This window comes from Magnetococcales bacterium (genome assembly GCA_015231755.1).
Classification (GTDB): Bacteria; Pseudomonadota; Magnetococcia; order Magnetococcales; family Magnetaquicoccaceae; genus Magnetaquiglobus.
Genome location: JADGAZ010000018.1, coordinates 1 through 83,141, shown reverse-complemented (window position 1 = coordinate 83,141; position 83,141 = coordinate 1). Strand labels below are relative to the sequence as shown.

66 protein-coding genes, 2 tRNA genes and 1 pseudogene are annotated in these 83,141 nt (G+C 57.7%); 21 read left to right on the top strand and 48 right to left on the bottom strand.

What is annotated here, in order from left to right; translation table 11 throughout:
- Nucleotides 1-58 precede the first annotated feature (58 nt).
- The 11 genes and pseudogenes from HQL98_12635 to HQL98_12585 all read right to left on the bottom strand — a co-directional run bounded on the left by HQL98_12635 (nt 59) and on the right by HQL98_12585 (nt 11,283).
- A complete protein-coding gene (locus HQL98_12635; protein ID MBF0272894.1) occupies nt 59-1,492 on the bottom strand; it encodes a hypothetical protein in 1,434 nt (477 codons plus the stop codon).
- A gap of 90 nt (nt 1,493-1,582) precedes the next feature.
- Complete coding sequence (locus tag HQL98_12630) at nt 1,583-2,524, bottom strand: NAD-dependent epimerase/dehydratase family protein (protein ID MBF0272893.1); 942 nt, start codon at nt 2,522-2,524, stop codon at nt 1,583-1,585.
- A 76-nt stretch (nt 2,525-2,600) separates the two neighbouring features.
- Nucleotides 2,601-3,671 (bottom strand): NAD-dependent epimerase/dehydratase family protein, encoded by a 1,071-nt coding sequence (locus HQL98_12625; GenBank protein ID MBF0272892.1) that lies wholly within the window; start codon nt 3,669-3,671, stop codon nt 2,601-2,603.
- Nucleotides 3,672-3,676: 5 nt separating this feature from the next.
- Complete coding sequence (dmpG, locus tag HQL98_12620) at nt 3,677-4,687, bottom strand: 4-hydroxy-2-oxovalerate aldolase (protein ID MBF0272891.1); 1,011 nt, start codon at nt 4,685-4,687, stop codon at nt 3,677-3,679.
- Nucleotides 4,684-5,556 carry an acetaldehyde dehydrogenase (acetylating) gene (locus tag HQL98_12615; GenBank protein MBF0272890.1) on the bottom strand — a complete coding sequence of 291 codons (873 nt, stop codon included), beginning with the start codon at nt 5,554-5,556 and terminating at the stop codon, nt 4,684-4,686. The genes dmpG and HQL98_12615 overlap by 4 nt, the downstream gene beginning before the upstream one ends.
- 52 nt (nt 5,557-5,608) lie before the next feature.
- On the bottom strand, nt 5,609-6,943 hold the full coding sequence (gene rfbH, locus HQL98_12610; GenBank protein MBF0272889.1) for a lipopolysaccharide biosynthesis protein RfbH: 1,335 nt from the start codon (nt 6,941-6,943) through the stop codon (nt 5,609-5,611).
- Nucleotides 6,944-6,964: 21 nt separating this feature from the next.
- Nucleotides 6,965-8,035 (bottom strand): CDP-glucose 4,6-dehydratase, encoded by a 1,071-nt coding sequence (gene rfbG / locus HQL98_12605; GenBank protein ID MBF0272888.1) that lies wholly within the window; start codon nt 8,033-8,035, stop codon nt 6,965-6,967.
- Nucleotides 8,036-8,037: 2 nt separating this feature from the next.
- A complete protein-coding gene (rfbF, locus tag HQL98_12600) occupies nt 8,038-8,811 on the bottom strand; it encodes a glucose-1-phosphate cytidylyltransferase (GenBank protein ID MBF0272887.1) in 774 nt (257 codons plus the stop codon).
- Between the two features lie 25 nt (nt 8,812-8,836).
- Nucleotides 8,837-9,832: a 2Fe-2S iron-sulfur cluster binding domain-containing protein gene (locus HQL98_12595; protein MBF0272886.1), complete on the bottom strand. Its 996-nt coding sequence runs from the start codon at nt 9,830-9,832 to the stop codon at nt 8,837-8,839.
- 29 nt (nt 9,833-9,861) lie between these two features.
- Nucleotides 9,862-11,060: pseudogene (locus HQL98_12590) on the bottom strand (DegT/DnrJ/EryC1/StrS family aminotransferase).
- Nucleotides 11,044-11,283, bottom strand: a complete 240-nt coding sequence (locus tag HQL98_12585) for an NAD-dependent epimerase (GenBank protein MBF0272885.1) — start codon at nt 11,281-11,283, stop codon at nt 11,044-11,046. The pseudogene HQL98_12590 and the gene HQL98_12585 overlap by 17 nt, the downstream one beginning before the upstream one ends.
- A gap of 472 nt (nt 11,284-11,755) precedes the next feature.
- Between HQL98_12585 and HQL98_12580 the strand changes: the two genes are divergently transcribed.
- Entirely contained in the window at nt 11,756-12,109 is a 354-nt protein-coding gene (locus HQL98_12580) for an RNA-binding protein (GenBank protein MBF0272884.1), read from the top strand.
- Between the two features lie 130 nt (nt 12,110-12,239).
- Here the strand turns inward: HQL98_12580 and HQL98_12575 are convergent, their stop codons facing one another.
- The 4 genes from HQL98_12575 to HQL98_12560 form a co-directional block, all read right to left on the bottom strand.
- Complete coding sequence (locus HQL98_12575; protein ID MBF0272883.1) at nt 12,240-13,262, bottom strand: GGDEF domain-containing protein; 1,023 nt, start codon at nt 13,260-13,262, stop codon at nt 12,240-12,242.
- A 268-nt stretch (nt 13,263-13,530) separates the two neighbouring features.
- Nucleotides 13,531-15,885, bottom strand: coding sequence for a CZB domain-containing protein (locus HQL98_12570; GenBank protein ID MBF0272882.1), 2,355 nt, complete (start codon nt 15,883-15,885; stop codon nt 13,531-13,533).
- Between the two features lie 188 nt (nt 15,886-16,073).
- Nucleotides 16,074-17,693, bottom strand: a complete 1,620-nt coding sequence (locus HQL98_12565) for a response regulator (protein MBF0272881.1) — start codon at nt 17,691-17,693, stop codon at nt 16,074-16,076.
- A gap of 5 nt (nt 17,694-17,698) precedes the next feature.
- Complete coding sequence (locus HQL98_12560; protein ID MBF0272880.1) at nt 17,699-18,322, bottom strand: chemotaxis protein CheC; 624 nt, start codon at nt 18,320-18,322, stop codon at nt 17,699-17,701.
- A 247-nt stretch (nt 18,323-18,569) separates the two neighbouring features.
- On the opposite strand from HQL98_12560, the gene HQL98_12555 reads away from it, so the two are divergent.
- The 4 genes from HQL98_12555 to HQL98_12540 all read left to right on the top strand — a co-directional run bounded on the left by HQL98_12555 (nt 18,570) and on the right by HQL98_12540 (nt 25,497).
- Nucleotides 18,570-19,130, top strand: coding sequence for an HAD family hydrolase (locus HQL98_12555; GenBank protein ID MBF0272879.1), 561 nt, complete (start codon nt 18,570-18,572; stop codon nt 19,128-19,130).
- 132 nt (nt 19,131-19,262) lie between these two features.
- Nucleotides 19,263-19,790: a histidine phosphatase family protein gene (locus tag HQL98_12550; protein MBF0272878.1), complete on the top strand. Its 528-nt coding sequence runs from the start codon at nt 19,263-19,265 to the stop codon at nt 19,788-19,790.
- 36 nt (nt 19,791-19,826) lie between these two features.
- Nucleotides 19,827-21,194, top strand: a complete 1,368-nt coding sequence (locus HQL98_12545) for a dipeptidase (GenBank protein MBF0272877.1) — start codon at nt 19,827-19,829, stop codon at nt 21,192-21,194.
- Nucleotides 21,195-22,449: 1,255 nt separating this feature from the next.
- The gene (locus HQL98_12540; protein ID MBF0272876.1) at nt 22,450-25,497 is read left to right on the top strand and encodes an Rne/Rng family ribonuclease; all 3,048 of its coding nucleotides are present in this window, start codon (nt 22,450-22,452) and stop codon (nt 25,495-25,497) included.
- A gap of 91 nt (nt 25,498-25,588) precedes the next feature.
- Here the strand turns inward: HQL98_12540 and HQL98_12535 are convergent, their stop codons facing one another.
- The 9 genes from HQL98_12535 to HQL98_12495 all read right to left on the bottom strand — a co-directional run bounded on the left by HQL98_12535 (nt 25,589) and on the right by HQL98_12495 (nt 37,088).
- Nucleotides 25,589-28,456 carry an AAA family ATPase gene (locus tag HQL98_12535; protein ID MBF0272875.1) on the bottom strand — a complete coding sequence of 956 codons (2,868 nt, stop codon included), beginning with the start codon at nt 28,454-28,456 and terminating at the stop codon, nt 25,589-25,591.
- 454 nt (nt 28,457-28,910) lie between these two features.
- Nucleotides 28,911-30,224: an adenosylhomocysteinase gene (locus HQL98_12530; protein ID MBF0272874.1), complete on the bottom strand. Its 1,314-nt coding sequence runs from the start codon at nt 30,222-30,224 to the stop codon at nt 28,911-28,913.
- Between the two features lie 25 nt (nt 30,225-30,249).
- Entirely contained in the window at nt 30,250-31,425 is a 1,176-nt protein-coding gene (locus tag HQL98_12525) for a methionine adenosyltransferase (protein ID MBF0272873.1), read from the bottom strand.
- 139 nt (nt 31,426-31,564) lie between these two features.
- On the bottom strand, nt 31,565-32,455 hold the full coding sequence (rapZ, locus tag HQL98_12520) for an RNase adapter RapZ (GenBank protein MBF0272872.1): 891 nt from the start codon (nt 32,453-32,455) through the stop codon (nt 31,565-31,567).
- A 28-nt stretch (nt 32,456-32,483) separates the two neighbouring features.
- Nucleotides 32,484-33,938 (bottom strand): RNA polymerase factor sigma-54, encoded by a 1,455-nt coding sequence (locus HQL98_12515; protein ID MBF0272871.1) that lies wholly within the window; start codon nt 33,936-33,938, stop codon nt 32,484-32,486.
- A gap of 30 nt (nt 33,939-33,968) precedes the next feature.
- Entirely contained in the window at nt 33,969-34,703 is a 735-nt protein-coding gene (gene lptB, locus HQL98_12510) for an LPS export ABC transporter ATP-binding protein (GenBank protein ID MBF0272870.1), read from the bottom strand.
- A 2-nt stretch (nt 34,704-34,705) separates the two neighbouring features.
- Nucleotides 34,706-35,515, bottom strand: coding sequence for a hypothetical protein (locus HQL98_12505; GenBank protein ID MBF0272869.1), 810 nt, complete (start codon nt 35,513-35,515; stop codon nt 34,706-34,708).
- On the bottom strand, nt 35,512-36,120 hold the full coding sequence (gene lptC, locus HQL98_12500; GenBank protein MBF0272868.1) for an LPS export ABC transporter periplasmic protein LptC: 609 nt from the start codon (nt 36,118-36,120) through the stop codon (nt 35,512-35,514). Before lptC ends, HQL98_12505 begins: the two co-directional genes overlap by 4 nt.
- Nucleotides 36,121-36,131: 11 nt before the next feature.
- Nucleotides 36,132-37,088 carry a KpsF/GutQ family sugar-phosphate isomerase gene (locus HQL98_12495; GenBank protein MBF0272867.1) on the bottom strand — a complete coding sequence of 319 codons (957 nt, stop codon included), beginning with the start codon at nt 37,086-37,088 and terminating at the stop codon, nt 36,132-36,134.
- Between the two features lie 134 nt (nt 37,089-37,222).
- Here HQL98_12495 and HQL98_12490 point away from each other — a divergent pair, with 134 nt between their 5' ends.
- Both HQL98_12490 and HQL98_12485 read left to right on the top strand, forming a co-directional pair.
- Nucleotides 37,223-38,353, top strand: coding sequence for a CBS domain-containing protein (locus HQL98_12490; GenBank protein MBF0272866.1), 1,131 nt, complete (start codon nt 37,223-37,225; stop codon nt 38,351-38,353).
- 34 nt (nt 38,354-38,387) lie between these two features.
- The gene (locus HQL98_12485) at nt 38,388-38,825 is read left to right on the top strand and encodes a CoA-binding protein (GenBank protein MBF0272865.1); all 438 of its coding nucleotides are present in this window, start codon (nt 38,388-38,390) and stop codon (nt 38,823-38,825) included.
- A gap of 45 nt (nt 38,826-38,870) precedes the next feature.
- Here the strand turns inward: HQL98_12485 and HQL98_12480 are convergent, their stop codons facing one another.
- The 3 genes from HQL98_12480 to HQL98_12470 all read right to left on the bottom strand — a co-directional run bounded on the left by HQL98_12480 (nt 38,871) and on the right by HQL98_12470 (nt 43,794).
- Complete coding sequence (locus HQL98_12480; protein ID MBF0272864.1) at nt 38,871-42,563, bottom strand: SLBB domain-containing protein; 3,693 nt, start codon at nt 42,561-42,563, stop codon at nt 38,871-38,873.
- Between the two features lie 65 nt (nt 42,564-42,628).
- Nucleotides 42,629-43,111 (bottom strand): copper chaperone PCu(A)C, encoded by a 483-nt coding sequence (locus HQL98_12475; GenBank protein MBF0272863.1) that lies wholly within the window; start codon nt 43,109-43,111, stop codon nt 42,629-42,631.
- Nucleotides 43,108-43,794, bottom strand: a complete 687-nt coding sequence (locus tag HQL98_12470) for an SCO family protein (protein MBF0272862.1) — start codon at nt 43,792-43,794, stop codon at nt 43,108-43,110. The genes HQL98_12475 and HQL98_12470 overlap by 4 nt, the downstream gene beginning before the upstream one ends.
- Nucleotides 43,795-44,003: 209 nt before the next feature.
- Between HQL98_12470 and HQL98_12465 the strand changes: the two genes are divergently transcribed.
- From HQL98_12465 to HQL98_12455, 3 genes are read left to right on the top strand one after another with little or no spacing between them, the layout of a single operon-like run.
- A complete protein-coding gene (locus tag HQL98_12465) occupies nt 44,004-44,957 on the top strand; it encodes an alcohol dehydrogenase catalytic domain-containing protein (protein ID MBF0272861.1) in 954 nt (317 codons plus the stop codon).
- A 43-nt stretch (nt 44,958-45,000) separates the two neighbouring features.
- Complete coding sequence (locus HQL98_12460) at nt 45,001-45,687, top strand: HAD-IA family hydrolase (protein ID MBF0272860.1); 687 nt, start codon at nt 45,001-45,003, stop codon at nt 45,685-45,687.
- On the top strand, nt 45,684-46,589 hold the full coding sequence (locus HQL98_12455; protein MBF0272859.1) for a retroviral-like aspartic protease family protein: 906 nt from the start codon (nt 45,684-45,686) through the stop codon (nt 46,587-46,589). Before HQL98_12460 ends, HQL98_12455 begins: the two co-directional genes overlap by 4 nt.
- Here the strand turns inward: HQL98_12455 and HQL98_12450 are convergent.
- Both HQL98_12450 and HQL98_12445 read right to left on the bottom strand, forming a co-directional pair.
- Nucleotides 46,567-46,989 carry a hypothetical protein gene (locus tag HQL98_12450; protein MBF0272858.1) on the bottom strand — a complete coding sequence of 141 codons (423 nt, stop codon included), beginning with the start codon at nt 46,987-46,989 and terminating at the stop codon, nt 46,567-46,569. The genes HQL98_12455 and HQL98_12450 overlap by 23 nt on opposite strands.
- A 27-nt stretch (nt 46,990-47,016) precedes the next feature.
- Nucleotides 47,017-47,955 carry an exopolyphosphatase gene (locus HQL98_12445; GenBank protein ID MBF0272857.1) on the bottom strand — a complete coding sequence of 313 codons (939 nt, stop codon included), beginning with the start codon at nt 47,953-47,955 and terminating at the stop codon, nt 47,017-47,019.
- A 216-nt stretch (nt 47,956-48,171) separates the two neighbouring features.
- Between HQL98_12445 and HQL98_12440 the strand changes: the two genes are divergently transcribed.
- The 3 genes from HQL98_12440 to HQL98_12430 all read left to right on the top strand — a co-directional run bounded on the left by HQL98_12440 (nt 48,172) and on the right by HQL98_12430 (nt 51,719).
- The gene (locus HQL98_12440) at nt 48,172-49,374 is read left to right on the top strand and encodes an O-succinylhomoserine sulfhydrylase (protein ID MBF0272856.1); all 1,203 of its coding nucleotides are present in this window, start codon (nt 48,172-48,174) and stop codon (nt 49,372-49,374) included.
- A gap of 118 nt (nt 49,375-49,492) precedes the next feature.
- Complete coding sequence (locus HQL98_12435) at nt 49,493-50,467, top strand: malate dehydrogenase (protein ID MBF0272855.1); 975 nt, start codon at nt 49,493-49,495, stop codon at nt 50,465-50,467.
- Between the two features lie 55 nt (nt 50,468-50,522).
- Nucleotides 50,523-51,719: a cofactor-independent phosphoglycerate mutase gene (locus tag HQL98_12430; GenBank protein ID MBF0272854.1), complete on the top strand. Its 1,197-nt coding sequence runs from the start codon at nt 50,523-50,525 to the stop codon at nt 51,717-51,719.
- A gap of 346 nt (nt 51,720-52,065) precedes the next feature.
- Here HQL98_12430 and HQL98_12425 read toward each other — a convergent pair whose 3' ends face one another.
- On the bottom strand, nt 52,066-52,362 hold the full coding sequence (locus tag HQL98_12425) for a 50S ribosomal protein L28 (GenBank protein ID MBF0272853.1): 297 nt from the start codon (nt 52,360-52,362) through the stop codon (nt 52,066-52,068).
- Nucleotides 52,363-52,614: 252 nt separating this feature from the next.
- Between HQL98_12425 and HQL98_12420 the strand changes: the two genes are divergently transcribed.
- The 5 genes from HQL98_12420 to HQL98_12400 all read left to right on the top strand — a co-directional run bounded on the left by HQL98_12420 (nt 52,615) and on the right by HQL98_12400 (nt 56,933).
- Nucleotides 52,615-52,830: a DUF1858 domain-containing protein gene (locus HQL98_12420; protein MBF0272852.1), complete on the top strand. Its 216-nt coding sequence runs from the start codon at nt 52,615-52,617 to the stop codon at nt 52,828-52,830.
- Nucleotides 52,831-53,119: 289 nt separating this feature from the next.
- Nucleotides 53,120-55,018: a tetratricopeptide repeat protein gene (locus tag HQL98_12415; protein MBF0272851.1), complete on the top strand. Its 1,899-nt coding sequence runs from the start codon at nt 53,120-53,122 to the stop codon at nt 55,016-55,018.
- The gene (locus HQL98_12410; GenBank protein ID MBF0272850.1) at nt 55,015-55,851 is read left to right on the top strand and encodes a hypothetical protein; all 837 of its coding nucleotides are present in this window, start codon (nt 55,015-55,017) and stop codon (nt 55,849-55,851) included. The genes HQL98_12415 and HQL98_12410 overlap by 4 nt, the downstream gene beginning before the upstream one ends.
- Complete coding sequence (locus tag HQL98_12405) at nt 55,848-56,732, top strand: 4-(cytidine 5'-diphospho)-2-C-methyl-D-erythritol kinase (GenBank protein ID MBF0272849.1); 885 nt, start codon at nt 55,848-55,850, stop codon at nt 56,730-56,732. Before HQL98_12410 ends, HQL98_12405 begins: the two co-directional genes overlap by 4 nt.
- A gap of 126 nt (nt 56,733-56,858) precedes the next feature.
- Nucleotides 56,859-56,933, top strand: a tRNA-Gln gene (locus tag HQL98_12400).
- Nucleotides 56,934-57,079: 146 nt separating this feature from the next.
- On the opposite strand, the gene HQL98_12395 is transcribed toward HQL98_12400, so the two are convergent.
- Genes HQL98_12395 through HQL98_12380 form a run of 4 tightly spaced genes read right to left on the bottom strand, consistent with a single transcriptional unit; the run spans nt 57,080 to nt 60,471 of the window.
- Nucleotides 57,080-57,703: a class I SAM-dependent methyltransferase gene (locus HQL98_12395; GenBank protein MBF0272848.1), complete on the bottom strand. Its 624-nt coding sequence runs from the start codon at nt 57,701-57,703 to the stop codon at nt 57,080-57,082.
- Entirely contained in the window at nt 57,700-58,068 is a 369-nt protein-coding gene (locus HQL98_12390; GenBank protein ID MBF0272847.1) for a hypothetical protein, read from the bottom strand. The genes HQL98_12395 and HQL98_12390 overlap by 4 nt, the downstream gene beginning before the upstream one ends.
- On the bottom strand, nt 58,044-60,077 hold the full coding sequence (locus HQL98_12385) for a response regulator (protein MBF0272846.1): 2,034 nt from the start codon (nt 60,075-60,077) through the stop codon (nt 58,044-58,046). Before HQL98_12385 ends, HQL98_12390 begins: the two co-directional genes overlap by 25 nt.
- Entirely contained in the window at nt 60,067-60,471 is a 405-nt protein-coding gene (locus tag HQL98_12380; protein ID MBF0272845.1) for a hypothetical protein, read from the bottom strand. Before HQL98_12380 ends, HQL98_12385 begins: the two co-directional genes overlap by 11 nt.
- An 82-nt stretch (nt 60,472-60,553) precedes the next feature.
- Here HQL98_12380 and HQL98_12375 point away from each other — a divergent pair, with 82 nt between their 5' ends.
- Nucleotides 60,554-61,402 (top strand): transglutaminase-like cysteine peptidase, encoded by an 849-nt coding sequence (locus HQL98_12375; protein ID MBF0272844.1) that lies wholly within the window; start codon nt 60,554-60,556, stop codon nt 61,400-61,402.
- Between the two features lie 30 nt (nt 61,403-61,432).
- Here HQL98_12375 and HQL98_12370 read toward each other — a convergent pair whose 3' ends face one another.
- The 14 genes from HQL98_12370 to HQL98_12305 all read right to left on the bottom strand — a co-directional run bounded on the left by HQL98_12370 (nt 61,433) and on the right by HQL98_12305 (nt 81,319).
- Nucleotides 61,433-62,380 (bottom strand): SUMF1/EgtB/PvdO family nonheme iron enzyme, encoded by a 948-nt coding sequence (locus HQL98_12370; protein ID MBF0272843.1) that lies wholly within the window; start codon nt 62,378-62,380, stop codon nt 61,433-61,435.
- A gap of 76 nt (nt 62,381-62,456) precedes the next feature.
- A complete protein-coding gene (locus tag HQL98_12365) occupies nt 62,457-66,617 on the bottom strand; it encodes a hypothetical protein (protein ID MBF0272842.1) in 4,161 nt (1,386 codons plus the stop codon).
- 30 nt (nt 66,618-66,647) lie between these two features.
- Nucleotides 66,648-67,631 carry a M23 family metallopeptidase gene (locus HQL98_12360; protein ID MBF0272841.1) on the bottom strand — a complete coding sequence of 328 codons (984 nt, stop codon included), beginning with the start codon at nt 67,629-67,631 and terminating at the stop codon, nt 66,648-66,650.
- 204 nt (nt 67,632-67,835) lie between these two features.
- Entirely contained in the window at nt 67,836-68,678 is an 843-nt protein-coding gene (locus HQL98_12355; protein ID MBF0272840.1) for a hemerythrin domain-containing protein, read from the bottom strand.
- Between the two features lie 167 nt (nt 68,679-68,845).
- On the bottom strand, nt 68,846-69,193 hold the full coding sequence (locus HQL98_12350; protein MBF0272839.1) for a translation initiation factor Sui1: 348 nt from the start codon (nt 69,191-69,193) through the stop codon (nt 68,846-68,848).
- 28 nt (nt 69,194-69,221) lie between these two features.
- On the bottom strand, nt 69,222-69,803 hold the full coding sequence (locus HQL98_12345; GenBank protein MBF0272838.1) for a nitroreductase family protein: 582 nt from the start codon (nt 69,801-69,803) through the stop codon (nt 69,222-69,224).
- A gap of 138 nt (nt 69,804-69,941) precedes the next feature.
- Entirely contained in the window at nt 69,942-71,054 is a 1,113-nt protein-coding gene (locus HQL98_12340; GenBank protein MBF0272837.1) for a hypothetical protein, read from the bottom strand.
- A 209-nt stretch (nt 71,055-71,263) separates the two neighbouring features.
- On the bottom strand, nt 71,264-71,554 hold the full coding sequence (locus tag HQL98_12335; protein MBF0272836.1) for a hypothetical protein: 291 nt from the start codon (nt 71,552-71,554) through the stop codon (nt 71,264-71,266).
- A 264-nt stretch (nt 71,555-71,818) separates the two neighbouring features.
- The gene (locus HQL98_12330) at nt 71,819-72,067 is read right to left on the bottom strand and encodes a hypothetical protein (GenBank protein ID MBF0272835.1); all 249 of its coding nucleotides are present in this window, start codon (nt 72,065-72,067) and stop codon (nt 71,819-71,821) included.
- A 198-nt stretch (nt 72,068-72,265) separates the two neighbouring features.
- A tRNA-Ser gene (locus tag HQL98_12325) sits at nt 72,266-72,353 on the bottom strand.
- Nucleotides 72,354-72,496: 143 nt separating this feature from the next.
- The gene (gene serS, locus HQL98_12320) at nt 72,497-73,780 is read right to left on the bottom strand and encodes a serine--tRNA ligase (protein MBF0272834.1); all 1,284 of its coding nucleotides are present in this window, start codon (nt 73,778-73,780) and stop codon (nt 72,497-72,499) included.
- A 3-nt stretch (nt 73,781-73,783) separates the two neighbouring features.
- A complete protein-coding gene (gyrA, locus tag HQL98_12315) occupies nt 73,784-76,540 on the bottom strand; it encodes a DNA gyrase subunit A (protein ID MBF0272833.1) in 2,757 nt (918 codons plus the stop codon).
- 66 nt (nt 76,541-76,606) lie between these two features.
- Entirely contained in the window at nt 76,607-77,797 is a 1,191-nt protein-coding gene (locus HQL98_12310; GenBank protein MBF0272832.1) for a cation:proton antiporter, read from the bottom strand.
- Nucleotides 77,798-77,863: 66 nt separating this feature from the next.
- Nucleotides 77,864-81,319, bottom strand: coding sequence for a pyruvate carboxylase (locus HQL98_12305; protein MBF0272831.1), 3,456 nt, complete (start codon nt 81,317-81,319; stop codon nt 77,864-77,866).
- A 196-nt stretch (nt 81,320-81,515) separates the two neighbouring features.
- Here HQL98_12305 and purB point away from each other — a divergent pair, with 196 nt between their 5' ends.
- Both purB and HQL98_12295 read left to right on the top strand, forming a co-directional pair.
- Nucleotides 81,516-82,883: an adenylosuccinate lyase gene (gene purB, locus HQL98_12300; protein ID MBF0272830.1), complete on the top strand. Its 1,368-nt coding sequence runs from the start codon at nt 81,516-81,518 to the stop codon at nt 82,881-82,883.
- A gap of 161 nt (nt 82,884-83,044) precedes the next feature.
- The coding region (locus HQL98_12295) for a hypothetical protein (GenBank protein ID MBF0272829.1) at nt 83,045-83,141 on the top strand (97 nt) is incomplete at its 3' end.

The window sequence follows — 83,141 nt, the reverse complement described above, 5'->3', positions numbered from 1 at the left end:
TCATAAATACGATTTCATGTACAGTTTCAATGTGTTGGACTTTCTGAGGATGCCCAATTTAGTTACTTATGTGCGACTTAAGAATTAAAAATTGAATAGGAAAATACAAAATTAACGAAAATCCAATCGTAAGATAAATATTTTTATAATCATTTATCTGAAAAAAATCATACCATAGATATTGAAGAATAACAATTAAAAGACCATAAAGAACCGAAAAAAACAATAAAGAATAAGAAATCCTCATTAAAATTGCGTGCCGAATTACGAGATAGGTAGATACCATTGATACAATACCAGCAATGACCAACGCATACCCAATGCCATGAGATTTCAACAAAGGCGTCAAATAGGTTAACAATATCAGCAAAGTCACGGTTCCAGCAATCGTTGGAATCAACAAAGGTCTGGTCTTCATTCTAATATGCGCGCCCATCGCAAATACAGAAGCTGTAACACGACAAACTTCTGCAAAAATACCAAACAAAAGGAAATTGGCTGATTCGCGATACATAGGCCCCAGAAACAAAACACTCAGTTCCGGTGCCATTGATGAAAGAGTAAATCCAACCAGAAAATAGGTTGGTAGTAAGGCATTAATATACTGGGAGAATGCGCTCACCTGATGTTCTGATTGCGTCACCCCGATATCTTTATACAATTTCGGCTGAAAATAAGAAGTCAAAATAGATTCAATACCGGCCATAATGCCTGAACCGATAGCATACCCTGCGGCAAAAATTCCCAAATCATGCAAACCAATTGCTGATTCGGAAATAAATCGATAGCTTTGGGTTTGCAACCAACTCAGAAACGCTCCCAGACTGACAGGCCAAGCAAAGTGAAACAGATTCTTATAATGTTCAAAAGTCAATGCTACTGAAACAGTCCTCTGTACCTTTTGTGGAATTTTTCCATACAAAATTTTCAGTCCGATTATTCCAATAAGCAATTGACCACAAATGATCCCAGACATCCAAACTTCAGAAGTTTTTGCATGATTAAGATTTGTAAAAGTTATAGCCAACACAAGACTTGAAAGCGATGTTAATACTGAAAGAACCAAAAAAGGCACCTGAAATCCAATAATATTAAGACTCGGAATACAGGTTGAGTTAAAATTGAGCGCAACAAAAGATAGCAATATTATCACTAAACCGATTAATTTGTCTGTATGAATATTAATTAATTGGATGGAAATTGCCACATTTGACATCAACGCTGAAAAAACAGAACACAGCAACAAATAAACGAAAAATAAATTAAAATACTGCCTAATGCGTGCATCCGAATTCCAGATATTGATTTTTCTGTTAATAAACAAACCAACAGGACTAACAAATACACTGGAAAAGAAAGCCACTACTGAAGAGATCAAATAAACCTTAGCCATCTCTGATGGCAACAGAAATGTCGTGGCAATTTTGATTGTCAGAAAGGTCAATAAAATATGGACCGATCTTCCTATAGCCAAAATCATCATGTTATACATAAATATTTACTTAAACCAAACCTATCAGAAAGAAAATTCCGGGAGAACAACTCCCTTGCCAATCCAGATTAAACAAATATTCCTTCCTGATCAATTTGACAACAGGCTCTTACTCTCAATCAAGACCGTTTCAATTGACGAATACAAAGGAACATATCCTGTCTCTGATGCTTTTCTATTCAGAGAATAATAATTTGTCTTCAGTCCTGTTGGATTCAACAAAGTTTGAGAACTGTTGATTATATATTGCAATCCAAAGCTCTCACACATACGATCCAGGATCAATTTCTTTTCAGATGGAGCCTGCGTATAACAATCATACGATGTATTCTTGGGTGGAGAACGCAGAATTGACACAATCATGCGATAAAAATCAGTTGGATGCAAATAATCTCGCACTATATTATAGTGCGAGGTTTCAAATAACCGCTTCTCTTTGATTGCTCGCAACATATCAGTAATAAAAAATCTTGCCTGCATATCTTGTGTTCGACTGAAATAATTAAAAACTCTCAGATCAATAATAGAATATTGGGACAAAGCGCGATGCCTGCACTCCGCATACAACTTGGCAACCGAATAATATTCATGTGACAAAAATTGATTGATACAAATTTCAGCTTTTGTTTCGCTGCTTACCGGCTGATCAAAGGTACTTCCGTACACAGCACCGCTCGACAAGAAGATATAACGCCGCTCTGGATTGGACTCAAGATGCTGCAACACAAGCTGATCATACTGATAAGTGACATCAAAAATCGTTGCCCCCATGGTTACCACACGGGCCGGATCACCCACTCCAATAAAATTTATGACAACATCATGCGCATCTTCACCATACTTTGAATAATCAAAAACCGGATACATCCTATCCAGACCAACTCTTTCTTGCCAACTCTTCACTGTTTCAATATTTCTTGCATACAAGATCAAATTATATTCTTTATTCTGCGAGAAAGATAGAATACAATCCTTGGCGATCTGACTGGTCGCACCCAGAATTGCAATACATTTTCTCTTGTTTGATAACATTATTGTACACCCAATAAATAAGATCACGTACAGGATTATAAATAAAATAATTTAGCAAGAATTCAACAAATCGATGTCAAATCATCTTCCATCCTGATACTAAACTCGCTTGATACCAATCAATACTTCTGGAAATTGCCAACATGGTATCCGTATAAATATCCAGCCCAAAATATTTTCTGGACGCTGTCACATCCGGAACAAGACGAGAATTATTAATGACACCGGTCAGTGCTGTATTGGTCAGTATATTCGGAGTTGGAAAGAAACAGCCTGCAACACGCTTGGCCAAATCAGCAACCGACTCTCCTTGATCGTTGCCGATGTTAAAAACCTGACCACTGTTCCCATGCAACATCACCACCAACAGCCAGTACGCCAAATCTGCACCGTACATAAGACTTCTGACACTCTTACCATCACCCAGAATACGGATCGGTCTATGATTCAATGCATCATTGATAAAATTATTAATCACCCAAGGAGAATCAAGATGTTGATACGCACCACAGAATGTAAAAGGACGAACCGTAATAATTGGCATGCGCGCCTCACTACGGGCCGATGCACACAACACCTCCGCATATCTTTTTGCTTCTGCATAGGCAGAGGCGGACTTTGTACTTAAAGGCAAACCGGGTGATGTTTCAGAAATTCGTTCAACCTGGGGATTAGATGCGTAAATGGCACTGGCACTGACATTTACAAATTTGATTAAATTGGAAACTCTGTTTGCCGCACGTAAGATACATGCTGTGCCATCGGCAATCGTGGTCATTGTTTCAATAGGACTGGAAGCATGAAAACGATGATCCGGAGTTGCGGCAGCATGTATTATATAATTCACATGACTGGGTATTTCAGTCAAACTGCGAACATCACAACCAATCCACTCAATTGACCGATTTTCTGCCAAGTGTGGCAGTCTTTGAACAAAAAAATCTTTATCACGATCAACAATACAAAGCTTGATCTTGGCATTCTCATATTCATTCAAATAATTCACAAGTTCACATACCCAACTGCCCATAAAGCCGACACCTCCCGTAACCAACAGGGTGTGTTCAAACAATGGCTCAATTTGACGAGACAAAATGGGATAAATTCTTGCCAAGTCTTCCTGGATAAAGAACTTCTGCTTAAACATATCAACTAACCTTTGAGCTGCTGCGCAACTTCGATGATAATATCCTCTTGTCCTGCAACAACTTTTCTTTTTCCTAATTCAAAGAACACATCCCTTGGATCAACATTGAATTCATGAGCAATGCGATTAACTGGCTTAAGAAAACCAGAGAAGACGCCGGACAAGCCACTGATGACGCTTAAGGAACTAATCGTAGGGATCACTTTCATCAATTCTCTTTCAGCCAAATCTCCAGCATCCAGAATCTTATAAAGATCGATTCCTGTTTCATACCCCATTCGATCCAACACTGCGACCATGACTTCAAGTTGAGCATTGCCAGCTCCGGCACCAAAACCTCTTGCACACCCATCAATAATATCCGCACCTGCCTGAACTGCTGCAATAGAATTGGCTATCCCCATACCCAGATTGTTGTGTGCATGAAACCCAACCGGTATTTCAAGATTTTCAAGTAGACACGTCACCTTTTCGGTCACATCGGCTGGCAGATAATTCCCAGACGAATCCATAAGAATAACACCCTCGGCGCCATAGGTCTGCATCTTTCGTGCTTCTTCTGCCAATAAATCACGATCAGCCATATGGCTCATCATCAGCACACCAAAAACAGTTTTACCCTCAGATCGACAATATCCAATATGTCTTTCTGTTATATCCGCCTCGGTGCAGTGAGAGGCGATGCGAAAAACATCAACACCATAATCTATCGCCGGTTTGATATCACGTTCAATGGTTGCAAATCCTGGAATCACATGCACGCCAAGTTTCGATCTGATCAGATTCTCACGGGCAACCGTCAACATGGTTTTGTCATCAACGGCGGCCAATCCAACCTGCAATGAAGAGGCACCCAACCCATTGCCATGCCCAACTTCCACCACGGGTACCCCAGCAGCATCCGCAGCGCGACAATAAGAAGCTACTTGGTGAATATTCAATTGATGTAAAACGGCATGATTGCCGTCACGCAAGGTGGGATCGCTGATCAGAACTTTACGTGACTGCGCTTTCATATCACATCTCGATGCTTGGCATATTCTTCCGCCATGGCAATGGCAGCGCAGTTTATAATATCAAGATTACCAGCATATTCTGGCAGAAAATCACCATGGCCACGCACACGCAACATGACAACAATGCGTCCTGATTCAAAAAACGGATTAACAATAACCTGATATCCCGGCACATAAGACTTGATTTTATCAACAAGAACGTCAACCTCGCGAGACAAACCTTCGATATCAGGATCCGATACGACCGCAAACACAGTGGTTTGCATATTGATACAGGGGACAGCAGGATTTAAATTCAATATAGCTTTGGACCGTTTGGCACCAGAGAATAATTTAATGCATTTTTCAGTCGTAGAAACATACTCATCCAAATTCAATCGGGTTGCAGGACCGGCACTCTTGGAAGCAATACTTGAGATGACTTCAATGTACTCAACTTCTTTATGGGTTCGACCAATCGCATAAGCAATGGGAGCAGAGGCCTGACCTCCACAGGTTACCATATTGATATTCAATTCAGGCAGGCAATCATGAATATTGACTGCGGGTACAGACATCGGCCCCACTTTGGCAGGAGTCAAATCAATCACACGAATCCCAAGTTTCCTCAGAATGGGCGCATGTGTCTTATGATCCTTTGCCGATGTCGCATCAAAAACAAGATCGATGTTCGGAGCATGATCGATAATATATTGAATACTCCGATCAGAACAGTGAACCCCAAGACTCATTGCTTTTGCCATTCCGGGCGAGGTCCTGCTTCGCCCCACAAAGGCAACACAATCCAGAAGAGATGATCGCTTCACTTTCACTAGCAAGTCGGTTCCTATATTTCCAGAACCTATGATCGCCACTCTATATTTTTTCATTTACAGACACATCAGCATATTCAATTGTTCGATCCTGCCGATCTCATGAACATCAGAATCCTAAACCGAAAAATTCTTCGATCCTGGATACCATATAATCCAAATGTTCAATTCCTAAACCGGGATACAAACCCAACCAGAACGCGTGATTCATCATGATATCTGTATTGATCAATTCTCCGCTCACACGATAATTCCTGCCGATCATGTAAGGCTGGCGGGTCAGGTTGCCCGCAAACAAAAGACGGGTACCAATTTTATTCTGATCCAGATAAGTGAGAAGATCAACACGATTTACGCCTGCGGACTCTTTGATGACGACAAGAAAGCCAAACCAGGAAGGATCGGAATGGGGAGTGGCTTCCGGCAACATCAGAAACTCTTCACAGCTTTTCAGCTTGTCTTTCAAGTATAAGAAATTGGCCCTACGGGCAGCAATGAAGCCATCCACGCGATCCAGTTGAGCAAGCGCGCAGGCTGCCTGCATGTCTGAAATTTTCAAATTATACCCAAGATGGCTGTAGGTGTACTTGTGATCATAGCCTGCCGGCAAATTCCCCAACTGCCAAGCAAATCGTTTCTTGCAGGTATTGTCCTTGCCTGGAGGACAGTAACAATCACGCCCCCAATCCCGGAACGATTCTGCAATGGTTTTCAATTCCGTGTTGTTTGTAAAAACCGCGCCACCTTCCCCCATGGTAATGTGATGTGCCGGATAAAAACTCAACGTGGCAATATCACCGAAGGTTCCAACCATTTTCCCATGGTAGGTGGCTCCAAGAGCATCACAACAATCTTCAACCAGCCACAGCTTATACTTCTGACACAGAGCAACCACCACTTCCAGATTGAATGGATTCCCCAACGAGTGCGCCAGCATGATCGCTTTGGTCTTTGGAGAAATGGCCGCTTCAATCTGGGTGGCATCAATATTATGGGTTGCCAAATCCACATCGACAAATACGGGAATGGCCCCAAACTGAACGATGGGATTCACCGTAGTCGGAAAGCCAGCAGCCACCCCGATGACCTCATCTCCAGGCCGAATGGCACGATCACCAAGACGATGAGAGGTCAAAGTGGAAAAGGCCACCAGATTGGCAGAGGAGCCGGAATTCACAGTGATCAAATGCTTGACCCCCAAATACTGGGCCAATCGTGATTCAAACTCCGCATTGAATCGACCCGTGGTCAACCATCCATCCAAACTGGCCTCAACCATATACTGAAGCTCTTTGGCTCCCATCACCTTTCCGGAGACAGGTACCGCAGACACGCCGGGAACAAACGGCTTGGGCGCATACACAAGATCTGCATATTGCTGCACCAGCTCAGCAATTTCCTGACGAATCGTGTCCGGAGTCTTGGAGGTTTCCTGAATAGCCATAGAATCTAACATAATCTTCCTTTAAAAAATTCCTGCTGAAGCGTCATATTGTTGAATCTGTTCCAAACACACAGATCGAATGTCCGACTTCGACAGCCATGCCTGATGCCAGAGAATGATCTTTTGCAGCGCCATTTCAAGGGACCAGCGTGGATGCCAATTCAAACGCACTTTGGCCTTGGAAATATCCAATTTCAGATAGTTGGCCTCATGGGGATGTTGACCGGCATCCCATTGCCACGACGCCCCATCCCCCCACGCAATCACCATGCGTTCCACGATCCATTGCACAGGACGCGCATCGTTGTCATGGGGTCCAAAATTCCATCCTTCGGCCCAGGTCTGCCCTTCCGTATAAAGTCGCTCGGCCAACAACAAATAACCATACAACGGCTCCAGCACATGCTGCCATGGCCGGATCGCATGAGGATTGCGGATGATGACAGGCTGATCTTTTTCAAATGCCCGTAAAATATCCGGCACCAGACGATCCAATGCCCAATCGCCCCCCCCGATCACATTACCTGCCCGTGCCGATGCCAGCGCAACCCCACTATCTTGGAAAAAAGAACGACGATAGGCCGCTGTTACCAGTTCCGAGCAACCCTTGCTGTTGCTGTAGGGATCATATCCACCCATCGGATCCTCTTCCCGATAACCCCAGACCCATTCTCGATTTTCATAACATTTATCAGTCGTCACATTGACGATGGCACGCACGGAGCCGGCATGACGCGCCGCTTCCAGGACATGGACCGTCCCCATGACGTTGGTTGCATAAGTAGCGACCGGCTCGTGATAAGAAAGCCTTACCAGCGGCTGGGCGGCCAGATGCAAGACAATTTCGGGTCTGAAGGCCGCCATGGCAGCTCGAACGGTTTCATAGTCCCTGATATCGCCAATTTGACTCGTCATGCCCTTGGCAATACAGGCTTCAGTAAATAAATTGGGATGGGTTGCGGGTGCAAGTGATAATCCGTAGACTTCTGCGCCCATGGATTGCAACCATAAACTCAACCATCCTCCCTTGAATCCCGTATGACCGGTCAGAAAAACCCGTTTGCCACGCCAAAAGTCAAAAAGGAGATGCATGATTAATCCCACTTCTTCCAGGGAGCATTGCCGCCTGCCCACAATTTTTCCAGGGTCTGCTTGTCATGGAGGGTATCCATGGGCTGCCAGTAACCGTAATGGGGATAAGCCATCAACTCTCCATCAATGGCCAATTGCATCAAGGGTTTCTGCTCCCAAATTGTGCTGTCATCTTCCAGATAGGTCAATACCTTGGGAGACAACACAAAAAAACCACCATTGATTAAGGCCCCATCCCCTTTTGGTTTTTCCTTGAAGCTTCTGACCTGCCTGTTTTGAATATCCAAAGCACCGAAACGTCCGGGCGGATAGGTGGCGGTCAAGGTGGCGGCCTTGCCATGACTGCGATGAAAGGCAATCAACTCACCGATATCGATATCACCAACCCCGTCACCATAAGTAAAACAAAATGCCTCTTCGTCTTTCACATACTCGGCCACACGACGCAATCGGCCACCGGTCATGGAGGTGTCACCCGTATCAACCAGGGTGACGGTCCAGGGTTCAGCACGCATGTGATGAACATGCATCTGGTTTGAGCGCATGTCAAAGGTGACATCAGACATATGGAGAAAATAGTTGGCAAAATACTCCTTGATAATATACCCCTTGTAGCCACAACAGATTATAAAATCATAAATGCCGTAATGAGAGTACATCTTCATGATGTGCCACAAAATGGGTTTCCCGCCAATTTCAACCATTGGCTTTGGACGAAGCGAGGTTTCTTCGCTTAATCGGGTACCCAGTCCACCCGCCAGAATGACCACCTTCATGATTGGACTTCCTTTATTCAGAGAATCAATGGGCTGCGGAACTCACAAATGCATCGGACAAAAAATTCTGATGCGGCAGACCAGCCTTTGACAAGGCCGCTTGTGCGTCACGGATCATGCTCATCGAGCCACAGGCATAAACGACCGTTCGGGACAGATCGGAGATTTCGGAGAGCAACACCTGTTGCACATGACCACGGGCACCGTTCCACTCCTCACTCTCCCGAGAAAGCACCGGGATATAACGAAACCAATGACCAAGGCTGCTTACATCCCAATACAGATCCGCACGGGTACGCCCCCCCCAATAGACAGAAATACTGCGGGGTTGATCCGCATCGGACATGCCGTGCAAAGCTTCCAGCATGGACTTGATGGGGGCGATACCGGTTCCGGTCGCCATGAATACCAAATCTTGATCGGTGACATTCCGCAGAAAGAATGTACCCCGTGGACCATCCAGCCTTAACAAATCATTGACCTGTGCCTGGGAAACCCAGTATTCACTCATGGCTCCGCCAGGAACGACACGGATGTGAAATTCCAACTGATGATTCTCGGCAGTCGCATTGGCCATGGAATAACTGCGACGTAGTCCCTCTTTGGCAATGAGATTCACATATTGGCCCGGATAATAGTCAAACCTGACCGCCGGTGGCAAACGCAAGACAACCCGAACCACATCCGCAGCCAGTTTATCAATCGAATGGATGCGACACGCCACAATTTTTGCTTCAGGCAAGGCATACTCCATGGAAGTTTCCGCTTCCAGGAGAAGATCCGTCTTGGCAACCCGGGTGCAACCCAGAATCCAGCCAGACTTCTTTTCTTCATCGGAAAGAGCCAGTTCGTCATCCATGGCTTGGCTTTGGCCCTGGATGACGCGGCATTTGCAACTGCCGCACTGACCACTGCGACAGCCGTGCAACAACGGTGTGCCGTTTCGGATCGAAGCATCCAGGATGGATTCGCCATCCATGGAGGGAAAACGGGTTCCCTGTACGGTTTGAATGATGGGCATGGTTTGAACAAAATACAACTCAAAAAGGGTTATATTGACTTCAGCTCATTCATGGCATCGGCAATGGAATAGTGATGATTGCCGATAAACAGCCCGTTTTGATCTACATGATCCGCATTGGACAGACTGCCAAATATTTCCGCATGCAAATACTGCATTACTGCGTTCTTGGTAAAATTCCCGGCGACAATCGGACGGCACTCAAAGCCTAGATGATTGAGTTTGGCAAGCAGATCGACACGGGTCCATGACGATTCCGGTCGAATGACCATACTGAAACCAAACCAACTGCTTTGACCTGTTTCGCTTTGGATCAAGATCTCCGGATGATCCGCCATGGCGCTTTGAAACAAACGACCATTCTTGCGCCGTTCTTCCACGAGGGAGGGTAATTTCTTGACCTGTTCCACGCCAATGGCGCCTGACATTTCCAAAGGTCTGACATTATACCCAGGCAGAACAAATCGAAACGACTCCTTGAATGGATCGTCGCTTTTTTCTCCACAGACCCGATTGAATTTGGGCAGATTGCGTGTCCAGCCATGCGCCCGCAGTGACAACAGGATATGAAAGAGTTCCTCGTTGTCGGTGACGATCAATCCGCCTTCCATGGTGGAGATATGATGGGAGAAAAAAGAACTGAAACTGCCCATGACACCAAAGGTGCCGGCTTTCCGTCCCTTCAGTTCCGCTCCCATGGATTCACAATTGTCCTCGACAATGCGGATGTTCCGACTGCCGACAATGGCCTGTATTTGATCAAAATCATTCGGATTGCCCAACAAATTGACCGCCATGATCAATCGGGTGTCAGGGGTGATGGCCGCAGCCAGTTGATCAAGATCGTAATTCAAGGTGTGCAGATCGATATCCACAAAACGCATCTTCAGACCATACTGATGAAGCGGATAGTAGGTGGTACTCCACGATACCGCCGGAACGATCACTTCATCTCCGGGCTTCAATGCATTTTCTTTCGTATAGAACAACGCGGCAATCATCAACAAATTGGCCGATGAGCCGGAGTTAACCATCACGGCGTATTGACTGTTGACATAGGCGGCAAAAGCCTGCTCAAAGGCTTGCACATGGGAAGGCTTGCACATGGGAAGGCTTGCACATGGGGTCCCATGGTGAACATTCCCGAATCGATGACCCGATACATCGCATCGTATTCTGCCTTGTCCCAGGTTGCCGTAGCCAAAGGATACTTAAATGGATTGGCCATCTCTTTCCCTTAAATAATAGGCATAGGTCTGTGCCAGACCCTCTTCCAACGCGGTTTTCGCACTCCATCCCCACAAGAGCGCCTGCTCGACACTGACCTGTTTTTGTTTCATGCCGATGGGCTTGGTTGTATCGTGGTAGAAACCTCCCGAATAACCGACCACTTTGGCAGCCGCGGCGTAGTATTCGTTGACGGTCCAATCATGTCCCAAACCGACATTCATCCGTCTCAATCCCCACACATCTTGAGGACAACTCTGTTTTGTCTTGCGGAGCACGATCAAATTGAGTATGCTTCCACGAAGGATTTAGCATCAACTTAAAATGAGAAAATCAGCCATAAAAAACCTTTCATTATATCGATAACAAAAAGAATTGCAATTTTTTCAACATTAACGAATCAATTGATAATCAAATCAATAGCAGAGCATGCCTTATCCGTCAAGACAAAATTTACCCGAAGAGACCTGTCAAATGTCAAAGCACCTGCTTTACCCCCTGCGCGGCTCTTGACCTTCAATCGATATCACGATGCTTGACTGGTCACGATCCAGTATACAATATTTGCAACATGATCAACCGATCCATTGCGTTCCAATTCGTTATGGTTTGATTCCATTTCCGACATTGGGCTGCCTGGATCTCACATCGACGAATACAAACCCAATCAACCCTTCGCTGATTTGGAGAAACACCGTGAAAAAACAACTCGTCCTGCTTGTTTTTGCATGCGCTCTGATGACGGCCAGTCTGGCACAGGCAATCACAGGTGGCGACTATGCCCGTGTCCGCTGGAAAGGAAAATGGTATGACGCGGAAGTCCGTCAGGTCTCCGGAACCCAATTACTGATTCACTATACCGGCTATGAAAACAGCTGGGATGAATGGGTCTCCATGGACCGAGTGGCCATTCAAGTGTATTGGAAAGACACTTGGTACAAAGCCTCAGCTCTGGAGTCAGGAGACAATAAAGTGCTGATTCATTACGATGGTTACGAAGATAATTGGGATGAATGGGTCAACCTCAACCGTATCCGCAGCTACAAATAGTCACCTGGTGTCTTGTAATAGTCAATACTTGATCTGACATTCTTGGTAGGATGGATGGAAACCAACCAGCAACACTTCCGGGAAACCGGCCCCCATGCCGCGTGATGGCCTGGGGGCACCTGTCAAAGGGTCAATGGCAGACCCGGGAACGTCCCATGGCCTTGGCCCGGTAGAGGGCGGCGTCGGCGCTTTCCCACCATTCCGCTAAGGAGGCGTTGGAGCGCCACTGGGCCAGTCCCACGCTGACCCCCAGAGGCGCGGAGTCGGGAGCGCGGATGTCCAGGGCGCGCACCGCTCCGCAGAGCCGTTCCATGAGCAGACTGGCGTTTTCCAGGCTGGTGTTGGGCAGGATCATGGCGAATTCGTCCCCCCCGATCCGGGCCAGCAGGTCCGAATCCCGCACGATGCGGGTAAAGGTCTGGGAGACCGTTTGCAGCACCACATCTCCTTCCCCGTGTCCCAGACGATCGTTGATCGCCTTGAAGTGATCCAGATCCAGACAGGCCAGGGCCAGAGGCTGGCCGTGGCGGTTGGCATTGGCGATCTCCATGGCGGCGCGCTCCTCGAAGACCCGACGGTTGACCAGTCCGGTGAGGGCGTCCCGGCGCGCCTGATCGTATAAATCCTCGTAGGCCATGGCCCGCTCCAAAGGTCCACGCAACTCCGCCAGCACCTCTTCTTCCAGATGCAGGAACGGCGCCGTGGAGAGTTCCGGACAGGGATGGATCACCAGCAGGCAGTCGTCGTGATCCGGGTCCAGCGGCCACAGGTGATAGAATCGTCCCACCGTGGGCAGTTCACCGGAGTGTTTTTCGTGGATGGGATGGTTCATCAGCTCCTGGGCCATCTCCTGCAACAGTTGCCGATCCGGACCGTGACACGAACAGGCGGAGTGCAGTCGACGGCCAAAACGTCGGTAGGCCACCAGATTGTGCGGCATCACCGGGATCAGCCAGAGCGCAAAGGCCTCGATCATCGAGTCCAGATCCAGGGTCGCGCCCAATTGTCGGTGCAGATCGTAGATTCTGCCGAGCCGCTCGGTCTCCTTGCGATACTCCTCGATCTCCTCCACCAGGGCGCGGGGTTTCTTGGCGAACAAGGAGGGGTCGATCATCAATCTGCGGCGGTTTTCCAGTGAAATGCTGATACCCATTTTGGTCTCTCCACGCACAAGGCGGCGGATGTCAGGATGTTGCCCGATGCTTTTTGCCGGTGATCGGGTGCGAAGTGGTCTGTTGCCAAGTTTATGCCAATTCACCGCGTCATCGTGTCAGTCCAGGCGTGGCGGGGGTTTTGGTGTGGGGAAGGGGGATGGGCGGGGGGGGGGAAGGACGCCACGGGCCCCTCTTCCGGCAAGATTTGCCCGGGTGGTCGGGGCGTCAACCGGATCGGCAGAGAGGCAAAAAACGTCGGAATCTGCTTCAATCCAGGGCGGAGGCGGCCATGTACAGTTCGTCCATGAGGTCGAACAGTCGATCCTTGATGGCGTTAAACTCTTCCATTTTCTGTTCCGCCAGTTGAATGTCGCCCCGACTGGCCAGACGTACCGCCTCCCGGGCTACCTCGTGGACCTGCAGATGGGTCTCCCCGACTTGCTGGAAAATGTCCATCTCTCCGAAACGGGTCTCGCCGTCGGCGTAATACCACAGGCCGAAATCGCACTCCCGGCCACTGGCCACCTGTTCGGGTTTGAGGTCGCTGCGTCCCCGGATGACGTTTTCGAGCTTGCCGAGCCATTTGAGGTGCGCGCCCTTGATTTTTTCCACCGGGAAGGGTTCGGGGTGCATGATCAGGTCATGAACCGAACGTTCCAGCTTGCGACCCGGTACCGAGACCGAATCGATCAGCAGCGAGACATGATGGATCGCGCCGTTGACCAGAATGGCATGATGATGAATGCTGCCCACCTTGTGATTGGCGCTGGTGGTGGCGTTCGCCGCTTCCGAGGCGGATTGGAAGATGTTTTGGGTCGAGGCGTGGAGGGTTTCGTTTTGCTGGGACAGCAGGGTGGCGGCCCCGGAGGCCTCGGAGGCGGCGCGGGCCACCTCGACGGCGCCATTGGCCGCTTCCAGCGCGGAGCGGGCGATGTCGTGGGCGGCGAGGTTCAGTTCTCCGGCGGAGCGGGTCACCTCACCGGAGGCGTTGGCGACTTCGCTGATGGAGTGGGAGATGGCGTTGATGCTGTGGGCCTGTTCATCCACCGCCTGGGTGATTTCGTTGTTGGTGGCGTCGATGCGTTCGATCCGGTCGGCGATTTCGGTGGTGGCGGCGGCCACCTCGCGGGTGTGTTCCTGAATGTCTTGAATCTTGGCTGCGATCATGCGTGTGGCGTCCGCGGTCTGGCGGGCCAGTTCCTTGACCTCGTTGGCCACCACCGCGAACCCTTTGCCCGCCTCTCCGGCCCCGGCGGCCTCGATGGAGGCGTTGAGGGCCAGCATGTTGGTTTGGGAGGCGATGTTGTTGATCACCTCCAGCACCTGATCGATCTCCAGGGCCGAGTTGGCCAGACGGCTCATGGTGTCATGGGTTTCCTGGGCCTTTTCGTTGGCCTGTCGGGACTCATCGCCGGCCTGCTGGCAGCGTTGACGCACCTGCTCGATGGAACCGGTGACCTCCCGAACCGCTTCGGCCACCGCCGAAACCGACTGGTCCACATGGGCGAGATTCTGGTTCACCCCGGAAATGTTGGCGGTAATTTCTTCGGCGGCGGAGGCCATGGTGTTGATGTTGCTGCTGGCCTGTTCCGACCCGGAGGCGATGGAATGGATCAGGGAGGACAACTGTTCGGAGGCCGCCGCGATGGTCCCCACCTGTTCGGCGGTTTGGGAGATGGCGTATTGAATGGCGGAGACTTGTTGTTCCACCTGTTGGTGATCCCGGGCGGTCTGTTCCGCCAGACGGAAACTGGTCATGGAGTCGGTGGCCAGTCCGTTGCGCACTTCCAGCAGATCGCCGACGCAGGCGGCCATGGAACGGGTCTGGAGAAAGACCTGCCGGATGGTGTTGCGGAACCGGAGGGTCATGGCGTTGAAATCCGTGGCGATGTGTCCCAGATCATCCAGAATGCCCGTAGGTATGGCAATGTGATGGGTCAAATCCCCATTGGCGATGCGCAGGATGGCGGCCCGCAGGTCGGCCATGGGGGTTTGCAGCAGGCGAATCAGGACCAGGTGAATCAATACGATCAACAACAGAATCGCCACGATCATCACCATCACCGAAACGCTTTTCGCTTCCCCCAGGCGGGTTTCGCTGGCGCCTTGGGAGATGGTCAACTGAAAGACGCCGCGGATGGGATGATCCTTGCCGTGACACGCTTGACAGGGTTCCCGGTTCGCGATCGGGGCTAAAATGGTGGTGCGTCCGATGCCGTCCGGGCCGGTGGTGGTCAGCAGGGTTTGTCGCTGGGCTTGCAGGGTTTGCTGAAAAGGGGTGGTCAACGCCGGGTCGATGCGGCTGCCGGAGCTTTCCGGCAGGAACGCCTCGGAGCCGTTGACCCGGAAGACCCGGATGGTCTCCAGTCCTTCCACTTCTTTGAGTTTGTCCATGTAATCATGGGCGATGGGAGCTTGACCGGCCAGCATGATCGCCTGCAATCCCCGGGTCGCGGTATCGGCGATGCGGATGACGGCGCTCTGATTTTCTTCGAGCAGGGATTGTTTCATGTGGCCGATCAGAATGACACCCAGCGCCAGCATGGCGACCGTGCCGACGCACCCGATCACGAAGAGAATCTTGTGGCTGACGGATTGTCGAATGGAACGCAGAACATTCATGGGAGGATACGCATGCCTGGGGTGAGGTGCGCCGGATCAGGATTGCTTCGGCTTGTCGTTGGAGTCCGCTTGAAGGGGCGCGCTGCCCCGTTGTCGCGCCTGCGTGTTTGTTTACCATCATAATGATTGAACAATCAAGTGGTCAGGAATGGCCGGGGGAGCCGATGCAGCGGTGGAGTCGGGGGGAATTACCAGTGGACCCAGCGCAGGATGGTCTGTTTGAGGGTATCCCCCCGCACCGGTTTGGTCAGATAGTCGTCCATGCCGGCTTGCAGACACCGTTCCCGATCCCCTTTCATGGCGTTGGCGGTCAGGGCCACGATGGGGGTATGGCTGTGGCGGCTGGATTCTTCGTCGCGAAATAGGCGACTGGCGGTGAAACCGTCCATGGTGGGCATCTGGCAGTCCATGAATACCAGATCGTAGCGGCTGCTGGCCAGTTGTCGCAACGCCTCTTCCCCGTTGCCCGCCAGTTCTGCCATCACCCCCAGTCGTTTGAGCATGCCATGGGTCACTTCCCGGTTCATTTCGTCGTCTTCCACCACCAGGATCTTGACCCCGCGGGGAAAGGGGGAGGGGTTCACGGGAGGGGCGGTTTCCGGGTGAGGGGGCAGGGGCGCAGCCTGGGGCCGGGATGGGAGGGAAAAGGGCAGTTCAACCCGGAAAATCGTTCCGCGACCCGGCGCGCTTTCCACATCGAGGGTGCCTTGCATCTTTTTGACCAGACCCAGGGCGATGGCGGGTCCCAGGGGATGTCCGTCCGGGTGGAGGGGGGGCGTGAAGGTGTCGTTCGGATCCAGCGGGGTGAAAAGCCGGTTGACTCCGGCGGCATCCAGACCGGTGCCGGTGTCGCGGATGACACATGCGAGCCGCGCTTCCCCGTGCGTGTTTTTGAGATGGCGTACCGTCAACCGGATCTCTCCCCGGGGAGTGGTGCTCAGGGCGTGGTGGAGCAGATGGGTCAACGCCTGACGGGCGCACCGCGGATCCCCCATGAGCCGGAATGGCAGATCCGCGGGAATGTCGGTGAGAAAATCGATCTCCCTGGCTCTGGCCCGGGTCGCGATGGATTCGCTCACTTCGATCAGGAGCGTCGTCGGATCGAAAGGAATGGTTTCCAGGGCGATGGCGTCGGCTTCGATGCGGGCGTAGTCCAGTATGTCGTCCAGAATGCTCCGCAACGCCTCCCCGGAGTCGTGGATCGCCCTGGCCTGACGTCGGACCTTGTGGAGATCGTCCGCTTTTTTCAGGAGTTCCGCCATGCCCAGGATGGTACTCAAGGGGGTGCGCAGGGCGTGGCCCATGTGGAGCAGAAATTGACTCTTGAGCCGATTGGTCGTTTCGGTCGTGCTTTTGGCGCGACGCAGATCCCGGGTGCTTTCCCGCAGGCGTCGATCCCGGGTCACCGCGTGGGTCACGTCCTGGATCTGAATGAAACAGTAACGTCCCAAGCCGTTGGGTTCCACCGGCTTGACCAGAATGGTCTGGTGCAGGGTCTGGCCGCAGCCGTTTTTCAACGGCAGCGAGGGGGCGTTCAGACGGGGGGAGAGCAGACCGGGCAATCCCCGGTTCAAGGCGTCGGCGATGGCCTTTTCCAGACGGGAGTGGCGCAGCGTCGGAAACCGTTCACTCAAGGGGTGTCCCAGGATCTGTTCTTTGGAGATGCCGGAGGTTCGTTCCATCCAGGGGTTCCAGGTGACCACCCGGGCTTGCGAGTCGAGGAGAATCCAGCCAAGGGCGGCCTCTTCCACCAGGGACCAGAGCAGGGATGGATCCGGGAGCGGTGGCGGACTGGGGGGAGGAGTCATGGGAGTCATCCGTCGAAGCGGTGCAGAAGTCCGGTCAACTCCTGCTTGAGGCGGGAGATGGCCCAGGAGTCGAACAGCAACACCACATGGCCCTTGACCGTGTCCCCGTGGGTGACGAAATCCACGAACAACAATAAAATGAGTTCTTCGTGGGCGCTGTTGCGACGCTCTTCGCTCAGGAGTTCGTCGCAGGTGCCTTGCAGGTATTCCGGCAGGTCGCACAGGATTTCCACCCCCATGATGTTGGCCAGACATCCCAGACAGGCGTTGAGCAGAATGTTGCCCACCTCGGTGAGGCTTTCTTGTTCCATCTCCCGGCATTCGTCCAGTTCGACTTCGTCTTGGAGTAGGGCGCGCACCAGTTCCAGGCTTTTTTCCCGAGGATAGATCAGCAGGGTGGAGCCGTGAAACGGACCGGTGAACCGTTGTCTGACGCCGGTCATGAGGGCGTCGGGGGTGGGACCGATCAGGGATGTGGCCTGGCTCCAGGGCAGAAAGTGCAGCCTGGGCACGGAAAGCAGAATCTCTTCGTTCACCATGCGGGAAAGCGCGTCCGCCGCCTGCCCCATGCCCAGGTTCAATACTTCCAGCAGGGCGTCTTGTTCGAGTTCCGAGAGTACGGAGATCATCGGGGTGCCTTTGGCCGGAGTGCGGGGTGATACGGTCGTTACAAAAAATCATATCAGAAACGGCTCCACGATAACACGTCTGATCCTGCCGATTCCAGGTTGGATGGTGTTTTCGGTGGTGTGTGTTTGGGTCACCGTGAATGGGCTTGCGCCGAAACGGTGATCCGGCCAGAATGACAATGGCCTGCCTTCGGTCCGGAGTAACGTTTTTTTTGGATCAGCTTTTTTCGGTGAGCATGGGACGCGGATGATGCAACGGGCGCTGTTTTTGGACCGGGACGGGGTGATCAACGAGGATCGCGGTTATGTCCATCGGATCGAGGAGGTGGCGTTTGTGGCGGGCATTTTCGATCTGACCCGTCAGGCCTGTGCACTGGGTTATCGGCTGGTGGTGGTGACCAATCAATCCGGCATCGGTCGTGGATTGTACACTGAGGAGCAGTTCCACCGGTTGACCGCCTGGATGCACGGGGAGTTTGCCCGTCAGGATGCGCCCATCGACCGGGTTTATTTTTCTCCGTACCATCCCACGGAAGGGGTGGGGGTGTATCGGCGGGAGGATCCTTCCCGCAAGCCGGGTCCGGGCATGATCCTGGCGGCCCGGGATGAACTCCAACTGGATTTGGCCGGCTCCTTGCTGATCGGAGACCGGTTGAGCGATATCCAGGCCGGAATCGCCGCCGGCGTGGGGAGCAATCTGTTGCTGGCGCGGCAACCTTTGTCCGCTCCGGTGGCCTTGCCGTGTCAGGTGATCACCACGTTGGCGGAAGCCGTGTCATTCCTGCGGGGCGGTCCTGATGACCGATGAGCGAAGGTGACTGGATTGACGGGAATTTCCGAATGAAGAAGCCCCTCCCTCGCCTTGACACCCTTTGCCCGGGAATCTATGCTGATCGCCGACGATTCTCCACTTCACTCCCGAGCATGAGGCGACTTCACCATGACTCGTCAATTGATCATTATGCGTCACGCCAAATCGGCTTGGGACACGGATGCGGCTTCTGATTTTGATCGTCCATTGGCCAAGCGGGGCTTGCAGGACGCCCCCCGCATGGGACAATGGCTGCTGGATCAGGATCTGATTCCCGATTTCATTGTCAGTTCTCCGGCTCTGCGCGCCAAACAGACCATTCTGGAGGTCTGCAAGGTGCTCGACATCAAGAAAAAAGCCGTGCAGTGGGATGCCCGCATCTACGGGGCCGGCACCGAAGAGTTGATCGAGGTGTTGACCGAACTCCCCAAGCAGACCCGCATCGCCATGATCGTGGGGCATAATCCGGGATTGGAAATGCTGGTTTCCTATCTCTCCCGTCACGCCATGGAGTTGCCCGGAGACCTGGATGGAGAGGCGGGGCTGGTCAAGACCGCCACGGTGGCCCATCTGCACATGCCCAGCGACTGGACCCAGATTTCTCCCGGTTGCGCCACCCTGGTCACCTTGATTTCGCCCCGGGATCTGGTGGCCTGATTTTTTCCTTTCTTTTTGGTTTGGGTCCAAGAGGCCATGCACGCCATCCTGGAATCCCTGCGCGCCACCCGTGGGGCGCGACTGGAGGATTTGAACGCCTGGTTGCGTTTTCCCTCCATTTCCAGTCATCCCGAACACATCCCGGACATGGCGCGCTGCGCCGCGTGGGCGGCGGCCTTTCTGGAACGTGCCGGCCTGACATCCGTTCAGATCCATCCCACCGACGGACACCCCATCGTCACCGGCAGTTGGCTGCATGCGCCGGGTCGTCCCACGGTGTTGATTTATGGTCATTACGATGTGCAACCGGTGGATCCGGTGGCCTTGTGGACCACGCCGCCCTTTGAACCCACGGTGCGCCATGAGCGGATTTTCGCCCGCGGCGCGGCGGACGACAAGGGACAGCTCCTCATGCACATGCAGGCCGTGGCGGCCATTTTGCGGGTCACCGGTCGTTTGCCCGTGAACGTGATCTTTTTGATCGAAGGGGAAGAGGAGATTGGCGGTCTTCATCTTCCCCCCTTCCTGCACCAACGGAAAGAGCTGTTGCGTGCCGATCTGGCCATGGTTTCGGATACCGGCATGTGGGCCGAGGGGATTCCGGCCATCACCGCCGGACTCCGGGGACTGGTCACCCTGGAGGTGGAGGTGACCGGTCCGGCCCGGGATCTGCACTCCGGCAGCTACGGCGGCGCGGTGGCCAATCCTGTGGAGATCCTGGTCCGCATGCTGTCCACCTTGAAGGATGAACACGGCACCATCCGCGTGCCGGGATTTCTGGAAGAGGTGCGGGATCCCACCCCGCAGGAGCGGGCCCAGGTGGCGCAATTGCCCTTCGACGAGGCGGCCTTTCTGGGGGAGATCGGTCTGGAACACGGCTGGGGCGAGGCGGGATATGCCCTTCTGGAACGGCTGTGGTATCGTCCCACCATCGAAATCAATGGCCTGTGGGGTGGATACACCGGTCCGGGGGCCAAGACCGTGCTGCCCTCCAAGGCCCAAGCCAAGCTTTCCATGCGGTTGGTGCCGGATCAACGCCCGGAACGGGTGGTGGCCCGGGTGGCCGATCATCTGCGGGCCGTGGCCCCGGATGGGGTGCGGGTGGAGATCAGACCGGCTCCCGGTGGCGGCATGCCCTGGCGATTGCCTCCGGATCTGCCCGCCATCACCGCCGCCCGCCGCGCCCTGCGGGAATCCTTTGGTCGGGAACCGGTGATCATCGGCGAGGGGGCCTCCATTCCCGTGGTCGCCGATTTTGACCGGATCCTGAATCTCAAGACCTTGCTGATCGGTTTTTCATTGCCGGACGCCTGTCTCCACGCTCCGGACGAAAATCTCCATCTTCCTTCGTTCGAGACCGGGACCGAAAGCCTGGTGCGTCTGTTGCACTATTTGGCGGAATGAGGGACGGTCCCCGGGCGGCCAAGCGTTCCAGCCTCTGGAAACCTTCGTCCAGCGGGGCTTCGATTTCCAGCCGTTCCCCGGTGGTTGGATGGGTCAGACGGATCTTCCGGGCGTGCAGGGCCATCCGGGTCACCCCTTGACTGCGCAACCAGTGGTTCAGGGGTTCGTTGCCGTATTTTCCGTCCCCGGCCACCGGATGCCCCAGCCATTGCAGATGCACCCGGATTTGATGGGTGCGTCCCGTGTCCGGATAGGCCGCCACCAGACTGAGACCCCCATGGCGTTTCAAGACCCGGTATCGGGTGCGGGCGCTCAACCCCTGATTTTTCCCGGTCACCACCATGCGTTCCCCCCCACGGGTGGCTCCCTTGATCAAGGGCTGTTCGATCACGCCGGTTTCGTCCCGGGGGGCACCGGCAACCCAGGCCCAGTACTCCTTGTCCACTTCCTTGGACTGGAAAGCACCGCTCATGCGGCGCGCGCTGCTTTTGTCCAGGGCGAACAGCAGGCATCCGGAGGTCTCCTTGTCCAGCCGGTGACACAACTCCGGGATTTCCCCTTTGCCTTCCCGTTGCAACAGGGTGCGCATGGCATCCACCACCCCCCACTCCTGACCGCTGCCGCCGTGAACCGGCATGCCCTGGGGCTTGTCCAGCACCAGCAGCCACTGGTCCCGCCACACGATCCGGGAACCCAAGGCCTGAATGGCCCACTCCGGCGCTTCGTCCGACCGTCTGGAAGGCTCCCGGGCCTCGAACGGTGGCACCCGGACCTCTTCGCCCACCGTCAGGCGATGACCGCCCTGCGCCCGTCCGCCGTTCACCCGCGTCTGCCCGGTACGCAGCCAGCGCTGCACCAAAGAGGGGGGCGCTCCCGGATTGTGGGCCATCAGAAACCGGTCCAGACGCATCTCCGCCTCCTGTGCGCTCACCAGAATGCGACGTACCGGTGTGCGTGGTGTGGGATATTCTTCAAGCGGCTTTGCTTCCATGGATAAAAGATCCTATAATGATATTATTTGATTTGAGGAAGTGATGGGACATCCCCGCCCCGGCTTGACGTGGGTGGATCGTCTCATCCACCTCGCGCCATTTTTTCTTGATTCACGATTGATGATTTTATCCCGGCGGCTTTGGCCCCGGATGACCCGAAACCGCCTGTTTTCCGTTGCATTCCGAGGAGCTCGCCACCGATGCGAGTCGCGGATTGTGCGGCGGATCTCAAGGCCAATCCATACAGGAGAGCAAGCCCAACCATGACCATGACCAAGCGTATGCTGGTGGATGCCACCCATCCGGAAGAGATCCGCGTCGCCATCGTCCAGGACAACAAACTGATCGATCTGGACATTGAAACATCAAGCCGGGAGCAAATCAAAGGCAACATCTATCTGGCTCGCGTTTCCCGTGTCGAGCCGTCTCTTCAGGCCGCTTTCATTGACTTCGGCGGCGGACGCCAGGGATTCCTTTCGGTCAACGACATTCATCCCAAATACTACCCCACCAACGACAAGGGGGAACGGGGTGAATATCTGCCTTTGCCTCTCCCGGAACCCGAAGACGATGAGGAAGGGGAGTACGATGAAGATTATGACGATGAGGATGAGGAAAAGCAGCCGGAAAAACCGGTAAAGCTTCAGGCGCCCACATCCGCCGCGGTGCCGGTCCCGGTGGTCGATCTTCCCGAATCTGCGGCGGAACCCGTCATGGCCGCAATCCGGACGCCAGCCTTCGCGGAAGTGGTGATGCCGGTGGCAATCGTATCCGTGGATCCGGATGGCGTGCTGGAGTCCTGCCAGGAGTCCGAAACACACGAGACCGACGTGGAGGCGTCCGATTTTCCGGCATATCCGCTCGAAGAGGTGGAGGATGGGGAAGAGGCTTCCGGCGCGGCGATTGCCGATGGTGACGAGTCCGGCGAAGAGTCCACCGACGCGGCGATGTCTGGCGATGATGGTGAGTCCGGCGACGATGCTGCCGGTGGTGAGCCGTCCGGCGAAGATCTCTACGAAGAAGCGGGTGCCGGTGATGAGGAGTCCGGGCACCTCTCTGGCGGTGAATCCGGATCCCTCCCGGACGATCTGGACAACGAGGTGGAGATCGATGACGACGGCTCCCCGTTGCTCGACACCTTCAAACGTTTTCCCCGCCGGCAACGGCTGCCCATTCAGAAGATTCTCACCCGGGGACAGAAACTGCTGGTGCAGGTGGTCAAGGAGCCACGGGGCAACAAGGGTGCCTCGTTGACCACCAATCTGTCCCTGGCTGGACGCTATGCCGTGCTTCTGCCGGAAAACGAAGGGGGCGGAGGCATCTCCCGCAAGATCACCGACAGCCTGGAACGCAAGAAACTCAAAGAAATCATCGAGACCATCGCCATTCCCGGTCAGGTGAGTCTCATCATTCGCACCGCCGGATTGGGACGCACCAAACGGGAGATTATCCGGGATCTGAACTATCTGCTGCGCTTGTGGAAGAAAATCCTCGATAATGCCGCCCAGGCCGAAGGGCCCATGGTGATCCATGAGGAGGGGGATCTCATCATGCGCACCATCCGGGATCTCTACAGCACCGACATGACCGAAATTCTCATCGAAGGTCATGAGGGCTATCGGCGCGGCAAGGATTTCATGCGTCTGCTCATGCCCCGCTACATGAAGGTGGTTCAGCCCTACAAGGAACCGCAGCCGATTTTTTCCCGTTTTCAGATCGAAAATCAGATCGAGTCCATGCATGAACGGGTGATTCAACTGAAATCCGGAGGGTACATCGTCATCGAGCCTACCGAGGCCATGGTGACCATCGACATCAACTCCGGTCGCTCCACCCGGGAGAAGGACGTGGAGACCACCGCCTTCAAGACCAATCTCCAGGCCACCGAGGAGATTGCCCGGCAGTTGCGTTTGCGGGATCTGGGCGGATTGATCGTGATCGATTTCATCGACATGGAGGACAAGAAGCACAATCTGGAGGTGGAACGCCAGATGCGCGAAGCCTTGAAATTGGATCGCGCCAAGATTCAACTGGGCAAGATTTCCCAGTTCGGCCTGTTGGAGTTGTCCCGTCAGCGCATGAAACCCACCTTCAGCGAAACCAATCGCATGGAGTGTCCCCGCTGCAAGGGGTTGGGTACGATCCGTTCCGTGGAGTCCACGGCCATTCATCTGTTCCGCATGCTGGAAGAGGATGTCTCTAAGAACCGTTATACGCGCATCGTGTATCGCACCTCCCTGGATGTGGCCAACTATCTGCTCAACCACAAGCGCGCCCAGTTGGCCGCCCTGGAGGGGGAGAGTCAGGTACCGCTTTTGATTCAGGGGGACGAAACCCTGCAAACTCCGGAATACCGGGTGGAGCGGGCCGAGCGTCCCAAGGTCGCCCCCACGCCGGAAGAGTTGGCCGAGCAGAAGGGCAACAAAAACGCGGGTGGTTCATCCCGTTCGGCCCGGAACGGCGCGTCTTCCGCCCCGCCGGCCTCGGTTCAGGAACCGGTGCGCGCCAAGGCCGAAGTCAAGCCGCAGTCCACCCCCAAGCCGACCGCTCAGCCCGCCATGACCACTGCTCCCGGGGAAGAGGGGGAGCAGGAAACCGCCGCTCCCACGGAGACGGTGGAAAAGAAGAAACGTCGTCGTCGTCGTCGTCGCAAGTCGGCTCAATCCTCGGTCGCGTTGCGTCCCGGTGAGTTGCAGGCCGATATCGAGTCCGGCGACGAAGGCGACGATGAGGAAGAGGAGGAGTCCACACCCGTGATTCCGGGGGTGCAGGCCATGGAAGCCGCCCCAGGGCTGTTCATCCTGGCCCAACCCGAGGTCACCAAGGCACCCCGATCGGTGAAAAAGGCCACGCCTCCCCGTCCTGTCGTATCCGAAGAGCCGGACACCACCGAGGCACCGGAGGAGGAGAGTGGCGGCGAGGAGGAGTCAGCCGTCACCTCGGAAGGCAAGACCCGGGCCCCCCGTCGGAGACGGCGCCGTCGTTCCACCGCCGCCTCCCGTCGAGCCGCTGGCGCCGTCGAAGGGGAAGAGTCCGCTGCTTCATCAGGGGAGGCACCCCCCGCAGACGGGGAGGTGAGTCCTGCTGCGGAGCCGGATCAGACCCCCAAATCCCAACCCCGGCCCAAGGCGGAACCCAAGCCCAAAGCGGAATCGAAATCCGATTCCGCGCCAGAGGCCAAGCCCGAACCTAAGCCGGAGCCCAAGCCCGAACCTAAGCCGGAGCCCAAGCCCGAACCTAAGCCGGAGCCCAAGCCCAAAGCGGAATTGGCAATCCGATCCGAAGATCTTTCTCCTCCCTGGGAGGAGTGAGCGGGTTAGATGAATGGGGGTGGTTTATGTTGAAGAGGACATAAACCACCCCTTTGTTTGTTTTATGATGATCTGTTGGAAATCCTGTAGTTCAATTCTTGAAGGCCAGTTTGTTGGACTGAATGCATAGATTATTCGGTCTGTAAGGTGGGATCTCACTATTGGCAGGAGGGATATTGAACAGATTCAAGATGAATTCCATATGTCTCTCCTGTACCCCCTCCACAACAAAATATCCACCATGCTCTTGCATCGCTTTGCACCTGCCTAGGATGACATCAGCGAGTCTTTTATGCATTTCCAGGTCGTCGTGCATCTGTTGAAAGGTTTCCCAGTCCAGTTTCTCAAAGGCGACATGTCTCATAATGTCTTTTGTATAATAATGTTCGGTGGCTGTTGCTTTTTTGGATAGGATATCATCCTTTCCGATTTTGAGTGTTTGGTCCTCGTGAAAAATTGATATTATCTTTGATATTGAATGAACGAATTGACTGGGATTATGTTCTTCAGGTATCTCAAAGATAATTTTTCTGCATGAAGTTTCATTTGTTAATTGGTTGAGAGTTATTTCTATATTCTTTTGGCTTTCAAATGTTTCTTGAGCCAGGTTGATGGAGAGGAATCTGATATGATTATTTTCTGAACATAATTTTTCTGCCGTTTTGAACAGTGTTTTAATGAATATTTTGTCAAGGTTCAGTAAATTGTTCGCCACAGAAGTGCCATTGAAGCGTTCCCCTCCAAGAAATCTGATTTTTTCGATAATGCTGCCTGCTGAACAGAAAGTATTCTCACAGTCTGGATAACCGTCGAGAAGGGGTTTCGTGTCTCCGATTTTCAGCATGAAAAACAGTTCGTAACCTATTGTTTGTTCCTGTTCTGGTTTGATGAGATTGATATTTTCTTTTCTCCAGGAGTCGCAATGATAGGGATTCCTGAATCGTGCAGGATCTGTTCTTAATAGCAAGGACAAGCATTTTTTGCATTGCTCATCCACTTTGTAAGATGTATCGAAATCATAACCCATTATTGGAAGTTTCTTTAAGATTTCTCGCCCCTTGTTGTCGGATTCGTTGTCACGATAGAATCCTTTGGAGACAGTATACCATAAATTTTTCATTTCTTTCCATAAATATTCTTTGCGAATCATGTTTAGCAGGTGGATGCCTTCGTTTCTGGTAGCATAGAACTCTTCAGTCGTTTCAGCCAATTGAATTATTCTAATCATTTCTGCAACATGATAAGATGAATATCTTCTTTTGGTTCCAAAGTTGCCCAGAATTTGGAAATTGACGGGGCAATGGGCGACTATAGTTTCGTAATAGGCAAAAGAGTCGAGAACCTTTTCCATATAATAGGTGCCGAGGGGGGATACGACGATATGTTCCAACTTGTTATAGCGAATATTTTTTCCTCTCAGATCCGTACTCAAAACCAGTCGTGAATTGATTAAAGAGATAAGAGCTAAAGTTATATCTTTTTCATCGTATCCGATCTTTTGGAACTGATACAGTATGGAAGTGAGGCATTCGCCAGAATCTTCGTCAATGAGTCTTGAGTATTTGATTGTCAGATATTGAAGTATCCTTATCTTTACAAGGAAGTTTTGCCATCTGGGACGTGTTTTGTATTTCTCATTTTTTGTGTGGATCGTGTTTGAGAAGTCGTCATTGTGGTCATTGGATTGAAGGTTGTCGAACAGATTCTGATCGCAAATGAAATCAAGATTGTTATCAAGAATGGCGAATGGGAATCCATCAAGCGCATAGATAATATCTTTCTGGGTTATTTTTTCGTTTATTTGATTGTCATAAGTTTTTGTTTTACAATAAACATCTTTAATTAGCCCTATGATTGCAATAGAGATTCTGGATTCTGAGAAGGATTTTGTTTTCAGGATTTCTGGGAATATTCTGAGTTGTGATCTGACTCCTCCAAGAGTAATATTATGCAAATAGGCGTAAGCTTCTTCATCGAGATTGTTCATGAACTGTTTCAGAAGTAAGAAAGCGTCTTTTCTTGTTATCTCAACATGGTATTCCCTTCCTTCGTGTTCAATTCTTACTTTCGCGATAACTGGATTGTTGTGAATGAACTTGTGCGCATAAATCTCCATAGCTGCCAGGCGTTTCTCAAAGACTTCCGCAAGAGGAGGTGGAGGGAGTAGAAAAATTTTATGGGCCTTGCGTACAAATTCAGATTTCTGGTCAACAAAGAGTTGAAACAGTGTGCTTCTTCTTAATGAAATAACGAAGATCCACTTTGTACTATTGATTGTATCTTTCTGAATCAAAGAATCATGTAGATTGAAAGCTGTCTCAAAGACGAGTTGTTCAACTGGAGTGTTTCTGGTTCTGTCTATATTATCAATAAAATGTAGGATTATTTTCTTGTCTTTTATCTTTTGTAGTTGTCTGATTCTGTTATGGATGTTTCCTTGAGATTTTGTTTCTGTTTCCGATTCGATCTCGTTGAGAATGCGATCCATTATTTCATTTTTATTGGTGGAGTTAAAATTATCGAAGTTCGACGATGAAATGATGGTTGATTCTATATTTAAAGTCCTTGAAAGATGATTGATCAGTGATGATTTTCCGGTTCCTGGGCATCCTGCCATGATGATCTTCTCGTTTAACAATAACGGTGAGGTGATCATGTTTGTGAATGTGTCGACCGGATTTTTTAGCCTCTTGAGTTGTAGTAAATATTTGAAATAATCAACGTAACAGTCGTTAATTTCTGGTGTGTTCTCGTGATTGGGTACAACATACATGGATCTTAGCCATTCGTTGCTGTTGATATCATTGAAGAAGAATAGATTAAGATCATCCTGCATCTTTGAATAGATGTTTGCGAGGTGGTTTGTTTTGTTGTCAATCGCATCTCTTTGAGTATTTAGATCCGTATATTGTAGCTTTTTGAAAAAAAACTGGATGTTCTCTGCTGTCTTGTTGGGCATGGTGGTCCTCCTGATGTGTGTGATTGCGGGGTGTTATTTAATAATTATAATTATTTATATGTTGTTAGCAGATGCAGGCTATCACGATTGAAAAATATGTTGCAAGTGTTAATTTTTTTTGTCTTATTGTTCTTTGTTATTAATTACCGTATTCAAGAATAATTGATTATTTTAAGCATGGTTTATGGTTCATTTATTATCATTTTTATCCTGCTATTAGATTCTTATCTTAACATAAATAATGATTATATTTTTTAAAAATACTTAATATAATTTATTGTGGCGAAATTGAACGCTCCACAGGCTTTGATCAGGCTGATGGCGTTGATTCACAGATGTCAGTCAGTATGGCAGGGATAATAAAGGCGATGGATGGCGAGTAATGGCAGGAAGAAGAGTGTTGCAAGAAGTAGGCGCGGACTCCCTCACAGGAATCCGCGCTTTTTTTTGATGCTCAATAGCGATACGGTTCGGGCTTGAAGGGGCCATCCACCGGCACACCGATGTAGCTGGCCTGTTTTTCCGTCAGGGTGGTGAGTCGCACCCCCAGTTTGCTCAAGTGCAGACGGGCCACCTTTTCGTCGAGTTTCTTGGGTAGGACATAGACACCCACCGTATATTGACCGGGATTGTTCCACAGCTCGATCTGGGCCATCACCTGATTGGTGAAGGAGTTGGACATCACGAAACTGGCGTGTCCCGTGGCGCAGCCCAGATTGACCAGCCGACCTTCGGCCAGCAGGATCAGGCGTTTGCCGTTCGGAAAGATGATGTGGTCCACCTGGGGTTTGATGTTTTCCCAGGTCAGGGAACGCAACGAGGCCACATCGATTTCCGAGTCGAAGTGACCGATGTTGCACACGATGGCCTGATCTGGCATGCGCTCCATGTGGGAGCGGGTGATGACATCCACATTGCCGGTGGCGGTGACGAAAATATTGCCCTGGGCAGCGGCATCCTCCATGGTGACCACCCGATACCCTTCCATGGCGGCCTGCAAGGCGCAGATGGGATCGATTTCGGTGATCCACACCGTCGCACCCATACCCCGGAACGCCTGGGCACAGCCTTTGCCCACGTCGCCATAGCCGCACACCACCGCGATCTTGCCGGCGATCATCACGTCCGTGGCCCGTTTGATGCCGTCGATCAGGGATTCCCGGCAGCCGTAGAGATTGTCGAATTTGGACTTGGTCACCGAGTCGTTGACATTGAAGGCCGGCACCTTGAGGGTGCCTGCGGCCATCATTTCGTGCAGACGATGCACGCCTGTGGTGGTCTCTTCGGAGATGCCGCGAATGTTTTTCAACAGTTCCGCGTGTTCCGGACGATGCAGCACCAGAGTCAGATCGCCGCCATCGTCCAGGATCATGTTGGGAAGCCAGCCATCGGGTCCGAAGATGGTCTGGTCGATGCACCACCAGAACTCCTCTTCGGTTTCACCCTTCCAGGCGAAGACCGGAATTCCCGCTGCGGCGATGGCGGATGCGGCGTGATCCTGGGTCGAGAAGATGTTGCAAGACGACCAGCGCACTTCGGCCCCCAGATCCACCAGGGTTTCGATGAGCACGGCGGTCTGGATGGTCATGTGCAGGCATCCGGCGATCCGGGCACCCGTCAGGGGCTTGCTGCCTTGGTATTCCCGACGCAGGGCCATCAGGCCCGGCATTTCGGTTTCGGCGATGGCGATCTCCTTGCGGCCCCACTCGGCGAGAGTGATGTCGGCAACGCGGAAATCGTGGAAGTCGGTCTGGATGGAAGCGGTCATGAGACTCTCGTTGGTGTGATGCGTTCTAGAGGGATGACAGACCGGCAGCCCCGCGCAGGGCTTCGATTTTGTCGGTTTTTTCCCAGGTGAACTCCGGCAGTTCCCGACCGAAGTGCCCATAGGCGGCAGTCTTGGCATAGATCGGACGCAGCAGGTTGAGATGCCGCGTGATCGCCTTGGGACGCAGATCAAAGATATCCGCCACGATCCGTTCGATCTGGTCATCCGGGATGCGTCCGGTGCCAAAGGTTTGCACCATCAAGGAGACGGGTTTCGACAGGCCGATGGCATAGGCCACCTGGATTTCGCAACGTGCGGCCAGTCCGGCGGCCACGATGTTTTTGGCCACGTAGCGGCCCATGTAGGCCGAAGAGCGATCCACCTTGGAGGGATCCTTGCCCGAGAAGGCGCCCCCACCGTGACGACCGGCACCGCCGTAGGTATCGACGATGATTTTGCGTCCGGTCAGGCCGCAGTCTCCCACCGGACCACCGATCACGAAGCGACCCGTGGGGTTGACGTGATAGACCACGTTGGGGCTCAAATGCTGGGCGGGGATGACCGGCTTGATGATCTCTTCGATCACCGCTTCCCGCAGATCGGCATAGGCGATGTCCGGATGGTGTTGGGTGGAGACCACCACGGCCTCGATGGCGGAGGGACGTCCCTGTTCGTAGCGGACCGTCACCTGGGATTTGGCGTCGGGACGCAGCCAGGAGAGCTGACCGGATTTGCGCACGGCGGCTTGCCGTTCCATCAGACGGTGGGCGTAATGGATCGGCATGGGCATGAGGGCCGGGGTTTCGTCGCAGGCGTAGCCGAACATCAACCCCTGGTCACCGGCTCCTTGATCCAGGTCGAGTCCCTGGCCTTCGTTGACCCCCTGGGCGATATCCGGGGACTGCTTGTCCAAAGAGACCAGCACCGCGCACGAGGCGTGATCGAATCCCATGAACGATGAGTCGTATCCGATCTCCTTGACCGCTTCCCGGGCCACGGTGGGATAATCCACCACCGCTTTGGTGGTGATTTCTCCGGCGATCACCACCATGCCGGTGGTGATCAGGGTTTCGCAGGCCACGCGGCTGGTGGGATCTTGTGCCAGAATGGCATCCAGCACACCATCCGAGATCCGGTCGGCCATTTTGTCGGGATGTCCTTCGGAAACCGATTCCGAGGTGAACAGAAACGCTCGCTCCATGCCATTCACTCCAAAATGTGTGGGATTCGGGAATTCATCCGGGACGCCGTCCGGCAAGCGCGACGCGGGTTGAAATCGAATCGAATAAATTAACGAATTTCTGATGCGGCAACAATAAAAAAAAACAGCGATGCGTCAATCAATCCGCTCCGCTGCGTTTGTTGCGATTCAGATCCCGGTGTCGCACCCGCACCTGATGGCCCAGACACCGCAACCGTTCCGCCAGTTGTTCCACCAGATAGACCGAGCGGTGTTTGCCGCCGGTACAGCCGATGTCTATGGTGAAATAGCGTTTTTTCTCTTGTTTGTAGCGGGGGATCAGGTACTCGAACAAGGATTCCAGACGCTCCAGGAACAGCAGGGATTCGCCTTGTTGTTCCAGGAAACGGATGATCGGTTCATCCAGACCGGTGAAGGGACGCAGTTGGTCATCGTAGTGGGGATTGAGCAGAAATCGGCCATCCAGCACCATGTCCGCGTCGGTGTTGACCCCGTACTTGAACCCGAAAGAGCGGATGAAGATCATCAGATCCGCGTCCATGCCCGCGTGGAACGCCAGATCCAGGTGTTCTTTGAGCTGGGGCACGATCAGGGAGGTGGTGTCGATGATCATGTCGGCGGAGGCCCGTACCGGTCCCAGATCCAGGATTTCCTGTTTCACCGCCTCTCCCACCGTCAACTCCTGGGCCAGGGGGTGACGACGACGGGTTTCCCGATAACGACGGATCAACACATCCGCGTCGGCTTCCAAGAAGATGGTTTCGACCCTTTCGGCTTGTTCGTTCAGTTGTTGGCGGCACTCCTGAAAACAGGAGAGGGCGCTTTCTCCCCGCATGTGGATGCCGATGGCCAGATGGGCCGGATTGCCCTCCTGGGCGAAGTGTTTCAGACAGGCGGGCATGAGTTCAAACGGAAGATTGTCCACCCAGAAATAGCCCAGATCCTCCAGGTATTTCAGGGCGCTGGATTTGCCGGCACCCGACAGGCCGGTCACCAGGATCAGATGGCGGATTTTTTGTGGCAGGGGCATGGGGGATTCCGGAACCTCCGACCGTGGATTATTTGTCAGGTGCCAAGCGTTTGCGTCGCGAGGAGGAGGGGATGCTCAAGGCGTCCCGATATTTGGCCACCGTGCGACGGGCCACCGCAATGCCCTGATCTTGCAAGAGCTTGGCCAATTTCTCGTCCGACAGGGGACGCCGTGGCGACTCTCCTTCCACCAGTTTGCGGATTTTGAACTTCACCGCTTCCGAGGAGTGGTTTTCGCCGCTGTCCGAGGCCAGGGAGGAGGAGAAGAAAAACTTGAGCTCGAAGATTCCCCGGTTGGTGTGCATGTACTTGTTGCTGGTCACCCGGGACGCGGTGGATTCGTGTACGCCGATGTCGTCGGCCACGTCCTTGAGAATCAGGGGACGCAGGTATTCCGGGCCGTATTCCAGAAAATCCTTTTGAAACCGGACAATGCTTTCCGCCACCCGATAAATGGTGCTGGAACGTTGTTCCAGGCTTTTGATCAGCCACTGGGCCGAGCGGGCGTTTTCCGTGAGGAACCGTTTGTCCTGTTCGGACATGCGGTCGTTGATGGCCTTTTCGTAGGTGCGGTTGATGCGCAGTTTGGGAACGGTTTCGGGATTGACCTCCACCACCCATTCCCCTTCCTGCTTGCGCACGAAGACATCCGGAATGATGTAGTTGGTCTGCTCCGCGCCAAAGGCCAGACCCGGTTTGGGATTCAGGGATTGAATGACATCCACCGCATCCGCCAGTTCGTCGTCGTCGAGCTTCAAGACCCGTTTGAGTTTGCGGTAGTCCCGGCGTCCCAGATCTTCCAGTTTGTCCAGCAGGGAGGTGTAGGGGGGGACCGCCTGTTTGCGGGCCTTGAGTTGCAACAGCAGACATTCCGCCAGATTGCGCGCCGCCACCCCGGGAGGATCGAAGGATTGCACCAGCAGCAGGGCATCTTCCATTTCGTCGAGGGTGGCGCCGGTCATTTCGGCGAGGATTTGGAGTTCCGCCCCGAGATAGCCGTTGTCGTCGATGGCGTCGATGATCGCCATGCCGAAGACCCGTTCCCGGTTGTTGACCGCCGAAACCCCCAACTGCCAGCTCAAGTGATCGAACAGGCTATCGCCACGGGTGAGGGTGTTTTCCAGGGGAGGGGCTTCGCTGGTGGCGGAGGATTCAAACTGGGCCGCGCCGAAGCTGTCGCCGGAGTAGACATCCGACCAGTCCGCGTCCACCGGCAACTCGTCGGAAATCGAGGTCTCCATGATCGGAGAGGCCGCATCCATCAGGTCATCGCTTTTGGCGAGTTTTTCCGGGCCGCTGGGATCTTCCGCCTCCAGACCTCCCGAGATGCTTTCTTCGCGTTCGAGCAAAGGATTCTTGTCCAGTTCCTCCTGAAGATATTCAGCAAGATCCAGACTTGACATCTGCAACAAACGGATCGCCATCTGCAACTGGGGGGTCATCACCAGTTGCATGCCCATGCGAAGCTTCAGTTCCTGAGCCAGACCATACGCCATGAAAAATCCCAGTTGTCTTTACAGGTGAAAATCTTTCCCCAGGTACATGGTACGCACCTGATGATCCCTCACGACCTCTTCCGGAGAACCCTTGGCCAGCACCGTCCCCTGACTGAGAATGTAGGCATGGTCGCAAATACCCAGCGTTTCCCGGACGTTGTGATCCGTGATCAGGATTCCGATGCCCCGTCTGGCCAAATGCCGGATGATGGATTGAATCTCCGCCACCGCCAGGGGGTCCACACCGGCGAAGGGTTCATCCAGCAGGATGTAGCGGGGGTCGATGGCCAAGGCTCTGGCGACCTCCACCCGGCGGCGTTCTCCGCCGGACAGGGCATATCCCCACGCCCCCGCCAGATGGGCGACCCCCAATTCATTCAACAAGCGATCCAGCCGTTCCATCCGTTCCCCCCGGTTCAAGGGGAGGGTTTCCAGAATGGCCAGGATGTTATCCCGGACCGTCATTTTGCGAAAGATCGACGGTTCCTGGGGCAGATAGGCCACACCGGCCCGGGCCCGACGGTGAATCGGTTCGCTGGTGATGGGCACTCCGTCCAGCCAGATGGATCCCGTATCCGGCTCCACCAGACCCACGAACATGTAAAACATCGTGGACTTGCCCGCGCCATTGGGGCCGAGCAGTCCCACCACCTCTCCGGGGATGACCGACAGGCTCACCGAGGTCACCACCGGGCGACCCTGATAGCTTTTACCCAGTTCCCGGGCTTCCAGACACTCGACTCCGGCATCCATGTTCACCGGCGGGAGGAGTACGGCTGGGTGGTGCGTCGCCGGGGCGCGGGGTAGGGTACCGCGCCATCCGGATCGTTTTCCCGGGGGGCGAGTTCGCCGTCCGGAGCCATGCGGGTTTCGGCCCGCAGGGTGTCACCCTCCCGACTGCCCCCCGACTCGTTGCGGGAATCGTTTCCCAGGGAGCGGGAGGGGGTCAGGGGCGGAGAGGCGTTGCCGGGCATGGCCGGCGGTGGCGGCGGTGGGGCTGCCGTCTCTCCGGAGCCGTGGGGCGTGGCCGGGCCGGGGGCGTCCATGCGCTGCATCACCCCCGACGGGGTGATCCGGGCGCTGACCCGACGGTTCTCTCCACCTTGCACCGAAACCTTGCTGATCCGTTGTTCGTTATCCAGGGTCACCAGGATGCGCCGACCGGTCAGTTGATCATCCCCCCGACGGATCGTCGCTTCCCGTTCGTTGCCCACCAGTTCCAGAGTGCGTTTTTCGAACTGGTAATTGACCACATCTGCCGTGCCCCGGTCCCGTTCCTGCTGAATGACCACCTGGCCTTCGGCTTTCACCTCGCGGACTCCGCCACCGCCTTTGGCCTTTTTGTCGTAGCGCACCGTCATCCGGTCCGACGACAGGCGCATGCGTCCGTCATCGGCCACCACGTGACCCATGAAGGTGGCCACCTGATTCCGGTCATCCATATCCAGACGGTCCGAGGTGATCGACAAGGGGGCGGGCGGAGCGGCCATGGCGGTCGCCATCATCCCCGTCACTCCCCACATCACCAGGGCCACAACCCGACTGGCCATCATCCCAGGTCTCATGGCTGCTCCGTAGTTAGAATCGCATCGGGAAAGGTCATTTTGACATGTCCTTCCACCGTCAGTCTCCGTGTCTCCTGCTCCAGGGTCAAGCCCTGTCCTTCCAGGCGCATGTTTTCCCGTTCCAGTCGAAACGCATGCTCGGTATACAAGATCCTCTTTTCGGGATCAAAGCGCAACTGTTCCGTCATCAATCGGCCCGTTGCCGGATCTCCGGCCTCCACCCGACCCGTGAATTCCATGCGTCCCGTGGCTCCATCCACATCGCCGCTTTCGGCGGTGACCACGACTTCCTCCTGGCCTTCGAGGGAGAACTCCAGCCGGGGATGGTGGATGATGATGCGTTTTTCTTCGCCCCGCTGGGCGCTGGGGGCGTCCAGGGTCCAGCGGGTGCGTTGTTTGTCGAATTGCGTCACGTGGAGATCGGTCACCAGGGTGCCCTGATGGCCTGCCAGCAGATCCAGGGCCTGTGCCGTGCCCTCCAGACCATGGGGACGCTTCAGATACCAGTATACGCTCGTGACCACCAGAAGGGAAAATCCCAAAAACAGGTGTTTGGCATAGCGTCGCAGCACGCCGGGACGACCCATGCCCGCAGGTGATCTCATGCCGGAACGATTCACATCAACCCCGCTTCCAGCAGATCATGCAGGTGAATCACCCCCTCGGGAATCCGGTCCGCCGTCACCACGAACAGGCCGGTGATTTTGGACGTTTCCATCACCCGGGCCGCTTCGGCGGCCAGGGCGTCCCCGGCGATCACCTTGGGATTCCGGGTCATCACCTCGCCCGCCAGCCGGCCGAGCAGTTCTCCTTCCCGTTCCAGCAGACGGCGCAAATCCCCGTCGGTGATCACTCCGGTCAATCGTCCCTGGGGGTTCACCACGCCGGTCATGCCCAACCGTTTGGCGGTCATCTCGAACAAGGCGTCCCGGACCGTATCCGTCTCTCCCACGCATGGGATCCGGGTGCCGGTGTGCATGCGGTCCGCCACCCGCACCAGCAGTCGCCGACCCAGGGATCCCCCGGGATGCAGAAACGCGAACTGCTCCGGACCGAACTCCCGTTTTTCCAGCAGGCAGACCGCCAGGGCATCCCCCATGGCCAGGGCCGCCGTGGTGGAACTGGTGGGGGCCAGACCCATGGGACAGGCCTCCCGGCTTACGCCGATATCGAGGACCACATCGCTCATCCGGGCCAGGGTGGAGTCCATACGACCCGTCATGGCGATCAGGGGCACCCCGAGACGTTTGAATACCGGCAACAGTCCCAAGACCTCCCAGGTCTCGCCGCTGTTGGAAATCAGGATCACCACATCCGCCCGGGTCACCATGCCCAGATCCCCATGGCTGCCTTCCGCCGGATGCAGGAAAAAGGCCGGCGCGCCGGTACTGGCCAGGGTGGCGGCGATTTTGCGTCCGATCATCCCCGACTTGCCGATTCCGCTCACCACCACCCGGCCACGGCAGGCGTGCAGTCGTTCCACCGCCTCCGGGAAGCGCTGATCCAGACGTTCGGCCATGGCCAGAATGGCCTCCGCCTCCATGCCGAGAACCTGTCGGGCCCGTTCAATCATCGGCCGCGTCGCGCAACGACGACCCACCATCAAAAAAACCGCGACAAGTCACCGTTTCATTGAGCATAATATCATCCGGTCCATTGAAGGCCATCGATGCCATCGAGCACTACCCCACGATTCCGAGGTCACTTATGAAATTCGTCCGCGACTGCATGTTTCCCAATGTCGTCACCATCTCACCCCACACGACCCTGCTCGAAGCGATCCGTCGCATGACCCGGGAGGCTGCGGGATTCGCCGTGGTGCTGGAAAACATGAACATCACCGGGTTGATCACCGAGTACGACTGTGTCAAGTGGATGATTCATGGGATCCAGCCGGAAACCGCCCGGGTGGGGGATCTGTCGGTTTCGCTTCCCCAGATTGTACACGAAACCACCTTGTGTCAGGAACTCATTCAGATCTATTACCGGCGACGGTTTCGTCGTTTTCCGGTGCTCAACGAAGACGAAATGCTCTCCGGAGGCATTACCGAGAAACAGATCCTGCGGGCTTTTCCCCGTTCCAATCTGTTGGCCCACTACCGGGTCGCCGACATGATCGCTTCGGATCTGCCGGCGGTCACTCCCGATGTGGCCTTCTGGGAGATCGCCCGCCAGATCGCCCAGCGCCATCGGGGCTGCGTCCTGGTGCGGGAAGGGGATCGGTTTCTGGGCATGATTACGGAAGGGGATATTCTTCGTTTCCGCATCAGCCCCGAATGGAATCCCGACAGTCTGGCCGCTTCTTTGGCCCATGCCCGGCTGGCCAGCATCGAACCGGAACGGGATCTGCTGTACGCCCTGGATCTGTTCACCCGTACCGGCCATCGGCGCATGCCCGTGGTCACCGCCGAGGGGCGTCTGGTGGGGCTGTTGACCCAGACCGATCTGTTGCGTCAGGTGGCCCATTCCACCCGTTCCCGTCAGGCGATCCTCAACCCCGAAGACATCGCCGAACCGGCCCTTTGGTTCGAGCCGCACGGGGATCACCGCATCCTGGCCGTCAACGAGAAAGGGGCCAAGGTGATGGAGATCGATCCCGCCGCATGGGTGGGACGTTCGGTGTCCGAGTTGGCCCAGGATCCGATGGTTTGGGGGGCCATCGCCACGTTGTTGGTCAACAGCGGCCATATCAATCAGATCAATCTTCCCTTGCGTACCGGTTCGGGCAGTGGGGTGTGCCTTTCCTGCCGTTTCAAGCTGGTCCACACCCCGGCGGGTGAGGACCGGATTTTCTGGGCCATGGCCACTCCCGAGAACGGTCGCGATTCCTGCCACTAGAAACCATACCATTCAACACGAGGAAAAACAAATCATGCCCGACATCGAAGACCAAGATCTGATCGCTTTGCTCGCCAAGGCCCGGGTGATCGCCGTGGTGGGTCTCTCTCCCAAACCGGATCGTGCCTCTTTCCGTGTGGCCGAGTACATGCAACGGGCCGGATATCGGATCATTCCGGTGCGTCCCGCCGGCGAGGAGATTCTGGGCGAACCCTGTTATCCCTCCCTCGACGCCATTCCCAAGGAGATCCATGTGGATATCGTCGATCTGTTCCGCCGCGCCGAGGACACCCCGCCTTTGGCCGAAGAGGCGGTCGGGATCCAGGCCGGATGCCTGTGGCTGCAAAGCGGCATCATCAACGACGACGCCCTGGCCATTGCCCGTCAGGGTGGTCTGGTGGCCATTCAGGACCGCTGCCTGATGGTGGAACACCGGCGTCTGGCGGACCAGTTGCCGGCTCGTTCCGTCTGACCCCGTTTCGTCTGTCCCCCCTGCGGGTTTTTCCGCAGGGCGATCCTACTTGCTCAACACCGACAAGGAGGCGATGGTGATGGCCCATTGACTCAGGATCTGGGTCACATCCTTGACGGATCCCATGATTTCAAACGGTTTTGGATCCAGGGGCACGACAATCGTGCTCCCTGGAACCAGACCGGCTCCTTGTTGATCCCACCAGTTGGCCAGACTCCACAACGCCTGGGCTTTGCCATCCGGCAACACCAGGAAGGTATCCCCCTTGCTCGCGTTGTCCTTGAATCCGCCGGCCCACTTGATGTAGTCCGTGGGGGAGTGGTTTTGCACGAACAGGAACGATCCGGGATTGAGCACCGCGCCAGTCACTGAAATTTCGCTGGGCCGCTTGGGCATGAAGAGGCGGTCTCCGGCCTCCAGATAGATGTCGAGTTCCGGGTTGATCTGGAGTTTTTTGGGATCCGCCTCCACCACCATGCGTCCCAGGGGTTCCACGGAGCGCAAGGAGGAGATGATGCCCCGGGCGCTTTCCATGATCACGCCTGTATCCCCTTTTTCACGACTGGAGGTCATCAAGCCGGCCACGCCCATTTCCAGCTCCCGGGCCACCCGCTCGAAGCTCTCCTTTTGGATTTTTTGAATGGCGGTGCGGGTGAAGATCGCCCCATAGGGATAGGCGTGTATCGTGATCCCTCCGGCCCGGTTGATGATATCCGACAGTTTGTCGTTGCGGCGGATGTCGTACAGACCGGAACGGATGAACTCTCCTTCCAGACGCACATAACCGATCTCCCGATCGGAGAAGATCGGATTGAAGCGCAGCACATCTCCCGGAGCCAGTTCCAGGGTGTCGAGGGACTTGGCGGTGAAATCCAGGATGGTCCGGGTGGTGTTGGCCCCCTTGTCGGCGTGGACATGGGAGCGGGAGAGTTCCACCTGTTTCATGTCGGCCCGATTGGTCATCCCGCCTCCGGATTGCACCAGGGAGGAGAGTCTGGTGCCGGCAAGCACCGGAAACACACCGGGGGTGCGTATTTCGCCGGTCAGGATGGTGGCGTTCTCCAGCGCGAAGGGCAGGATCTCCGGGTAACGCTCGAAGATGGCGGGACAGTCGCGTTTGTCGGTGGCGACCAAGTCGGTTGTCAGCATGGTGGCGGTTTTGTCCGTGCCCTTTTTCGCCGTGCCTTTGTTCTGTTCGAATTCGGTGATGGAGAGATTGATGGCACTGGAGAAACGGAAGGCATCGGAAGAGGCCATCAGTTCGCCCAAATGGTTCAGGGATTTGCAATCCAGGGCGGGTTTTTTGCCCAGCAGTACCCCTTGCACCAGGGGACTGGAGAGAAAATGGACATCCTGGGCCGACAGAATGATCAGTTCATCCATGTCCATCAGTTTGAAATCGTTGTTTTTATCCCCTTGGATAACCGTCTCCATGTTGATGGAGGCCAGCTTCAGATTGTGGCTGACGGGATCGACCCGGCGCACCACGGAGAACAGCAGATAGGGATCCGGTTTCAAGATGTCGGTGTCCAGCAGGAAGTGACGGGCTGTGGGCACCGACTGCAACGGGCGTTGTTGTTCCCGGGTGACGTGACCGGTCATGCGCACCTGGCCGATCTTGAAACTCAAGACATCCCCGGGCTGCAAGGCAAAGGAGGATTGATCCTGGGCGGGCAGTTCGATGATGCGTCGGGTGGACTCTTCCGAACCCCGTTTGCGGTCGATTTGGAATTTCAAGTTGAGACTTTTGTCGAACCGGGTGGTGCCCACCACCCCTTTGGCCATGGAGAGCAGATCCGCCATGCGGGCTCCCGGCAGTACCGGAAACAGGTTGGGATGGTCTTGGTTGCCTTCGATGAGTACGGAGTTGTCCAGCAACAAAGGCAGCAGATCCGGGTATTTGTTGAAGATCTCGGGACAGGGGGAAGGGATCGGAGCCTCCCGGCCCGTGGGCGCTGCGACCGGCACCGCCGCTTTGAGTCGGGGCGCGGTTTTCAGATCGGCCAGACCGGTGAAGGGGGTGTCCGGATTTTCCTGCAACTGGGTGGCGGTGGTGAGCCGCAAGGATTCGGCGGACTCCTGGGCCGGCTGTTTGGAATCGCTGCTGCCTTTGCCGGTAATGGCTCCCATCTCCTTGAATTGGTAAAGATTGGCAAAGCGCAAGGGATCCGACGAGGCGGCGATGGATTCCAGTCGGGTCAGGGCGATACATTGATTTTTGGCGGTTTTGTTTTTCAGTACGGTCGCTACCTGTTCCGACGACAGGAAACGTATATCCTCCTGACTCAAGATGATCAGAATGTCGTGATTGGTCAGGGGCTGATCCAGCTCTTCCCGGGCGACGATCAATCCCAGATCGATGGGAACAAAGGTGCGGCTGCGGCTTTTGGGATCGGTGCGATAGATGACGCCAAAGGGCAGATAGGGGTCTGGCAGCAGCAGTTCGGGATCGGTGAGCAGGGTGCGCACCGTGGGAGCTGTGTGCATCGAGCGGGTGTGGGCCCGGCTGACGTGTCCTTCCAGGGCCACTTCCCCCATCAGGGTCGGTCCCAGTTTCGACTCTACCAGCACGATATTGCCATTGCTGATGGTGGCTTTTTTGGTGGTGTTGAGTTCCACCAGGGATTCCCGGTCCCGGGCATCCGGCTTGAGCAGGGAGAAGCGGTTGCCCTGGGGCGAGACCGTGCCGCCGGCCATTTCCAGCAGAGCGTTCAAGGAAAGGGCGTCTTGTTTGTGGGGCAACTCGTAGATGCCTGGGCGTTTGACCAGACCGGAAATTCCGATGACCGCACCGATGGGCGGCACCACGATCCGATCCCCCACGCTCAAGGTGGGATCCTTGCCGGTTCCTTCCTTGTCCAGCAGCGCGTACAGATCCACCAGTTGCACTTGACCGTTGCGATGCAGTTGCACGGAGCGCAGGGAACCGGTCTTGCGCACCCCCCCCGCGATGCTCAAGGCATCCAGCAGGGTGGACAGACCCGTTACCCGATGCATGCCGGGCATGGTCACTTCACCCATGACATAGACCGAGAAGAAACGAAACGAGCCGATGGAGACAAACACCTCGGTGCCGACTTGGGTGGTGCGCACCTTTTCCCGCAGTTCATCGCGCAATTCCCCGAAGGGGCGTCCCATGGCGGTGATGGGATCGGACAGGAATGGCACCATGATGCGGCCTTCCATGTCCACCCGCGCCGTGGTGTTTTTTTCGTTGCGTCCACGAAAGGTGATGACCAGTTCATCCCCCACGCCCAGGATGTAGGAGTCCGGGGCCGATCCCACCACCGGCGACGTGCGGTCCTTGGGTTGGCGGAACATGTTGTAACCGAATTGGGACAGGGTGTTTTTGGCCCGCAGGGAATAGTCGGCTTCCAGCAGGGAGACTCCCCGGTTGGCTCCCCCTGCGGGGACCGGTTGCCTTTTGCTGTCCTGGGTGCGCATCTGATCCAACTGGGCGCCGGGGGTCGCCTGCTGGAGGTCTCGTATGGAATTGAGCTGTTTGAACAGATCCGTCTCCCGTCTCATGCCGCCCACCGGTCCGGCTCCAGTGGGCGTGGTCGGGGCTTCGGGCTCGAACTGGGCCCCTTCTTCCGGGGGAGGATTGGGATCGTCTTCCCCGGCGATGACCGCGCCTGGAATCAGCAGCAACCATCCCGTCAAGGTGAGCAGAACCGCGAGACTCCGCCACAGCGTGATGACTCGATTCGTTCGCAGGCAATTCAAAGCCATGTCCATGTTTGATTCGGTTCCTGACGTCAGGCGTTTCATGGGTTCTTCAAGGGCGGTGTGCCGAGGAACCCTCAGTGATTGTGATGTTCGTGGTTTTCTTGGGATTTGTTGCCGCCGACCGCTTCCCGGACTTCCGCGGCGACCGGCAATTCGGTGCCGTCGGCGAATTTCAGGGTGATGGGAACCCAATCTTTGGGTTGCAGGGGTTTTTGCGGTCCGATCAGCATGATGTGCAGGCCACCCGGAGCCAACTGGACCTGGGCACCCGGTGCGATGGGAACGGTGGATTTGGCCTGCATCTGGCTTTTGCCTTCGCGCTGTACGGTTTCGTGCAGTTCGACCTTGGAAAACAGGGGACTTTTGGCCCCCACCAGGCTTTTGCTTTTGGTGCCGGCGTTGTGCAGGGTCATGTAGGCGGCCTGGGTCTGCGCCACCGGCGGGGCGGCCCGTACCCAAGGATCCATCACGTGGATGGCCTCTTCCGCCCGGACCGGGGCGGCACCCAGCAGGGTTCCCAACATTAATGAAGCCAATAGGGTGTTCAGGGCTTTCATGCGGATTCTCCATAATGTTTGCGAATTTTGACGAACAACTCGGCGATGATGGCCGGTTGGTGCATCTGGGGCTGAAACAGGGCGACAAATTGTCCCTTGGGACCCAGCAGGAAAAAAACCGAGGAGTGGCTGATCAATTGGGACTCGTCCCCGTTGTCCGATTTGGGGGGCAGCAGGTAATAGGCTCCCAACTGCTTGGCAAAGGCGCGGATCGCCTCCGGCGTGCCGGTGACTCCCAGAAAGTCGGGATGGAAATAGGGCACGTAGGCTTTGAGCAGTTCCGTGGTGTCGCGTTCCGTGTCCACGGAGACGAAAATGCCTTGCAGCGCCGACAAGCCTCCGGGTTGTTTTTCCAGCAGGGCGTAGACTTCGGCCAGAATGCCCATGGAGACCGGACAGACATCCGGGCAGTGGGTATAGCCGAAAAACAGAAAGGTCCATTTTTTTAGCAGTCGTTCCGGGCCGAACGGACGATTTTCCTGATCGGTCAGGGTAAACGGTTGCAGTTCCCGGGGGGAGGGCAGCATCACACCGACCAGGTCTTGGTCCATGGTCAAGGTGGGGTCGGATTGGGCCCCGGTCAGGGCGCTGTGGACCCGGAGGCCGATCAGACCCAGTCCCGTTCCGCCCAGCAGACCCAGAATGGCTTGGCGGCGGGAGATTTTTGGCATCAAGGGGTTCATGCGTCCACGTTTACCTCGACGTTGATTGAAGAATCTGATCTTTCACGTATTGTTCCTTGTCAACCGGTGGGACGCATTCTAGCCTTTTTCCACTCCATAAGCCACCCCCCCCGTTGGCGGGTTTTGGAGAAAACTTCCATTAATTTTTCAACGATGCCAGAGAGTACGCGGCCATGACGCATGCGGTACCGCAGGCTCCCGGGTCCGTCATGCGGGCGGTGGTGTTCGGGAAAGGACGGGTTTGGCTGGATCGGGCCCGACCGGTGCCGGTTCCCGGACCCGGCGAGGCCTTGATCCGGGTGGTGCTGGCCGGGGTGTGCGCCACGGATCATGCGCTTTTGCGAGGCTACGCGGATTTTTCCGGGATTCCGGGACATGAATGGGTCGGTCGGGTGGTGTCCGCTCCGGATGACCCCGCATGGGTGGGACGCCGGGTGGTGGGGGAGATCACCGTGGCCTGCGGCCATTGCGCCTCGTGTCGGAATCGGAACCCGGGCCATTGTCTGAGCCGTACCGTGGTGGGGATTCGTCATCGGGATGGGGTGTTCGCCGACTGGGTGGTGTTGCCCCTGGCCAATCTGCACGTCGTGCCTGCGGGGATCGGGGATTGTCAGGCCCTGTTCACCGAACCGTTGGCGGCGGCGGTGGAAATTGTGCAACAGACCCATGTGCGGCCCACGGACCGGGTGGCGGTGGTGGGGGATGGCAAGCTGGGGCTGCTGGTGGCTCAGGTGTTGGCCTTGACCGGCTGTGAGCTGACCCTGATCGGGCGCCATCCCCGTCCGTGGCTGGAGGCGCGGGGCCTCGGGGTGCGGGAGGAGTCCCGGCTGGCCGCGGGATGGCGGGCCGATCTGGTGGTGGAGTGTTCCGGCACTCCGGAAGGGTTGACTCTGGCGCGGAGTCTGGTGCGTTCCCGGGGAAGGCTGGTGTTGAAGAGTACCCATTTGGCCACAACGGCAATGGATCTGGCCTCTTTGGTGGTGGATGAGATTGTGGTGCTGGGGTCGCGTTGTGGTCCCTTTTCGGCGGCGTTGCGTCTGCTGGAACGGGGATCGGTGGCGGTGGAACCCATGATCGAGGGGGTCTTTTCCCTGGATGACGCCGTGGGAGCCTTGACGAAAAGTCGGGAGAAAGGCACGCTGAAGTGTGTCATTCAACCGTGATTGTTTTTGTCTGAACCCTATTCCTGAATGCGGAGTTTTGTGCATGTCCACCCGGTATGATCTGGTCATCTTCGATTGTGACGGCACCCTGGTGGACAGCCTGGATGGCATTGTGCGCTCGGCCAATCTGGCGCTGGTCGAGGTGGGAATGGGGGAGGGATTGCCCCGGGAGCGGATCGCCCAGGTGGTGGGACTCTCCTTGCACGAGGCCATGAGCGTGCTGCTGCCTGAGCAGGATGCGGCGTTGCACGAACGCGCGGTGACGGCCTACAAGCGCCATTATCAACGTCTGGCGGATGGAGGGGAGTTGACCACCCCTTTGTTTCCCGGGGCGCGGGCCACCCTGGAGAGTCTGCGGGAGCATGGGGTCACCCTGGCGGTGGCCACGGGCAAGTCGTTGCGGGGGTTGGAGCGCACCTTGCGGGAGCAGCGCTTGCAAGGCCTGTTCGAGGTGCTGATGACGTCGGATCACGCCCCGAGCAAACCCCATCCTTCCATGATCGAACAGATTCTCGCCGCCACCGGAGCGGTGGCCAACCGGTCGTTGATGGTCGGGGATACGGTGTTCGATCTGGAAATGGGGCGCAATGCCCGGGTGCGGACCGCGGCGGTCACCTTCGGCTGTCACGACCGTCGGACGCTGGCCGAAGCCAGCCCGGACCACTGGGTGGAGCGATTGCCCGAGTTGTTGCCGATTGTCGGGATCCGGGAAGGATCTCCAGAGGTTTGAGCGTTCATGGGGAACACTGTCGGGGGGGGGGATGCATGGGACACGGCGCGCTGGGCGGGCTGATGATGATGGTGCTGTTGATGATCGGGGCCGGATCGGTGTGGGGAGAGTCGGCGCTGCGTCACTGCATCGATGCCCGGGGGCGGACCATTTTTCGGGGCGAAGCCTGCCTTCCGGGGGAACGGGACCGGAATCCCCCTCCGCCGGATGAGGTGATTCCTCTGCTGGCCAAGGGATCCCATGGCCAGTATTGGATTCCGGTTCTGGTCAACAACCGCATCACCGTGGAATTTTTGATCGATACCGGGGCCAATGTGGTGGCCTTGCCAACGGATGTCATCGACCGGATGACGGTCCAGGGGTTGATCCGGCCCGAAGACTGGTTGGGCATGGCGGTTTCGACGTTGGCGGATGGCTCCAGCGGTCGTCATGCCGTGGCGCGACTGGACAGTTTGCGCATCGGCAGTCGGGAGTTGAAGCAGGTGGCGGTCACCGTCACCCCGGCCAAAGGCATGCCACTGCTCGGTACGCCGGTATTGGAGTTGCTCGGGGCGTGGCGCATCGATCCCAAGAAGCGTCAGTTGTTGATTCCCGCTTTGTCCGGCAGCGAGGCGGCTGCCGGAAGCCGGTCCGTGGCGCCGGTTCGGGAACCGGTCAACCAGGATTCCCCGCCCCCGGAAGGCCGGAAAAATCCCCAGAATGGCCAAAAGTCCCCCAAAAAACCTGCGGGGGAAGCCAAACCGACGCCACTGCCGCCTCCGGTGGTCCAGGAGCGTACCGCCCCCGGAGTGGGCAAGACCCTGAGACAGTGCTGGCGGGCGGATGGTACGTCCTATCTGGTTGCGCCGCCTTGTCCTCCCGGTGGGGAGGTGGTGCCGCTCATTGGCAGAAGTAGTGGATGACCTTGTTGTTTTCTTCCAGCACCACGAAGGTGTGAATGCACCCTTTGCCGTCTTTGGGATAGTACAGATACCCTTCCGAAGCCGAACGGCCTTTCATGGTGACATCCATGATCATGTTGGGCTGTCCGAACCGGGTGATGAGTTCCTTGCCCGTGGAGCCGATCAGAGTTTCCGGTTTGCTGGTGGAGGGATGGGCCAGCGGGGGAGTCGGTTTCGGCATCACGGGAGGATGACCGGTCCGGGTTTCCGGGGTGGCCGATTTGGTCTCCCTGGGGGGTGATTTGGACTCCTGGGTCGGGGGGGTGTTTTGTTGCGCGGAAGAGGTGTCCGTGGTGACGCAACCGGACACAAGCAGGCCGCACAGCAGGACTGCCTGGAATGCCATCGACATGTTTGTCATGTGTTTTCAATCATCCTTGCAAGCCGTTCATCCATCCGCCAGGATCCGGCTTTCGATGGCCTTGCGGATTTCGATCGCCTGACTTGTCGGTACTTGACAGGTGCCCGCCGCCGCATGGCCACCGCCTCCGAATTGCAGACAGAGGGAGCCGATATGGGTTTTTGAGGTACGATTGAAGATCGATTTGCCCAGGGCGTAAACCGTGGTTTTGCGCGTGGGACCCCAGAGAATGTGCAACGAGATGTTGCATTGGGGATAGAGGGCATAGATCATGAATCGGTTGCCGGGAAAGATGATATCGTCGTGGCGCAGATCCAGGACCGCCAGATTGTTGTGAATTTTGGTGCGGGTTTGGATCTGGGTTTTGAACAACTCTTCCTGCTCGAAATAAAATTCGGTCCGTTCCCGAACATCCGGCAAGGCCAGCACCTCTTCCACGGTGTGACGGCGGCAGTATTCGATCAGGTCCATCATCAGGGCGTAGTTGGAGATGCGAAATTCTTTGAAGCGTCCCAGTCCGGTGCGGGGATCCATGATGAAGTTCAACAGCATCCATCCGGTGGGATTGAGAATGTCTTCTTCTTCAAACTGGCCGGAGTCGGCCTTGTCCACGGCGGTGAGGATGTCGTCGCGGATGTCGGGAAAGGCGGTTTTGCCGCCGAAATGGTCATAGACCACCCGGGCCGCGGAAAAGGCTTCGGGATGGATGATGTGATTGGCGTTGACCTGATTGCCGGCCCGTTCCAGTTCGCTGGCGTGGTGGTCCAGCACCAGATGGGCGTCGGGCACATAGGGAAGATTGGTGATGATGTCCCGCCCGGTGATGGGAATCTTGCCGTCCTGCATATCCTTGGGTTGGACGAACAGGATATCGTCGATGAGGTCCAGTTCGCGCAGCAGCATGGCACTGACCAGCCCATCGAAATCACTGCGCGTGACGAGACGGTATTTTTGGGGTTGAGACATTGAAGCGACTCCTGGGTCCAAGAGGGTGGATCCTCATTTTCGTAATGCAGTATAGGGGATTTTTTTCGTTCGATCCATTGCTAAAATCGGTCTTCAGCCTTTCGTTGCCGGATCCGATGCGCATAGAATGGAGTCGCCTCATCGAAAATGAGGTCTAAAGGTGAGGAGGGGCGCACAGTCGGGTTACCAAGGGGATGGCGGGAGGAAAATTGCATCATGTCGAGCGGAGCCGAATCGTCGCAGCGGGTTTACGGGGTGGCCACCACGGCCTTGCACACCGGTCGTGACACCACGCCGGAGCGGGAGAACAGTCCCCCGCTTTTTTTGACATCGAGTTTCCGGTTCGACTCTGCCGAGCAGGCCCGGGCGGTGTTCGCCGGGGAGGAGGAGGGCAATCTTTACAGCCGATTCACCAATCCCACCGTGGCCCTGTTTGAAGAGCGGGTCGCCGCTTTGGAAAAGGCCGAGCACGCGGTGGCGGCGGCCAGCGGCATGGCGGCGGTGACCATGGTGTTCCTCTCTTTTCTGTCCGCCGGGGACCACGTGGTGATCAGTCGTTCGGTGTTTGGTTCCACCACCAACATTGCCAACACCCTGTTGAAACGGATGGGCATCGGTGTCACCCGGGTGCCTTTGTCGGACCTGGAGGCCTGGGAGGCGGCGGTGACGCCTGCCACCCGTCTGTTTTTTCTGGAGACTCCGGCCAATCCCACTCTGGAAATGGTGGATCTGGCCGCTTTGGCCCGTTTGGGCCGGGAACGGGGTATCCTGGTGGTGGTGGACAATGTGTTGTGTACCCCCTGTTTGCAGCGTCCTTTGGAGTTGGGCGTGGACCTGGTGGTCCATTCCGCCACCAAATACATGGATGGCCAGGGCCGTGTCCTGGGCGGCGTGGTCGCGGGTGGGCGCAAATTGTTGATGGATCATGTTTTTCCTTTGTTGCGCAACACCGGTTCGTCGCTGTCGCCATTCAACGCCTGGGTGCTGTTCAAGGGGCTGGAGACCTTGCCTTTGCGCATGGAACGGCATTGCGACAACGCCGAACGGGTGGCGGCCCATCTGGCGAGCCGTCCTGAATTGGCGGGAGCGGTTTTGTATCCGGGTTTGCCGGATCATCCCCAACGGGAGTTGGCCGCCCGGCAGATGCGTCGTTTCGGGGCCATCGTCTGTGTGGATCTGGGAAGCCGGGAGCGGGCCCATCGGTTCATGAACGGCCTGAAGCTGGCCATTATCACCGCCAACCTGGGAGACAGCCGCACCCTGACCACCCATCCGGCCACCACCACCCATGCCAAACTGACGGACGCGGAGCGCAAGGCGGCGGGAATTACCGAAGGTCTGGTGCGATTTTCTATCGGTTTGGAGGACGTGGAAGACATTTTGAACGACCTGGACGCGGCCCTGGATGTCTCCCGATAGACCTTTTCATCTCCGGCGTTTGGCAAGGGTTGCACCCGCATGCGCCTTGCGTCATCTTAAGGGGAAGTCTAGGTTGACTGGTTCGTATTTCACCATCGCGATTAGGGAGGATTCAATCATGGCAGAGCCGATTCGTGTGGCAGTGACCGGAGCCGCTGGTCAAATTGCCTACAGTGCGATTTTTCGTTTGGCCTCGGGAGCCGTATTTGGCCCGGACCAACCGGTTCATTTGAGTTTTCTTGAAATTACCCCTGCCATGAAAGTGTTGGAAGCGGTCATGATGGAACTGGATGACTCCGCTTTCCCCACTCTGGTCGGAATGGACGCCAGCGATCAGGCCGACCAAGCTTTCGACGGGGTCAACGCGGCGTTGTTGATCGGTTCCCGTCCCCGTGGACCGGGCATGGAACGTGCCGATCTGATCCGGGTCAATGGACCGATTTTCGTCGGTCAGGGCAAGGCTCTCAACCGGGCGGCTGCGGATCTGCGGGTGGTGGTGGTGGGCAATCCCTGCAACACCAACTGTCTGATCGCCATGCGCAACAGCGATGTGCCCAAGGATCGCTTTTCCGCCATGATGCGTCTGGACTACAACCGTGCCAAGACCATGCTCGCCAAGAAGGCCAATGTGCCGGTGACTGCGGTCACCAATCTGGCGGTGTGGGGCAACCATTCCAACAATCAATATCCGGACTTCGAGAACGCCCGCATCCAGGGTCGGCCCCTGTCCGAGGTGATCACCGACGAGGATTGGCTCAAGAATACCTTCGTTCCGGATGTGCAGACCCGGGGCGCCGTGGTCATCAAGGCCAGAGGCTCCTCCAGCGCGGCTTCCGGCGCCATCGCGGCGTTGGATCATCTGCTCTCCTTCCGTCAACCCACCCCCGAGGGGGATTGGTTCGTGGCGGCGGTGCTTTCCGAGGGTCAATATGGAGTGGATCCGGGCCTGATCTTCGGTTATCCCCTGCGCCTCAAGGGCGATCAATGGGAAGTGGTGGATGGTCTCACCCTGTCCGACTGGGGACAGGCCAAGTTCAACAAGGTGCTTGACGAGTTGCGTCAGGAGCGGGAAGTGGTCAAGGATTTGTTGTAATCCTTGATTGGTTCATCCCCCCTTTGTGTCGGTTCAGCATGAACGGGAGCAGGCAATGAAATACGTCATTTTTCTGGGGGACGGCATGAGTGATCGCCCCCTGGAGGCCCTGGAAGGTCGCACTCCCCTGATGGCCGCCCGCACGCCCAACCTGGATCGCATGGTCCGGGAAGGGGTGGGGGGATGGACGCTCAACACGCCGGATGGATACTATCCGGGCAGTGACGTGGCCAATCTGGGGGTGTTGGGATACGATGTGACCCAAAGCTACACCGGACGCAGTCCTTTGGAGGCTGCGGCCATGGGGGTCGATCTGGGGCCGAATGACGTGGCTTTCCGTTGCAATCTGGTGACCCTGGGCAGCGATTTCTCCGTGATGGAGGATTTTTCCGCCGAGCATATCTCGTCGGCGGAGGCTGCCCGGATCATCGACACCTTGAACGAACGGCTCGGTTCGGACCGTTTCCGGTTTTATCCGGGGGTGAGCTATCGTCATCTGCTGGTTTGGCGGGACGGTGGGGATCGACTCAACAGTCGGCCTCCCCATGACATCACCGATCGGCCCATTGCCGGCGCGCTTCCCGAAGGATTGGACGCCCAACCCATCGAAGCGTTGATGCGGGCCTCCTGGACTTTTTTGTCGGATCATCCGGTCAACCGGGAACGGGTGGCCAGTGGCAAGCGACCGGCCAATTCCATTTGGTTGTGGGGTCAGGGGCGCAAGCCATTTCTGCCACCCTTCCGGGAGCGGTTCGGCAAGAGTGGCGGGATTATTTCGGCGGTGGATTTGATGCGGGGCATTGCGGCTCACATCGGGTTTGATGTGTTGCATGTGCCGGGTGCCACCGGGTGGATCGATACGGATTACGAGGGCAAGGCTCAGGCCTGTCTGAAGGGATTGGAAGAGCGGGACTTGATGTTTGTGCATGTGGAGTCTCCGGACGAGGCCGGACATGCGGGGCGTTTGGATTACAAACTTCAGGCCATCGAGGATTTTGATGCCCGTCTGGTGGGGCCGGTGTTGGAGGCCTTGGCGGCGGGGGGACCGTTTCGCGCGGTGGCCTTGCCGGATCACCCCACGCCGTTGGTGACCAAGACCCATGATCCGGGTCCGGTGCCGTTTGCCTTGTGTGGTCACGGCATCGTGCCGGATGGCAACGTGGCCTATGATGAGGGATTGTTGCAAACCGGATCGTTGACTTTCGCGCCGGGGATCGATCTGATGCCCTATTTTCTGCGACACGGGGTGTGAGGCGATCGTTTCTGTCTGGATCAAGAACTCCTGGAGCCTCAACCCTCCAGGATTTTTTTTGCCATCTATCCGTCACTATTAAAAAAAGAAGGGGTTCAGGGGAATTCATTCCCCAGGACTTTTTCCTTTCCTTTCTTTTAATGCGTTGCTCCGCAGGAGAAAAGAGGCGCAGCGCACGCAAAGCAACCCGTGGCTGATAGCAGATATCAAACCCGACTGTTGAGATTGATTTTTGAATGTGCAGGAAGCGGGGAAGAAGTCTGGTTACGATCACCACACGCCCTGCCGATTGGAGAGCGTGTGGTGATGTTTTCAGGCTGGGTCCGAGGCGCGGATCCGAACAGGATTATTCGGCTTCGGGAGTGCGGGCCACCTGAGTCCGGATGCGGGCTTGCAGGCGACGCATGGGCTCATTGAGGGTGTCCTGAGCGGTTTGCAGCAGGAAGTTGTCCAGACCACCGGCCTTGTCCACGGAGCGGAGGATTTCGGTGGGGACACTGATGCAGAAGCTTTGGCCCAGGGCCATGCTGAACAGCGCACGCTTTTGGATGTTGGGCAACCAAGCGTGTTTGGTTCTCCGATGGGAATGGGAGACTTTGTAACCAGTTTGCGGGGCTTTTCCCCCCAGAGTCAATTTTCTCACGAAATACTCTCCCGAGAGATGGCGAAGAGGGTTGAAGTTCCGGAATGGACCATTAAAAAGAGAAGCATCGCACAAATGCTGCTGCGATGCAAGGACTGGTTCCATGATTTTGCAAAGAGTGGTGATTAACGTTGCCTTGACTCCCGCATCGGTGGCACAATGGGTCTTTACAAAGGTTGGAAAAGACCTGGGGGGCGTGAGGGGGTTGGTCGAGGGGTTGTGATCCGTCGGATTTGGCGAGGAGGAAGGGGCATGGGTGTCATCGACGTGGAAAAAAGCATGGCCCAATTGATGCGAGAGCACCCGGGTCTGGCGAGGCTTTTGGCGGTGAAGGGGATCGATTGTGGCGAGTGTCTGGCATCCGAGGTGGATACCCTGGCGGATGTGGGGCGCATGTATGACCTGGACCTGAATGCGTTGATCGCCCAGATCAACAGCCTGGATGGGGATGGAAACAGCGCGGGATGATTTTTCGCGCTTCTTGAAAGAGCCTCTGGAAAGGAATCCGGAAGTGTGCTAGACTGATTTTGGTGGGTCGCAGAAGGATTTTCCCGCAGGGTGTCCATGGCGGTCATTTCACGGCGTTTACCTTGAAATCATTAATTAAAATTTCGGATTGATCCCGAGTGCGCAAGGTTCTTTGTCCCAAGCGTTCGTGCGGTTGCGCGTCGTCGGGATGGGGATGGGTTGCGCCTTGGGGGTGGATCGTGGATTTCTGGCGATTGCATCCGGGTCGCCAGTGCGGAGGCATTGGGTGATGAAACCATGGTTGGATGGGTGCGGGCGCATGGAATGGGTCCGTTTGGGATGGTTGGGACCGGTGATCGGTCTGGCTCTGGCCGGATGCGTGGCCCTGGGCCCGGTGACTCCGGATTCGGTCGCCTCCGCCCCGGGCGCGGATTCGGGAACTCCACCCCAGGCCCCAAACGAACAAACCGCGAAGGCCACCCCCCCGGAGGGCAGCGCCACGGATAAACCCCAGGCGGATGGGGTTTATTATTATTACGTGCTGGGCCACATGATGATGGGGGATCGGCGTTGGGAAGAGGCGGAAAAAGCCTTTTTGCGGGTGGCCGAAGGGGATCCCAAATCCGTGGAGGCCCGCCTGATCGTCTCCCATCTGGCCACCCAACGGGGTGATCTGGCCCTGGCGGTCACCCACGCCCGGGAGGTGGTTGCCCTGGATCCGGAAAATACCAAGGCCCGTCTGCTGCTGGCCGGACTGCTTAACGCCTTGGAAAAATTTCCCGAGGCCGCCACCCAGTATGAATTGCTCCTCAAGAAACAACCGGATCATCTTTCCGCCCGCCTGATGCTGGCCCAGATCCATGGCCGCCTGAAAGATCCGGTCAAGGCCAAAAACGCTCTGGCCCCCCTGTTCGGCAGGCCGGAACTGGCCTGGAAGGCCAATCTGGCCCTGGGGCGCGCCTATGTCTATGTACCGGATCTCAAAAAATCTTTGGAATACTTCCGCAAGGCCCGCAAGCAGGCTCCGGATCAACTGGAACCGGTGCTGGCGTTGGGGGCCGCGTTGCAGGAGCTGGAACGTCCCAAGGAGGCCGAGGCCATCTATCGGGATTTTCTGGCGCACAATCCGGAAAGCGAGACCATTCACAGCCGTCTGGGCCGGTTGCTGTTGACCCAGGAGGACCGCTCCGCCGCGTTGCAGGAGTTCCGCACCATTGCCCGCCTCTCTCCGGGCAGCGTGCAGGCCCGGTTGACCTCGGCGTTGATCCTGATGAGTCAGCGCAGCTACGAAGACGCTTTGCAGGAGTTGCGTCTGGCGGAAGCGGCTCGTCCCGGCAACAGCGGCGTGGCCTATTACATCGGTCAAACCCTGGAAGGTCTGGATCGGGTCAAGGATGCCCGGGCCGCCTATGAACCCATCAAACGCGACGAGCCGTATTATCTGGAAGCCCAGGTCCGGATCGCCTTTCTGGACGCCTACGAAAAGAAAGGCAAAGAGGCGATCACCCGCCTGCGGGAGTTGAATGCCGCCCATCCGGATCGGGTCGAGGTGCTGTTGGCCTTGACCGTGATCTTATTGCAAGAAGAGCAGTATGACGCCGTGCTGGAGGCCGCTTCCAAGGGATTGACGCTCGCCCCGGAACAGAGCCGTTTTCTGTTCAACCGGGCCATGGCCCTGGACAAACTGCAACGGTGGCCCGAGGCGGAGCAGGATTTGCGTCTGTATATCGAAAAGAATCCGGAAGACGCCCACGCCCTCAATTATCTGGGATACACCTGGGCCGAGCGTAACGAAAAACTCGAAGATGCCCACAAGCTGATTTTCAAGGCCACCCAACTGGCGCCGGGGGATGGCTTCATCCTCGACAGTCTGGGATGGGTGCTGTTCCGGATGAACCGGTTGGAAGAGTCGTTGACCCGCATGCGGGAAGCGGTGCGTATGGAGCCGAAGGATCCCACCATCCGGGAACATTTGGGGGATGTGCTGGCCGCTTCCGGACGCATCAAGGATGCGTTGGTCATCTGGCGTCAGGCCCTGGAAATGAATCTCAACAACGAGGCGTTGCGGGTCAAGATCGAACGTACCTCCCAATCCGGGGACGGGGGTGCCAAAAGCCCCAACGTCCGGAGTCCGGGCGAAAAAAGCGGCGACAAGGGTGGGACTCCCAGCGGAGCCGAGTCCCGTTGAACAGGCTCCACCGGCGTCGTCATCCGTTGGCCTGGATGCTGGCCTTGGGCATGGTGGGTTTGTCCCTGGTCTCTTGTTCCCTGCCGACCAACCCGGTCCAGGACGAACAGACCGTTTCCGGCGCGGTGATCGTCGAGCGTTATCTGGCGGATCAGAAGGCCCGGCGTCAGGGGCCGTTGCATTGGGCGGTGGATGGGGTGCTGGATCTGGAGACCCCGGAGCAGGAACGGCGCAACCGCATCGATCTGCTGGGCAGTGGCTGGGAACGGGTGCGGCTGCGGGTTTATGGGCCGTTCCGGCAGGTGGCGGGTGAACTGCTCGCCCGTGGTGATCGGGTCCGCTGGGTGGATCCGGAAAAACATGCCGTGATCGAAGTTCCCGCCAGCGCGGCGGGGTTGGATCATCTGATCGGGGTGCCGATTCCACCGGAACGGCTTTTTCAGGTGATCATGGCCCGGGCCTCCCGGCTGGCTTCCACCGGACCGTTTCCCCTGGATCCGTCCGGTGCCGTGATTGTCAAGACCCGTGACCGCGAACAGTTGCGCCTCGATCCCACCCAGGGACGATTGCTGGAACGGATCGGCAAGGCCGGCTCCGGCACCCCGTACCGGGTGGTCTACACCTGGCCCGACTCTTCCCCCAAGGGGGATGGGGAGGGGGATGGGGTGATCATGCCCGAGCGGATCCTCATCACCCTGGAAAAACCCAAAGTCCGGTTGGAATTCATTTTGAATACGTGGCGTTTTCCTGCCAACGGTCTGGCGGAAGGGGCTTTTGATCAGGCCACCCGGTCTGGTTTCTCTCTCTCCCGTCCTTTGGAACCGGGACCGTGAACGCGGCCTCATCCCCGGGGGCATCCACGATCTGGCTGGCCCCGGCCAAGGTGAATCTGGCCTTGCGGGTGGTGGGACGGCGGGAGGATGGTTACCATCGGCTGGAATCGCTGATGGTTTTTTTTCCCTTGTATGATCAACTGGAGATCACCCCGCTTGCTGGCGGCGATCTGGAACTGGATTGCCAGCCGGCGGTGACCGGCTGTGCGGAAGAGAATCTGGTGCTGCGCGCCGCCCGCCTGCTGGCCCGGACCACCGGGGTCGGCCACGGGGCGCGGTTGAAGCTGCTGAAACGGATCCCGGACGGGGCGGGACTCGGGGGAGGATCCTCCGACGCGGCCTTGACCCTGTTGGCCTTGAATCGCCTGTGGGGCCTGAATCTGGGGTTGGAGGCGTTGATCGAACTGGGGGTTGCCCTCGGGGCAGACATTCCGTTTTTCCTCGGGGGCCGTTCCGCTTTGGTGGGGGGAGTGGGGGAGCGGTTGACCCCTTGTCCGCATCCGCTGTCCGGGGCCATGGTGCTGGTGTTTCCCGGCCAGGGGGTGGCCACGCGACAGGTGTTTCAGGCGTTGTCCGGGCGTTATCCCCAGCGGGATCAATCCCTGGGCCTGCCGGGGGCCGACGCGGATCCGGCTGACTGGCTGGAAAACGATCTGGAACTTCCCGCCCTGGAGTTGTTGCCCGTGATCGGTCAGGCCCGCCGGGCCTTGCTGGAGGCGGGAGCCAGGGCCGCCTTGATGACCGGGAGTGGCTCCACCGTGTTTGGTATTTTCCCGGATGGGGCGAGTGCCAGGGGGGCCGCGCGCCATCTGGCGGAGTCGCAGGCCTCCTGGCGTGTGTTTGCTGGCGAAATCTTGAACCGCCATCCGTTTTTCGTGTGAGCACTACCCCGATGGGGGGTGGAAGGGCGTTTTGGGCTGCTGGCCGTTGATCCGCATCATGTGTCCATCGGATCAACATCCACCCTTTTCAGCCGCTGCGAAATCGTGTAGCATGATTGTCCATGGTGGGCCGTCGCCAAGCGGTAAGGCCCCGGATTTTGATTCCGGCACCCCCAGGTTCGAATCCTGGCGGCCCAGCCATTTAAAAAAAGACAAGGCGTTCATCCCCGGCCATGTCTGTTCCTTTGGCCTCATCCGATACAGTCCCCGCCCCACAATTTGAGTGTGTCGTCGTTTTCGGTTGTTTCCGATGCGGTTTGCTTTCTTTGCGCCATCTCCCCTTTTCTTCAATCCGACGCCGGTTTGACCGCCCGGATGGTTTTGACCACATCCAGAAAAAGCGGGTTGACCGCTTCCAGGCGGAATCCGGCCCGGATCACGTTGGCCACGGTATCCCGGTTCATCTCCGGGCCGATGTGGCGGCAGATGGGGTTGCACAGGTCCAGAATCCAGTTGAATGGAAAATAATGGCTGCCGGTATGCTCGAACATGGCCAGTTCCGCCCCCGGCTTCATCACCCGCCGCAGCGACGCCAATCCGGCCATGGGATCCGGCACCGAACAAAAGGTGCAGGCGGTGAATACCTGATCGAACCAGCCATCCGGATATGCCAAGGCGGTGATGTCCATGAGCCGGGTCTCGATCCGGCCCGGATAGGCCGCCACCCGTGGCGCGGCCCGGGCGAGCATGGCGGAACTGATGTCGATGGCCACAATATCGCGCTCCGGCGGAAAGAACGCGATGTCCAATCCTGTGCCCAGGGCGGCGAACAGGATGCGTTTTCCCGGTGCCATACGGGCGAACAAGGCTTTTTTGGCCGGTTCCCAGCGTTTTTCCGCGCCATAGGCCAGTATATCGTAAAAACGGGCGGTGCTGTCCCAACGGCTGGGGGGCGGTGAGGGTTCGTTCATGCGGCACGTTCCCGGCGCAACCGCCGATCCGCCATCCAGGTGAATCCCCAGGCCAGCAGCCCACATCCGGCTCCCCAGGCCAGCAAGGGACCGGTCTCCTGCCGCAAGCCATGCACCATGCTGGGCAACATGCTGCTGATCATGCTGCCCAGCATCACCGGCACCATCACCTCCAGGGCCCCGAACAGCACCAGAAACGGCAGCATGGCCACCATCGTCACCAGCATGCCCACCACCATGCCCGCCATCATTTCCACCCCCATGGGCCAGGTGGCGGGCAGCAGTCGGGCCACCCAGGCTGCCAACGCGGAGAGGATCCCGCAGGCCAGCCAGTCGCCGATCAGAAAATAGACTCTTTTTTCCATGAAGACCTCCCGGGAAGGGGCGCGTTTTCATCCCCCATGGTGCGCATCCATTGATCCAAAGCCTCCCGCGCCAGACGGGCCGCGTGGGCGAAATCCTGCACGCGGCTCGCGCACCGTTCCGGCAAGGCGGCTTGCGCCTCGTTGGCCAGGCTTTCGGCCAACTGGGACAGGGGGGTCATGCCCAGATGGGCGGCGCTCCCGGAAATGCGGTGCGCCACATGGGACAAGGTTACGTGATCCCCGTTGAGGCAGGCTTGCGTCATCTCCCGGAGCGCCTCGGCTTCGACCGCGTGAAACTTCCGGCAGATCTCCCGGAAACGGTCACGACCCAGGGAAAGGGCGCCGCGTTCCAGGATTTCGGTGTGGAGGGGGGGCATCCGTTCCAGGGTATGGTCGGCAGCGGGTTGGAGAAGGGCGTCGTCATTCGGGGCATGGCGTGCGGGGCAGGTCAGGGCGCGACGCAGATGATTCAGATCCACCGGTTTGGTCAACAGGGTATTGGCTCCCGCAGCCAGGGCGGCTTGCAGCCGTTCCGGGGCCGCGTCGGCTGTGAGTACCACAATCGGCAGACCCGCGAGCCGGGGATCGGGCAGGGCCCGCACCGCACGAATGATGTCGATTCCGTCCCGGTCGGGTAGTCGCAGATCCGTCAGCAGCAGATCCACCGTTTCTTCCTGAAGGATTGGCAGAGGGTCTTGCGACGGATCTGGCGTGATCACCCGATGGCCATCTCCCATCAGGAATTCCGTGAGCAACGCCTGACTCAGGGCGTCGTCTTCCACCAGCAGGATCGACAGGGCCCGTTGCGGAGGCAGCAGGGAGGCCACCGTTTCCGTGGGACGCAGGCCGGGAGCCGTCGGACAGGTGAGGGTGAACTCGAAACGACTCCCTTCCAGGGGACGGCTCTCCACCTGAAGCGACCCCCCCATCATGTCCACCAGGGTCTTGCAGATGGCCAGACCCAGTCCGGCTCCGCAGGCGTTCTCCGTGTCGGGATGTTCCCCGAGAATGAAGGGGTCGAACAGGGTTTGCATCACCTCCTCAGAGATGCCGATACCGGTATCTTCCACCGAAAACAGCAGTCTGTTTTGTCCGGGTTCGCTTGACAGTCGCTGGATGTGGGCGATGATCTCTCCGTTTTCGGTGAAGCGGTTGGCATTGGCCAACAGGTTCAACAGGATCTGCCGCAGACGCAGCGGATCGGCCAACACGGTGCCGATGGTGTCATCCACCAAGGCTTCGACCCGATTGCCCCGTTTGGATGCCTCTTCTTGAAACCAAGCCACCACGTCCCGCAGCAGCCGATCCGGTTCCATGGGCACCGGTCGGGTCTGACCGTGACCCGCCTCGATCCGGGCCAGATCCAACATCTCTTCCACCAGTCCCAACAGGTGATGTCCGGCGGCGCGGATGCGGTTGAGACGGTCGGTGAGGCGTTCCCGGCTCAGATCCTCCAGTTGTTCGCTCAGGATTTGGCTCAAACCGAGAATGATGTGCAATGGTGTGCGGATTTCGTGGCTGAAATTGGCCAGAAAACGGCTTTTGGCCAGATTGGCCGCGGTGGCGCGGGCTTCGGCCCGTTTGCGTTCCGCGATCTGGGTCTGGAGGGATTGGTTGAGGAGCCAGAGTTCATGGGCATGGGCGGCGATGGTTTTTTCAAAGGTTTCGCCTTGTTCCGCCAGATGTTCGAGGATGGCGGTCTGGGTCACCACCCCCACAAAACGATCCGCCTCCACCACCGCCAGCACCGGCAGTCGATGGGTTTTCATGAGGCCGAAGACCCGTTTGATGGGCTCATGGCGCGCGATGGTGGGTTTGGGGCGCAGACAGTCGGCCACCAGGGTGTGACCCCGATCCAGAATGTCGTCGGCCACCAGCACCCCCAGAAATCTTCCGACCCGGGTGACCACCAGAAAACCTTGTTCCAGCAGCAGATCCTCCACGGCGTGAATGCCGGTCAGGGCATCCACGGTGGGGCAAGAATGGCGGATCAAGGTATCAATGGTCATGGGGCGGGAGCGTTCCTTCGATCCGGTCGTGATGAATGCGCACTTGCAGATTGATCCGTACGATCTCTCCCCGGGAAATGTGGGGAAAGACCCGGACCCGCAGAATGTCGAGGAGCGTTGACAGGGGGAGTCGCTTGATGATTTGCTTGTGTATCAGCAGGGCTTCCACCACCGGATCCTCCACTTCGACCAGTTCGTAGCCGTCCGGGGTCATCAGTCCCATGCAGGTGCTGATGCCGGTCATGCCCACCGGACATTTTTTAGCCAGCACAAGGATATCGCGGAATGGTGGCAGGGAAACGGTTTCAAATTCAAGGGAGACGGTGTAGCCGATGCTGCCAGTCCGTTCCGGGCTCACGGGATTGCGGCCCTCTGATTCGCTGGACGGGTGCATGGTGATCTCCTTTCATAGGTGGACAACTGGCGGATTGGGTCCGGTTTTGCTGTTGGCGATATGGATGGTGGGGGCTTGCGACTTGGCCCACGCTGTGGATCCTCTGCCCATCTCCCGGCTGTTCGAGGTCGCTTTCAGCCCTCAGGATTCGTCGGGCCGTGGCGACAAATGGGGACGCCTCATGGCCGATCACGCCAAACGCCGCTCCCCGGAATGGGAAAGCGATCTGGCCGCAATCCGGGAGTTGCCGTTTTTGACCCGTCTGCAAGCCGTGCAGGAACAGGTCAACCGGCGGATCGTCTATCAGGATGATCCGGAAAACATCTGGAAGACCCCCATCGACGCCTACCGCACCGGTGGTGATTGCGAGGATTATGCGTTCGCCAAGATGTTGTTGCTTAAAGAGAGTGGCTTTCCGGAAAAACAGATGCGTGTGGTCACGTTGGCCCCGTCAGCGCCTGCCTGGGTGCATCATGTGATTTTGATCGCTTGGTTGCAAGAGAAAATTTATGTGCTTGACTCCCCCAATCGCACGCCGGGGGGACGGCTGGTGCTGCTGGATGATTATCGGGACCGGGGGCGGGATGTGGTCTGGGCCGCCTGGGATGGCGGATATGTGGTGCGGGATCAGGGGGGATCCGGAGGCGCGCCGGGGCCGACTCCGCCACGGGGGGTGTTTGCCGGCATGCCGAGTGGCGCTTTGCGGGTGATCTCCTATCGACAGTTTCCGCTTCAGGAGAAACTGGTGCGCATCGCCGCCGACTGGCTGGTCATTCACCCCTGGGAACCTCCCCTTACCTCGACGGAGGTGGAACGGTTGCGGGTGTTGCGTCAGTATTATCACGAACCGACCCCGGAAAACGCCCAGGGACTCACCTCCTACGAGGTGCGCAAGCTCGAAGAGTTGCGACGGCTGCGCAAGGCGTTATGAGGGAGTCGAGGGCGTCGGCGGATTCGGGCATCAGGGAATGCGTACCAGCCGGAAGCCCAGATCGCCGAAATTGCTCTTGGCGTCGCCGCTGTTGCGTTGCGTGGGTTGGATGAATTCGGGACTGCTTTTGATGCTGCCTCCCCGGAAGATCCGCAGGGCGCCAGTGTTGGAGCCTTTGGGATTGCTTTTGGGGGAGATGGCGTAGTAGCGTTCGTCGTAGTGATCCGTCACCCATTCCCAGACATTGCCGCTCATGTCGAAGAGTCGAAAGCCGTTGGGGGCTTTTTGTCCCACCGGATGGATGTCTCCCCGGGCGTTGCCGCTGTGCCAGGCCACCAGATCCGCGTCGTCGCTGCCGCAGTAGCGTTGTCTGGCGCCTCCCCGGCAGGCGTATTCCCACTCCGCCTCGGTGGGCAGGCGGAACTTGTCGCCTCCCCGGGCGTTGAGCTTGTTGATGAACACCTGCACCTGTTCCCAGGTGATGCCGTTTACCGGACAGTTTTCCCCGCAGGCGTTCAGGGATGAGGGGTTGTGTCCCATCACCGACTCCCACTGGCTTTGGGTGACTTCAAACTGGCTCATGTAGAACCAGTCCACGCACACTTCGTGTTTGGGAGCGGTGCGGGGGGAGTCGTCGGATCCCATCTGGAAACATCCCTGGGGAACGATGACGAATTTCATGTTCAGATATTTGTCTTCGCTCAAGAAGTGCCAAGCCATGACCCCCAGCCAGACCACCACCGTGACCGCCAGAAACCACAGCAGGGGTTTGCGCACCTTGGATGGGCCGGTCTGGTCCGGAGGCCGGGGTTTGAAGGTGGGGTGGTCCATGGATCGGGACTGACGGCACCGCAAGCAGTATTGGCCGTTCGGATCCTCCTGGTCTTCTTCCGCATCCGGGCAGGGGAGGACGACGCCGCACCGGGCGCAGAAGTAGGCGTCATCGGGATGAACCCGTCGGCATTTGGGACACTCCATGGCTCGATCCCCCCCTGTGAGCTGGATGTTTGGTCATGCGTGGATGGATGATGCGTGGGTGATTATACACCCTGGATTACTTCACGTCATCCGGAATTGTCCCTGCTGGTGTTGGGGGGATGGTGTCGGGTTTCACCTTGGGACGCCACAGGCCATCGCGGCTCAGACAGTTCCAGCCCCAGCGGATCCAGCCCAGCAGGGCCGCGGCCAGCCACAACGACCACAACAGCATCAGCAGTCGATAGGCGAACAGGGGCAGGGAGATCACCTGCATGGCGGGCCACTCGGGACCGATCCGATCCTGGAACCATTGCAGCATCCGGGGGGTGGATAAATTGCCAGTCACCTGCATATCCGGAAAGCCCAGCAGACCATGCCGGAAAATCTCTTCCAGAGCGGCCACTGCCGCCACGGTCCAAAGCAGCAGAAAAATCTGCCGTGCGTTGAAGCGGCCACGGCTGGCGCTTTCCGGATGGGCGCCGCGCCATCCCATGAGCAGAAACCATCCCACCAGGATCATGGCGGGCAAGGTATTCACGGTACTCAATCCCAGTCCCAGCACGCCCCAGTGACGGGTTTTGAGGGGCAGCCAGGGAATCCGTCCCAGCCCCACGGCCACCAGTAAAATGACCACCAGCGCCCCCCAGTACAGCACCGCCGGTCCCATGGTGGGCCCTTGCACCCACAGGATCCAGCGATCCGGAGGCAGGGTGATCCGGGAGGTGGCGTTCACCCCCTCCATGCCCAGGTCGGGCCGGGGCATGGCCAGTCGCCAGTTCATGCCTTCGGATTGTCGCCAGCTCAGACGCACCTCGCGGGTGCCGGGAGCCACCGGCAGGATGATCTGGCGTCCGTCCTGACGCAAAGACTCCTCCCGACCGGCGATGTGGGCGGACAGCAATCGGGCCGATTCCGGCAACCGTATCCCATGCTGACCCCCATGACTGGCCTGCATGGTCATGGTCAAAGTGACATCCGTGGTGCGTTCACCGGGGGTGATGGACAGATCCGACCGTTCCAGGGTGAGGGTCGGACCCTCCACCCCCTGGGGCCGAATGATCCGGATGCGGGCCTCCTCACCGGGCCAGGGACGCCATTCCGGTTGATGACCGCCGGATTCGTCGGTCATGGCGGTGACCGGGATGCCCTCCAGGCTCACATGCCATAAAGGCGCGGCCCTTAACTGCCAGATTTCGTGCCACAGGGTCTCTTTCGGGGCGGTCAGAGTCAGAAGTTCCCGGCTTTCCAGGGTGGAACGCCAGTGGATGTGCTGCTGTTCGGGCGCGAGGCGCACCTGGGCTTTGCCCTCCGCCACCCGGATGCCCTGGGTGGTGATGGACTCTCCGGCCAGCAGGGGGAGTGCCAATCCCACCGCGCTCTCCCCGCGGGTCACCCGACGCACCTGGGTTTCCACCTCCCAGGTGAGACCCAGGGTGATGCGCCGTTCCACCTCCAGAAACGGAGGCAGGGAGACCACATCCGGCCAACTCTCCCGGGACTCCCCGACACCGGGTGTGTCGGAGTGGATGCGGCGCAACTGCAAGGTGGAGTCGATGGTGCCGTTGTCGTGGATTCCTTCCACCTTCCAGCTTTGGCTTTCGGCCACCGCCAGACGTGGCCCCAGGGGCAAGGAGAGCTGGACATTCTCCCGGGTCGGCAGCGGACCTTCCAGCATCACCGCGTGAATGCCTGCTGGAATCACCATCCAAAGGGTGCCGGGATGGTCCGCCGGTTGATCGAGACGTTTGAGATCCACCGCAGGCTTGCCGTCCAGCCACACTTCCGCCGGGAGCCAGTGTCCCGACTGACCCGGCAAGGGGATGGCGACTTCATTTTGGGCGTGCATTTCCAGATGCAGTCGCAGCCGTTCCGTATCCGCCTCCAGACGCAGACGGTTCAGATTGGCGCAGGCGGGCAGACAGTCCGGAGGCTCCAGCAGCCGGTTGCTCAAGGTGTCGAGCATTTTTTGGTCCGGGATCTCCCCGGCCCAGCCACTCCCCGTCAGCCCGAGAAGCAGCAGCATAACGGAGGCGGTCACACCGGTCTGTTTTCCCGGCCGTCGGATGGCGGCCATCTCCAGCATCCGTACCACCAGGGCCAAAGCCAACAGGATCCGGGCCAGAATCACCAGCCGGTTTGCCCAGGGGGGCAGCAGATACAGACGCCACTCCTGATCCCGCGTCACCGGACCGTTCCAGTGCAATGAGACCGTATGCCATTGCCATTGGGGAATACCTGGACCGGTTTGGGCCACGGCTTTGGGATCCAGTCCGGTCAGCCTGGGCCGAGGCGGCGGGGGTGGGGCGTCGGGCCTGCCGGCGCTGGAGGTTTGGGCTTTTTTGGCCTTGTTTCCGGAGTGGTCTTCATTCCGGGCCTGTTCCCTGGCTGGCGGAGGAACGGCGGCTGGAGCCGGCGCCTGCATGGCCTCTTTCGCCATCATGGGCGTTGCCACCGCCGCACGCCGCACCCCCATGGATCCACCGGGGGCAGACAGCAGGATGCCACTTTCCATTTCCAGTTGGGGATGGATCCCCTGGCGGGCTTGATCGATGAGAAACGGCAACAGGGTGGCCGCCAGCGTCAGCAGGGAGATCAGCCGCCAGGTGCCCAGCAGCCGTGCGGGCCATCCTTTTGCCGGCACCACCCGCAGCGCCGCCACGGCCCCCATGATCGCCAGCAGGCTCCAGGCCAGCGCGGGTTGTTCCGGATGGATCAATCCCATGGCCATCAGGGCCACCCCACCCCAGAGCCTGCCCCACAACCGTCCGGTGGCCAGAGCCACCACCAGGGTCAGGAAGAAGTCCAGCAAGGTCCATTGGCCGATCCAGGTTGCGTCGGCCCGGTCCACCCCCCTGGCGTGCAGCAGACGCCATCCCGGGGGGAGATGGGCCGTGGCGGAGACCTTCTGGAAATCCTGATTCCAACCGGTGGCCGGAATCACCCCGGTATTCAGGGGCAGACGGCTTTCCGCGCTGACTTTCACCTGTTTTTCCCGGAGTTCCACGCCGCTCAGGGCCGAACCGGGCAGGTGGGTGATGAATTGATTCTCCCCGTCGATCAGCACCCGTCCCAGGTTCATGGGGGGATTCATCTCCAGACGCCAGGAACCCATGCCGGTTCCCTGGATCTGATCCTGGATGGTCCACCCCGCTCCGGAGAAATCCAGCCACAAGGTACGGGTCAGGTTCAGACGTTCGGTGATCGGATCACTCTCGCCCCGTTTTTTTTCCACCAGTTGCATCCGGTCTCCGGGGCGCATCCGATAGGCCGGATGGTTGTGCCACTCCTGGGGCAATCCGGTTTGACGGGGATCCACCGCATCCACGCCTCCCACCGTCACCATGCGCATGCGGGGATTGGCCGCGAAGGCCCAGGCCTCCTCTTCGGGCCAGGGGGAGGGGGGAGACTTGGGACGTTCGATGGTGGTGACCGGTCCGGGAAGGCGTTGCTCCAGGATGATGGGCCATACCCCGGCCTTGACCTGAATTTTTATCCCTCCATCCGGCTCGATCCGGATCGGCAGCGGGGCGTTCACGTCGGTGGGAATCCACTCCGCGCCCAGGGATGGACCCAGCAGGATTTCACGCTGCTTGCCCGAAACCCGTAGTTCGATGCGGGTCTCCAGGGTCACCGGCACGCCGTCGCGCAACAGACGTTGCACCGACATCTCCAGTCGGTCTTCATCCCGTTTGGTCTGGTTTTTGGGGTGCAGCCACAATCGGCCTTCGTTGTCCGGGGCGGCAAAAGGAATCCCCCGGCCTTCCACGCTCAGGGTGATCAGACCCACCTCTCCAGGCACCTTCAGGAATTCGGGCAGGGTGGCATAACGCCACTCGCCGCTTACGGCATGGCTGCCGGCACTCAACCATACCCCCGGAATCCCCTCTTGCACCGTCACGATGGCGGGTTTGTCGTTCACCTTCACCTCCCGGGGCCACCGTTCCCCATCGCCGGGCAAAGGCAGCCAGACATGGCCCACCACACGCGCCTGCAATCCGAAACGGCCTTGATTCTTCTCCAGCGTCAGGGACAACCGGGAAGACCAACTGCACCAGCGGGAGGAGGCGTTGTCGTGGGCCATGGGACACAGGTTCTGCTCGTGGCCGTGCAGCACCCAGTTGACCCAGGGCTTCAGAGGCTCCGGGAGCTGTTCGGTGGTCACCGCCGCCTCTCCCTGGCCGGTCATCAGGAGTGGGATCAGAGCCAGCACAAGCGCCATTTTAGAAAGGAGGGTCATATACCAAGGCTCCCTGCAAGCGGTCGGGTGTCAAGGGATGTCCAGATGACGGGTGATCTGCACCAGAGGTTTGGCCTCACCCGGTCGTGTCAACGTATAAGAGCCGGTGTAGCGCCCCGGGGGCCAGGAGTCCAGTGTTGGCGGACGCGGCTTGCCGAGGTAACGCATGACCCGCGCCCGATTGCGTTCGTGTCGGGTTTCGTGTCGGGCCAGAATGGATCCGGATGGGGCCGTCAGTTCCATGGTCTCCTGATCCCCGACGCGGGCGCCGAACAGGTTGACCCAGAAGATCAATTTTTCCGCCCGACCCTCCAGGGTTTCGGTTGGGGGATCCGCGACCCGCAGATCATCCGGAACCGTGGCGGAAAATCCCGCGGACAACTCCCCCGCCGGGCGATAGGTCAAGTGTTGCAAGGCGGCGGCGTTCCACAGCGGATGTGCTTCCCCTTGCGGATCGTCGGGATCCTCAGCCGCGAAGGGATCCAGGAATTGGCCGTTCCGACGCACCTCGAAATGGACATGGGGAAATTGCGCCATTCCCGACTGTCCGATCCATCCCAGGGGGTCTCCGGCCCGGACCCGTTGTCCGGGAGTCACCCTGACGCTCCCCTGGCGCAGATGCGCGTATTGACTCTCCCACCCGTTACCGTGATCGATCACCACGCCGTTGCCTGCCAGTCGCTGACCGATGGACTCCTGGTCGATACGGCCCGAGGCGGGACCATCCGGCATGCCATCCCGGATCGCCTTGACCCGTCCATCCGCCGCCGCGATCACCGCCACCCCCTGGCGCATCTGTGTCAGGGTTTGCACCCGGAAGTCCACACCCCGGTGACCGTCGTAGGTGAGGGATCCTTGATGATAATCCACCGCGCCCGGGCCCGGATCATGGTCCGGATAATTCTGGATCCAGCACCGCTCTCCCATGACGCATTGGACCGGCAGCCCGAATGCCATGGATCCGCCGTCGCTCCAGGCGAGGGGGATCCCTGCCGCGAGCAGCAGCCATGGCATGATGACAAACCATGTGGACAGTCGCAGCGCAGGCGTGGATGCGGTTCTCATAGGCATTTTTGACACCGGGGGGTGGTTGGATCGGGGAAGAGTAACACGAAATCCCGGGGTGTGGGAAAATTGTTTTTGGGGCGGGGCGGTCGGGACGGTCTTGGGGAAAGACCGTCCGGTAGCGCGGCGAGCGGTGCGGCACGGTTGGGTTGTTTACGGATCGGAAAGGGGAGGAGCGTCCATGGCCACCAGCGGGAAACCCTGGCGGGTCCATTCCTGGATGCCGCCCACCAGTTCACAGGTCTTCAAGTCGTGCTGCTGCATGATCTCCAGGGCAATGGCCGCTCGGGGACCGGAACGACAGATCAGGACATACCAATGATCGGGATTGAACTGCTCCGGGGAGAAGGTGGCCTCGAAGGAGCGTCGGAAGGGTTCCGTATCTTGGCGGTCGATGAGATTGTGATCACAGGGGTAGAGGCGGGAACCGGAGATGATGCCTTCCCGATGTTCCGTTTCGGTGCGCAGATCCAACAGCACCACTTCCGGGGGGGCCATGTCGATGATCCGCTGCAATTGCGCGGCGGAAATCATTTCGTTGAACAGGGCTTTTTCGAGGATATCCCGGTTTTCCGCCCACTGGAAACAGCCCCGATATTTCCGGTCGTTGCGGTTGATGTGGTTGCGCAGCCAATCCAGCAGAAACGTTTCCAGGTGGGCGATGGAACCGGAGCGCCGCAGCGCCACATCCTCCCGGAGACGGTCCAGATGCTGGATCAACTGGTTGTGCTGGATGATATGTTCGTCCAGGTGGCTGTAGGCGTATTGGCGCATGAGCGCCTCTTCGGCCTGGAAATGCTCCTGGGTGTATTTGTCCAGGCGGGGAAACAGGAGATCCACCTGATCCCATTCGTCTTCAAACGGCTCCCGTTGCTGGAAACGCTGGGCAAGACGATCCAACTCGATCACATAAAAGAGCAGTCGTTGGTGATCGTTGTTGAAACGCTCAACCCCGACATCCACGATGGTCCAGTCAGTCATGGGATGGTCAGTCATGGGATGGTTCGTCACGGTTTGAAGTCGATAGGTGGCCTGTGAGATCAAGAGTATTGCGACCATGAAACGGTGCGCCATTCTCCGGGAGGCGACACGCACCCCCTTGAATGGATAGCCAAAGTTGCGGCCAAAGTCACGGGCAAATCCACATCGCGGGTTTGTCTTTTTTAGCCTCCGACCCGTTTGACCACCCAACCCCGTTGGTTCAACGGCCCGATGATCTTGGTCACGTGATCCCCTTGCAATTCAATCACCCCTTCTTTCACCGTACCTCCGGTCCCGCACAAGGTTCGGAGTGTTTTTCCCAGTTGCTCCAGGGATCCGGAATCCAGCGCAACCCCTCGAATCACCGTCACGCTTTTGCCGTTGCGGCCTTTGGTCTCTCTGGAAACCCGCACGGTGCCGTCGGATGCCACGGGCAATCCCTTCCGATGGCACGCGCATCCGGCGAGGGGTTGATGACAATCGGGACACATCCTGCCTTGTTCGGTTGAATAAACCACGCTGTCGGCCATGTTTTTTCCGGATTTCAATGCCAGTTCTTTACAGAGGGGTTCCCCAGGCGCCGTCGAAGGCGATGGCCTCCAGGGGTTTGCGTTGTCTGGGGGCTGTTTCCCGTTCGCGCAACGTGGCATCCAGCAGCTCCGGGGATCCGGGATAACCCAAGGCCAGGACCGTGACCGGTTCAAAGAGGTCATCCAGGGCATACAGGCGGCGCACCGCATCGGGATCGTATCCCGCCATCTGATGCACGGCCAATCCCATGGCCGTGGCCTGGGCGGTCAATTGGGCATTGGCCGCGCCAACGTCGTGCCAGGCCCAACGGTTGGGTTTGCCATTGTGATCGTGCCGTGTGTAGGCCAGAGAGATCATGAGTACAGGGGCATTCCGGGCCCAGAGGCGGTTGGCCTCCACCAGACAGCTCAACAATCGGTTGAACCCCGCTTCATCGTCCCGAAAGGCCACAAGATAACGCCATGGCTGGGTGTTGTAGCAGGATGGTGCCCAACGGGCGGCTTCCAGCAGTAGCTTTACGGTTTCCCGTTCCACCCGACGGGGATCGAAGGCGCGTGGAGACCAACGCAGGCGGATCAGTTCATGGAGAGCGGGATCGGGTGTGGTCATGGGGGCGCTCCTGTTAAGAGGATAGGTGTTTTTGATGGTGCTTGGGAGGTCGATGCATGCATCATTTCAGTAAAGGCCCGAATGGCGTCCAAGTAAAGGGTTTGCCCCCCGGATCAAAATCGCTACGGGGGGCAAGGGTCAAGGGTGTTGTGATTGGCGTTTACGGCCCAGCCATCCCACCTGTCCCAGAAACAGCAGCAGTGTGATGCCCACCAGATGGATTCCCCAGGAGGCCCCAACCACGATGGCCACGCCGCCCAACCAGAAGGCGCCGACCCGCAGCAGGGCAAACCGGCCCAGGAGTTGTTGTGCCTGGTCACGTTGGGGCGTGGCCAAGCCGGGCCACCACCACATGGGCAACAGATGCGACAACGCCCCGGTGACCAAGGGAAACAGAAACAGCGTCAGGAAAAGAGGCAGGATCACATGCCCCTGTTGCCACAGGGCGCTGCCCAGCGAAAACCAGAAGCCGAACAGCCCGCCCAGCAGGGATGCCGCCGCGCCATGGGTCCGCAGGATGGGGATGACATGGCCATATATCGGAAGCAAAAGACGGATCAGCACCCATCCCCACGCCACCAGCCCCAATCCGCTCAATCCCGGCCAGAAGGTGGCGCCGCCAGTCATCAGCGCGACACCAAGCAGCGCATATTTCAAATCGAGCTGTAACCGCTGACCGGCCATGGGATCGGCGTAACCACCCACGGTGGGCAACAATACCTGAAGGGTACCGATCGCGGTCAGGCCGACAAAACCCAACAGGTTGAGATGGCGGTGCGTGCTGCGCAAGAGCTGCCAGTGTTCCGGCCAGGCCAGGGTGGCCAGAATGGACATCAATCCCAGCATCAAACAGACCAACGCCGCTTGATACCAAAGCAGGCCCGGATGTGGTGATCCCAAAGAGCGGGCGGCCCGATGACGCATCCATCCCAATGTCACCCCGGCGCTCAGCCAAGCCAGGGGGGCGGCCACGCCCACCAGCCACCATTCCTGCAAGATCGCCATACATCCCAGGATTCCTGCCATCATGGCCAGCAGGGGCAGCCGATTGACCCACACGGGAATGGATCCACTCCGGGTCAGGACCGGGGTGAAATAGATCATGACGGACAGGATCAGAGGCAATCCTCCCACGGCCAGCAGCAGATGGACCGGTACCGCTATCGGCCAGGAACCCTGCCAGCCGAGGATGCCCAGGAACGCCAGCAGGGCTGTGACACCAAACCGGGCCGGAGATGCGGAAGGTTTCATAGGGGTTTCAATGCGCGACTCTTTAACAGAAGCGACGCCGTGTTGACGGGCTGCCAGGAGAGATCGTTTCAGATCAAGAATGAGGATGTTTGTTTTGGTTTACAAGGCGTGACCACCTTTGAGCGGGTGGTTTGGGTTTGCCGTCCTTTCAACGGCTTGCCACTGGTTTCAGCTTGTGGTCAGCGATGACATTCAACCGATTGTGACGGTTATTTGGCCGGTTTGCCGGTTTTGGCGGCTTCAACGCACTGCTTGACGAAATCGTCAGCGGCCGGACCGGTCAATTTCATTTCTGCAACCGACTTTTTGCACGCTTCGGCAGGGTTGACACAGAGCTTGATGAACTCATCGGCGGCGGCACCGGTCAATTTCATTTCGGTGGCGGTCTTTTTGCAGGCTTCGGCGGCTTTGTTATCCACTCCACCACTACAGCCAGCAAGGGCCATGCCCGCGAACAGAGAAACGACAACGGCGGAAATATTTTTCATTTCAGACTTCATGATCATGCTCCATTTGTTATAGGTTGACTGCATATGATAGTGTAATCAAACAGAAGAATCCGTCTTCATCGTCGGCTGTGTCATGGCGCGTATCTTTAAATTCCCACCATGTGGCATTATCTGGCATTGTCTGGGGTTGTGCAACCCCTTTCTGTATCGGCCTGGTGTGACACGGGCGTGTATTGATCCGGCCTGGATCGGATAACGGCGGATGGTGAGAGCGTTTTTTTGTCTTGTTTCTGATGCGGTTTTCTTGAATCTTCTTCAAAAGGCCGTTTTCTGGCGTCCCCAGAGGCCGAAAGGGCTGTTTTGCCAACACCGTACTGTCTGGTCTGGATTTGTTGAAAGTTGCACCCATTGTGTGTCGTTGCGATCCGATTCTTTGGGAGAGGATTGATGTGTGTGAATATTTTGATACACCGCATCCTGTGTGCGCACATTCGTGACAAGATTCGTCTTGTCGGTTCCCTCCAAAGATGCAACGGCCAGTCTGGCAGAAGCCAGCATGTCCATCGGGTACCCCCTTCGGGGCACGTCATCCAGCGCAAACGAGAACGCATGGCCATCATTCGGTTTGCAGGATTCAGCGTTCCTGCTCCTCGCGGGCGGCGTTAAGCAGGGGGCTGTTCAGGAGTGGGGTTCGTTGTAAAGGGGGGGTAACGATGAGGGGTGACAGTTTGTTGCGAATCTGTCAAATGGATGCAAAGAAATTGGCGGAAGGGGTGGGATTTGAACCCACGGATGGTCGCCCATCGACGGTTTTCAAGACCGTTGCATTCAACCGCTCTGCCACCCTTCCAGACAAAATCGTCTACCGGTTTGATTTTAGCGAATGGGGCAGATGATGGCAAGTCTTGACTCGTCCCCGCCAGAAGGCGTCAATCGCTTCTGGCGGGGGAGGGGAAAGGGGAGTGACAAGCCTTCCGGGGATGGAGCAGGGGATCAGGCGGATGGGGGTTTGATGATCGCCTGACCGCCCATGTAGGGACGCAGGGCGTCGGGGATCACCACGCTGCCGTCGGCCTGGACAAAATTTTCCAGCACCGCCACCAAGGCCCGACCCACGGCCACGCCGGAACCATTCAAGGTGTGTACCGGTTCCACCGCCTTGCCGGCGGTGCGCCGCAGACGGGATTTCATGCGTCGGGCCTGGAAATCCAACGTGTTGGAACACGAGGAAATTTCCCGATAGCGGCCCTGACCCGGCAGCCACACCTCCAGATCATAGGTTTTGGCGGAGGCGAATCCCAGATCCCCGGTACACAAGGCCACGGTACGGAATGGGAGTTCCAACCGTTTCAACACCTCTTCGGCGTGCCGGGTCAGGCTTTCCAAAGCGGCCATGCTCTCTTCGGGACGGGTGATCCACACCAGTTCCACCTTGTCGAACTGGTGCTGGCGGATCAATCCCCGGGTGTCCCGGCCCGCCGCTCCGGCCTCGCGGCGGAAACAGGCGGTCCAGGCGGTCCACTTCAAGGGCAGACGGGCCTCGTCCACGATCTGTCCCCGCACGAGGTTGGTCAAGGGCACCTCGGCGGTGGGAATCAGGTAAAACGGATCGTCCCGCAGACAAAACAGATCCTCTTCAAATTTGGGCAACTGCCCGGTGCCGAACAGGCTCTCCTTGTTGGCCAGAAACGGCGGCAGAATCTCTTCGTAACCGTGTTCCCGGGTGTGCAGATCCAGCATGAAACCGGTCAAGGCCCGCACCAGCCGCGCCCCGTCTCCCCGGAAAAAGGTGAACCGCGCCCCCACGGTCTCCGCCGCGCTGGCAAAATCCAAAATCCCCAGCCGCTCACCGATGTCCCAATGGTTTTCGGTGACGGGACCGCCGGAAAATCCTTCCGGCCAGGAACGCACCACCACGTTGCCGCTTTCGTCCGGACCTTCGGGCACGCTTTCGTCCGGCAGATTGGGCAGACGGGTCAGTTCGGTTTGCAACTCCTCGTCCTTGACGCGCAACGCCGCTTCGGTCTCTTTGAGGCGGGGGCCCAGTTGCCCCATCTCTTCCAGCAAAGCCGAGGCGTCTTCGCCATTGGCCTTCATCCGGCCAACAGCGCGGGAAATTTCATTGCGGCGGGCTTGCAGGCGTTCGGTTTCCGTGCGCAAGGCCCGCTGCGCCGCCTCCAGGGCGAAAAAAGCCGTGAGATCATGGCGTCCCCCCCGGCTTTTCAAGCGTGAGTCCACCCATTCGGGCCGTTCGCGAATCGTTTTCAGATCCAGCATGGTCTATTGGCTCCCTTCGTCTTGTTCCGTCAGCTCGTTTTCTTCGCCCCCGTCCTCCTCGTCTCCCGGAGCGTTGGACTCCTCTTCGGACTCGGCGATGCGGGCCACGGAAACCACCCGCTCTCCGCTATTGGAGACATCCAGCACCTTCACCCCCTGGGCGTTGCGACCCGTCAGCCGCACGGTTTCCACCGGCGTGCGCAACACCGTGCCTTGATTCGTGATCACCATGATCTGATCGCTGGGCGTGATCACCAGACTGGCCACCACCGGCCCGTTGCGTTCGTTGATCAGCATGCCGATCACCCCCTGGGTGCCCCGTCCCTTGGTGGGGAACTTGTCCACTTCGGTCCGTTTGCCGAAACCGTTTTCCGTCATGGCCAGGATCTGGCAATCCGCGTCGGTGTTCAGCACGTTGAGGGCGATCACCCGGTCTTCGCCCTTCAGGCGCATGCCCCGCACGCCCCGGGCCACCCGACCCATCAGGCGCACCTGACCGGTGCGGAATCGCACCGCCTTGCCGGAACTCGAATACAACAGAATGCGACCCGGTCGGGCATCCGTTTCTTCGATTTCATCTTCCAGGGCCGTATCGCTCTCCGGAGTGATGCCGGGTTCTTCTTCTCCGTTGCCTTCGACTGTTTCGGCGACCACTTCGGTTTCCAGATCCTCGGGCAGCACCGGCAGCAAGGCCACGCCCACCAGATCGTCTCCGTCTTGCAGATCCACCGCCCGGATGCCGTTGGCGCGTATGTTGATGTAGGCCGAAAGCGCGGTTTTCTTGATCAATCCCTTGGCCGTGGCGAACAGCAGATGCCAGTTGTCCCACTGGTCCGCCGCCACCGGGGCCGGCAGAATCTGGGCCAGTTTTTCCCCCGCCTCCAGGGCCAGCAGATTGATGATGGGCCGTCCACGGGCCGCTCGGCTGGCCTGGGGAATTTCGTAGACCTTCAGACGGAACACCCGCCCCTTGTCGGTGAAACACAAAATCGTGTCATGGGTGGAGGCCACGAACAACTGAGAAATGAAATCCTCATCCTTCATGCCCGTGGCACTTTTGCCCTTGCCTCCCCGGCGCTGACTGCGGTAATCCACCGTAGGTTGACGCTTGACATAACCCGCGTGGCTCACCGTGACCACCATCTCTTCTTCGGCGATCAGGTCTTCGGCGCAGAATTCTCCTTCTTCTTCGACGATTTCCGTGCGGCGCGCATTGGCGAACATCTCCTTGATGCGCAGCAACTCCTCCTTGATGACCGTCAGCAATGCTTCGTCCGAGGCCAAAATGGCGTTGAGCCGACCGATTTCCGTCAAGGTCTCTCCGAACTCCTGATGGATCTTGTCTTGTTCCAGACCGGTCAGACGGTGCAGACGCATATCCAGAATGGCCTGGGCCTGATCCGGCGACAACCGGTAACCCCCTTCCACAAACTGGGGCGAAGCGGTCATGCCCGCATCCAAAGCGCGGGTCAGCATCGCTTCCACCGGTCCCCGGTCCCACAGTTCCGCCACCAGTTGCTCCTTGGCGACCACCGGATTGGGAGCGTTGCGGATCACGGCGATGATGCGGTCGATGTTGGCCAGGGCCACGGACAGCCCTTCCAGGATGTGGCTGCGGGACTGGGCCTTGCGCAGTTCGAACAGGGTGCGACGGGTCACCACCTGACGCCGGTGGTCGATGAAACATTCCAGGATGCGTTTCAGGCTCAAGGTCTGGGGCTGTCCATCCACCAGGGCCACGGCGTTGACCCCGAAGGTGGTCTGCATGGCGGTGTGCTTGTAGAGTTGATTCAACAGCACTTCCGCGTTGACATCCCGTTTGGTCTCGATCACCACCCGCATCCCCTGGCGGTCGGATTCGTCCCGCAGATCGGAGATGCCTTCGATTTTCTTGTCCCGCACCAAATCGGCGATGGCCTCCACCAGACGGGCCTTGTTCACCTGGAAGGGGAGTTCGTCGATGATGATCGCTTCCCGCCCGTCTTTTTTGGTTTCGATATGGGTTTTGGCCCGCAGCACCACCGAACCGCGTCCGGTTTCGTAGGCGCTGACGATTCCGGCCCGGCCCCGGATCGAAGCCCCGGTGGGAAAGTCGGGACCGGGCACATGGGCCATCAGTCCCCGGTTGGTCAGCAGGGGATTGTCCATCAGGGCGCAGGTGGCATCCACGATCTCTCCCAGGTTGTGGGGCGGGATGTTGGTGGCCATGCCCACGGCGATTCCCGATGAACCGCTGACCAGCAGATTGGGAAATTTGCAAGGCAGAATGCGGGGTTCCACCAGGGATCCGTCGTAGTTGGGTCCGAAATCGACGGTTTCCTTGTCGATATCCGCCAGCAACTCCCCGGCCAGTCGGGTCATGCGCACTTCGGTGTAACGCATGGCGGCGGGAGAGTCCCCGTCCACGGAGCCGAAGTTGCCCTGGCCATCCACCAGGGGATGACGCATGGAAAAATCCTGGGCCATGCGCACGATGGTGTCATAGACCGCCACATCCCCGTGGGGATGGTATTTGCCGATGACATCACCGACCACGCGGGCCGATTTCTTGTAGGCCCGGTTCCACTCGTTGCCCAGTTCGCTCATGGCGAACAGGACGCGACGATGGACCGGTTTGAGACCGTCGCGCACGTCGGGCAGAGCGCGTCCCACGATGACGCTCATGGCGTAATCGAGGTAGGAGCGGCGCATTTCGTCTTCGAGATTGACAGGAACCCGTTTGGAGCTGTTGGGATCCACGGTGGGGTGTTCGATTTCCATGATACCCGAGAGGAGCCTGAAAGAAAGAAGAGGGGTAAACAGAGCAATTCTACCGCTTCAGGTTTGCTACCGCAACCTCGGGCCGCCGGACTGGGCATTGTTTTCCCCGGCGCGGATCAAGGCGACGCGGGTCATGATGGGGCCGACCAGTTCAAAAACCATCACGCCGGAGATCACCACCGGCAGCAGCAGATCGGTCAGATCCGGAAAGCGTTGCACGGCGATGAAGGTCATGCTCATGGCGACTCCCGCCTGGGGCAGCAGGGCCGGACCGAGCCAACGGCGGGTGAGGGGCGGGGATTGACTCAAGGTGGCCCCCAGCCAGGCACCGCTCACCTCGCCGAGCATGCGACAGCCCAGATACAGGCCGCTGATCAGACCGATATCCAGCAGGCTTTTGGGTTTGAGATTGGCTCCGGCCAGCAGGAAAAACAAAATCAGAAAAGGCCATAGAAACCGTTCGATGATCAGGAAGGGTTTCCAGGGGCGCTGCGAGCTGTTGACCGTGACGCTGCCCATGATCATCACCGCCAGGAAAAACGAGGTGTGCAGACGGGTGGCCAGGGCACCGCACAAGATGAGCAGCCCCAGGGTGCCGGCCAGCAGGGTGTCGGGACGGTGGGTGTGGTCGCTGATGAAGGCCAGCAGGCGTCCCAGAATGGCGCCGATGGCCACGGCTCCCCCCAACTCCCAGATCACCTCCACCACCGAGCGGGGGAGTGCCGTGGCATGGAACAGGGCCGCCACGGAGAGGGCGATGGTGAACAATACAAAGCCCAGGGCGTCGTTGGTGGCGATCACCCCCATCAGGATGCGGGTGAAGGGGCCGTCGGCCCGCAGTTCGTGGATCACATCCGTGGGGGCCACGGGATCGGTGGTCAGGCAGATGGTGGCCAGCAGGATCGCGGCGGACAAAGGCACACCGATCCAGAGCATGCCCATGAACATCAGACAGCCGGAGACGGTGAGAATCGTCAAGGAGATGGTCAGCACCGTATGGCCATAGCGTTGCAGGCCATTCAGGGTGATCCGTCCTCCCAGCAAAAAGCCCACCATGCACAAGGTGGCCTGGGCCACCACCACCAGCCACTCCTGCTGCTGGGTGGAGACCAGACCGGACATGGTGGGGCCAAGCAGCATGCCGGTCAAAAGCAGCAGGGTGACCCGAGGCAGAATGATGCGACGCGCCAGGGCGTCGGCGGCGAAACCGATCAAAAACAGGGCGCTCAAGGTCAACAAGACGCTGTTGTCGCTCATCCTGCGGCTCCCTGGCGCCCGATTCTGTACCCGATCCTTAGGTTTTGTTGCAATGGAGAGGGGATCTTAAGGTGTGGTCACCAGGGTGATCAGCAGATCCTTGGTCTCCACATGGTCTCCGGTCTGGACATGGATCTCCGCCACGGTGCCATCCTGGGTGGCGCAGATGGCGGTTTCCATTTTCATGGCCTCCAAGGAGAGCAGACGATCCCCACGGGCCACCTTTTGTCCCTTGATGACCGCGATGGCGCCCACGGCGCCGGGAATGGGAGCCCCCACCTGATTGGGATCTCCGTCCTTGGCCTTGGGGGTGGCGCGTTTCTGGCCGGTCTGGGAGCGGTTTTGGATCTGGATCGAACGGGGCTGGCCATTGACTTCAAAAAAGACCTTGACCATGCCATCCGCGTCCGGCTCGGAGGTGGTGATGAAGTGGATGATCAACGCCTTGCCCGGTTCGGACTCCACCAGGATCTCCTGACCCGGTTCCATGCCGTAGAAGAAGACATGGGAAGGCAGACGGCTCACATCCCCATAGGTCTGGCAGTGGCGCATGAAATCACTGAATACCTGGGGATACATGAGATGCGAAGCCACCTGGGCATCGCTCACCAGACCGCCGGTCAGGCGGGAAATTTTCTGGCGTTGGGCCTCCAGATCGGTATCCGGCAGGATCGCGCCGGGACGGACGGTCAAGGGTTCTTGATTTTTCAGCACCTTGCGTTGCAGGGCTTCCGGGAAGCCTCCCGGCGGCTGACCCAGATCCCCACGGAAATACTGCACCACCGACTCGGGGAAGGCGATCTCTTTTTCCGGATTGAGCACATCCTCCCGGGTCAATTGGCTGGTGACCATCATCAAGGCCATATCCCCGACCACCTTGGAGCTGGGGGTCACCTTGGGGATGTCGCCGAACATTTCGTTGACCCAGGCATAGGCGTGGGCCACCTGATCCCAATGGGCGTCGATGCCCAGGGAACGGGCCTGCTGGCGCAGATTGGTGAACTGTCCACCGGGCATTTCGTGGAGGTAGACCTCCGAGGCTCCCGCGTATTGCAGGCTCTCGAAGGCGGCGTAGTGGCGACGCACCTGCTCCCAATAGGTGGAAATGGCGCGAATCGATTCGATGTCGAGTCCGGTGTCGTGGGGGGTGTTGCGCAGCGCCTCCACGATGGAACCGAGACTCGGCTGGGAGGTGGCGCCGCTCATGGCGTCCATGGCCGCGTCCACCGCGTCCACCCCGGCCTCGATGGCCGACAGGACGCTGGCCGCCGAAATGCCGCTGGTGTCGTGGGTGTGGAAATGGATCGGCAGGCCAATTTCTTCTTTCAGGGCTTTCACCAGCACCCGGGCCGCATTGGGCTTGAGCAGTCCGGCCATGTCCTTGATGCCGAGAATGTGGGCGCCGGCGGCTTCCAGTTCCTTGGCCATGTTGACATAGTATTTCAAGGAGTACTTGGCCCGCTTGGGGTCCATGATGTCCCCGGTGTAGCAGATGGCCGCTTCGCACAGTTTGTCTTCGGCGATGACCGCGTCCATGGCCACCCGCATGTTTTCCACCCAGTTGAGGGAGTCGAACACCCGGAAGAGATCCACCCCCCGGCCTGCGGCCTGCTTGATGAAAAAGCGCACCACGTTGTCCGGATAGTTGGTGTAGCCCACGCCGTTGGCCGAGCGCAGCAGCATTTGCAACAGCAGATTGGGCATCTGCTCACGCAGATCGTGGAGGCGTTCCCAGGGGCATTCCTTGAGAAAACGCATGGTTACATCAAAGGTGGCGCCTCCCCAGCACTCCACCGAAAACAAGGAGGGCAGCAGCCGGGCATAGGCCGGCGCCACCGCCAGCAGATCATGGGTGCGCAGGCGGGTGGCCAAAAGCGACTGGTGGGCGTCGCGCATGGTGGTATCGGTGATCAGGGTGCGTTTTTGATCCAGCATCCATTGGGAGAATTTTTTTGGGCCCAATTCATCCAGCAGATCCCGGGTGCCGAAGGCCAGGTCGGATTTGCTGTCGTGTTTCGGGATGGTGGGCTTGACGTGGCTGTCGGGCTTGGGCAACCCTTTGGTTTCCGGATTGCCGTTGACCACCACATCGGCGATGTACTGCAACAGATGGGCGTGAATGTCCTTGCGGGCCGGGGTGTTGAGCAGCGACGGGGTCTGGTCGATGAAGGTGGTGACATAATCCCCGGTACGGAATTTTTCGTGGCGCACCACCCGGCTCAAAAAGCCGAGATTGGTTTTCAGGCCGACGATGCGGTATTCCTGCAAGGCCCGGTCCATGCGTTGGATGGCCGCGTCGGAGGTGGCGGCCCGGGCGGTGATCTTGACCAGCAGCGAGTCGTAGAACGGCGTGATGCGTGCGCCGCTGTAGGCGGTGCCCGCGTCCAAACGGATGCCGAAGCCGGCGGCACTGCGGTAGTCGGAGATGCGGCCATAGTCCGGGGTGAAGTTGTTTTCCGGATCCTCGGTGGTGACCCGGCATTGCAGCGCGTGGCCCTGGAGGAAAATATTCTCCTGGCGGGGCAGTCCGGGGGAGCCGAGGGCGTGGCCCTGGGCCACCAGGATTTGGGCTTGCACCAGATCGATGCCCGTCACCTCCTCGGTGACGGTATGCTCCACCTGAATGCGGGGATTGACTTCGATGAAATAGAATTTTCCCGTATCCACATCCTGGAGAAATTCCACCGTGCCCGCGTTGCGGTACTGGACCGCCCGGGCGAGGCGCAGGGCATGGTCGCACAGTTCGGTCCGCTGGGCGTCGTTGAGGTAGAGGGCGGGGGCGCGTTCCACCACCTTTTGGTTGCGGCGTTGCACGGTGCAGTCCCGCTCGAACAGATGCACCAGATTGCCGTGTTGATCCCCCAGGATCTGCACTTCCACGTGCCGGGCGCGTCGCACTAGTTTTTCCAGATAGACCGCGCCGTTGCCGAAGGCCGACGCCGCTTCGCGGCTGGCGGTCTGGACCTGTTCGAGCAGTTGATCCGGGTGTTCGATCACCCGCATGCCCCGTCCGCCGCCGCCCCAGATCGCCTTGAGCATCACGGGAAAGCCGATCTCATGGGCCATGGCGCGGATTTGCGCCGGGTCGTCGGGGAGGGTAGCGGTGGCGGGCATGACGGGCACACCCGCCTCCACGGCGATCTTGCGGGCCTGAACCTTGTCTCCGAGTTGACGCATGGCTTCCGGGGTGGGGCCGATGAAGACGATGCCCGCCTGGCGGCAGGCTTCGGCGAAGTCGGGATTTTCGGAGAGAAACCCGTATCCCGGATGGATCGCGTCCACCTTGACCTCCTGGGCGATGCGCAGGATATCGGCGATATCCAGGTAGGCGGCGATGGGACGTTTGCCTGCCCCCACTTGATAGCTTTCATCCGCTTTGTAGCGATGCAGGGAGTAGCTGTCCTCCTTGGCGTAGATCGCCACCGTGGCGATATTCATTTCCGCAGCGGCCCGGATAATGCGAATGGCGATTTCGCCTCGATTGGCGATCAAAAGGCGTCTGAAAGGTTTTGCGTCGATCATGGGCGTCTTTCCTTGGAGAAGCGGTCGAGGTACGGCTATTTACAGGTTAAACGGATTTTCCGTGGTCGCCAAGTGTGCAAGCGGAGATATAAGGCAATTTTTTTCTGGCGTGGGTTTTGTTTTTTTTTGATCCCGGTTACTATGGCACAGTTGGCCTTCATCTCCCGATCAATCACGTTTTTGGAACGGCATGGCAATGGATCTGACCCCGCTGACCGCACTTTCTCCTTTGGATGGACGTTATGCCCGACAGATGGCGTCGTTGCGTCCGGTTTTTTCCGAGTTTGGCCTGATCTACCGGCGTGTCCAGGTGGAGTTGGGCTGGCTTTCGGCCCTGGCGGCGGAGGCGGCCATTCCGGAAGTTCCCCCTTTCTCCCCGGAAGTCGAAGAGCGGCTCGTGGCGCTGATGACCAGTTTTTCGGAAGCAGATGCCCGCCGCATCAAGGAAATCGAACGCACCACCAACCACGATGTCAAGGCGGTGGAGTATTTCCTCAAGGAGCGGCTGGGAGGGGTGGTGTCGGAAACGGTGCTGGAATTCATCCATTTCGCCTGCACCTCCGAAGACATCAACAATCTGTCCCATGGTCTGGCCCTGGCCGAATCCAAGGAACGGGTGTTGATCCCGGCCATGGAACGGGTGATCGCGGAGATTGCCGCCCTGGCTGCCCGTTATCGGGATCTGCCCATGCTCGCCCGTACCCATGGACAACCCGCCTCCCCCACCACCCTGGGCAAGGAGATGGCCAATGTGGCCCATCGGCTGCGCATTCAACTCGACGGACTGCGACGGGTCGAGGTGCCGGGGAAGATCAATGGGGCGGTGGGCAATTTCAACGCCCATGTGATCGCCTATCCCGAGGTGGATTGGGTCGCGTTGGCCAGACGGTTCGTGACCGGTTTGGGCCTCACCTATCAGCCCCTCACCACCCAGATCGAACCCCATGACGGGGTGGCGGAATTCTTCCACGCGGTGATGCGATTCAACACCGTATTGTTGGATTTTGATCGGGACATTTGGTCCTACGTCAGTCTGGGTTATTTCCGTCAGAAACTGCGGGACGGAGAAGTGGGATCCTCCACCATGCCCCACAAGGTCAATCCCATCGATTTTGAAAATTCCGAGGGCAATCTGGGACTGGCCAACGCCATGCTCGATCATCTGGCGGCCAAACTGCCCCTCTCCCGGATGCAGCGGGATTTGACGGATTCCACGGTATTGCGCAACGTCGGTGTGGGACTGGGATATGCCCTGCTGGGGTATGACTCCGCCTTGAAGGGCATCGGCAAGCTGGAGGCGGATTCGGTGCGTCTGGCCGCGGACCTCGACCAGACCTGGGAGGTGCTGGCCGAACCGATCCAGACCGTGATGCGTCGTTATGGCCTGGAAAAACCATACGAAAAACTCAAAGCCCTGACCCGCGGACGGGGCATCACCCGGGAGGGGATTCACGCTTTCATCCAGACTTTGGACATTCCCGAGGAGGCCAAGGCCCGTCTCCTGGCCTTGACCCCGGCCCGTTATATCGGCTTGGCGACCCGTTTGTGCGATGAGGGGGAATGATTCTGTCATATTGCATTGCGGCAACTTGACCGCTCCCCTTTTTTCTCCCATGATTCGGATTGGCAGATATGTGTTGGGATCGCAGCCGTTCAAATACCACGGATTCAGGGTGGATGTGATTCAGTTTTCTTTCCTTTCTACACCGTTTCAGGAGGCTTTCTATGCAGATCGGTATTCCCAGAGAGATCTATCCGGGAGAAAGACGGGTGGCGGCCAGCCCGGATTCCGTCAAGCAGTTCATCAAGCTCGGTTTTACCG

What these genes read in the sequence shown, in the direction of transcription:
- HQL98_12635 (MBF0272894.1), bottom strand. Translation starts at nt 1,492, where the DNA reads ATGTATAACATGATGATTTTGGCTATAGGAAGATCGGTCCATATTTTA.
- HQL98_12630 (MBF0272893.1), bottom strand. Translation starts at nt 2,524, where the DNA reads ATGTTATCAAACAAGAGAAAATGTATTGCAATTCTGGGTGCGACCAGT.
- HQL98_12625 (MBF0272892.1), bottom strand. Translation starts at nt 3,671, where the DNA reads ATGTTTAAGCAGAAGTTCTTTATCCAGGAAGACTTGGCAAGAATTTAT.
- dmpG (MBF0272891.1), bottom strand. Translation starts at nt 4,687, where the DNA reads ATGAAAGCGCAGTCACGTAAAGTTCTGATCAGCGATCCCACCTTGCGT.
- HQL98_12615 (MBF0272890.1), bottom strand. Translation starts at nt 5,556, where the DNA reads ATGAAAAAATATAGAGTGGCGATCATAGGTTCTGGAAATATAGGAACC.
- rfbH (MBF0272889.1), bottom strand. Translation starts at nt 6,943, where the DNA reads ATGGCTATTCAGGAAACCTCCAAGACTCCGGACACGATTCGTCAGGAA.
- rfbG (MBF0272888.1), bottom strand. Translation starts at nt 8,035, where the DNA reads ATGCATCTCCTTTTTGACTTTTGGCGTGGCAAACGGGTTTTTCTGACC.
- rfbF (MBF0272887.1), bottom strand. Translation starts at nt 8,811, where the DNA reads ATGAAGGTGGTCATTCTGGCGGGTGGACTGGGTACCCGATTAAGCGAA.
- HQL98_12595 (MBF0272886.1), bottom strand. Translation starts at nt 9,832, where the DNA reads ATGCCCATCATTCAAACCGTACAGGGAACCCGTTTTCCCTCCATGGAT.
- HQL98_12585 (MBF0272885.1), bottom strand. Translation starts at nt 11,283, where the DNA reads ATGAATGTCGGTTTGGGACATGATTGGACCGTCAACGAATACTACGCC.
- HQL98_12575 (MBF0272883.1), bottom strand. Translation starts at nt 13,262, where the DNA reads ATGGGTATCAGCATTTCACTGGAAAACCGCCGCAGATTGATGATCGAC.
- HQL98_12570 (MBF0272882.1), bottom strand. Translation starts at nt 15,885, where the DNA reads ATGAATGTTCTGCGTTCCATTCGACAATCCGTCAGCCACAAGATTCTC.
- HQL98_12565 (MBF0272881.1), bottom strand. Translation starts at nt 17,693, where the DNA reads ATGACTCCTCCCCCCAGTCCGCCACCGCTCCCGGATCCATCCCTGCTC.
- HQL98_12560 (MBF0272880.1), bottom strand. Translation starts at nt 18,322, where the DNA reads ATGATCTCCGTACTCTCGGAACTCGAACAAGACGCCCTGCTGGAAGTA.
- HQL98_12555 (MBF0272879.1), top strand. Translation starts at nt 18,570, where the DNA reads ATGATGCAACGGGCGCTGTTTTTGGACCGGGACGGGGTGATCAACGAG.
- HQL98_12550 (MBF0272878.1), top strand. Translation starts at nt 19,263, where the DNA reads ATGACTCGTCAATTGATCATTATGCGTCACGCCAAATCGGCTTGGGAC.
- HQL98_12545 (MBF0272877.1), top strand. Translation starts at nt 19,827, where the DNA reads ATGCACGCCATCCTGGAATCCCTGCGCGCCACCCGTGGGGCGCGACTG.
- HQL98_12540 (MBF0272876.1), top strand. Translation starts at nt 22,450, where the DNA reads ATGACCATGACCAAGCGTATGCTGGTGGATGCCACCCATCCGGAAGAG.
- HQL98_12535 (MBF0272875.1), bottom strand. Translation starts at nt 28,456, where the DNA reads ATGCCCAACAAGACAGCAGAGAACATCCAGTTTTTTTTCAAAAAGCTA.
- HQL98_12530 (MBF0272874.1), bottom strand. Translation starts at nt 30,224, where the DNA reads ATGACCGCTTCCATCCAGACCGACTTCCACGATTTCCGCGTTGCCGAC.
- HQL98_12525 (MBF0272873.1), bottom strand. Translation starts at nt 31,425, where the DNA reads ATGGAGCGAGCGTTTCTGTTCACCTCGGAATCGGTTTCCGAAGGACAT.
- rapZ (MBF0272872.1), bottom strand. Translation starts at nt 32,455, where the DNA reads ATGCCCCTGCCACAAAAAATCCGCCATCTGATCCTGGTGACCGGCCTG.
- lptB (MBF0272870.1), bottom strand. Translation starts at nt 34,703, where the DNA reads ATGGATGCCGGAGTCGAGTGTCTGGAAGCCCGGGAACTGGGTAAAAGC.
- HQL98_12505 (MBF0272869.1), bottom strand. Translation starts at nt 35,515, where the DNA reads ATGAGACCTGGGATGATGGCCAGTCGGGTTGTGGCCCTGGTGATGTGG.
- lptC (MBF0272868.1), bottom strand. Translation starts at nt 36,120, where the DNA reads ATGAGATCACCTGCGGGCATGGGTCGTCCCGGCGTGCTGCGACGCTAT.
- HQL98_12495 (MBF0272867.1), bottom strand. Translation starts at nt 37,088, where the DNA reads ATGATTGAACGGGCCCGACAGGTTCTCGGCATGGAGGCGGAGGCCATT.
- HQL98_12490 (MBF0272866.1), top strand. Translation starts at nt 37,223, where the DNA reads ATGAAATTCGTCCGCGACTGCATGTTTCCCAATGTCGTCACCATCTCA.
- HQL98_12485 (MBF0272865.1), top strand. Translation starts at nt 38,388, where the DNA reads ATGCCCGACATCGAAGACCAAGATCTGATCGCTTTGCTCGCCAAGGCC.
- HQL98_12480 (MBF0272864.1), bottom strand. Translation starts at nt 42,563, where the DNA reads ATGGACATGGCTTTGAATTGCCTGCGAACGAATCGAGTCATCACGCTG.
- HQL98_12475 (MBF0272863.1), bottom strand. Translation starts at nt 43,111, where the DNA reads ATGAAAGCCCTGAACACCCTATTGGCTTCATTAATGTTGGGAACCCTG.
- HQL98_12470 (MBF0272862.1), bottom strand. Translation starts at nt 43,794, where the DNA reads ATGAACCCCTTGATGCCAAAAATCTCCCGCCGCCAAGCCATTCTGGGT.
- HQL98_12465 (MBF0272861.1), top strand. Translation starts at nt 44,004, where the DNA reads ATGCGGGCGGTGGTGTTCGGGAAAGGACGGGTTTGGCTGGATCGGGCC.
- HQL98_12460 (MBF0272860.1), top strand. Translation starts at nt 45,001, where the DNA reads ATGTCCACCCGGTATGATCTGGTCATCTTCGATTGTGACGGCACCCTG.
- HQL98_12450 (MBF0272858.1), bottom strand. Translation starts at nt 46,989, where the DNA reads ATGACAAACATGTCGATGGCATTCCAGGCAGTCCTGCTGTGCGGCCTG.
- HQL98_12445 (MBF0272857.1), bottom strand. Translation starts at nt 47,955, where the DNA reads ATGTCTCAACCCCAAAAATACCGTCTCGTCACGCGCAGTGATTTCGAT.
- HQL98_12440 (MBF0272856.1), top strand. Translation starts at nt 48,172, where the DNA reads ATGTCGAGCGGAGCCGAATCGTCGCAGCGGGTTTACGGGGTGGCCACC.
- HQL98_12435 (MBF0272855.1), top strand. Translation starts at nt 49,493, where the DNA reads ATGGCAGAGCCGATTCGTGTGGCAGTGACCGGAGCCGCTGGTCAAATT.
- HQL98_12430 (MBF0272854.1), top strand. Translation starts at nt 50,523, where the DNA reads ATGAAATACGTCATTTTTCTGGGGGACGGCATGAGTGATCGCCCCCTG.
- HQL98_12420 (MBF0272852.1), top strand. Translation starts at nt 52,615, where the DNA reads ATGGGTGTCATCGACGTGGAAAAAAGCATGGCCCAATTGATGCGAGAG.
- HQL98_12415 (MBF0272851.1), top strand. Translation starts at nt 53,120, where the DNA reads ATGAAACCATGGTTGGATGGGTGCGGGCGCATGGAATGGGTCCGTTTG.
- HQL98_12395 (MBF0272848.1), bottom strand. Translation starts at nt 57,703, where the DNA reads ATGAACGAACCCTCACCGCCCCCCAGCCGTTGGGACAGCACCGCCCGT.
- HQL98_12390 (MBF0272847.1), bottom strand. Translation starts at nt 58,068, where the DNA reads ATGGAAAAAAGAGTCTATTTTCTGATCGGCGACTGGCTGGCCTGCGGG.
- HQL98_12385 (MBF0272846.1), bottom strand. Translation starts at nt 60,077, where the DNA reads ATGACCATTGATACCTTGATCCGCCATTCTTGCCCCACCGTGGATGCC.
- HQL98_12380 (MBF0272845.1), bottom strand. Translation starts at nt 60,471, where the DNA reads ATGCACCCGTCCAGCGAATCAGAGGGCCGCAATCCCGTGAGCCCGGAA.
- HQL98_12370 (MBF0272843.1), bottom strand. Translation starts at nt 62,380, where the DNA reads ATGGAGTGTCCCAAATGCCGACGGGTTCATCCCGATGACGCCTACTTC.
- HQL98_12365 (MBF0272842.1), bottom strand. Translation starts at nt 66,617, where the DNA reads ATGACCCTCCTTTCTAAAATGGCGCTTGTGCTGGCTCTGATCCCACTC.
- HQL98_12360 (MBF0272841.1), bottom strand. Translation starts at nt 67,631, where the DNA reads ATGCCATGGCTGCTGCTCGCGGCAGGGATCCCCCTCGCCTGGAGCGAC.
- HQL98_12355 (MBF0272840.1), bottom strand. Translation starts at nt 68,678, where the DNA reads ATGACTGACCATCCCATGACTGACTGGACCATCGTGGATGTCGGGGTT.
- HQL98_12350 (MBF0272839.1), bottom strand. Translation starts at nt 69,193, where the DNA reads ATGGCCGACAGCGTGGTTTATTCAACCGAACAAGGCAGGATGTGTCCC.
- HQL98_12345 (MBF0272838.1), bottom strand. Translation starts at nt 69,803, where the DNA reads ATGACCACACCCGATCCCGCTCTCCATGAACTGATCCGCCTGCGTTGG.
- HQL98_12340 (MBF0272837.1), bottom strand. Translation starts at nt 71,054, where the DNA reads ATGAAACCTTCCGCATCTCCGGCCCGGTTTGGTGTCACAGCCCTGCTG.
- HQL98_12335 (MBF0272836.1), bottom strand. Translation starts at nt 71,554, where the DNA reads ATGAAGTCTGAAATGAAAAATATTTCCGCCGTTGTCGTTTCTCTGTTC.
- HQL98_12330 (MBF0272835.1), bottom strand. Translation starts at nt 72,067, where the DNA reads ATGGACATGCTGGCTTCTGCCAGACTGGCCGTTGCATCTTTGGAGGGA.
- serS (MBF0272834.1), bottom strand. Translation starts at nt 73,780, where the DNA reads ATGCTGGATCTGAAAACGATTCGCGAACGGCCCGAATGGGTGGACTCA.
- gyrA (MBF0272833.1), bottom strand. Translation starts at nt 76,540, where the DNA reads ATGGAAATCGAACACCCCACCGTGGATCCCAACAGCTCCAAACGGGTT.
- HQL98_12310 (MBF0272832.1), bottom strand. Translation starts at nt 77,797, where the DNA reads ATGAGCGACAACAGCGTCTTGTTGACCTTGAGCGCCCTGTTTTTGATC.
- HQL98_12305 (MBF0272831.1), bottom strand. Translation starts at nt 81,319, where the DNA reads ATGATCGACGCAAAACCTTTCAGACGCCTTTTGATCGCCAATCGAGGC.
- purB (MBF0272830.1), top strand. Translation starts at nt 81,516, where the DNA reads ATGGATCTGACCCCGCTGACCGCACTTTCTCCTTTGGATGGACGTTAT.